This window comes from Hoyosella subflava DQS3-9A1, assembly GCF_000214175.1.
GTDB lineage: Bacteria > Actinomycetota > Actinomycetes > Mycobacteriales > Mycobacteriaceae > Hoyosella > Hoyosella subflava.
This window is the reverse complement of sequence record NC_015564.1, coordinates 461,373-576,715: the sequence shown is the minus strand read 5'-3', so window position 1 is coordinate 576,715 and position 115,343 is coordinate 461,373. Positions and strand designations below refer to the sequence as shown.

The window sequence follows — 115,343 nt, the reverse complement described above, 5'->3', positions numbered from 1 at the left end:
CGGCATCGAGAATCACGGGCACAGATGCGCGTGCCACGATCATGCCGATGTTGTGCGGGTTGTTGATCCCCAGCCCGGTACCGATCGGCGAACCCAGCGGCATCACCGCTGCACAGCCCGTTTCTTCCAGTCGCTTCGCGAGCGCAGGATCATCGTTTGTGTACGGCAAGACCGTGAAGCCGTCATCGACGAGCTGTTCCGCCGCGCTAAGCAGTTCCGTCGGATCGGGAAGCAAAGTGCGGTCATCCGCGACGACCTCGAGCTTCACCCAGTCCGTTTCGAGCGCTTCGCGCGCGAGCTTCGCAGTCAATACTGCTTCCCGAGCAGTGCGGCAGCCCGCCGTGTTCGGCAGCATCTGGATTCCCAGTCGCTTGAGCAAGTCCAGTACACCGGTGCCGCCCGCGAGGTCTGCTCGGCGGATTGCCACCGTGGTCATCTCGGTCCCCGAGGCCACGAGCGCCTCCTCCAGGACATCCAGATTCGAAGCACCCCCAGTACCCATGATGAGTCTCGAGGTGAACGTGCGGTCAGCGATTGCGAGTAAGTCACCCACCTTGCACCGCCGTGACAATCTCGATGCGCGATGCCGGGTGCACGAGAGTCTGCGGCCAGTCAGCCTTAGGCACAACGTCACCGTTCACCGCGATGGCAAGGCCTTTCTCCGGCAGGCCGAGCGAGCTCAGCAGGTCAGTGAGCGAACTCCCGTCCGTAAACTCTCGCCATTCGCCGTTGACCTGGACTTCGCGAATCGCACCGTTCGTTTGACGGCTCATGAGAACCTCCTTGGATTCGTGTGTTTCGTTTCGTCGAGCGGCGCACCGCTCAGCTCCGCGACGACGGCGTCGGCGGTGAGCGGTGCGAGCAGAATGCCCCCGCGACCGTGCCCCGCAGCTAGAGTCACTCTTTCGTCTATACGCCCGAGCAGGGGCATGTTGTCGGGGGTAGCAGGACGCAATCCTGCGATGCACTCGGCAAACCCGTACTCCGAGATCCCCGGGAAAATGGCCTCTGCGTCAGCGAGGAGATCGCGGACACCACCGGCAGTGACCTGCGTTTCGAACCCTGCTTCGTACTGCGTGGCACCGATAACGAGTCCATGCGCGCGCGGCACCAGGTACACATGGCGGCCGTGCACCCACGCCCGCACGGTCCGCGTTGGCGGCGCCGGTGCACCGTTACGGCGGTGCAAGCGGAGGACCTCCCCTTTGACCGGTCGCACGGGGGCTCCTTTGACCAGTTTGCCTGTCCATGCCCCGGCTGCGACAACAACCTGTTCGTGCGGCAGGACATCGATATCAGTGACCCGCTCCGCGATCCGCTGCACTCCCGAGGCGTGGCAAGCGGCCGTGAGGGCCTTGAGGAGTCTCCGATTGTCTACCGCGCGCTCCGCATCAGCGCTGAAGCCAGGCCGCAGGGCACGAGTGAGTTCGGGTTCAGCGTCCCGAAGTTCCGCGCGACTGAGCGCACCAACGGGATGGCCCTGGTCCGCGAGCCAGTCCCGGATACGACTCAGGTCCCGCGCGTCGGCTTCATCGACCGCGACCGTGACCGTCGACCGCGACGTGACAATTCCGGCGGCAAACGCGTCTAATTCCGCCGCGAAATCATCCCAGCGGGCGAGCGACGCGAGACCGAGCTCGAGCAATCGCTCCTCGCCAGGCCAGCCCTCGCTGAGGGGGGCAAGCATGCCGCCAGCAACCCACGATGCCGATTGTTCAGCCTGGCATGGCTCGTACAAAGTGACGCGCCAGCCCGCAATTGACGCCCGCCACGCGACGGCGAGCCCGATGACACCGCCACCGACAATAGCCAGAGTTCCTGATTTATCCTTCACTGTTCCTGTACTCCCTGCGCCAGCATTATCCGGATCAGGTTTGACGGTCGGAGCGGCGCGCTCCCTCTCAGCCCACGTTCCATGAGCTCCCGCGAGATTGTGTGACATCTCCACCGTAGCCCGATACGGTCAACAATGTGGAATCTCCGCGTGAACGACTTCGAACGGCCCAGCTTTACTTGTGCACCGACGCTCGGCGCGATAAAGACGATCTAGCCGAATTCGCCGAGGCCGCGCTTTCTGGTGGTGTCGACATCATCCAGCTGCGTGACAAGGGCTCCCCAGGTGAGAAGCAATACGGTCCGCTCGAGGCGCAGCACGAGATCGCGGCACTCGCAATTCTCGGCGCTGCCGCGAAACGTCATGGCGCGCTCCTCGCGGTGAACGACAGGGCCGACATTGCGCTCGCTGCGGGCGCAGACATCCTGCACCTCGGGCAAGACGACCTGCCCGTTCATTACGCACGAAAAATTCTCGGAGAGCGGCCCCTCATCGGCCGCTCAACTCACAATGCGGAACAGGCACGAGACGCCGCGATTGAGGAAGGTGTCGACTATTTCTGTGTCGGCCCCTGCTGGACAACTCCGACGAAGCCCGGGCGAAGCGCGGCAGGGCTTGGGCTGGTGCGGTCGACAGCCGACCATGCTCCCGCGCGGCCCTGGTTCGCGATCGGCGGCATCGATGAGGAACGTCTTCCTGAGGCAGTCGCGTCGGGCGCGCAGCGCATCGTTGTTGTGCGCGCGATTACTGAGGCCACCGACCCCCACGCGGCGGCGCAGCGAATAAAAGCGGCACTCACCGGTTAGCTCGCGCGGCGACCTCACCGGCGCTGTCGAGCCACGACAGCAAAGCGGACGGTCCGAGAATGCTGACACCCGTTGGCAGCCGGTCTCGCAGACCCCGGTCCGCCGTCACCACGACCGTGTGCACAGCCGACTGACTAGCGTGGTCCGCCACGGAGCACAACCGCACGATTTCGTCGTCGCCACTGCCCGAAGCGTGATGCAGGCGGCTGAGCGGCAGCCGTTCGATCGCGCGTGCGGCGCCTTCGAGGACAAGATCGAGTTCTGTCAGCCACCCGTAGCCACCGTCCGGCAATGCCACCGTCCTGGGCAGCGTGGATACAATTTCCTCCGCAAGCGCCCGGGTCGCGCCGACGCGGTCGCGCCACCATCCGTTTGCCCGTGACCCCACCACATTGGCGGTGTCGACGATCAGACGCAACGGACGGGCAGTCAGTGCTGGCCAACTTGCCGCGAGGCCAGTGTGTAGCGGGTACTCGGTGACCTCGCCCTCACGCACCCATTCCAGGTCGAGGCTCTCATGATTCGGGACTGTTTCGAGAGTCTCCTCAGCGTCAGCGACAACAGTCGTGTAGGTCCATCCAGGCAACTCACCCGCGGTAGTCACTACTGCGCGCACGCGAATCCGATCCGCCGCAATGCCTGCTTCCTCCTGCGCCTCGCGGAGCGCTGCGTGCACCTCGGATTCGTGACTGTCCCGCGCACCGCCCGGCAATGCCCACGTGCCGCCCTGGTGGCTCCACTCTGCACGGTGCTGTAACAGAACGACGGAAGTTCCGCCCTCGCCCGGGGCACGGAGCAGAAGGCCCGCCGCGCCATGTTTACCCCAGCGTCTCGCCCCGTCGCCGCCGATCACCCAGCCGTCACCGTCGCCACGCATTACGCACCCTCAATCCGCTACTGATTACGTCCCCCACAGTAATGGTGTTGTCGCAAACACATCACGATCGCGACACGACCCCCGGACGAACGTAATGAGACGCCCACAGGAGAAGATGAAAGGTATACGACAGGATAAGGGGCCCGGCGAACGCTCTCGGGAGGTGCAACGCGATGCCTAAGTCTTCAGGCGCGCAGAAGCACGAGCCCGCGTCCTTCGGATTCAACCGTTTCGGCATAGACCCATCTGCAGCCTTACCGGATGCCGAAGCCACACCGGAATGGCTGATGCCGAAGGCGCATAAGCCTGCGCCGCGAAAAAAATATGCGAAGTACTACCCCACTCAAGCCAGCCTCGTCAGCGACGTCGCGAACTCGAGCCCGGGCAAACTTGTGCTCGCGGGATTTGTCCTCATCCTGATGTGCATCACCGCGGGGGCGGTGACTGCGACGTCGATCAGCGCTCGCCAGGATCAGCTTGACACGATGATCAGCAGTACAGAGCCCATCGCGCACTCCGCGCTGGAGCTGTATAGCGCCCTATCGATCGCTGACGCCGCGGCAAGCACCGCGTTCGTTTTCGGTGGAATCGAACCTGAGGAGCTGCGCACCCGCTACCTACAGGCAACGATGGATGCGTCACGCGCGCTGGTCAATGCGTCGTCGCAGGTGGGCGAAGGTAATTCACGCGCCCAGAGGCTGCTCGCGGAAATAGCTATGCAGTTGCCGGTCTACACAGGCCTTGTCGAGAGCGCCCGCTCCAACAATCGGGTCGGCAATCCCGTAGGGGCGGCGTACCTGAACGAGGCATCGCATGTGATGCGCACCCGGGTGCTGCCACTTTCTGAAGACCTGTACCGGACCCGGGCCGTCCGGGTTGCTGCGGCGCACGAGACGTTCATCCGCCCGCCATGGCTCGCGGTGTTCGCGGTATTTTTCGTCATCGTGGCGCTTGTTGGCGCGCAATTCCGGCTCGCCCGTAAGACTCAGCGAACCATCAACGTCGGCTGGCTTGTCAGCACACTACTCATGACGCTGGTTCTCGTCTGGCTTCTCACCGTCGGGCTGTATTCACGTGCCGAAGCGACCCGCGCCGCAGATGAGGGTGCCCGCCCGCTGGAGGCTCTCGCGACGATGCGAATACTCGCACAGCAAGCGCGCGGTGATGAAACGCTCGGGCTTGCACGGCGCGGTGAGGCAGCTGAGCTTGAAGCCAACTTCCGCTCCACCTCGGCGAAACTCACCGAACGGCTCGACCAGCTGCAAGACGATGACCGAGTGTCCGTCGGACGTCGCGCGATCGACAGCGCGATAGCCGCGAATGCCCAGTGGGTTGCGGCGCACGATCGGCTGACAGAGCTTTACAGCGCAGGGGATCACCTTGGAGCAGCCCGAATCGCCGTCGGCCCCGGTGAACGAGACTCGACTGCGAACTTCGCGGCACTCGACGGTGCGCTCCAGGATGGGATCAATGACACCCGGGCAGAGATGCGGAGCTCGCTGATTCGTGCGCGCACTGCGCTCGTGTTCGCCGCCGGCGGCGTACTCGGGTTATCGGTCGCCGCTGGCCTTGCGATCGCCGCTGGCGTATGGCCCCGGCTGCGGGAGTACCAATGAACCGGCCGTCACGCCGTATGGCATCGCTAGCAGGCCTGGGCCTGGCAGCCGTTGTTGCCCTCTCGGGGTGTGCTTTGCCAGATCCCGCGCCGGGTGTCCCGCAGACGTATCCATCCATGCCGATGCCAAGCGGAGCTGAGATCGTCCCCCAGCCGGACGAGGTCGAGCCGCCACCAAGCCTCGAATGTGACCCCACCGCGAGCCTGCGCCCCACCGAGCCCAATCCGCCGCCGGGAGAAATCCGACCGGAGAACCCGGTTTCCGAGATCTACGAGCGCGGACGCCTCATCGTGGGACTGGACGCGGGAAGCAACCTGTTCAGCTTCCGTGATCCCCTCACTGGAGACCTCGTGGGATTCGACGTGGACATCGCTCGCGAAATCGCGCGCGACATCTTCGGTGATCCCGACCGGGTCGAGTTCGAGATCTTGACCTCCGCTGAGCGGTTGACTGCTCTGGAAAATTCGCAAGTGGACGTTGTTGTGAAGACGATGACCATCACATGCGAGCGGCGCGAGCGCGTCGAGTTTTCCACCTCGTATTTCCAGGCTTACCAGCGCATCCTCACGGTCAGCGGCTCCGGCATCAACAGCGCCGAGGATCTGGCGGACCGAACCGTCTGCGTCGTGCGGGGAACAACGTCTCTCGCGCGCATTCAGCGCCTACAGCCTGCTGCGACGATCTTGGGCGTTCCCGCCTGGGCTGATTGCCTCGTGGCGCTGCAGCAGGGTCAAGCGGACGCCATCTCGACCGACGACTCCATCCTGGCAGGACTCAACGCCCAGGATCCCTACCTCGAGATCGTCGGCGGATTTCTCAGTTCGGAACCGTATGGGGTCGGCATCAACATCAACAATCAGGACCTTGTCCGATTTGTGAACAATACGCTCGAACGGATCCGCACCGACGGCACCTGGAATCGGCTTTACCAGGGGTGGCTCTCGGTGCTCGGGCCGTCACCCGGACCACCCCCTCCCCGGTACGGCGATTAGCGTGCTTCGCCTCTGCCTCCCCGCTAGATCCCGACTAGCCGCACAGGGTTCGCCATCATGACAGATCATCCTTCTCCCGATCACGCCGCCGCTTCTGACAGCGGTCACCCGGCAGATGCCGCCGCAACCGCGGCGGTTCACGTCGGGAGCGAGGACACCGCCGAAACTGATGAAGGCACTCAGGCGGTACACATGGAACCTGGCACGATGACGGCCGGCGGAACCGTCTTCGTGGCACCTGCGTCAGGTGATGCGACCTCGGCGACCGTCGTATCCACAGGCGGAACCAAACGGTCAGGCGGACGCTTCGTGCGCACCCGGACCGGCGGCAATCTCCGACTGGGCGGAGGGCTCGTCGAAATCCCGGCAGTCCCGCCAATCGACCCGACCACCGCGATTCTGACAAACCCCGCAGTCCCCGAATCAGAGCGTTTCTGCCTCCACTGCGGTGAACCCGTGGGACGATCGCGAGGCGGTGAGAAGGCCGAGCCCGACGGTGTCTGCGGGACCTGCGGACATCCCTACTGGTTCACGCCACTGCTGCGCGAGGGCGACATCATCGCCGGTCAGTATGAGATCCGCGGGTGCCTCGCGCACGGCGGACTCGGCTGGATCTACCTGGCAATCGACCGCAACGTCGAAGACCGCTGGGTGGTGCTGAAAGGCCTCCTTCATTCCGGGGACGCAAAAGCTCAAGCCGTCGCCATGGCGGAACGGCGGTTCCTCGCTGAGGTCTCTCATCCGAGCATCGTCAAAATCTACAATTTCGTCGAGCACGTGAACCGTAGCGGTGAGACCGTCGGCTACATCGTCATGGAATACGTGGGTGGTACTACGCTGCGCCACCTCGTGCAGAACCGGCGCAAGGCCACGGGAGACTCCGACGTCTGCATGCCCGTCGAGCATGCGATCGTCCTCATCCAGGAAACCCTGCAGGCACTTGGCTATCTTCATGCGCTCGGACTCACCTACAACGATCTCAAGCCCGACAACGTGATGATCACCGATGAGGGCATCAAGCTGATCGATCTCGGCGCCGTCGCTGCGATCGAGAGCTACGGCTACATCTTCGGCACCCCCGGTTTCCAGGCCCCGGAACTCGCCCGTACTGGACCGACCGTAGCGTCGGATATCTACACCGCGGGCCGCACCCTCGCTGCTCTGACCACGCGGATGCCAACGGAAAACGGCGTCTACAAACCCGGTCTGCCCACGCCAGACCAGGAGCTGCTGTTCCGCGAGCACGAGTTTTTCTATCGGCTGCTGCTGCGCGCGACAAACTCCGATCCGGAAAAACGTTTCACGTCCGCAGAAGAAATGTCGCGGCAGCTGACCGGTGTGCTGCGGGAAGCGCTCGCACAGAAACGCGGCGAGCCCCATCCAGGCATGTCGACGATGTTCAGTCCTCAGCGCACCGCGTTCGGCACTGATCAGGCAGTCCGCCAGACAGACGTCTACGTGGATGGGCATCTGCGCGACATGCACGTCGAAGCCCGCGACGTCGTTGCTGCGCTGCCGCTGCCGCTCGTCGATCCATCGGACCCGGCTGCTCGTTTGCTCGCCGCCACGGCAGCCAGCGACCCCAGTGAGATCCTCGATTCGATCCGCAAAATTCGCGAAACGGCCAGTGAGGACCGCGCCGCCGCGGCGGATACCAGCGCGTCAGCCGACTTCGAGGAGAGTCTCGCGGTGCCGCTCGCTGAGATCCGCGCCCACATCGATCTCGGCGAGCCGGAACAGGCCCGCGAGCTCATCAACCAGTTGCGAACCGACAACCAGGCGGACTGGCGACTTGACTGGTTCAGCGGCTTCACCGAATTACTCGTTGGCGAATTTCAGGAAGCGTTCGACCACTTCGAATCAGTGCTCAGTGCGCTGCCCGGCGAGTACGCCCCTAAAGTCGCGCTCGCCGCCACCGCTGAGCTCATCCTCGACCACTGGGAGACTGACGACGACGAGGTGTGGCACCGGTTCGCGGAGAAGTATTACCGCAGTGTCTGGCGCACGGACCGGAATGTCGTCAGCGCAGCATTCGGGCTCGCTCGCCAGCTGGTCCACGCAGGCAACCGTGCCGGTGCGGTCACCGAACTTGACCAGGTTCCCCTAAGTTCGCGGCATTACAATGTCGCTCGTCTGTCGAGCGTCATGGCATTGATCGGCGGCAGGCCGGTCGACCAGATCAATGAGCTCGAATTGCGTGAGGCGGCCCGCCGGGTCGAGATGGTTCCTGAAACAGAACGGCGCTCCCTGCAGATGCGCGTCGTGGTTCTCGGCGTGGCGCTCGACTGGCTGCGGACGGGAAACCATGCACGCTACCCCGAGCCGTTTTTGGGCGTCACGCTCACTGAGGAGTCCCTCCGCGGGAGTACCGAGCGTGCGCTTCGCATTCTGGCCCGTAACGCACCGGAACGCCGCCACCGGTACCGCCTTGTTGATCTCGCGAACGCGATCCGGCCACGCAGTATCTTCTGACGCCCCAAGTGACGCACTCGTCAAAGGTCGTTCGCCAGCGCCGCCGCAGCGCGCGCGATGGCGAGTTCTTCGTTCGTCGGGACGACGAGCACCGTCACCTTGCTGTCCGGTGCTGAGATGATCCGAGGTCCCTTGTCACGGCGCTGGTTCGATTCGGGGTCGACGACTATGCCCAACTCCTCGAGGTCAGCAAGAGCGTCGGCCCGCACATGCGGGGCGTTCTCCCCCACCCCGGCGGTGAAAGTGATGACGTCAAGACGGCCCAGCGCCACCATGTACGCACCGACATATTTGCGCAGACGGTGCACATACACCTCATAGGCGAGGGTGGCGGATTGATCGCCTGCCGAAACGAGTTCGCTCAGTTCACGGAAGTCGTTGACCCCACAGAGCCCCCTCAGTCCAGACCGCCGATTGAGGAGCTCATCGAGATCACCCACAGTCATCCCCGCAGATCGGCGCAAGTGCAGCAGAATCCCCGGGTCGATATCACCCGATCGGGTTCCCATCACCAGCCCCTCCAGAGGTGTCAGCCCCATCGAGGTGTCGATCGCAACGCCACCTTGCACCGCGGATGCCGACGCCCCGTTGCCGAGATGCAGGATTATCTGGTTCACGTCGGACAGAGGCCGCCCAAGGAACTCCGCGACCTGCTCCGACACGTAGTGGTGTGATGTGCCGTGGAAGCCGTACCGCTGAACCCCATGCTCTTCGGCGAGCTTCGCATCGATCGCGTAGGTGTTCGCCGCCCTGGGCAACGTCCGGAAGAACGCGGTATCGAACACCGCCACATGCGGGACATCCGGCAGCAGGGCACGCGCCACCTCGATACCAAGCAGATTCGGTGGATTGTGCAGAGGCGCGAGCGATGACAGTTTGTCAACCTCGGTGATCACGTCGTCAGTGACCAGCGTGGGCTTGGAGAACACCTTGCCGCCATGGACTACTCGGTGCCCAACCGCACTAACGCCGAACTCTGCAAGGGCAGCGCCATCGCGGCTGAACATGTCAAACGCCAGTTGCAGTCCCGCGCGGTGATCCGCGATCGGCTCCGTCGACTCGGATTCACCCACTCGATCACTATGCGTGATGCGCCCCTCAGCCTCACCGATGCGCTCAACGAGCCCTGACGCCAGCACGTCACCCGCTTCCGGTTCAACGAGCTGGTATTTGATCGAGGATGAGCCCGAATTGATAACGAGAACAGCCACCAGGTGCCGCCTTACTTCTGTGCCTGAATCGCTTGCGCCTGGATAGCGGTAATCGCGACCGTGTTGACGATGTCCTGCACCAGTGCGCCGCGTGAAAGATCATTCACTGGCTTGTTCAGGCCCTGCAGGACGGGGCCGATAGCGACAGCGCCAGCACTGCGCTGCACCGCCTTATACGTGTTGTTGCCCGTGTTCAGGTCGGGGAAAACGAGGACGGTTGCCTGCCCGGCGACCGGTGAATCAGGCATTTTCGATTTCGCCACCGAAGGTTCCACAGCCGCGTCGTACTGGATGGGGCCGTCCACGAGAAGGTCCGGGCGGCGTTCCCGGACGAGCTTCGTCGCTTCACGCACTTTGTCGACGTCCGCACCGGAACCGGAGTCACCCGTCGAGTACGACAGCATCGCCACCTTGGGGTCCACCCCGAACTGGGCGGCGGTCTCAGCGGACGAAATCGCGATGTCAGCGAGCTGCCCTGCGTCGGGCATCGGAACTACAGCGCAGTCCCCATAGGCGAGCACCTTGTCGGCCAGACACATGAGGAAAATGCTCGACACCGTCGAACAGTTCGGGAGTGTTTTGATGACTTCGAAAGCAGGCCGGATAGTGTGCGCGGTGGTGTGTACGGCACCGGAGACCATGCCGTCCGCGATGTCCATATGGACCATCATCGTGCCAAAGTAGGCCACATCGACCATGAGCTCGAGGGCACGCTCATGCGTCATGCCGCGATGTTTGCGCACCCGCGTGTATTCCGCAGCGAACTTTTCGAGAAGCTCCGAAGTCGCCGGGTTGATGACATCCGCGGCATCGAGGTCGAGGCCAAGCTCCGCCGCGCGCCTGCGGACCGGGCCCTCGTCACCAAGCAGGGTCAAATTCGCCACTTCACGCTGCAGGAGCCGGCTTGCCGCGCGCAGGATCCGGTCGTCTGTCGCTTCGGGCAGAACAATGTGCTTGCGGTCTGCCCGGGCCCGGTCGATCAGCTGGTACTCGAACATCTGCGGTGTCATCACCGAGGGCATTTCCAGTTTCAATTGTTCAATCAGGCGAGGCGCATCAACGTGCTTCTCCATAAGCCCGATCGCGGTATCAACCTTCCGCTGCGACCCGACACCGACACGGCCCCGTGTTTCTGCTGCGATGCTGGCGGTCTGGAACGTGCCGTACTCGGACGTGATGATCGGCAGTTTGGGTTTCAGCCCCTCGACGAGTTTTTCGATGCTCTTGTGCGGCAGCAGGCCACCGTTGAAGATGATGCCTGCGAGCGACGGGAAACCTTCCGCCTCATGCGCCATGACCAGCGCGAGCAGAACGTCGGACCGGTCCGCGGGGGCGATCACCGCGGCGCCTTCCTTCAGTCGCTCAAGAAGGTGCTCGGCCGTCATCGCGCCGACCAGAACTGAGGTCGCCTCGCGCTGCAGCAACTCGGGGTCACCGGAATACAAGTCCCCTTTGAGCGCATCGAGCAATTCCTGCATAGTGGGCGACACCATTAGTGGCACTTCGGGCAGTGCCCACGCCGCCACACCTGTTTCGTCGAGAGCCGCTTCCACCTCGTTGAGCTTCTCCGGATCACACCGGTTCGCGACGATCGCTACGGCGTGTGCCTTTACTGATCGCAGTTCAGAAAGACAAAGGTCAGCGGCCTGTTTGATTGTCTCCGGGTCGCGTCCACTGCCGCTCAGCGCGAGGAGCACAGGCGCGCCGAGGTTGACGGCGACTCGCGCGTTGAAAGTCAGCTCGGTGGGGCTGACAACGTCTGTGTAGTCCGACCCGACGACCACCACTGCGTCACAATGCTCCGCCAGCAGGTGATAACGGCGGACGATCTCCGAGAGTGCGCCCTCTGGGTCGCGGTGAACATCGCTGTAGGTGACACCGATGCACTGGTCGTAGGAGACGTCAGCCGTCGTATGTTCGAGCAGCATCTCGAGGATGTAGTCGCTCTCGTCGTTCGACCGGGCGAGGGGCCGGAAGACGCCCACGCGGGCTGCGGTGAGCCCTAGGAAGTGCAGGACTCCCAGCGCGATCGTGGACTTTCCGGTGTCACCTGATGGCGCAGCGATATAAACACTCGACGGCATGGCCCCTATTCTTACGGCATTCCTGACGTTGCGCCCAACAAGGCCAGAAATCGCCGCTCAGCTCTGCGTGAGTTCACGCAGTCTTGGCGCCAAGTCACGCTCGAACAGTTCGAGGAAGCGTTTTTGATCGTGCCCTGGCGCATGGAAAACAAGGTGATTCAGCCCCGCGTCGACGTATTGTGCGATCTGTTTGACCGCTTCATCGGGATCCGCGGAGACGATCCATCGCTTGGCGACCTGCTCAAGTGGAAGTTCGTCCGCTAGTCGCTCCATCTCTGCTGAACTGGAAACAGAGTGCTTCTGCTCCGGCGTCAGACTGAGTGGTGCCCAGAACCGGGTGTTCTCGAGCGCCTTATCGTAGTCGGTGTCATACGACAGCTTGATCTCGATCATCTTGTCGACGTCGGCTGGATTCCGGTCTGCTGCCTTGGCGCCCTCAGCTACCGCAGGGATCAGCTTGTCGGTGTAGAGCTCCATGCCCTTGCCTGAGGTGCAGATGAAACCATTGCCGGCCCGGCCTGCATACTTTGCGACCACAGGTCCGCCCGCCGCGACGTACACGGGTATGGGGCTTTCCGGCCGGTCATAAATCGTGGCATCAACAGTGTGGTAGTAGTCGCCGTCGAACGTCACATTGTCTTCGGTCCAGAGCTGACGCATCAGCCTGATCGACTCGCGCAGCCGCGCGAAACGCTCTTTGAACTCCGGCCACGGCTGTTCATCAGTGACGTTGTACCCGGTCGCAATCTCGTTCAGCGCCTCACCGGTCCCCACACCCAGCATGATGCGTCCCGGGTAGAGCACCCCCATCGTGGCGAATGCTTGCGCGATAACGGCTGGGTTGTAGCGAAACGTGGGTGTCATGACGGAGGTTCCGATGAGCACTCGCTCGGTCCGTTCACCAACCGCCGTCATCCAGGCCAGGGAAAACGGCGCGTGACCGCCCGTGTGCCGCCACGGCTGAAAGTGATCGCTGACGGTGACGGAATCCATGCCGCACCGCTCGGCATACACACCGAATTCAACGAGGTCTCTGGGCGCGAACTGTTCGGCGGAAGCCTTGTAACCAATTTTCAGCACGATTCCACGCTACTACGGGGCTCCGGTGTTCAAACGACCCAAAGGCATGTAGTTGGTACACGAATACGTCACCAACTACATGTCTTCTGCCCATCCGAAGTTACTTAAGTGCCTGCTCGAGATCGTCGAGCAAATCATCCGTGTGCTCGAGCCCCACTGAAATCCGCACCACCCCGTCCGTGACACCAATCGCCGCGCGGCCCTCCGGTCCCATTGCGCGGTGCGTCGTCGTCGCGGGATGCGTGATGAGCGTCTTGGAGTCTCCGAGATTGTTGGAGATATCGACGATTTTCAGCTTGTCCAGCACCTCGAAAGCACGGGCTTTACCGTCCGGTGCGTCTAACTCGAACGTCACCACGGTACCGCCGCCCAGCATCTGGCTTTTTGCCAGCTCGTACTGCGGATGGGATTCGAGATACGGGTAGCGGACCCAGCGAGTCGCGTGATGGTCGTCCAGGAATCGCGCGATCTTCAGCGCTGATTCGGTTTGCTGCTGGACACGAATACCCAGCGTCTCGAGTCCCTTTAACATCACCCAGGCATTGAAAGGACTGAGCGCGGGTCCCGTGTGCCGCATCAGCGTTTGGACAGGACCGTCGATGTAGTCCTTCGGCCCCAGGACTGCCCCGCCGAGCACCCGGCCCTGGCCGTCGATGTGCTTCGTGCCGGAGTAGACGACGATATCGGCACCAAGATCGAAGCCGCGCTGCAGCAGCGGCGTCGCGAAAACATTGTCGAGCACGACCTTCGCCCCGGCAGCGTGCGCCATCTCGGTGACACGACGGACGTCCACCAGGGTCTGCATCGGATTAGCGGGCGTCTCGAAGAACACTGCGTCCGCAGGCTTCGACAGGGCGCGCTCCCACTGCTCGAGGTCTTCGCCGTCGACGAACTCCGTCTCAATACCCCAGCGCGGCAGGATCTCGTTGCATACCACGAAGCACGAGCCGAACAGGCTGCGCCCGGCGACCAATCGATCGCCCGCCTTCAGCAGCGCACCTAGTGAGACGAAAACCGCCGCCATGCCGCTTGCAGTGCCGAAGCACGCCTCTGCGCCATCGAGTTGGCGAAGCCGCTCTTGAAACATCGCGACCGTCGGGTTGCCATACCGCGAGTAGACGTAGCGATCGCCATTGATGAACGCCTGTTCAGCCGCGCCGGCGGACTCGTAGACGTAACCAGACGTCAAGTACATCGCCTCGGCCGTCTCCTCGAACCCCGAGCGCGTGAGGCCACCTCGAACCGCGATCGTTTCAGGCCGGACTGTCTCCGGCAGTTCGCGGGGCGTCGGCATACTCATGACTGCCTCCACGGAAAGCCAAGCGCACGCCAGCCCACCTTGCCGCGGTGGCTTTCCTCATCGAGGCCGCCTTCGAATCCGTCGAGCATGTTGTACGCCGGTCCAAGCCCAGCGGACGTCGCGAGCTGAGCCGCGCCGATCGACCGTTGACCAGAACGGCAGAGGAAGATCACCGGCTGTTCAGGGCCCACACCGGCTGCCGAAAGCTCGTTCAGGAAGTCGGCGTTACGTGCGCCTGACGGGAATTTCACCCACTCCACGAGGACCGTCCGTTTTTCCAAAGATGAGACATCGGGCACACCGACGTAGCTCCACTCAGCCTGGGTGCGGACGTCGACCAGAACCGCCTCAGGGTTGTCGCGCAGAATTTCCCACGCCTGTTCAGGGCTCAAATCACCTGCATAGCTCACATCTATAGGGTTTCATACATTCGGTACATGATGCACAGGAGGGCGGGCATTCTTTCCCGGCTTCCACTCCCCGCATGTGCGTGCACACTAACCAGCGGCCCCACGACGCGAAGTTCTACTCTAGACTGATCAGTCGACTGTCCGCTTCGGAATGAGGTAGAGCGCTTCTGATGACTGACCAGAATCGGCCCTTGCGTGTCGGGATCGTCGGATCCGGCCCCGCCGGGATCTACGCCGCAGATGCCCTGATGAAATCAGACGTCGCGTCCGACCGCGGGGTCACCATCGATATCTTCGAGCGGATGCCGGCGCCTTTCGGCCTGATCCGGTACGGAGTCGCCCCCGACCACCCGCGGATCAAAGGCATCATCACCGCGCTCCACAAGGTCCTCGATAAGCCGCAGGTGCGCCTGTTCGGCAACGTCGACTACGGCTCGGACATGGATCTGGGCACGCTGCACTCGTTCTACGATGCAGTCATCTTCGCCACAGGCGCCAACGCGGATCGCGCACTCAGCATCCCCGGCATTGAGCTCGACGGCTCCTACGGTGCCGCTGACTTCGTGTCCTGGTATGACGGCCACCCAGACGTGGCGCGCGAGTGGCCGCTCAACGCCGACAAGGTCGCCGTGCTCGGCGTCGGCAACGTCGCACTCGACGTGGCGCGCGTGCTCGCGAAGACCGCTGACGAGCTCCTCGAGACCGAGATCCCCCACAACGTCTACGAGTGCCTGAAAGAGAACAAGGCCACCGAGGTACACGTATTCGGCCGTCGTGGGCCAGCTCAAGCTAAGTTCACTCCGCTGGAACTCAAAGAGCTTTCGCACTCCCCAAACGTCGAGGTCATTGTCGATCCCGAAGACATCGACTACGACGAGGCATCTGAGATCGCACGGCGTTCGTCCAAGATCGTCGACCAAGTCGCGAACATCATTCAGGACTACGCGATCCGTGATCCGCAGGACCTGCCAAACAAGATCTTCCTGCACTTCTTCGAAAATCCCACCGAGATCCTCGGTGCGGACGGCAAGGTTGTCGGCCTGCGCACTGAGCGAACCGAGCTCGATGGCACCGGCAACGTTCGTGGCACCGGACAGTTCAGGGACTGGGACGTCCAGGCCGTGTACCGGGCTGTCGGCTACCTCTCCGAGAACATCGCGAAACTGCCGTTCGACGAGCAGGCCGGAACCGTGCCCAACGAAGCCGGCCGTGTTATCGGCGACAACGGCGAACATCTCGGCGGGATCTATGTCACCGGCTGGATCAAGCGCGGTCCGATCGGGCTCATCGGACACACCAAGGGTGACGCCAACGAGACCATCGCGTGCCTGATCGAGGACATCCCGAACCTGCCCGCACCCGAGCACCCTGGGGAAGACGAGATCGTCGCGTTCCTGGACAAGCAGCGAGTCCCGTACACCACATGGGACGGCTGGTACCGACTCGACGCCCACGAACGCTCACTCGGCGAACCACACGGCCGTGAGCGGATCAAAGTCGTCGAACGCGACGAGATGCTGCGCGCGAGCGGCGCTGACGACTGACCATCCGCTTAGGGCACCACAGACCGTCTCTGCGGAACAGGACCCCACTGCAGGCGGTGTGTGGCCGGGTTTAAGGGTGTACGGCGGAAGGTGCTCATAGGGGCGTTCATAGGGGCGTTCATAGCACCCATGCGCCCACCGCCCACGTCACGGCGGCCGCTAGCGCGCCGAGCAACTGGATAAGCGTCGAAACCACGACGGCCTTGGTGGCCTGCACCGTGGCGTTCCAGGCTGCTTCGGGACGGCGGACGCGGGCACTTTCGGCGAGAAACGTCCCGCCAATGAATCCGATGAACAGCCCGATGACCGGGATTACGAAGAACCCGATGACGGCCGCTATCAGCCCGATGACGATGGAACGCATCGGAACCCCGGCTTCCCGCAGCGATTTGCCAGGCCACGTGTATTGCAGGATTCCTGTGGCGACCAGGAAGCCAGTCGCTATGAGAAACACTATCCAGCCAGTCGAGGTCCCCTCGAAGATCGCCCACACGAGGACGGCGCCGAAGACGATGACGACACCGGGGAGTACGGGCACGATGATGCCCGCGATTCCGATGAGGATCACGACGGCGATGATGATCTCGCCCACCAGGTTCATGGCAACACCGTAGCGGGGCGCGCCTATCCTCCGAAGTTCTGGTCGATGGTCTCTTCTTTGAAGCCGTACAGATAGTCAGCGTCTTCAGAGACGAACCACTCGTTGCAGGTAAGCGTGCTCTCGGATTCTCGGTCTGCGGGCCACCAGCTAGCTTCAAGCGATGCCGAGGAGACCGGCGGTTCAGAGGGTTCGCACCACTCTGGCAGTTCCTCTGCGGACGCCTTCAGTCGTAAGATGCGTTCGTTGCCCGTGGTTCGGACGACTTCGTCGATATCGCTGGCGTCGTCGGGCACCCACTGCGGGAGAACCTTGTCAGCTTTTCCTTCGGCGCCCGTCTCGAACGTGAACTCCGTGGTTTTCGATTGACGCTCGAACCCTGCCCAGCACCCCGCGAGAGCAAACACACCTACTCCCGCTATTCCGCTGAGAACCATTGCCTTTTCGATGCGTGCCAGACGCTGCGCTTTCGTTTCCATGTTTCCCAGATTATGGCGCTGAGCTGCGAAAATAATCGGCCCGCGGGAGGAACTGCGCGTCATACCTGGGGCGGACCACGACTGTAGCGAGTCGGGGTATCCCCTGATTAGTCGACGATGGTTCTGACGCACGCCGCAGCGTCGCGGGCACGCTGCCGAGCCACATCGATGTTCTCGGCGCTCGCTACTGCAACGCCCATCCGCCGGAACTCGTAACTCTCTGGCTTCCCGAAAAGCCGCACGTCCACTCCGGGCACGGCAAGGGCTTTTGGGACGCCCTCGAACCGCACGTGCTTCGCGTCTACTCCCCCGTAAATCACGGCCGATGCACCCGGGGAGCGCAGCGCCGTGTCGACGGGCAGCCCCAGGATCGCGCGAGCGTGCAGTTCGAATTCTGAGAGGCGCTGGGTGGCCATGGTGACCAGGCCAGTGTCATGCGGTCGCGGGCTGACTTCCGAGAAGTACACGTCGTCCCCGGCGACGAAAAGTTCGACGCCGAAGATCCCCCGGCCGCCCAAGGCGCCTGTCACCTTCTGCGCGATGTCACGGGCCGCGCTGAGCGCTCGCTCCGACATGGGGTGTGGCTGCCAGGATTCGATGTAGTCGCCGCGTTCCTGCTTGTGACCGATCGGTTCGCAGAAGTACGTTTCGATCTCACCGTCTGCGAGGGCACGGACAGTCAGCTGCGTGATCTCGTAATCGAAATCGACGAAACCCTCGATGATGACGCGACTCCGATTGACCCGGCCACCGGCGAGCGCGTACTCCCAGGCGACTTTCAGCGTCTCGGCGTCGTGCGCAACTGATTGACCTTTGCCCGACGACGACATCACAGGTTTGATGACGCAGGGATACCCGATTCGGTCCGCAGCCTCTTCGAGCTCTTCAACAGAATCGGCGAATGCGTAGGGCGAGGTCCGCAGCCCAAGTTCCTCCGCGGCGAGACGGCGGATCCCTTCACGGTTCATTGTCAGCTGGGTTGCGCGCGCAGTGGGAATCACCTCCGTGCCGCCACGCTTCTCCACCTCAGCGAGCGCGTCGGTGGCGATCGCCTCGATCTCGGGGACGATGAAGGCCGGACGCTCCCGCTCGATAAGTGCGAGCAGCGCGTCACGGTCCGTCATGTCGATCACATGACCATGGTGTGCGACGTGGTGCCCGGGAGCGTTTTCGTAGCGGTCGACGGCAATGACCTCGACGCCGAGCCGCTGGAAGGCGATGATCACTTCTTTGCCCAGCTCGCCAGCACCGAGCAACATCACCCGTGTTGCGCGCTGACTCAGCGGCGTTCCGATGATCAACGTGCGTTCCTCCTTGGTGCGGGTCCCGTGACGAGACGAGACTATCTGGTGAGACGATGTCCCGGATGGATACTCAGCTTGCGCTCGAAACGCGGGTCGCCCTGACGGCAGCCGGATTGATCTTCATCTGGGCTCTTGTCCTTGGCGTGTGGAAGTACGTGCAGATCACGAAATCGCCGACTCATCAGGCTCACATCTACGTTGATATCGCGCACCGGGCCGCCCTGCTCTATGCGTTCGCAGCGCTACTCCTTGCCCCGTTTGCCGAGCTCAGCGGCTGGCCAACGGCAGTGAATGTGGCCAGCGTGCTCGCGGTTGTCATCTTTTTCGTCGCCGCGATCGGTTCGTACGTCTTTCACGGCTGGAAGCGGGATACGGACAACCAGTTCGCACATCCCGTGGGGCTGCTTCACCCCTTTATGATCGCGCTGATCGCAGCTGAGATCGGCGGATTCGTCATTCTTTTCGCCGGTTTTATCAACACGCAGTTCTAAATTGATCCGCAGAGCGATGAGCCGGACATCACACTAAACGAAATCACAGGTATGACAGGGTAAACCTGCCTGCGGAGCGGAATCGCGCAAGGGATCCACAACACACGTCCAACCGATTCCACCACACGCCCCTTACCCTTAACGCCATGTCAAACGGTACGGGCACCCACCTGTTGAATGTGGCACGCGGCGGCCTGATGGGCACCGCCGAGGTGATCCCCGGTGTCAGCGGTGGCACCGTCGCACTGATCACCGGGATTTATGACCGGCTCATCACCTCAGCCGGACATGCCGTCAGCGGCATCCGCATCGCGGCAACCGATCTGCCCCGCGGCCAGGGCACCCAGCGTTCCCTCGTGGAGTTTCGGCGCGTGCACTGGCAGCTCGTCATCGGCGTGCTCATCGGTATGGCCGTCATGCTGGTGGTCGCCGCGAAGATCGTCGCGCCGCTCGTTGAGGAGTACCCACAACGGTCGTTCGCATTGTTCTTCGGTTTGGTGCTCGCATCTCTGTGGGTACCGTTCACTGGATCCGGCCGCGCGTGGACAGCGCTGAACTACCTGGTAGCCCTCGCCGCCGCCGCTGCCGCGTTCTTCCTCACCGGCTTGCCCCCCACGGAGATTTCCGACCCTAACCCGCTTCTGATCATCGGGGCCGCTGCTGTTGCTATCTGCGCGCTGGTCCTGCCCGGTGTATCGGGTTCCTTCATGCTTCTGGCATTCGGCATGTACACCGTGACGATCAACGCGGTGAATGACCGCGACTTCGGCTATTTGGCACTATTCGCCCTGGGGGCAGTCCTCGGCCTATCCCTGTTCGTCAAGCTTCTGCAGTGGCTGCTCGAGCACTACCATCACCTGACACTTGTGGTCATGACGGGCCTGCTCCTCGGCTCGCTGCGCGCACTGTGGCCGTGGCAGCCGTGGGAGGAAGAGCGCCGCGAACTCCTCGCACCCAGCGGCGATCTGGCGGTCACGTTCGGGCTAATAGGCTTGGGGATGGCCGTCGTGATCGGGATCCTGGTCGTGGCGCACCGCCACGCGGCACGCGAGCATGAGCCGGGAGCTATCGTTCAGTAGCGGCTTCCCACATGCGCAAATAGGCCTCCGCGCCGCGCGACATGTCGGCCACGAATTGCGGACCGTCGGAGCCAGCATCAAGCCTGAGCGCCTCGAGCCAGTCCGGCACGAGGCCTTCATGGACCAGACCGTCCTCATTGAAGTCCCAGGTTCGCTCGCCCCAGATCTGGCGGTCGATTAGAGCGTTACCGTCAAATGAGCGAAAGGGATAGTTGATCTCAGCACTCTGACCCGCGCGCGGCAAACCCGAATTCAGGCCGTTCGCGTCAAGCCCATAGCCGAACGCGAACGTGTCCGGGTCAGGAGCGGCCGCCCGCGCAGCCCGCCAGTAGTCGAGAAATTGGTTCGATTCCCGGGAGATCCCGGTGACGAGGCCGCCGAGCTGCAGCAGGCGGGGACTCAGTGCGCCGTCCATCCAGTTGTGCGACGAAATAGCGCCGGCGTAGCTTTCAGCTTCCAGTATCGACAGCGCGTGATCTGCGGCTTTGACACTCATGTGGTCGAGTTCAACGATCATGCCGCGCTCCATCATGGCGTAAATCGTGTGCACACCCAGGCCGGTGAGGCCCCGGCGATTACAGTGCGGCGCCTGGGCCAGTTCGTCAAAGCCCAGTGCCGTGTTGTCCTGGTACGGACCTTGACACGTCTCCGCGTGCCAGAACTCCCCTGTCGTCAGTGCATTGCCTGCGTTGACCGCGACGCCGGTGAGACCTTCATCGAATCGGACACCGCAGAGCGCGTTGTCGAACTTGTGGCAGAGGAACATCGAGCGGACGCCCAGGTCGTGCAGTTCGGCTAGCCCCTGGTCGATCGTTTCTTCAGCGCATTGCGGCGCAGAGTTCAGCATCGAACATCCGAAGGGTTCACTGATCTCCACTCCGAGAACGACAGCCATCTTGCCCTGCGCGATCACCTCGCGCGCTTCCGCTGGACTGCCGACGATGCGATACCAGCCTTGCCCCTCGCCATACTCGACATCGAGAAAGGCTTCGAAAGCCCGTGACTCCGCTATCTGCGCGCGGACGCTGGCCATTTCGTCGCATGTGCTCTGCCGGAGCGGGTAGACCTCGCACAGCGCCCGGTTGGACACCATGTGGTCGACGAAGACGCGCACACCAGAGCGCCACAGGCGTTCCACTCCTTTGTAGTAACTCTGGCTGTGTGTGGGCCACTCGTGCCCCGGCCAATCGTCGAATGTCGGCCACCCGCGCGGCGGTGCTGGCTCCTCCCCCTCCATCAGTGACTCGAACCAGGCGGTTAATGCCAGCGGGTGCGTGTCACAGTCAGCGAGCGCGGCGGCGATCCCCTCTTGATCGAACGTTTTGCCGCAGAAAGGGCCTTCACCGAAACCCTTGTATGACCAGAGGTGATCGTGCGCCTGCAGCAGGCCTTTCACGGGCGCGTCGACGCGGTTGTCCGGGAAGGCGAACCCCTCCACATTGACCTCTAGAGGTGGCTGTGCCGCTCCAGAAGCTGACACGCCCACGAGGAGCGCACAGGTGCTAACAAGCGCCGTAGCAGTCCGTCTCAGCACTTCAGCTGATCCGCAAGGTCGAGGAAATCCTTCGCGTTGATATCAAACTCCGCCTCGAACGCGGTGTCCGCTGTGACCGTCGGTCCATACTCTTCGGGCCGGGCGATGAACGCAGTCTGGAAGCCAAGCGCTCCCGCTGCTCTGATGTCATACTTGTGCGACGCGACCATCATGATCTCCTTGGGCGGGAGGCCAAGGTACCGCGCCGCAGCCAGGTAGATCTGCGGATTCGGTTTGAAAGTCCCGAACATTTCCGCCGCGAAGATCGTGGTCCACGGAATGTTGCCGTTGCGGGATATGCGCAACACTGCGGAGACATCGGCGATAGCGTCGCCGTGACAAACCTAGTGTTCAGACGCTGAACGCCAGCCACCACGTCGGGCCAGGGTTCGAGCTGCTGCCAGGCGTCCGCGAGGGTCTCGCACTCATCGTCGCTGAACACCGTGATGCCGTCCGCCATCAGGAGTTCGTCGAGCGCAGTGCGGTAAACGGCGTGGACACTGACCCAGTCGTCATGCGACTGCTGAATGTCGTCGACAGCCTCGAAGTACATCGCGCGCCACCGGTTGACGAAGTCACCCCAGTCCGTGCCGGGGCACCTATTGGCGCTTACTGCCTGCAGTGCGCGGAGCACAGGCCGGTAGAAATCGGTAGCGGTGCCCTGGACGTCGAACAGAAGCGCTTTCACCGCTCTAGCCTTACGACCCACGATCCATCTGCGCAAGTCAAGAAGACACGGCGTTCTGGCCTGGATCTGTTGACTTCCACCGATGGATTTCGGTGAGGTGACAGGCTGCTTGCGTGGTCAGCGCGTTACACCAGGTCATGTCAACAATCGGTTATTAAATCGATTCGGCTGAGAGAGTTCAAGAGAGTCGTGAGCCAATTCTGTGGATTATTGAAGAATCGTTATCCAGACGTTGTGTAAGTGCCCGCCGACAGTTAAAACTGAACAAAGCACGCACGGTTTTGTTGTCGGTTACTACAAACGGCGGCGTGTCACAGAAGGATCAGGAGCGGATGCGCGCAACAATGACACTGGCGCAACTGTGAATGACAGTGAACCTCCGAAGTCAGGCGAAGCGTATGCATGTCGGCGTCTACACATCACCAGGCTCCCTTGCCTGCCACAGAACCAAGAAGGCTCTCGACAGGTACGGCGTGCACTACGAGCTCTATGACGTCACCCGTGACGCTCATGCAGCCCGCCTGGTGCAGTCGCTCGGCTACGACGAGCTGCCTGTCGTGTATGTCCGTGACACGCTCGCGGAGCCCGAGCACTGGAGTGGGTACCAGCCCGGAAGCATCGATGAACTTGCCCGCTTCGCCGCCGATACGGCGATTTTCGCACCCGCCGACGAAGCGGTCCGCGGTATCCCAGTCGCACAGTAGTAAAGTCAGCTTTTACTTTCGGCCCAGGTGCAGTACCCGGTTCAGTCCGTGACGCGGGGGTTCCTGTGCTGAGGCAATCAAATCCTCGAGCTTGGTCAGCTTTCTCCGTACGGAACCTTGTGCGGCACCGACTTGGAGTTCCGTCTGATCGATTCGCTGCCAGCCGACGCTGTCGATGACGTTGGGCTGGCGCGACCGAACCAGTTTCCCGATCTCCCTGACCTTGGGGTGCGGCTCTGGCAGCTTGCCCGCGTTGAAGTCCGCCACAAGGTTGTCCACGGTTTCTTTGGCACACGACTTGTTGGTGCCAATGAAGCCCGATGGCCCTCGCTTGATCCAGCCGCACACATACGCACCCGGGAGCTGTGATCCGCCTGCGCGGTTCAGCACCCGGCCGGCCTCGTTCGGGATCACTGCACGGTCGTAGTCGAATGGCATCCCCGCGAGTGGTTTGCCCCGGTAGCCGACTGACCGAAGAACCAGGCCCGCGTCAATCACCTCAGCGTTTGCTGTCGGCTGCGGACGAACCTTGCCGTCGTCACCCGTCACAAGTTTGTTGTGGACGACGCTGACTCCGGTGACGTGGGTATCGCCGAGGATTCCGGTGGGTGATGCGAGGTAGCGGAAGACGATACGGCGCTCACTTCCGCCGCCCGGAATCCGCAGTGCGATCTCCTCAGCCAGCTCAATTTTCCGTTCGATCTGCGGGTCGAGCGCGCCCTCACTGCGCAGCTGAACTGTCTGCTCGTCCAGGACGAGTTCGTCCTTGTCGATGACAAACTCGGCTTTGTGTTTGCGGATGAGTCCGTGAAACTCGGGCAGCGTATACGCCGCTTGGGCCGCACCGCGCCGTCCGAGTAGGACGACTTCGCGAATTCTGCTCTCACGCAGCGCTTCGAGCGCATGTCTAGAGATATCCGTCTGCGCAAGTTCATCAGGGTCGGCAGTGAGGATCCGTGCGACGTCCAGCGCCACGTTGCCGTTGCCCACGATGACGGCGCGTTCATGGCTCAGGTCGAAGTTCCGGTCGGCGTAATCGGGATGGCCGTTGTACCAGGCAACGAATTCAGTAGCGGCTACGCTGCCCTCGAGTTCCTCGCCAGGGATGTTGAGGTGGCGGTCGCCGGATGCGCCGTACGCATAGACGACGGCGTCATGGTGCGCCGCCAGTTCCTCCGGTGTGATGTCCTTGCCTACCTCAACGCCGAGGTAGAACTCGAAGTTGTCCTGGGCAGCAATCATCCCGAACAGCCCTGTCACCTTCTTGGTGGACTGGTGGTCCGGTGCCACGCCATAACGGACGAGGCCGTGCGGGGTGGGTAGCTTCTCGAACACGTTGACTTGGACGCCGCGCTGCTTGAGGAGCTCATCCGCGACGTACAGCGCCGCTGGGCCAGATCCGACAACAGCTACGCGCAGCTTCGCGGTCTGATCAGCGATGACCTCAGAAACGGGAATGAGTGCGAGGGGCGTCCGTGGGCGCGGCTCACGATAAAAGTCGGCGTTGATCTGTGCATACTCGGCGTAGCTGTTGGACAGCTTGGTGTGTGGCACGATCGCGTCGACGGGGCACGCTTCGGCGCAAGCCCCGCAGTCCACACACGCCTCGGGGTCGATGTAGAGCATCTCAGCCTGAAGAAAGTCGGGCGCGTCAGGCGTGGGATGGATGCAGTTGACCGGGCAGGCGAAGACACACGACGCGTCACTGCAACAGGATTGGGTGACGACGTGGGGCATGAGGTATCACGCCGCCCGAGTCAGGTTCGCGACGATCGTCTGGTCTGCTGTGGGCTCGCTGCGGAAGCGGGATTCGCGGCCGCCGATCCCGCAGAGCTTCCAGGCAAGCTTGCCGACCGGAGTCATTAGGCCAGAGTGGCGTGCGAGCGCACGCACGTCACCAAAGATATTGCGGAGCGTTTCCTTGGACTCGTCGGTGTCCCAGTACAGTTCCTTGAGGACCGACTTCGGGATGTCGAACTTCTCGCCGAACTCCTTCGGCGGAATGATGATGATGTCGCACATCCAGCGCATGGTCACCGGGAATAGCACGGACAGCAGGTGCCGCTTCACGAGGTTTGCCTGGGGAACGTTGCGCTCGAGGTACTTGTGCGCGAAGGAAATGTGACGTGCTTCTTCGGCCACGTGGATCTGCATCACCCGCTCGAGCATGGGGTGGATCTCACCCCCGGCGCGAAGGATGCTCTTCTGCAGGTGGTCGATAGGCTCCTCGCCACCGAGAACGAAGGTGAAGAACCACTCGGGGTAGAACTTCACGGCAATCTCAGCGAATGGTACGAGCTTGCGAAGCAGCCCTGTCATCCCCGGGACGTCTGCACCGATCCGGTTGACGCCTTCCTGAAACATCTGGGTGTGGTTGCACTCTTCTGCAGCCTCATGGGTGAGGTACCGGAACTCAGGGTTACCGTTATCGAGGTTCCATACGTACTGCATGATGCCGCGGATCAGGACGTTCTCGAAGTGCATACCCACGCGCATGATGTTGGCCTGGCGCCACATGCCGATTTCGATCTGCTTGTCCTCTGGCTGCGCCAGGTACCACGGGTGCCGGCCTAGCGGGTCAGCCTTCGGGAGAATCCACCGACGGTCTGTGGGGTCAACGCGAAACTCAGGCGAGTCCCAGTCAATGTCCTCATAAGGGTCGAAGTGCTTGCGCACCGAACCTTCGGACAGGGTCTGCAGAGCATCGGTGTACTCGTCGTTTATTGCCGGAGCTTCTTCGCTTCCGGCAGCAGAGTCTCGACCGGTCTTCACAGCGTCATCAATGGAAAGCGTCATTGCTACCCCTCGCGGTGTCTTGGTCACATTGTCCCACATTGAACTTGCCTCAAAGCTATGCGGACAACAGAATCATGTCAACGTCCATTGGCACAATCAAGGTTGGTGCAAATCGGAAGACCCCCTCCCGACCTCGCAGCCAGCTGAATCTGCACCCAATCGGTGTGCCGAGGATCACTCCGACGACTCACGCGCTCTGGCTCAGCCGCGCGATCCGTACCTGCTCGGCTGTGGGCTCGCTGCGGTAACGCGAGATCGGACCGTCAATCGCAAGGAGTTTCCACAACCGCCGGGCAATCGGGTTCATCAGCCCGGTATCCCAAGCCAGGGCCCGAACATCCGCGAAAATGTTCTGGAGCGTCTCCCGCGATTCAGGGCTCTTCCAGTACAGCTCACGTATCACCGAGCGCGGAATGCCGAACGTCTTGCGGAACTCCGCCGGCGGCACCGCGATCATGTCCCCCATGATCCGGAAGGTCAGAGGCGTCAGCAGCGAGAGCGCGAATCGGCCAACAGTGCCCATGCCAGTTACATGCCGACGCAAGTACTCGTGCGCGAACGAAATATGGCGTGACTCTTCGGCGATATGGATCTGCATGATCCGCTCAAGAAGTGGGTGGACCTGCCCGCCGGAACGCAGCACGGTTTTCTGCAAGTGGTCGATCGGTTCTTCGCCGCCGATGATCATCGTAAAGAACCACGTAGGGAAGAATCGCACCGCCGGCCAGATCGCCAGGGTGAGCTTGCGGTCGACGGGACCCATGCCGGGCACGTCAACACCAGCGCGGTTCACAAGTTCCTGAAACATCAGAGTGTGGTTGCACTCTTCAGCGGCTTCGTGCGTGATGTAGCGGAACTCCGGATCACCGTTCTTCAGGGAGAACATGTACTGCATCAGGCCCCGGATCAGCAGTTGCTCGAAGTGGAGACCGACCCGGCACATGTTGGCCTGGCGCCAGATCCCAATGGCGATCTGCTTCTCCTCTGACTGGGCGAGGTACCAAGGATGCCGGCCAAGCGGATCTGCCGGAGGCAATATCCAGCGCTTGTCGGCTGGATCGATCTGAAAGTCCGGCGACTCCCAGTCGATGTCGAGATATGGATCGAAACGCCGATGGACCGACCCGTCCGACAGTGTCCGAAGGACCTGCCCATAACTGGCGTTGGTGTCGCCGGAAAACTCGTCAGCGTTGGCCGGAGCGTCGTCGCGCCGCACCTCGGAGTTCCGGACCGACGTCACAGCGTGAACATTGGAGTGCGCCATTGCAACCCCTCACAAGTGGTGTTCGTCACAGGTTTCTGTTGACGGTTTGAACATATTCGACTGGCTCAATCTTGTCAACGCGTATTGGCACAATTGTTATTGACGGCCATTTTGCCTGGTCAGAGACACCAGCATGAGATGCGTCACATCGTGCAGTGACTGTGAGGCTCGACCGAATGGGCGATCGTCCGGCGACTTTTCGACATACCTTGAATATGCTGTCTCACATACTATGCCGCCCAGCATATTCAGGGTGCGCTGCCTGGCGGGAGTCTTCCGGTCCCGTCGCCATTTCCACAGCCAGGAGACACCATGGTCAGCACCGTCAGCTCTGCATTCAGTCGCTTGGGCGCGGCAGCAGCGAAATACGCGTGGTGGGTCGCAGGTTTCTGGGTTGTCGCGCTGGTGACACTGAATGTTTTGTTCCCGCAACTCGAGAAGGTCATCGCCGAGAACTCGGCGGCCTTTATTCCAGAGAACAACCAGGCGAGCATCGCCATCACCGAGATGTCGCGCGACTTCGGCAACCCCGATTCATCAGCCGTCGGCTTCTTCGTCATGGCGAACGAGAACGGCTTCGGAGATGCCGACCGCGAATATTACAACGAGCTGACGCAGCGCCTTGTCGACTCCCGCGACCACGTCGCCTACATCCTTGACCTCCAGACCACACCCGAAGCACGCGAGCTCACCACCAGCGCCGACGGCAACGCAGTCACCCTGATGACCGTTCTCCACGGCGACAACGGCACCACTGAGGCCACGCGGGCGACCAATGCCGTGCGCGACATCGCCGCGTCAATCGACAAGCCGGACGGACTCGAGGTGAAGTTCAGCGGACCTGTCGCAACGACGTCCGACCAGCTTGAGGCAATCGAACACGCCATGCTGATAATCACGGGCGTCAGCGTGATCCTGATCAGCGCCGCGCTCCTCTTCGCATACCGGCGCGTCATGTCAGTAGCATTTGCGTTGTTCATCCTGGGATTCGGACTCGGTCTCGCACGCCCGTTGGTGGGGATCCTCGGGCAGGCCGGAATTCTCGAGATGTCGATGTTCACGGCTGCGCTAATGACAGCAATGGTCATCGGCGCCGGCACCGACTACGCCGTATTCATCATTGGCAGATTCCACGAATCGCGACGGAACGGGCGGTCAATGCTCGAGTCAATCGCCGATTCCATCGGAGGAATCGCGACGGTCATCATCGCATCGGGCCTCACCATCGCCGCGGCCTGCATGGCGATGCTCTTCACTGAGGTAGGAATCTTCCGCACCGCTGGCCCCCCAATTGCCGTCGGCATCCTCATATCGCTGTTCGTCTCGCTGACACTCGGCCCCGCGCTGCTCGCAATCCTGGGCCGCCGCGGTGGCGCCGACCCGCTGATGAACAGCGGACGCAAAGCAGAACGCCGCTGGCGCCGGGCCGGCGCCCGCGTGGTTCGTCGCCCGCTGGCAGCCTTCTTCCTCTCTATTGCGGTGATTTCCCCGCTCGTCGCGGTCGCGTTCACGCACGAACCGAATTTCGATGAGTTCAGCGCACAGCCAGCGGACTCGGAAAGCAATCAGGGCTATCACCTCGCGAACAACCACTTCCCGCAAAATGAACTGCTCCCCGATTATGTGATCGTCCGAAGCGACCACGATATGCGCACCAGCGCCGACCTCGCAGCCCTCGAGCTCATCGCGCAATCCGTCTCGCAAGTCGAAGGCGTCACCGTTTTACGATCGATAACGCGGCCCGACGGAACGCCGCTCCCCGAAGCATCACTCGGCTACCAGGCTGGTGTTGTCGCTGATGGCTTGGGAGAGGCGACTGACCGGATCGCTGCCTCCCAGCCAGACCTGCTCCGACTCGCGGCGGGCACAACAGAACTCGCCGAAGGTGCGGAAACTGCTCGCCAACGGATTCCCGAACTCGTCACCGGCACCGATGAGGTGACTGGGCTCGCGAACGAGATCCTTACCACTGTTGACCTCCTCGAGGTCACCGTCGACGAAGCATCTGGCGGGGAAATGGACCTCGGTGCGGCGGTCTCGGAGATTCACACCACAGCGCAGGCCCTCAGCGAGGTCGCGGCGCTCCTTGCCGCGAACGCAACCACCATCAAAGCCTCATCTGACATGCTCAACAACGTTTTCGGTCCCGCAATAAGGGGTGAGTGCGGCGACCTGCAATGCTCAGCGTTACGCGCGGCACTCCGGAGCGCGGACGACGTAACGGGCGGCGACGCCTCCCGCGCGCTGCGCACCGCAATCGAGGGCGGACAAAGCCTCGACGAGACCACAGCCAGAATCACTGCGCTGTCTGCGCGCATGCATCAAATCGCAGACCAGCTCGAGTCCTCCCTGGGCACCCTCGCCGCGCAAGGCTCAACCGCCGCCGCACGTGAGCGGCTCGCGGAACTCACAGCCGGAGTCCGGGAACTTGCCGACGGAGTAGAACAACTAGCTGATGGGGCCCGTGAGATCGCGGACGGCACTCAGCAGATCCCCGAACTTCTCAATGAGCTCGCAGAAGGCCTGCAGTTCGCGGCGGGGCATCTCGGCGGGATGCGTAACAACGCACTCAACGGACCCGGCTCCGGGTTCTACCTGCCCGACTTCGCATTCGACGAACCCCGATTTGTCACCGCCAGCCAGTTCTTCCTGTCTCCCGACGGTAAAACCGCGCGCATGATCGCGGTGTCAGAAGGCGATGTTCTCACCCGGGAATCGTTCGCCCGGATCGACGCGATGCGGGCGGCGGCACGGGCCGCGACCGAGAACACCGTGCTGGAGAACGCAGAAATCACGTCGACGGGCTTCGCAGCCGTCTACAAAGATCTCGAAGGCGAGATCAACAGCGACTTCAGGCTTGTCGCAATCATCGCTCTCACGGCCGTCACGCTCATCCTTATCGCCATGCTGCGCAGCATCGTCGCACCGCTCGTCATCATGGTGTGGGCGGTAGTCTCCTACATCGCCACCATCGGCATCGGTGTCGTCGTCTGGCAGCACCTCCTCGGAATGCCCCTGCACTGGTCGGTGGTCCCGATCTCCTTCGTCGTGCTCGTGGGTGTCGGCGCCGATTACAGCATGCTCGTCATCACTCGGATCCGGGAGGAGTCAGCTAGAACCCTGCGCGGCGTCCGATCCCCCGACGGCGGGCTCCGGATTGGCGTCATTCGAGCGCTCGGCTCAACAGGAGGAGTGATCACCATCGCGGGGATCGTGTTCGCGATGACGATGTTCGCTCTCATGTCCAGCGGCCTGTATGTCCTGGCGCAGCTCGGTTTCGTGGTGGGCATCGGATTGCTACTCGACATTCTCATTGTCCGCACCGTTCTCGTGCCGGCATCGCTGCTTCTCCTGGGGAAGGCGTCATGGTGGCCTGCGAAGAGCTAGCGTGCCTAGGGTTGTGAACTGTTCGGTGATGTGTGAGCAAACGTGATCGAATGCGTGTTTTACTTGGCGTGTGAAGTTGGCCGAGTGGGCACGTACACAGGGCGTGCATCCGCAGACTGCGTATAGGTGGTTCCGGGAAGACCGGATGCCTGTGCCCGCTCGCCGTCTGGACTCGGGCACGATCTGGGTTGATGTGGCCAAGGTTTCGCCTGCCGGACGGGTCGTGGTGTACGCGCGGGTCTCGTCGCATGACCAGCGCGCCGACCTGGACCGGCAGGTAGCGCGACTGACTCAGTGGGCTACCGCGAACGGGCATGTGGTGGGTGAGGTGGTGACCGAGGTCGGGTCCGGGCTGAACGGCAAGCGCCCGAAGATCCGCCGGGTTTTGTCCGACCCCTCTGCCAGTGTGGTCGTTGTGGAGCACCGTGACCGCCTCGCCCGGTTCGGCGTAGAGCACCTGGAGGCGGCCCTGTCAGCGCAGGGCCGCCGCATCGTGGTGACCGGCGAGGGCGAAACCGACGACGATCTAGTCCGGGACATGATCGAGGTGCTCACGTCGATGTGCGCCAGGCTGTACGGGCGTCGAGGCGCACACAACCGGGCGATGCGGGCCGTCACCGCGACCAAGCACTCCGACACCGGGTGGCCTGATGGCCGCCAAGTTTGAGGTTCCACAGGGGTGGGTGTTGCAGGCTTACCAGTACGCGCTCGACCCGACTGGCCCACAAACCAGCATGTTGGAGTCACACGCTGGCGGGGCGAGGTTCGCGTACAACACGATGCTGCGGGCGGTGAAAGCGAACCTCGGCCAGCGTGAGGCAGAGAAGTCGTACGGGATTGCCTCCGCTGATCTCACCCCGAGCATGTCGTGGTCGTTCCAGTCGCTGCGCAATGGCTTCAACCGCCTCAAGCACCAGGTGGCGGTGCGTGAGGACGGCACACCGTGGTGGGAAGAGAACTCGAAAGAGGCGTACGCCAACGCGTGTAAGAACCTCGCTGCGGCGTTGAAGAATTGGGACGAGTCTCGCAGAGGCACACGCAAAGGCCAACGTGTCGGGTTCCCGTCGTTCAAGTCCAAGCGTTCTGCCAGGAAATTTGCGTTCACCACCGGCACCATCCGAGCCGAGGCTAACCGCCATCACGTCACGCTGCCGAAGCTCGGCACTATGCGGGTGCACGAGTCCACTCGAAAGCTCGCACGCCGCCTCGAAGCAGGCACTGCCCGGATTCTCAAGGCGACGGTGCGGTTCGAGCGTGGCCATTGGCTGGTGAGCTTCACCTGCGTGGTCGCACGCGCAGCGCAAAGACCCGCTCACGTCAAACGCCTCGCGCCCGTGGTGGGTGTTGATCTCGGGGTGAAAGACCTGGTCGTCGCGGCCACACCCGACGGCCGGGAAGTTCTGCGTGTGCAGGCTCGGAAAGAGTTCAAGCGCGCGTCGCGCAAGCTGCGGGCTTTGCAACGCAAAGCGGCCCGCCAAGCAGGTCCGTGGGACGCAGTGACCGAGTCGCGGCGGGAACCGTCGAATGCATGGCTGCGAACACAACAGGTCATCGCGAAGCAGCAGGTGCGGGTGGCGAACCAGCGCCGGGACCGTCTGCATAAGCTCACTACCCTGTTGGCGCAGTCGTTCGATGTGATTGGCACCGAGACGCTTGCGGTGAAGAACATGATGGCCTCGGGCGGTGCCCGCAAGAAAGGCTTGAATCGTTCGATTGCCGATGCCGGACTGGGTGAGTTCTCCCGCCAGCTCGACTACAAAACCACCTGGTACCGCTCGAAGCGCGTGCAGGCCGATAGGTGGTATCCAAGTTCGAAGACGTGTTCTGGTTGCGGTTCAGTGAAAGCCAAGCTGGCCCTGTCAGAACGTGTTTATGTCTGCGACAACGCAGAGTGTGGCCTGGTGATCGATCGTGATCTCAACGCCGCGATCAATCTCGCGCGACTAGCGCGGGCGGAGCAGAGTGCCTGCTTCGATAGTGGTGGAGCCGACCGTAAGTCGACCGCTCCGGCGGCGCTGGTGGCTGTGAAACCTGAATCCAGCAATGGAAGCGCCTCACCCAAAAGTGAGGCTGCCTAATGGACGAGCACACTCACGTTTTCGCACCAGAAGGCAACGGTGAATACGAGAAAGGAGATCGTTTGCCCTCAGACAGGAGAATGCGTTTAGGCATCATTGCCGACCCAGGTCTGGCAGCACAACTAGTTCAGAGTGTAGCGACGCAACTTCCGACCAAGTTGCGGGAGCAAATCCCTGAAAACGGCGACTACGACACGGAAGTTGTGGTCCGCTCACTCCCGCTCAACGACGACGGCGTTCTCGACGTCAGCGCATCGGCGGCAGACATCTCGCGTGAGCACGACTGGGATCTGACTGTCGTGGTGACTGAGCTGCCACGCCGCGACGGCACACAGCCGCTGGTGGTCGACGCCCAGCCTGGACTTCGCACCGCGATAGTGTCCCTGCCGGCGCTCGGAGTCGTGCGGCTCCGCGCCCGTGTCGTCGCTGCGATCGCCCGCGCGGTATCCGAGTTGCGTGCTTCCGGTGAGCCCTCCGAGGACACTCAGGTCTTCCGCACCTCGTCGGGGATGCTGGGCCGCACCCGTCTCTTGATCGGCATGATCCGCATCAACCGTCCGTGGCGCCTCGTTCCGAGTTTGTCGAGCGCTATGGCAGCGGCTGCGGCTACCGCCGCATTCGGAATCTTCTACTCCAGCATCTGGCAAATGGCTGCCTCGCTGAGTCCACTGCGCCTGTCATTGATCAGTGTCATGTCGATCGCGGCGATGGTGACGTGGCTTGTCGCCTACAACCGGCTCTGGGATCCCCCGTCGCGCTACCACGACAAGGATCAAGCGCTCCTCTACAACGTGGCGGGTATCAGCTCCATCCTGGTGGGCGTGACCCTCATGTACATCTCCTTGTACGCGGCGACGGTCGTCGCCGCGTTCACGGTGATCTCCTGGGAATTCCTTGGCTCGATGCTCGGGCGGCCCGCAGAATTCACGGACTACCTGGTGCTTTCCTGGCTCTCCGCATCGATGGGCACCATCGCGGGTGCACTCGGTTCCAGTGCTGAGGACGACGACGACATCAAACGCGCCACCTTCGGCAACCGTGAACGGGAACGCCGCAGTGCGCGCTCAGGTAACGCTAACGCGCCGGAAAACCGATCCGGTCAAGGTCGTTAGCGATGACGATGTCACCGCTGAACTCCTCGGCTGCTTCGGCAGCAAAACGCTCAAATCCTTGAGCTGTGTAGCGTTCCGAGAAGTGCGTCAGCACGAGTTTCCGGACGCCAGCCTCGGCAGCGATACGCGCGGCCTGCCGGGCCGTCAGGTGACGGTACTTTGCCGCCAGGGCAGATTCCGATGACAGATACGTTGCTTCGATTAAGAGCATGTCGACGCCCTTGGCGAGAGCGGCCGCACCTGCGCACACGCCGGTATCCATGACGATGGCGAAGGAGCGCCCGCGCTCACGGTAGCTGTAGTCGGCGAGCGCAAGTACTTCACCGGCGGACGTAACGAGAGTGCCCTTGGCTTTGAGTTCACCCACGCTAGGGCCTGCGACCCCTCTCGCTGCGAGCGCGTCCGCGCGCATGTGCGTCTTCACCGGCTCCTCGATGCGATAGCCATACACCGGGATGCTGTGGCGCAGCGGCAGCGCGGTGATCGGTGGATCGCCGAACGGCGCGGGACTCGGGCCTTCGAGCGGCCGCGCTTTAATCACATCGGTCGGCTGAAACTCGCTGGCACGGCGGAGCCGCTGGAAGTACTCCTCGCCCGCAGCGGGATAAGCGACCTCCACGGGATGAGGCACACCGTCGCGGGCGATCCGCTGAATCACGCCGGGCAGTCCCAGGCAGTGGTCGCCGTGGAAGTGCGTGATACACACCTGCGTGAGGTTGTGCGCGGACAGTCCAGCACGTGACATTTGCTGCTGCGTGCCCTCACCCGGGTCAAACAAGTAGCCCTGTGCGCCCCATCGGACAAAGTAGCCGTTGTGGTTGCGCTGCCGCGTCGGTACCGCGCTTGCGGTACCGAGTACGATCAGCTCGAGCGCGGACACTCGGTGTGCTGACTAGCCGAGAATGTCGCGCCGGACGATGGTCTGGTCACGACCGGGACCAACGCCGATGCACGAAATTCGTGCTCCCGAAAGTTCCTCCAGCCGCAGCACGTAATCCTGTGCATTCTTCGGCAGATCTTCGAAGGAACGGGCGTGCGAAATATCCTCCCACCAGCCCGGCATTTCCTCGAATATCGGTTTCGCATGGTGGATGCCGGTCTGTGTCATCGGCATCTCATCGCAGCGCTCACCGTCTACGTGGTACCCGACGCAAATAGGCACGGTATCGAGGCCGGAGAGGACGTCCAGCTTGGTCAGGAAGTAGTCGGTGATGCCGTTGACGCGCGTCGCGTAACGTGCGATCACCGCGTCAAACCAGCCGCAGCGGCGCGCCCGGCCGGTGGTGACACCGACTTCGCCGCCATGTTTAGCCAGGTATTCACCGAACTCGTCGAATAACTCGGATGGGAATGGGCCGGACCCAACGCGAGTGGTGTACGCCTTAAGAATGCCCAGCACTGTCGTGATTCGCGTCGGGCCCACGCCGGAGCCGACTGCCGCGCCACCTGCCGTGGGGTTGGATGACGTGACGAACGGATACGTACCGTGGTCGACATCGAGCATGGTGCCCTGCGACCCCTCAAGCAACACAATTTCGTCGCGGGTAAGGGCCTGATCAAGCAGGAGCCGCGTATCCGCGATTCGATGCTTGAAGCCTTCGGCTTGCTCAAGCACGTCGTCGACCACCTGGTCAGGGTCAAGCGCGCGGCGGTTGTAGATCTTCGTGAGGATCTGGTTCTTCACTTCCAGGGCTGCCTCGACCTTACGGCGCAAGATGCTCTCGTCGAGTACATCCTGGGCCCTCACGCCGACACGGGCGATCTTGTCCTGGTAGCAGGGACCGATCCCGCGGCCAGTGGTGCCGATCTTACGGTTGCCGAGGAATCGCTCGGTGACCTTGTCGATCGCCACGTGGTACGGCATCAGCAGGTGCGCGTCCGCCGAGATCAACAGCCGTGATGTGTCAACGCCACGCTTGTCCAGCCCTGACAGCTCTTCGAGCAGCACGGCCGGATCCACAACCACTCCGTTGCCAATCACATTGGTGACACCAGGGGTCAGGATTCCGGAAGGGATGAGGTGCAGAGCGAAGTGGTCACCGTTCGGTAGAACGACGGTGTGACCTGCGTTGTTACCCCCTTGATAGCGGACGACCCATTGGACTCGTCCACCGAGAAGATCCGTCGCTTTGCCCTTGCCTTCGTCGCCCCACTGGGCGCCGATGAGGACGATTGCCGGCATTCCCTCACTCCTGTTGTTAGCATCCTGGCTGCGCTTGAGGCTAGCTCACTCCTGCCGCTGCCCAGCTAGGCATTAAGGTCGGTATTCGCACACAACCAGACGTCAACCTTATCCCAGGAGTGCGTGTTGACCACCGTTGTCCTCGCATGCGGCGAGACACCAATCCCTCGGCAGCTTTCGGCTCTGCATGTTCATGCGCTCGACACCGTACCAGGACGTGGCGATCTCGACCCACTGATCGCCACGGCCGAGAGAATCGTTGTCGTCGGAGAGGACGCAGCGCTGGCTGCTGTAGTCACCCGGCTGATGCGCCGCGAACGGCTCGAGGCCGAGGTCGCATACGTCACCCCGAAGAAAACGGCGGCCACCGCGGGGTACTCGCTGCCCACTGGTGACCGTGCCGCACGCCTCGCAGTCGCGGGCGACGCGACAGAGGTGCCCCTCATCCGGGATGACACGGGAGTCGCCGTAGTGGGGCGCGCAGTTGTTGCTGGTCCGCCTGGTGGTGAACTGTTCGGCGAAGCGTACGTCGATGACGAGCGCTTGTTCCTGGGCCCCGTGGGCGGTATCGAAATCCGGCCGACAGTCGAGCTTCCCGGCTTGCGCGCGTCAGTGATCCGGGGTCGCCTGGTCCCGCGCAGATGGCTTTCTGGCCGCGCGATCCAGCTCGGCGCGCATGGACTCACACTGACCCGCGATGGCATCCCGCACGCGCGCACTGTCAAGCGTTCGACCTTCTACCGGCACACCGAGCCGCTGCGCCTGGTGCGGGCTACCATGTGACGGTCTCCTCGCAGTGCTCTTTTTCGCCTGGAGAGTCGATCTGCACCGTCGCGTGTTCGAGGCCGTAGCTGCTGAGAAGGCTTTTCGCTGAGCGGAGCACCGCTTGGTTGTCAGCACGCGTCGTCAGGTGCACGGTAACTACGTCCATGCCCGTCGTCAGCGTCCAGACGTGCAAGTCGTGAACGTTTTCGACACCTGGAATCGCCCGGAGGTCGGCTTCAAGCGCGGGGACATCGACCGTCGCGGGTGAGGCCTGTGTCAGGATCCGTAGCGCGGTGCGCGCGAGTGCGACAGCGCGTGGCACGATCCAGATCGAAATGAGCACGCCGACGACGACATCGGCGTACACCCACCCGAACGCGAGGGTGAGCACGCCGGCGACGAGCACGCCAACACTGCTCACTGCATCTGCGAGCACCTCCATGTAGGCGCCCTTCATCGCGATGCTCTCTTTTGATCCGCTGCGCAGCAGATACAGCACCACGACATTCGCAGCCAGACCGGCGAGGGCGACCAGGATCAACGGCACACCGGGCACGTCTGGCGCGGCGCCGATGCGTCCAATCGCTTCAATGAAGATGTATACCGCGATGCCGATGAGCAGCACCGCGTTCGCTATCGCGGTCAGTACCTCGGCGCGATGCCAGCCGAAGGTCCGCTCGGGTTTGCTACTGCCGCGATGCGCAAGGGTCAGCGCCGCTAGGCCCATCAGAAGTGCGACGACATCGGTGAGCATATGGCCCGCGTCGGCAATGAGCGCGAGCGAGTTAATCATGAGGCCGACGGTGAGTTCGAGGACGAGGAAAACGCTCAGGATCGCTAGCCCAATGAGCATGCGCTTGATCCGTGCACGCGTGGGCTTCTCACCGGGTGTTACGCCCCCCATCCCGTGACCGTGTCCGTGTCCGTGTCCGTGTCCGGAACCCATACCGCCTCCTTCGGTCGCCTCGCATCCGACCCAAGTATGCACACATGCGCATGAGTTAATCAATCTTTGTGGTCTGGATCCCATTCTGAATCGGGCTCAACCGCAGGGTGCGGGACCGTGGGCGGCAACGTCGCGAGCGCGGAGATGCGGCTCATCCCGCACACCTGGAACAGGTCAACGATGACCGAGCGTGCTTGCGCGAGAACGACGCCTGAGGAGAGGCCACCACCCGCCACGATTTCGTGCCTCGCCTGGCGCGCCACTGTACGCAACCGCCGTGCGGCTTCCGCCTCGTCGGGCGGCTGCCCCGGATCAGCAATCACCATTCGACGGACCACCGCAGTGGCCTCGCCGAGGTCGCGCACCAGCGCGACAACTTTCGGATTTAGCTTCTCACCGTCTTTGACAAGTGTCAGCGCCCGCCTCGTGAGCACGCGGATATTGCGCAGCGCAGCGTCGATCGGGTCGGCGGTCTCCGCGATACGGCGGTGACGTTCTCGCGCTCCCCAGTAGATCGGCGCTAACCGGCTGATATCCCGGCCCGCCTTCAGATCACCACGTAACTGATCAATCCCTGGTTGCGTAGCCCGCGCCTCGCGCAGGGCCTTCTCCAGCACGGCAGCGTCGGACTGCTCCAGTCCTTCTGCCGCTTGGCGTAGCACGTCCCGTGCCACCCATAGCAGCGCCCCAGCATCACGCCGGGCCCGGCGCACCGGGTGGGTGGGCACCAGAGCGACAACAAGAATGCCCACCGCCCCGCCCACCAGAGCATCGGCCATGCGGCTGAATCCCAAACCGTCTTCTGGGGGCAGCAGCGTAGCGACCAGGACGCCAGACGTCGCCGCCTGCATCGTGATGATCGGACCACCGTCCACAAAAACCGCGACAGCCATCGCCATAGCGACCACCAGCGCGATCTGCCACGGTCCTGTCCCTATCCACATCACAAGCAGATCGCCGACCCCAATGCCAACGACCACCCCCGCAAGAAGTTCGAACACGCGACGCACACGTGTCGCGAGCGTCAGCCCCAGCGAGACCACCGCAGCGATAGGCGCGAAGAACGGCTCCGGGTTGCCGACCAGTTCCTTCGCCACCCACCATGCGAGCCCAGCTGCTATCGCGCACTGCAGAATAGGGACCGCGGAGAGCACCAGCCGCCGGACCGGGTCCTTCAGCGGTTGCGGGAGCCGTGCCGCGACTGTTGTCGCGGCACGCCGGATGATCTGGTCAGCGTCTCTAACCGAGACCAAGTTGTTCTGCCGCCTGCGAGTCACAATCCTCTAGCAAATCGAGGCACCGCGCGTACTCATCGTTCTCCCCGATCGCCTTTGCCGCGTGCGCGAGGGCACCGACTGCACGCAGAAAACCCTGGTTGCCCTCATGATTCCAGGGCACGGGACCGAATCCCTTCCACCCATGGCGGCGAAGCTGATCGAGGCCACGGTGGTAACCGGTGCGCGCGAACGCGTACGCGGTGACATTCTCGCCAGCGTCAAGGGCGCGCTCAGCAAGAGCGGCCCACGCGATTGAGGCTGTCGGATGGTCGGCTGCCACCTGCTCCGGGTCAGCCTTGTTCAGCAGCTGCGACTCCGCTTCCTCGTCGCCGGGAAGGTAAACGGGCTGGGGGCCGAGAAGATCACCAAATGAACTCATGGCTCACATGCTATGCCGGGCTGAAGGAGTTTGGTTTCGCCCACCTCTCAGCGACAGATTTGGGGTTGTCGCGCGGAGGTGGGCGAACCGAAACTCAGTTGGCGGTGAACAGCAGCCAGCTCGGTGCCGCGGGATCGATTTCGATGTGCTGGGGCGCGAGACCAGTCGCAACCAGATCAGGAATCAGCGGTATGTAACGAACGATGCTGGACGCGGAGACGCTCACCCTGAGCCGGTGCCCGGCCTTGAGCAGGGCGTCCGTGTGCCGCAGATCGATATCCAGCACCGTCGGTTCCCCCGGCGTCACGGGCAGCACTGATTCCCGCGTCAGCGGATGGACCGCGTCGATGTAATCCCCATCCGGCGTTGTCTGGCTGCGCGCGGCATCAATCGCCCGGCGCGAAGCCAGGAGGCCACCGCTGGTCACCGTGGTTGACGTGCCGTCGGGAGCTACGTCAGACACAGTGACGTGCCAGAACCCCTCAGGCATGTCGTGGCGCGTTACCAGCCGTAGATTCATCGGACCCGAGATCTGCGTGGCTTCCGCAATAGGTGCCGTCGTGAACGTAACGGCGTCCCGTTCCGCAGTTCGGCCGTCACGCGTGCATTGCGACCCGAATATCGCAAAGAGACCAGCGGTGCCTTGCGCTGCGTCACGCGAACAGACGTTCTCGATACCGGGCGCGACACTCAGCCGGGCGGGCGCGCCCGGCTGGTCATTCAGCGAGCCGTCGTGCACGGCGTGCGCAGCTGTGCCGCTCGGCGCCGCGTCAAGGTAGAGCTTGCGGTACTCCGACCCTGGCCGCGGAATACTGGACGACACTGTCCATCCGCTACCCATCTGATCCGACACAATGGGCCCGTAGTTCTCGATGCCGTTCGGTACCCCTCGAACCCAACGGTCGAACCACGCGCGTTCCAGCACGTCGAGCCGTGGAGGCTGACCTGGCCCGCCCATGCGCCAGCCCGGATTGACGTGGTAGTTCTCCCCCATGACCAGCTTCTTCTCCGTCACTGGAAGTTGCAGCCGGTCATAGATCCGGACCTGACCACGGGCGAAGATGTCCTGATAGGCGCCGAATACAAAGGTCGGAACATCGATACGCTCAATCTGCGGATTGAGACCCCAGAAGAATGGCCCGTCGTGAGCAGCAACTCCCTCAGCGAAGAAGGCCCCCTCAACAAACTCCTCACCCATGACGAACGGCTCGGCCATCCGATCAGCCAGCCACGCGGGATCAAACTCACCGGTCAGCAGCGCATCAAGGGAGGGCAGGAACTTCAGCGTGTTCACAAGGGTGAGCCACAGCGGCATGAAGCCGATACCTCCGGCTCCGCCTGTCATCACGATGTCGTGGGCGAGGTCCTCTGCTGGCTCGACCGCGAACACTGCTTTCAGTGACGGTGGCCTGTGCGACGCAGCCTGCAGGCTATTGATCGCAGAGTAGGAAATTCCGGCCATCGCCGCTGAGCCGTCCGACCACGCTTGGTTGCTGATCCAGTCCAGAATCTCGACACTGTCCTGCTGCTCGCGTGCCTGCAAGACGTCCCACACGCCCTGGGAGTAGCCCGTCCCTCGGACGTCCACCACAACCTGCGTGTATCCGTTCTGGATGAGGTCACGGTTGACTCCGAGCAGTCGGGGCCCACCGCCGAGGAGCACCTTCGCGATCTCCTCGACCCCATCAAACGGTGTTCCTGTGAGGTTGGCGTCACGCACAACCGTCTGCAAGAGCGGACCCAGTTCGGGATGCTCCGTGATCGCGTCGACCAGGGTGTTCACAAGCCGCGTATACGGCGTCAGGTTGAGCACCACTGGAAGCGGCTCGCGCACTGGCTGCCCAGCGGCGTCAGCAGGCCGGTAGATCGTGGCGCGCAGAGTCACGCCGTCGCTCATGATGATCGGAACGTCTTCTTCCACCGCGATTGACGGATACTGGGGCGCCGAGTCGACAGCCTGACTCCATCGCTCCCCGACGGTGCCCCCATCGGGTGGAAGGTTTTGCTGAGCGTTCGCGGGCGCGATCGGAATCAACAATGCTGCTGTGAGCAACAGGCCCGCAGTCTTCAGGAAACGCCCCAACGCTCCGCCTTACTTCTGGGCCCAGATCGGCCGGGCCATCTCTCAAGTGGATCACAATGCAATCTCGAAATGACATTGATCACAGAGAAAGATAGCATGCACTTTCTAATTGCGGTTAACGAATCGGCTGATCCGGGCTCACTGGTCCGGCAGCACGGCCCCCGGGACACTGTCATGCGCAACGAGTGCTTCATCGCGGCCGAGCGGCGGCCCCGGGGTGAGGAGCCGGAGAATCGGCCCGGGAGCGGGCGCCGAATCGGACTCGAGCCCGAGCGCTGCCGCTTCTGCGGCGGAGGGGATCCCGAATCGCACTCCCGTATCCGAGACGTAGACCGGAGTACCCGAGGGAAGCGCCAGCTTCGCACCGGCAGTGCCTACAGGGTGCACAAACCGGCCACCGCCTGGTGCGACGTATACCTCGTCGGCGAGCATTTCGTCAGCATGAGCCTCACTGACGCGCTGTACCAACTGAGCGTCGTCCGGAACGGGCAGCGCAGCTCCCGCGAGGACCTTGAGGGCAGCGCTGCCATCTACCGGCGTCCAGGACAGGCAAGCGACAGGAGCGTCGATCACGGTGGGCGCGACAGCTGGATACGCATCGATCGGAAGGTCCTCGCGCGGCGGTACACGCTTCAGCGCATCCGGTGGTACAACAGGGATCTCACCAGCACCCAGGGAATCAGCGAATCGAAGCAGATCCGCGATCGCCTCCCCTACCGGCTGGACGCCATCGCGGACGATAACGTAGTGCTGGGAACGGCCAGCCTGGTTAACGCGCACCACCGAGCCGACTTTCCGTCCGCTGAAGTGAGCAGAAGGCTCGTCGTTCCCTTCGATCACAGGCGGGGCGAGCGGCGGCACTTCGGGCACCGCATTGAGTAGTCCCGCGCTCACTGGCCGCGGCTGCACACCCTCCAGCCCGTACGCACGCACCACCGCGAGATCCGAGAGGTCCACTCGCGCACGGACGCCGTCGTAAATAAGAAAATCCTGCTCGTCACGCCGTACGAGCAGGGCGTCGCGGTCACCAAATGCTCGCACATCGGCGAGCACCGGATCACCCGCAATCACCGCCGTACGGATGCTCTCCGGCCGCCCGCCCGCGCCTCCAGGCAACGAATCACACACCGTCCACGCACCACCTGTGGCTGCGTCTACCCGCAACGTCTGCGGGGCACCCGGAATACCAAGCAATGGTCCACGCGGATACTTCGCCAGGTCATCTTCACTGACCATCGCTGGCTCGGCTGCGTTGTCGAGAATCAGCCTCGCCGAGGCGAGATTGAGCACCGGGTGGAACACGTCGTCGACGCGCACGAACATTGCGCCCGAATCCCGCCCCACCGCGATCGATGCGTCACGAACCTTGTCCTGGGGCCACAGCACCGCGAGGACACCAGCACCAGCGATTCCGAGCATCGCGATGACCAATCCGACCGCGAGCGCCCGATTCTGCGATCGGAGCGGATCACTGAGCATGCGCGCATCCTTGCGGATAAGCGCATGCTCCATACGCCGTAACAGGAAGCGATACCCACTGACTTGGGTACGCGTAGTCACATGGCCCGCCACTGTTCCTCCCCTGAACTTGCGGTACAAGCCTGTGAACCCCGATAATTCCCCCAAACGGGGCACACTCGTAGCAGGGTAGAACGCTGGGGGGCGTTTTTCCATTCGCGCAGGTCAACGTCCAGGCCGCGCGGGCGAGTGCCGCCATTGATTGGGGGGACATGGACGTTCACATCGCGCGCGTGCTTCAGCGTGTACCCATCCGGGGCATGGTGGCCGCGCAGATCGCAGTGCTCTGGGCCATCGTGACAGGCACAATCGTGAAGTTGCCGTCGGTCACAATGGTGAGCGGCGCGGTGCTGCTCGCAATCCTGTGTCTTGCGACGTGGCGCGGACGGCTCTTAATCGACTGGGCGGCTGCGCCTCTCACTGCTCACGCGAAGGCGTATGCCGAGGACCCCGATCCGATCGGCCGTGTGTTCAGCGTGCCGCTCAGCCAGGTCACCGGCATTGAGGCACCCGGCGCAACTGCCATCGGAATACACTGTCGCGGCACCTCCAGTGCCGCAATCCTCGAGATCACCAGCGCGCCACTAATGCCCGCCGCGTTCGGTCGTGACTCGTACGCCGGTGAGACCGCTGTGCCCATGAGAGCCCTCTCGAAGCTCCTCGACCAGTACGGATTCGCGCTCAGTGGTATCGACGTCGTTACCCACGGACTCAAGAGCACCACCGATCACCCGATCGGCCAGCATTACGCCCGTCTCATCGCACCGCTGCCCGCCGCCAGTCACCGGCGCACCTGGATCGTGCTACGCCTCGACACACTGGATTCGTGGCGTGAGATCCAGCGGCGCGGTGGTGGCGATGCCGGGATCGGTCAAGCGCTCGCGGTAACCGCGGTTCGCGCACAGCGACAATTAGCATCCGAAGGCTTCGGAACCACGCCATTGACCGCTGCGGACATCGAACGCATAGGCCGGAGCGCTCCGCGATTTGATCGCATCTACGCCCTGGGCGCTCCGGGGCTTAGCCCCGAGCAGATGCTGCCAGTGTGGCAACCTGCCACTTCGCTCACGGCACTGACCCTTCAGCTACGCCGCGTGCGAGAGAACGCCAATTGCACCGAAGCTCGGTACGGCGTCGCGGCGGTAGCTGGCCATGCGTCCGCACCAGATGTGAAACGAACACCGATCCCAGTCGCGCACGCCGTGCCGCTTTCCGGACACGGCGATCTCGTCCATCAGATCCTGCTACCGCTCGGATCTGGTGACGCCGCCACGATGTCCGGCACCCTCGGACGAGCGCGATTCCCGGCAGACAAATTACCGAGCCTCCACATACCGGCCGGAGGGTGCGGCCAACTCATCGGCACAGACCAGATGGGGCGTGCGATCACAATTCCACTCGCATCTAGTTCTGTCCGGTACGCCATGGTCGCAGGCCGCATCCAGCTAGTGCAGCAAGTCGTCATACGCGCCGTCGCCGCTGGTGCGCACGTTCGCATCGCGACGAATCGGCCACACGTTTGGGCGCCGCTCATACCAAACCGGAGACTCACCCAAAAACCCGGGATCATCGCCTTCGCCGAACAGCCATGGGTGGCCCCTGCGACTGAAACACACCGCTTACTCGTGGTGGACGACCCGGACTACCACCTGGCGCGCCAGCCTGGCATCACCATCCTCGAGGTTCGCGGGATGCCCGTTGACGGCACCGCGCATGACCGCGAAGTCGATTCCCCGCGGCCCGAAGCGGACGTCACCATCGAACAGTCCCGGCACGCCGCCAGTCAGTTACGTGTCACGATCGGAGGCCGTCACCTCGACCTCAGCATCGTGACCTACCCAGAAGAGATGGATTACCTCACCCATCCGGGCAGTACGGGCCGGACGATCAGTTCTCAGCCGGAATCTGAGGGTCCGCGAGCGAGACGGGTTCACGCACACGCCGGGTAGCTTCAGAACGCGCCCGGAGTTCGTCGTCGGGTGGATAGTCAACCCGGACGAGGCTCAGTCCGTGCGCAGGAGCAACGGTGACGGAACTGGCGCGCGCACGCTCGCTTAGCAGAAACCGTATCCACTCGGGGTCGCGGCGCCCCTCGCCCACCGCGAGGAGTGCGCCCACCAGGCTGCGCACCATAGACCAGCAGAACGCGTCAGCGCTGACATGTGCGACATGCAGGTCGCCGGACTTTACCCAGTCCAGGCGCTGAATCTCCCGCACCGTCGTGGCGCCCTCGCGATGCCGGCAGAACGCCGCAAAATCGTGCAGGCCCACGAGGTGCCGGGCAGCGGCCCCGATGCGCTCTGTGTCGAGTTTTCGCGGCCATGCGAGCGTGTCACGCGCCCGCACTGGTTCCGCGCCGTACGGCGCGGTACTGACGCGGTACTGGTAGTGGCGCCGCATCGCGGAAAATCTCGCGTCAAAGGCGGGGTGGGCCACCGTAATATCGGTGATCCGCACGTCTACCGGCAGCAACCGGGCGAATCGGCGCACGAGCCGTGAAAGATCCTCGGGCACAACCGTTGCGGGCACGTCCATGTGCGCCACCTGTCCGGCTGCATGGACGCCCGCGTCTGTGCGGCCAGCGCATGTCAGTTCGATTGGTGTCCGCAACACGAGCGACAGCGCCTCTTCGAGCACACCCGCCACGGTCCGTTGGTCGCGCTGTCGTGCCCAGCCGGCGAAGCCTGTTCCGTCGTAGGCGATATCGAGCCGCAGCCGGACAGCGGAAAGCCCGCCATCCCCAACTGGGGAGGCGGGCTTTCCTTCCTGAACTTCTTCAGGTGTCACGCCGATGCTGTCCTTACTTGGACTCGTCAGCGTCGCTAACCTCGGCAGCCTCGGTAGCGTCCGCGGCGGTTGCGTTCTGATCCTCGAGAGCGTCGACGACCTCTTCCGCATTCTCGACAGCTGCGTCGTCAGCCGCATCCACGGCCTCCTCGGCAGGGTTCTCCACTGTCACTGTCTCTTCGGCCGTAGCCTCAGAAACTGGTGCAGCTGCAGGGGCGCTCTGCGAAGCGGCCACGCGGCGAGCGCGGTCCGCCTCGGACGAGACGGTCTGCTCCTTGACGAGTTCGATCACTGCCATCGGGGCGTTGTCGCCCTTGCGTGGCAGCGTCTTGACGATGCGGGTGTAGCCACCGTCACGCTCAGCAAAGTGCGGGCCAATTTCGGCGAAGAGCTTGTGGACGACGTCCTTGTCGCGGATCGTCTTCAGCACCTCACGACGATGGGCGAGTCCGCCCTTTTTCGCGTGGGTGACAAGCTTCTCCGCGAACGGACGCAGCCGCCGGGCCTTGGCCTCGGTGGTGGTGATGCGGCCATGCTCGAACAGTGACGTTGCGAGGTTAGCCAGCATCAGCTTCTGATGCGACGCTGAGCCGCCAAGGCGCGGCCCCTTGGTGGGCTTGGGCATGGTGATGCTCCTCTAAGATCGCCCGACCCGGTCAGTCCACCGAGGGCGGGTGAAAGTGAATTAAAGCTGTTCTGTTTCGGCGTAGTCCTGCTCAGCGGCATAGTCACCGTCGCCGTCAGCGTCGGTGTCGCGCCATGTCCCCGTGCTCGCGTCGTACCCAGCGACCGCCGAAGGATCGAACGGTCCAGGGCTGTCCTTGAGCGAAAGACCGAGCGTGTGAAGCTTGACCTTCACCTCGTCGATGGACTTCTGCCCGAAGTTGCGGATATCAAGGAGGTCAGACTCCGTGCGGCTCACCAGCTCGCCGACCGTGTGTACACCTTCACGCTTGAGGCAGTTGTACGAACGGACGGTGAGATCGAGCTGCTCGATCGGCATCGCGTATGCGGCGATGTGATCAGCTTCCTGCGGTGACGGCCCGATCTCGATGCCCTCGGACTCCACGTTCAGCTCACGGCACAGGCCGAACAGCTCGACGAGTGTCTTGCCTGCCGAAGCAACGGAGTCACGCGGGCTGATCGAGTTCTTCGTCTCAACGTCAACGATGAGACGGTCGAAGTCGGTGCGCTGCTCGACACGGGTCGCCTCGACCTTGTACGTGACCTTCAGGACTGGCGAGTAAATCGCGTCCATCGGGATACGCCCGATCTCGGCACCGGTGGCCTTGTTCTGCAGCGCTGGAACGTAGCCACGGCCACGCTCTACCACAAGCTCGATCTCCAAGCGGCCCTTGTCGTTGAGGGTCGCAATGTGCAGATCCGGGTTGTGCACCTCGACACCCGCAGGCGGAACGATGTCACCAGCGGTGACAGCTCCGGGGCCCTGCTTGCGCACGTACATGGTGACAGGCTCATCCTCTTCCGAGCTCACTACGAGGCTCTTCAGGTTGAGGATGATTTCGGTGACGTCTTCCTTCACCCCCGGGACGGTGGTGAACTCATGGAGAACACCATCGATCCGGATGCTGGTTACGGCCGCGCCCGGAATGGACGACAGCAGTGTCCGGCGAAGGGAGTTGCCGAGGGTGTAACCGAATCCCGGCTCGAGCGGCTCGATGACGAACCGTGACCGGCTATCGGCGACGATCTCTTCCGTCAGCTCTGGGCGCTGAGAGATGAGCATGTGTTCCTGTTCCTCCTTGGCATCCGCTATTTGATGCCGATTAGGGTTTTATGAGGGGCGCCCAAGAATGGGACGCCCCTCATACCGATTACTTCGAGTAGAACTCGACGATCAACTGCTCCTGCAGCGGAACGATGATCTGTTCCCGATCGGGCTCCTTGTGGACAAGGATCCGAAGCTTCGATGGGACAACCTGCAGCCAGCCGGGAGCTTGACGCTCGGTGATCAGTTCCTTCGCGAGCTGCATCGGAACGGTCTCCAGCGACTGTGGGCGCACATCGATGATGTCGTACTGCGAAACGCGGTAGCTCGGAATGTCGACGCGCTGGTTGTTCACCAGGAAGTGACCGTGAGTCACGAGCTGGCGAGCCTGGCGGCGAGTACGCGCAAACCCTGCACGGTAAACCACGTTGTCGAGACGAGTCTCGAGGATGCGGAGCAAGTTCTCACCCGTCTTACCTGAACGGCGTGTTGCCTCCTGGTAGTAGCGGCGGAACTGCTTTTCCATCACGCCGTAGGTGAAGCGCGCCTTCTGCTTCTCCTGCAGCTGGAGCAGGTACTCGCTCTCCTTGATCCGCGCGCGGCCGTGCTGACCGGGCGGGTAGGGACGCCGCTCGAAAGCCTGGTCACCACCAACGAGGTCCACCCGGAGACGACGCGACTTGCGGGTTACAGGACCGGTATAACGTGCCATTGTTTGACCTTCCCTTCCTGTTAGACCCGGCGGCGTTTCGGCGGACGGCAGCCGTTATGCGGCTGTGGCGTGACATCAGAGATCGTGCCCACCTCGAGGCCAGCGGCCTGCAGTGAACGGATCGCGGTCTCGCGGCCGGAACCGGGGCCCTTCACGAAGACGTCAACCTTCTTCATGCCGTGGTCCTGGGCCTTGCGTGCCGCGTTCTCGGCAGCGAGCTGCGCGGCGAACGGGGTCGACTTGCGAGAACCCTTGAAACCAACGTGACCTGAGGAAGCCCAGGAGATCACGTTGCCCTGCGGGTCTGTGATCGACACGATGGTGTTGTTGAACGTGCTCTTGATGTGCGCGTGACCATGCGCAATGTTCTTCTTTTCGCGGCGGCGGGACTTCTGGCCCTTCTTACCGCCGGTCGCTCGTGACTTGGGGGGCATTTCTTACCTTGCCTTCTTCTTACCGGCGATCGTCTTCTTCGGGCCCTTCCGGGTGCGCGCGTTAGTTTTCGTGCGCTGACCCCGGACCGGGAGGCCGCGGCGGTGCCGCAGACCCTGGTAGGAGCCAATTTCCATCTTTCGGCGAATGTTCGCCTGCACCTCGCGGCGCAGGTCACCCTCGATCTTGAAAGACCCTTCGATGTATTCGCGGAGCTTCGCGACATCATCGTCAGTCAGGTCTTTCGTGCGGAGGTCCGGGCTAATGCCCGTCGCCGTAAGAATCTCCTGGGAGCGGGTCCGGCCGACGCCGAAGATGTATGTCAGCGCGATCTCCATGCGCTTATCGCGCGGCAGATCGACGCCTACAAGCCGTGCCATGCGGCTGTTTCCTCTCATTTGCGGAGGTCTTCTCCCAGTCCGTCCCGTAGCTGATGCTCGGGCCCCGGCCTCCGTTCCAGGGGAGTCTGCCCGCGTATCGGGCAGGTGGCGCTGGGAGGTCTTCTTGTGTGCTGTCTGGCAAGCAGATCGCGAAAAGTGCGGCAGTCATGCCCCCGCAGTCAGGTCAGCCCTGACGCTGCTTGTGGCGCAGGTTGTCACAAATGACGAAAACCCGCCCCTTGCGACGTACGACCTGACACTTGTCGCAGATCTTCTTGACGCTTGGCTGAACCTTCACGTCCGTCCAATCTGTTCGGTTGTCTCACCCCGCGGCGACCAGGCGCCACGCGGGTTGCTGGCGAAGCCAGCCAGTTGGTTACTTGTAGCGGTAGACGATCCGGCCCCGCGACAGGTCATACGGCGAGAGCTCCACCACTACGCGATCCTCTGGGAGGATCCTGATGTAGTGCTGGCGCATCTTTCCGCTGATGTGCGCGAGGACCTTGTGGCCGTTTTCCAGCTCAACTCGGAACATTGCGTTGGGCAGCGGTTCGATAACGCGTCCCTCGACCTCAATGGCCCCGTCTTTCTTAGCCATGTCCTCCGCGATCCCGGGCAGAGCTCACCCCGGCCCCTTTGTTTACCATTTCATCTGATCCACTCAGGCGCTTGACGCACCAACGCACCATCCTACGCAGGAATTGCGAAGGCGCCAAATCACTGCTGCCACCCGCTCTATTTGGCGCACAGAAAACGGGACAGATTCAGGAGTTACTCCTGTGCGTCTGTCCCGTTTCCCAGTGTTTCTGAAGCCGCGTGCTAGTCGTGGGGCCGCAAGGTCAGGATGCGCGGGCCGTCATCTGTGACCGCGACGGTGTGTTCCCAGTGCGCAGCACGACTCCCGTCAGCAGTGACAACCGTCCATTCGTCGTCCAGAACTTCAGTATCGGTGGTGCCGAGCGTCAGCATCGGCTCAATGGCGAGCACCGACCCAACCACCAGATGCGGGCCCTTACCCGGTGCCCCCTCGTTGGGCAGGAACGGATCGAGGTGCATCTCGTTTCCGATCCCATGGCCACCGTAACCATCAACGATGCCGTACTTCCGGCCATGTGCGCGTTCGAGTTTCCGGGTGCCCATTTCAAGTGCATAGGAGACATCGGTGAGTCGATTCCCCTCCACCATCGCCGCGATACCCGCTTCCAACGTCAGGCGAGTCGCATCACTGAGGTCGCGGTCAGCGTCGCTGGTCGCCCCCACCCCGAACGTCCAGGCGGAATCCCCGTGCCAACCGTCGAGGATGGCACCGCAGTCGATCGAGACGAGGTCACCCGCCTCGATCACTCGGCTGCCGGGGATTCCATGCACGACCTCTTCGTTGATCGAAGCGCAGATGGAACCCGTGAAGCCGTGGTAGCCAAGGAAGGACGGCACAGCATTCGCCGCGCGGATTGTTGCTTCGGCGATTTCGTCGAGTTCCTTGGTGGTCACGCCGGGCTTTGCGGCGTCGCGCACAGCAACGAGTGTCTCGCCGACAATTGCACCCGCCGCAGCCATCGCATCGAGTTCCCCGGCGGACCGGAACGGAACTACCTTGCGTTTCCTGAGTCGCACGTTCAGTGAACCCTGTTCACTTGCGCAGCGCAGCCATTGCGCGCCCGTTGATCTCTTCGATGTCACCCACGCCATTGACTGTTTTCACGATGGCGGCGTAGTGCTCGAGCAGCGGCGCCGTCTCATCCCGATAGACGTGCAGCCTGGTACGGATGACGTCCTCGTTGTCGTCGACGCGGCCGCGCTCGAGCATGCGTGCAACGACGACATCTTCATCGACGACAAACGAAACGACGGCGTCGAGTTTGGTGCCGTGATCGTCAAGAATCTTCTCGAGCGCCTCAGCCTGATCGACCGTGCGTGGATAGCCATCGAGCAGGAAGCCGTTTGCAGCGTCGGGCTCGCTGATGCGCTGCTCGACCATGCGGTTGGTGATCTCACTCGGAACGAGCTTGCCCGCATCCGTGTAGGCCTTCGCCTCAAGGCCTAGCGGTGTGCCCTGACCGATGTTGGCACGAAACAGATCACCGGTGGAGATGTGCGGGACGCCGAGCTTCTCCGACAGGAGCGCTGCCTGCGTTCCTTTTCCCGCTCCGGGAGGACCAAGTAGTACGACTCTCACTTCAAGAACCCTTCATAGTTGCGCTGCATCAGTTGGCTTTCTATCTGCCTTACTGTATCGAGAGCCACGACCACCATGATGAGTACCGCCGAACCACCGAACGGAATGCTCTGGACATCGCCACTCCCCGCATTGAGGAATACGTTCGGCAGCACAGCAATCGTGCCCAGGTAGATCGAGCCTGGCAGTGTGATGCGGTTGAGCACGAACGAGAGGTATTCGGCGGTGGGTCGCCCAGGCCTGATGCCAGGAATGAAGCCGCCGTACTTCTTCATCTCTTCAGCACGATCATCCGGGTTGAACGTGATCGATACGTAGAAGAACGTGAAGAACATGATGAGCATGAAGTACAAGATGATGTACACCGGGCTGCTCGGGTTCATCAGATGCTCAGTCATGAAGCGCTGCCACGCCGGTGGCTCTTCCTGCCCGGTCGTGAGCTGAACAACCAGGAACGGCATGTACAGCAGTGACGAGGCGAAGATGACCGGGATGACACCAGCCTGGTTCACCTTCAGTGGCAAGTAGGTTGACGTACCGCCGTACATGCGGCGCCCAACCATGCGCTTCGCGTACTGCACAGGAATGCGGCGCTGGCCCTGCTCGACGAACACAACACCGGTGACAATCGCCGCTGCCGCGATACAAACGAGGGTGAACGTGACGCCACCGCGGCTCTGAAGGATGTTGTTGCCCTCAACCGGGATCATGGCGGCGATGCCGGCGAAGATCAGCAGCGACATACCGTTGCCGACGCCCCGCTCGGTGACCTGCTCACCGAACCACATCAGCAGCGTTGCGCCAGCCGTCATCACAAGCACGATCACCAGGAGCCCGAAGACGCTGGTATCGGCAATAATGTCGAGTTCACAACCCTGCAAGAGCTGACCGCGCGCGGCCAGTGCGACGATTCCCGTCGCCTGCAGCATGGCCAGCGCGACCGCGAGATAACGCGTGTACTGCGTCATCTTGGCCTGACCGCTTTGGCCTTCTTTTCTCAGTTGTTCGAACTTCGGGATCACTACCGTCAGCAACTGGACGATGATGCTCGCCGTGATATACGGGATAACACCGATTGCAAATACCGAGAGCTGCAGCAGGGCGCCGCCGGAGAACAGGTTGATCAGCGAGTAAAGTCCGGCCGCGTCGCCGCCGGTAGCCTGCGCGACACAGGATTGAATATTCGCGAAGTCAACACCGGGCGATGGAATCTGCGCGCCGAGACGGTAGAGGACGACAATCCCGAGCGTGAAGAGAATCTTCCGCCTCAGGTCTGGAGTCCTGATGGCCGTAACGAAGGCGGAGAGCAACGATCCTCCTGGCTAGGACGGTAGTACAGGGCAGCGAAGTTCAGGCAAGCGGTCACACGCGGTGATAGCTGGCCGAGCGATGGCCAACATGCCTGTCTCGCAGGTCTGGTCAACTCTAACAGTATCCGGGGGTACGCCCTTTGCGCCGCAGCATCAGTTGCGCGCTGGGCGAGCCTCCCCCATTCCGTGACGAACCACGGACAGCACAAGAGGCCGTCAGGGTGAACCCCCACGGCCTCTCGTTGCTTCAGTCACAGCACTGCTGTATCCGAGATATCACAGCTCCGTTGCGGAGCCGCCAGCAGCGGCGATCTTCTCTTTAGCGGCACCGGAGAACTTGTTCGCGGTAACCTGCACGGCTACCGAGATGTCGCCCTCGCCGAGAACCTTCACCAGCTCGTTCTTCCGAACGAGGCCAGCCTGAACGAGTTCAGCGACACCGATCGTGCCCCCTTCAGGGAAGACGCGCGCGATGTCACCGACGTTCACGGCCTGGTATTCGGTGCGGAACCGGTTCTTGAAGCCCTTCAGCTTAGGAAGCCGCATGTGAAGGGGCATCTGGCCACCTTCGAACATCACGGGAACCTGCTTGCGGGCCTTGGTGCCCTTGGTGCCACGACCAGCGGTCTTGCCCTTTGAGCCTTCACCGCGGCCAACGCGCATCTTGTCTTTCTTCGAGCCCTCAGCGGGACGAAGGTGGTGCAGTTTGATCGCCATGATCAGACCTCCTCAACTTCTACGAGGTGGCGCACCACATGGATAAGCCCACGGTTCTGAGGGGTGTCCTCACGGACTACCGACTGGCGGATCCGCTTCAGACCAAGGGTGCGCATGCTTTCGCGCTGCTTCGGGTTCGCCCCGATGGTGCTTCGCAGCTGGGTAACTCTCAACTCAGCCATTGCTATGCCCCCTGCCCTGCGCGTGCGCGGAGCATACCGGCAGGTGCAACGTGCTCGATCGGAAGACCGCGACGTGCGGCAACTTCCTCAGGGCGCTGCAGCTGCTTGAGTGCTGCGACCGTCGCGTGAACAACGTTGATGGCGTTGTCGCTGCCTAGTGACTTCGACAGGATGTCATGGACACCTGCGCATTCAAGCACTGCGCGTACAGCACCGCCGGCGATAACACCGGTACCGGGGCTGGCCGGGCGCAGGAAGACAACACCTGCTGCGGCTTCACCCTGCACTGGGTGGGTGATGGTGCCCGCGATCAGCGGAACACGGAAGAAATTCTTCCGGGCCTCTTCGACGCCCTTCTGAATGGCCGCGGGAACTTCCTTGGCCTTTCCGTATCCGACACCGACGACACCGTTGCCGTCACCGACAACGACGAGGGCGGTGAAGCTGAAACGACGACCACCCTTGACGACCTTGGCGACTCGGTTGATCGCGACGACGCGCTCGAGATGGTTCGACTTCTCGTTCGCTGGACCACGGGCATTGTCGCCGCGGCGGTCGCGACGATCTCTGCGGTCCTTCTGGTCGTCACCACTTGGATTGTTACTACCGGCGGGTCCGCTGCCGCCGTCACGCCGACCACGTCCCGGCATTAGGCTTTCCTTCCGTTCGTACGATTTGGTGTGTTTCGGGTGGTCATCATGATCAGAACTTCAATCCACCTTCACGTGCGGCATCAGCCAGTGCGGCGATGCGGCCGTGATAGTCGTTGCCACCCCGGTCGAACACCACCGCTTCGATGCCGGCATCCTTGGCGCGCTGGGCGATGAGGGCACCGACCTTTTCGCTCCGGGCTTTTTTGTCACCCTCGACAGCACGCACGTCCGGCTCCATCGACGATGCGGCAGCGAGTGTGCGTCCTGCGAGGTCGTCGATCACCTGCACGTGGATATGCCGCGAGGAGCGGTGCACTGCGAGACGGGGACGTTCCGCAGTACCCGCGATCTTCTTCCGCAGACGGAAGTGGCGGCGGGCACGGGAGATACGGCGCTGCGTCGAGACGTCGGTACCGACCGGCGTGCGCTTGATCGGCTTATCTGTTGCTTGTGTTGCCTGGCTCATGATTACTTACCCGTCTTTCCTTCCTTGCGACGGATCTGCTCGCCGGCGTAACGAATGCCCTTGCCCTTATAGGGGTCTGGACGGCGCAGGCGGCGGATGTTGGCAGCGACCTGCCCCACCTGCTGCTTGTCGATGCCAGAGATCGAGAACTTGGTCGGCGATTCCACCTTGAAGGTGATGCCTTCCGGCGCCTCGATCGGCACAGGGTGGCTGAACCCGAGGGCGAACTCGAGGTTGCTTCCCTTTTGCTGCACGCGGTAGCCCACGCCATGGATTTCCATGTTCGTGGTGTAGCCCTCGGTGACACCGACGACCATGTTGTTGATCAACGTGCGTGAGAGACCGTGCAGTGCGCGGCTCTTACGCTCGTCATCGGGACGTGAAACCGCGATCGTTCCATCATCGTCACGAGCGACCGTAATCGGTGTGGCGATAGTGAGATCGAGGGTGCCCTTCGGGCCCTTCACGACAATTTTCTGGCCGTCGATGTTGATGTCAACACCGGACGGGACTCGCACAGGGTGCTTTCCAATACGTGACATGTCGTGGCCTCCCTCACCAGACGTAGGCGAGGACTTCCCCGCCCACCCTCTGAGTCGCAGCCTGACGGTCGGTAAGCAAGCCTGTCGACGTGGAGATGATCGCCACGCCAAGGCCACCCAGTACCTTCGGCAGATTGGTGGACTTTGCGTATACGCGCAGACCCGGCTTAGAAACACGGCGCAGACCAGCGATCGAGCGCTCACGGGTCGGGCCGTACTTCAGCTCGACGATCAAAGACTTACCGACCCGAGCAGGCTCAGTGCGGTAGTCGGCGATGTATCCCTCGCGCTTCAGGATCTCGGCGATGTTCGCCTTCAGCTTTGAGTGCGGCATTACCACGGTGTCGTGGAATGCCGAGTTGGCATTGCGCAGACGCGTCAGCATGTCTGCGACAGGATCGGTCATGGTCATGGGAGTGACCTACTCACCTTTCTCGCCACGGTTCCCCGCAGGGGCCTGCAGCGAAGTGCAAATTGATAATTCTTGAAATCTCACCAGGACGACTTGTGCACGCCGGGCAGTTCGCCCTTGTGCGCCATCTCGCGAAGGCACACGCGGCACAGACCGAACTTGCGGTAGACAGAGTGCGGGCGACCGCACTTCTGGCACCGTGTGTACGCGCGGACGGCGAACTTCGGCTTGCGAGCGGCCTTGATTACCAGTGCTTTCTTAGCCATGGATGCTCAGCTCTCCTTGAAGGGGAAGCCGAGGTGCTTCAGCAGCGCACGGCCCTCTTCGTCAGTTGTCGCGGTAGTCACAACAGTGATGTTCATGCCGCGAGGACGGTCGATCGAGTCGATGTCGATCTCGTGGAACATTGACTGCTCATTGAGACCGAACGTGTAGTTGCCATTTCCGTCGAACTGCTTGGGCGACAGTCCACGGAAGTCCCTGATACGGGGCAGCGCGATGGTGACCAGGCGGTCGAGGAACTCCCACATGCGGTCACCGCGCAGGGTGGCGCGGGCACCGATGGGCATTCCTTCGCGCAGCTTGAACTGCGCGATGGACTTCCGGGCGCGACGAACCTCAGGCTTCTGACCGGTGATCAGCGAGAGATCCCGGACAGCGCCGTTGATCAGCTTGCCGTCACGAGCGGCGTCTCCGACGCCCATGTTGACGACGACCTTCACGACACCGGGGATCTGCATGACGTTCGCGTAGGTGAACTCGTTGTTCAGCGCGTCTTTGATCTCGCTGCGGTAGCGGGACTTCAGCCGCGGCTGCACTTCACTCCGGTACTTTTCTGGGTGCTCAACAGCAGTCATGCTCAGATGTCCTTCCCGGTCTTGCGGGAGATCCGAACGCGCTTGCCGGACTCCTCATCGGCGCGGTATCCCACCCGGGTTGGATTCCCGTCAGCATCGACCACCATGACGTTGGAAACATGGATTGGCGCTTCCTGGGTGACGATTCCACCGGTCTGAGCACCGCGCTGGTTTGCCGAAATGGGCGTGTGCTTCTTGATACGGTTCACACCCTCGACAAGCACCTTTTCGGTCTTCGGGAAAGCCTGAATGACCTTGCCCTTAGCGCCCTTGTCCTTGCCTGATACGACGAGAACTGTGTCGCCCTTACGTACCTTCATCACAACACCTCCGGCGCAAGCGAAACGATCTTCATGAAGCGCTTGTCACGAAGCTCACGACCAACTGGGCCGAAGATTCGGGTGCCACGTGGGTCGGTAGCGTTCTTGAGGATGACAGCTGCATTCTCATCGAATCGGATGTACGAACCGTCGGGACGGCGGCGTTCCTTCTTGGTGCGAACGATAACGGCCTTGACGACCTCGCCGCGCTTGATGTTGCCGCCAGGGATGGCTTCCTTCACCGTCGCAACGATGATGTCACCCACACCGGCGTAACGACGTCCGGATCCACCGAGAACGCGGATGCACAGAATCTCCCTAGCACCCGTGTTGTCGGCGACCCGAAGTCGCGATTCCTGCTGGATCACTATCTTCTCCTGAACCTGGATTTATACGTGGCAGATTTCCGACCTGACCACGCTCGGTCCCAATCTGTCTTTATTGCCCCGCTCTGCCCACCGCGGCTCGCGCTGCGGCGGGCAGAAGGAAGACTACTTGGCTTTTTCGAGAACCTCGACGAGCCGCCAGCGCTTGGTGGCCGACAGTGGACGGGTCTCCATCAGCTGCACGCGGTCGCCGATGCCTGCGGTCTCATTCTCGTCGTGAGCCTTGACCCGGCTGGTGCGCCGGATGACCTTGCCGTAAAGCGAGTGCTTCACGCGGTCTTCAAGCTCGACGACGATCGTCTTCTGCATCTTGTCGGAAACCACGTAGCCGATGCGCGTCTTGCGCCGGCCCCGGGGCTTCTGGGTCTGGGCGGAGCCTTCCGCCTGAGCCGAATTCACGCTGTTGTCCTCACTCATGCTGCGTCACCAGCCGTCTCGGTTTCCGGTCCTGCAGCAAGCCCGAGTTCGCGCTCACGCAGCACCGTGTAGATCCGTGCGATGTCCTTACGGACTGTGCCCAGACGACGGTTGTTGTCGAGCTGTCCGGTTGCCATCTGGAAACGCAGGTTGAAGAGCTCTTCCTTAGCTTCGCGTAGCCGCTCGACCAGCTCTTCTTTGCTGAGTTCACGGAGCTCTGAGGCTTTTGTTCCGGTAGCCATCAGAACTGTCCCTCCCTCGTCACGATCCTGCACTTCATTGGGAGTTTGTGGATCGCGCGGCGCAGAGCCTCACGAGCCACCTCCTCATTGGGGTATGACATCTCGAACATCACGCGGCCAGGCTTGATGTTCGCGACCCACCACTCGGGTGAGCCCTTACCTGAACCCATGCGGGTTTCGGCTGGCTTCTTCGTCAGCGGCCGGTCAGGGAACACGTTGATCCACACCTTGCCACCACGGCGGATGTGCCGGTTGATGGCAATACGCGCGGATTCGATCTGCCGGTTGGTCAGGTACGCCGGCTCAAGAGCCTGAATACCGAAGTCACCGAATACCACCTGGGTGCCGCCCTTGGCGAGACCCGTGCGCTTGGGCTTGTGCTGCTTGCGGTGCTTCACCTTGCGTGGGATCAGCATCGTCAGGCCTCCTTGCTCTCACTTGGCGCAGTACCTGCGCCAGCAGCCCCGACACCAGCGTCAGCCGTCTTCCGTCCGCCTTCAGGCGCTGAGGAACCAGCGCCACCGCGACGGGGTCGTGACGGGCGCTCACGGCGTGGCCGACGATCGTCAGCTCCTGGCACGACAACATCTGCCTCACGGCGGCCACCAACAACGTCACCCTTGTAGATCCAGACCTTCACGCCGATCCGGCCGAACGTTGTTTTTGCCTCGTGGAGCCCGTAGTCGATGTCCGCGCGGAGGGTGTGCAGCGGCACACGACCTTCGCGGTAGAACTCCGAACGCGACATTTCGGCACCACCAAGACGGCCTGAGCACTGCACTCGGATGCCCTTGACATGCGGGTGGCGCATAGCCGACTGGATCGCCTTGCGCATCGCGCGGCGGAACGCCACACGGTTCGAGAGCTGCTCCGCCACACCTTGAGCGACAAGCTGCGCGTCGCTGTCGGCGTTCTTCACCTCGAGGATGTTCAGCTGCACCTGCTTGGCAGTGAGCTTCTCGAGCTGTGCACGGATACGGTCCGCCTCGGTGCCGCGGCGTCCGATGACAATGCCTGGGCGTGCCGTGAAGATGTCGACACGCACGCGGTCGCGTGTGCGCTCGATCTCCACCTTCGAGATGCCAGCGCGCTCAAGACCAGTCTTGAGAAGCTTGCGGATCTCGACGTCTTCTTTCACGTACTCCGCGTACTGCTTGTCCGCGTACCAACGGGACTTCCAGTCCGTGGTGATACCTAGACGGAAGCCGTGCGGGTTGATTTTCTGGCCCACTACTGAGCTCCCTTCCGGCGGTTACGGTTGCCTGTGGACTTCGACTCCACACTTTCCACAACCACAGTGATGTGGCTGGTGCGCTTACGGATCCGGAATGCCCGGCCCTGCGCACGCGGCTGGAAGCGCTTCATCGTGGGACCTTCGTCTACATAGGCCTCCGACACCACCAGTGTCCGCGGATCGAGACTCAGGTTGTTCTCGGCATTCGCAACGGCACTAGCGAGCACCTTGGCGACCGGCTCGCTCGCCGCTTGCGGCGCGAACTTGAGGACGGTCAGCGCGTCGGCAGCATCGCGCCCGCGGATGAGATCCACGACGCGTCGTGCCTTCATCGGCGTCACGCGCACGAAGCGAGCCGTTGCCCGAGCGGTCGGGTTCTCGGTCGCAGTGTTGTTGTTGCTCATCGGCGCTTGCTCTTCCGGTCTTCCTTGATGTGGCTTCTGAATGCCCGGGTCGGCGCGAACTCACCGAGCTTGTGACCGACCATGTTCTCGGAAACGAACACCGGGACATGCTTACGGCCATCGTGGACCGCAAACGTGTGACCAATGAAGTCCGGAATGATCGTCGAACGGCGGGACCAGGTCTTGATGACCTGCTTGGTTCCCTTGTCGTTCTGGACGTCCACCTTCGCGAGGAGGTGGTCATCGACGAACGGGCCCTTCTTAAGGCTGCGCGGCATCTTTCACTCCCTCCTAGCGCTTCTTGCCTGTACGGCGGCGGCGAACGATCATCCTGTCGCTTTCCTTGCGACGACGGGTGCGACCCTCCGGCTTGCCCCACGGGCTCACCGGGTGACGGCCACCCGATGTCTTACCTTCACCACCACCATGTGGGTGGTCGATCGGGTTCATCACCACACCACGGACGGTTGGGCGCTTGCCCTTCCACCGCATGCGGCCAGCTTTGCCCCAGTTGATGTTGGCGTGCTCTGAGTTGCCCACCTCACCAATCGAGGCACGGCAGCGGACGTCAACATTCCGGATTTCGCCGGACGGCATACGCAGCTGGGCGTATGGACCATCCTTGGCGACGAGCTGCACGGAAGTGCCCGCACTGCGAGCGATCTTGGCGCCGCCACCTGGGCGGAGTTCGATCGCGTGGATGACCGTACCTGTCGGGATGTTGCGCAGCGGCAGGTTGTTACCTGGCTTGATGTCTGCACCGGGTCCCGACTCGACGACGTCGCCTTGCTTCAGCTTCGCCGGAGCGATGATGTAGCGCTTTTCGCCATCGAGGTAGTGGAGCAACGCGATCCGCGAAGTGCGGTTGGGGTCGTACTCAATGTGAGCGACCTTCGCGTTGACGCCGTCTTTGTCCGCGCGGCGGAAGTCGATGACGCGGTATGCACGCTTGTGTCCACCGCCCTTGTGCCGGGTTGTGATCCGGCCATGAGCGTTACGGCCACCGGACTTGGTCAGTGGGCGAACCAGTGACTTTTCCGGAGTCGAGCGCGTGATCTCCGCGAAGTCAGCGACGCTCGCACCCCGGCGGCCCGGGGATGTTGGCTTGTACTTACGGATTGCCATGAGTCTTCAGTCCTCTTTGTTTCGTCAGTCCCAGTCAGCTAGGCCCCAAAGTGAATTGGGATGCTAGGCGACCGGACCTCCGAAGAGCTCGATGGGCTTGCTGTCTGCCGTCAGGGTGACGAAGGCGCGCTTGGTGTCCTTGCGCTTGCCGAACCCGAATCGGGTCCGTTTCTTCTTGCCCTGCCGGTTGGCGGTGTTCACGCTCACGACCTTCACGCCGAAGATTTTCTCAATGGCGATCTTGATCTGCGTCTTGTTCGCGTCCGGGTGCACGAGGAAGGTGTAGGTTCCCTCTTCGATCAGCCCGTAAGACTTCTCAGAGATGACCGGCGCGAGGATGATGTCGCGCGGATCTGCGAGGGTCTTCGAGGTGGTCACTTCGACTCCTCCTCAGATGATGCTGCACCCGACTTGGCGGTCCGTGCGGCGATGAACGAATCCAGAGCCTCAACGGTGAACACCAGGTCGTCACTGTCCAGCACGTCATACGTGTTGAGCTGGTCAGGAGCGATGGGGTGAACGTTGTCGAGGTTGCTCACGCTCAGCCACGCAGCCAGATCTTCGCGACCGACGACCAGGAGGAACTTATTCCGGTCGCTGATCTGCGCGAAGAAGGTCTTCGCCGCTTTCGTGGATGGTTCCTGACCAGCCACTACCTCGGTGATGACGTGGATACGCTCGCTGCGCGCACGGTCTGACAGCGCGCTGCGCAGTGCACCCGCGATCATCTTCTTCGGGGTGCGCTGGCTGTAGTCACGCGGCTTCGGGCCGTGAACCGTGCCACCACCGACGAACTGCGGCGCGCGGGTCGAGCCCTGGCGCGCACGGCCGGTGCCCTTCTGGCGGTATGGCTTCTTGCCACCACCGCTGACCTCGGCACGCGTCTTCGTCGAGTGGGTGCCCTGGCGTGCGGCTGCAAGCTGAGCCACCACCACCTGGTGCATCAGTGCGACGTTGACTGGCGCATCGAAGATTTCGGCGGGCAGATCGACAGTGCCGTTGGTGCCGCCCTCGGGGGTACGGACATCCAGCTGCAGTTTCGTTGCTGCCACTGTGTCTTTAACGCTGGTCATATTTACTCGCCACCCTTCACAGCGGTCTTGACGACAACAAGGCCGCCCTTACGACCGGGGATGGCGCCCTTGATAAGGAGCAGACCAGCATCGCTGTCCACCTTGTAAACCGTCAGGTTCTGGGTGGTGACACGCTCGTTGCCCATGCGGCCTGCCATGCGCATGCCCTTGAAAACGCGGCCCGGAGTGGCGCAGCCACCGATTGAGCCTGGACGACGGTGCACAGCCTGAGCGCCGTGTGAAGCGCCCTGCCCGGCAAAACCGTGGCGCTTCATGACACCGGCGGTGCCCTTGCCCTTGCTGATGCCGGTCACATCCACCGTGGCGCCATCCGCGAAGACGTCTGCTGTAACTTCCTGGCCGACCTCGTACTGAGACGGGTCTGCTACACGGAGCTCAACGAGGTGACGGCGCGGTGTCGCACCAGCCTTCGCGTACTGCCCGGCGACGGGCTTGGTTACCTTACGGGGGTCGATTGCACCGAATGCGAGCCGCACAGCGTTGTAGCCGTCAGTCTCTTCGGTTCGCACCCCGACAACGACGCACGGCCCGGCCTTGACGACAGTTACCGGCACAACGCGGTTGCGATCGTCGAAGACCTGAGTCATGCCGAGCTTGTTGCCCAGGATGCCCTTGATCTTTGCTTCGTTCTGCTTAGTCATTTGAGCGTGTCTCCACTGCGTCTTGCACGATCACTGGATGTTGACGTCGACGCTCGCCGGTAGATCGATCCGCATGAGCGCATCAACCGTCTTCGGCGTCGGGTCGAGGATGTCGATGAGACGCTTGTGAGTGCGCATCTCGAAATGCTCGCGCGAATCCTTGTACTTATGCGGCGAGCGGATGACGCAGTACACGTTCTTCTCGGTCGGCAACGGCACCGGGCCGACGACCCGAGCGCCCGTACGGGTCACCGTCTCGACGATCTTGCGCGCTGACGCATCAATCGCCTCATGGTCGTAGGCCTTGAGCCTGATGCGGATCTTCTGTCCCGCCACGCTTGTGTCCTTTTCCTTGCCGCTGTAGCTGTGACCCCCTCGGGTCACACCTTTCGATGTTGTGGTCCTGGGACCACCCCTTCGATGCCCTGCATCCTTACGTCAGGATGCTGAGCAGCCATTCCAGACGAACCACAGCCCGCGGGCGCGTGCCAGATCCGATCCGCTGCCGCTGTTCACCTGTCATGGTTCTCCGGTCCACGCGGTCGGGCGTGTCGCCTCTCCGCGCATTCTTCTGCCCTGACGGGCAGCGTGAACGTGTCCCGGATGCGCCCCTGAGGACGCTCGGTTTGTCTCTCGCTACTAGCTGCACTGCACTCCGCGACCAGGCGAAACGCAGCTGACCTTCGCAAATGCGCAGGCCGCAGCACTGACCACTGCCTTGACGGCCCGAGAACAAGTCTGGGCTACTCAAGGCAACCCGAATAGTATGCCTTACAAGGAGTGATCAGCCAAATCCGGGGTATAACCGCCGTTCCAGCTAATTTTTCGGGCGAACCCAAGTCGTGATCCGAGCGTTCACGACTTCGTTGCCGTTCTTGTCCGTGATCGAAACCGTGACGACTACGTCAGTACCATCACTGATGGTTCCGAAGTCGATCGGCTCAATTGTCGCAGTAGCGGTCAAGCTTGACGGAGCCTTGGCCAGGTAGTCAACCGCCATCCCCTTTGGTATCCACTGATGGCTCGGCTGGACCGTCACCTCCATGAGGACACCCATGGCAGCTTCGGCGATATTGCACATGGCGATCGCATGGAACGTGCCGATGTGGTTGTGTACGCCAGGCCACTTAGGCGAGCTCATGACAACACGTCCAGGTTCCGCGCTTCGCACCACTGGCACAACCGTCACAAAGTAGGGGGCTTTCGCCCACACTCCAGCTGAAAAGGCGAGTCGGCCGATCCGGTTACCCCCGAAACGCCGCCAGAGACCCAGGGCCCTCGGCTCGGCCTTACTTTGCGACGACTGATTTGACGTATTCACGGGGCGTGAGCATACGCCGCGGGGACCCCACGGTCTAGCGGGCGTTAACTTGGCGCTGCTGCCGGATGGCTCCTCCTCCGACATCAGCGGAGCGTAGCCTGATGATGCCTGATGATGCCCTCAGACAAGGGAGTCGGAATGAACAACACTGCGGCGGGCCTGTTCACCGGCCTGCTTCTGGCCCTCGCGTTCATCTGGGGCGGCTCCAGTGGCTTGTTCCTCGCTGCCGCATTCGGCGCAATTGGGCTTACACTCGGCGCACATCGCGATGGTTATATCGATCTGGGCGCCCTCCTGCGGAGCCGCGGTCGTGGCTGAGCTGGAAACTCCCGACGGCCGGGGTGACCGGGGGCACCTCGACATCCGTGAGCGCGTCCTCACCCGTGTCGCGGTCGCAGCCGCAAAGTCACTGCCCGACGTAGCCGCCTACCGCACCCGTTTCGCCCGCCGCGACCTCCCCAACGCGTCGGTAGCGTTTGCCAGGACCGGCTTGCGAACACCCGCGGACGCCCACATCACGCTTGATGTCGCGACCGCGTGGCCGGCGCGCTTATCCCATGTGACGCACGAGCTGCGTGCACGCGTCGGGAAGGACATAGCCGCACTGACGGGAGAGCATCCCGCACGTATCGACATCCGGGTCTCCGCCTTCGCAGCCGCGCGCGAGTCGCATCACGCGACTGTCGAGGGTGAACCCGAGCACCCGCCACATCCGCCGACGATCCCCCACGATCCACTCTCTACCCCCGCGGCCCTCTATTTCGGGCTGATAGCTGGCGCTGGACTGATCGTGCTCGGCGCCATCGGCGTGCGAGACTTCCTCATTTTTCGCGAGCTTCTCCCAGGGCCTGCCTGGATACCGCCGACGCTTGAATCCCTTGTCGGAACTGGGTGGCAGAACTGGATGTATTTTCCCGCCGCGGCAGCCCTCGTCGTTGGAGTGTATGCGCTTATCGCCGCGGTTCTTCCCCGACGGAAAACGCACTTCCGGCTCGCCACGGAAGATCCTGCCTGGATGCGCCCTAAAGACATCGCGCGGCGGTGCTCTGCGCTTGCGCGAGAAATACCCGGTGTCATCAACGCGCGCACCACTGTCTCGCGCAAGCGGGCGATCGTAACGATCGATGTATCGAATGCGGGCGATCCTGGGCTTCACGACCGCGTGCATGAGGCGGTTCAGTCGGGGCTGGTGCTGCTGCAGGACCCTCTCGCCATCGAAGTCAAAGTTGGGTCAGCGATAGCCTCGGACGGCGTCCGATGACGGCGCTGATCGTCGCACTGAACCGGGTCGTCAGCGTGATGGTCGGCACTATCCTCGCCCTCGGTGCGCTCGTCGTTCTTGGCTATCAAGCTGGCTGGGGGTGGGCGCGGACGGCGGCAGGGCATATCAACCCCGAAACACTGCTCGAACTCACCGATGAACGATGGTGGCCGCGAGCTGTTTTCGGTATCTCAATCTTGGCGATCGCACTCGGGGGGCTCGTGGTGGGGCTCGCGTTGTGGCCAGATCGCATTGGCCCCGTCGTTCTCGACCCGGATAGCGCCGACGGCCACCTCACCGTTGATCTCCGCGCACTCGCAGGCGCTGTCGCTCACGACCTGAAGGGACGGATTCCCGCTGCGACTGACGTTCGCGCGCACCCCTTCCTTGACCGGGGTGTGCCGACAATCAGCCTCACGATCACACTCCCCGGCAACGCAGATCTAGGTCAGGCGGGCGGCGCGGTCGCCGACTCCATCGCCGACATTTATCTCGCACTCGAAGGTGCACCCATCGCGATTCCCGTCTTCTTCGAAGTCACCCGGAATCGTCCAGTTCCGATCAAGCACTGAGGAATTCGAGAATCAGACTGTTCACGCGGCCCGGCTGTTCGAGGGCACCGTAGTGTCCGGCGTCGCGCACCTCCGCATAGCGGGCTCCGGGGATCGCGTCCGCTACTTCGCGCGCCAGATGGGGCGGGATCAGCCTGTCATCGAGGTATCCGACGGCCAGCACCGGTACCGTGATGCTGCGGTACGCATCGACTCTGCTCGGAAAATCGGACAGCCCCATTTGCGCCCGCACACCAGCCGATGCCGGACCGGTCGAATACTCGATAATTGCCAGCCAGTCGAGAGCATTCTGATCGTCACGGAGCGTAGCTGGAGAGAGATTCATAATTGCGTTCACCGCAGCCTGGTACGAGGGCGGCAACGACACATTTTTGTCGTAAATCTCCCGTTCACCCTGAGAAAGTGAGCGGATCACCGGATCCATGCGCCCGTGCGCGGTCAAGAGCACCGCTTTCTTCACCAAATCCGGACGCGCGAGGCACAGTTCCTGGGTGATGCGCGAGCCTAGTGATGTGCCCACCACGCACGCCGGTCCGTGGCCCTGAGCAGCCAGGTGCTCGATCAGCGCCGCCGTATCCTCCACCATGTCATCAATCGTGAAACCTGCTGCGCACTCGTCGGATGGCGCGATTCCGCGGTTTTCGAAGGTGACGGCTGTGTAGCCCGCCTTCACAAGCGCGGGAACCTGATACATCTCCCAGACTCGACCTGGGCTACCCGTACCCATAACGAAAACAACGAGCGGACCTTTACCGTGAACTCGGTAACTCAGGCGAATCCCATTCAGCTCCACAGTAGGCATGGCTCGTAATTCTCCTTAGATCACTGTTGTGAATTGAGCGACAACTCATGACCGGCAAGTAACGTAGGCTCAGCGGGCTACGATAAGTCCGTTGCCTGTCCGATCAATACACCTTGAACTAGGTCTGCCGGTCAAGCAACGCGGGGTCTGCTTACCATTGGGGCGCAGGCGCCTGCCCAGCAGAATGCCGGATGGCACTCCATTCGGACACACTGTGTGGGGGTTTTGCGCCACACTGACCGCAAACAGGAGTTTGGATGCGTTCATCGCCGGAGACCGCCGTTCTCGTCGACGACGTCGTCAAGACCTTCGGTGACGTTACCGCACTGAGCGGGATCAGCTTCTCCGTCCCTAAGGGGACCGTCCTCGGCGTTCTCGGTCCTAACGGCGCCGGCAAGACCACCACTGTCAGCATTCTCTCGACCCTCCAGCGTCCCGACTTCGGCAAAGCATGGGTCGCAGGGTACGACGTGGTCGAGCAGGCCGCCCAGGTGCGCCGCTCTATCATGCTGACCGGGCAGTATGCCGCGCTCGACGAAACATTGACCGGTCGCGAGAACCTGGTGCTGTTTGGCCGGCTGATGGGACTGAACCGCAAGTCCGCCCATACACGGGCCGATCAGCTCCTCACCGCTTTCGATCTCGAACACGCAGGTAACCGCCGGGTAGGCGGTTACTCGGGTGGTATGCGCCGGCGCATCGACATCGCGTGCGGACTCGTCACCCGCCCAGAAGTGGTGTTTCTCGACGAGCCGACGACCGGTCTCGACCCGCGCAGCCGTCAGGCTGTGTGGTCACTGGTCAGTGAACTGAAGAACGAAGGCATCACCGTTCTGCTGACGACCCAGTATCTCGAAGAAGCAGACCTGCTCAGCGACAACATCATCGTGATCGACAAAGGCACTGTCATCGCCGAAGGTACTGCGAACCAGCTGAAGGAACGCACGGGCGGAACCTTCTGCGAGGTTGTACCGCTTGAGCCGAGTCAATTGCGCAAAATCCAGCTCCTGGTCGCGGATCTTTACCCTGACGGTGCTGTCCCAGGGGAGCTCCCTGAGGAGGCCGACCGGATCGCCATTCCCGCCGAGGATGGACCGGCCACGCTCAGCGAAGTGCTGCGCCGGCTTTCCGCCGAGGGAATCGAGCTTGAAGACGTGGCGCTGCGCCGCCCGTCACTCGATGACGTGTTCCTCGCCCTCACCGGTCACGGCACGGCACAGAAGGGCGGCAAATGACGTCCGGGGTCATTTCGCTGTCGCTGACGGCCAACGAAACGCTGTCGTCTAGGTCGACCGCATTGCGCCAGTGGGCTGCGCTCAGCACACGCTCGCTGCGCGAGATGGCCCGCAACGGCGACTTCATCATCGCGCTGATCACTCCCGCGATTTTCACCCTCGCCTACTACGTGCCCCTGAGGACGATGCTGGAACTGCCCACCTACATGGGTGGCGGGGGTGTGCGCAACTACGGACAGTTCGTGGTGCCGCTCATTGCGTTTGGCGCGGTTGCCCTGACGATGCAGCAGGCCGCATTGAAAGCGGCACGCGATGCCCAGCAGGGCATGACTGCACGGCTCTACACAATGCCGATACCACGTGCCGTGCCTTTGTTCTCCCGCATGACGGGACACTTCGCGCGCGCGGTAGTCGCACTTGCGGCCGCAATCGCCTACGGGCACATAATCAACTTCCGATTCGAAGGTGGCGCCCTGAACGCGGCGTTCTTCATCGTGTTCGTTCTCTTCGTGGGGTTCAGTCTGATTCTGGGTGCCGACGCGTTGGGAACCATTACTGCCAATCCGCGTGCAGTCACCCAGGCCCTCACACTCCCCATCCTGATCTTCGGGATGATGTCGACAGGACTGATTCCAGAAACAGGTTTCCCAGAGTTCGCGCAGCCGTTCGTGCGCAACCAGCCAGTATCGCAGTTTGCCGAGACTATGAGGGCCTTCGCAGGCGGAACCGCAACCTGGGACACGATTGGGCCTGGACTTGTTTGGAGTGCTGCCCTGTTCATAGCGCTTGGCGGTCTAGCCATGTGGGCAGCAGCGCGGAGGAGATGAGGACAGCGATGAACACGAACCCGCGCCCTACCGCCACAACTCAGTTCCCTGAGCTGAACTTCACGCGGTCAGAATCATCGCCAGTCACTTTCGTCAGGCAAAGCCTGCTCATGACGAAGCGCCTGTTGACCATCTGGAGCCGTGACCCGCTGACGATGGTTCAGGCTGTCGCGTACCCGGCGATCATGCTTGTGATGTTGTGGATGGTCATTGGCATCACCATGGAAGGCTTCTCGAACGAGCCGGCTGCCTACCGTTTCGCCCCCTTGATGTCACTGGTGGCGGCGATGGTGGGGTCGATTGCGGGCGTCGTTCTCGTAATCCAGGAACGCGAAAATGGCGTCCTCAGCCGGTACTGGTCGCTGCCGATTCACCGGGGAGCCGATTTAGCGGGCCGTCTCATGGCTGAGGCGGTCCGGATCGTCCTCACCACGATTTTGATTCTGATCGTTGCTTTTCCACTGGGGTTCCGCCTCAACAGTGTCACAGCAACTTTCGCATTCCTCTCCGTACCGCTGATGTTCGGTATCGGATTCGCAACGGTGGCGACAGCATGTGCGCTGATCACGACGAAGCAAACGCTGATCGCGGCGCTGCAACTGTTCATCATGTTCGGGATGTTTTTCAGCTCTGGTTTCGTACCCTTGCAGGCTTTTCCCTCATGGGCGCAGCCATTCGTGGAGAACCAGCCGCTTTCACACGCGGTGGAAGCGATGCGAGCCATCGCGCTGGGCGAAGACTTCAGCTCGCCGCTGATTCGCTGCGCGATATGGTCAGGCAGCCTGGTGGTGCTGTTCTCGGTGCCCGCGATCGTGGGTTATCGGAGATCCGCCGCAGGCTGAGTAACTTTCTGGAGGGCCAGTAAACTGGCTGTGAACTGGCTCTACATTGAGGCGACTGCGCGGGTGTAACGCTCGATATGCTCAGAGGCAGTGCCGTTTGTTTGCTGCCTCCGGACGGCGGCTGAACACAACCGCTCTTCAAAGAGCCTGAGGACGATCGCGCGACGTTCTTCGCCTACAGTTTCCTGCGTCTCTTCCGCATCGTCACCGCTCGAACCGTCGATTGAGGCGACGATGCTGCCAAGCTTCTCTGCAAGCTGTTGAGCCCCATCCTGGCCATCTGCAGCAAAGACGGTGCCAGCAACAGCGAGCAGCACAGCTGAGCTTTCGTCGATCTCGCCATCGAAGGTGCGTGACCAGATTTCGCGAGCCGCTTCAATGAGCTGGGCAAAGGTTACCTCTGCCCCTTGTTCGCCCACTGACCCTGATTTCGGCGCGACCGCCGCGGCAGTAGAGATCAAGCGGTGAAGTGTCCAAGCCCTCACTTCTTCATCCACTTGCAGACCTACCTCATTCGACCGTGCGACCGACAACGAAATTCAGCAACCAGCTTTCTCGCGAGTTCCGACATGGCAGCTCCCCGTACGCATCTCAGAGCGCGGTCGTAAACGCAAGCCGAGATGCGACGGTCAAGCACTGGTCCGAGACTACTGGCACATGTGGCTCGTGAGACCCCTGTTGTTCACACAAAGTGGTTACGAAACGAGTACGGGGAGTTACACATGCGCCCCGGTATGTGGGCGGAAGCCCACTCTCAGCAGGTCAGGCAGACAAGTCGAGAAACGCGCCCAATTCGGCCTCGAGCATTTCCTGGTAGGCGTCGCCATCACGAATAGCGGCGGAGTCGTACAGCACATTCACGGTCGCAATGTCACCGAGCGAGCTCACAGCGTGCGCAACCGGGACTCCGTCGGTAAAGGGGAAGCCAAACGACGCAACGGACTTCGCTTCACCGAAGTACATGGGCCGACTGCCGCGCGGCACATTGACCACCGCCGCGTTAACCGCGGACTTGCCGCCGGATAGCTTCGTCAGAATGTTTGGGATGAACAGGGGGGGCATTGCCTGAAGTGCCCGTTCGATCGGGACTTTTGGTCCCGATCGAAGCTTCTCCTTTACGGCGCGCGTCGACTGAACGACACAGTGGAGGCGCTCAACCGGGTCTTCGATCGCGATCCAGAAAGGCACCGCAGCCATAGTGAAGTCGTTTCCGACGAATGGGGACAGGTCGCGTTTGGCCGTCGCTACGGTAATGGCACACCTGAGGTCCTCCTGAGGTAATTCGCCAAACTTCTCCAGGTAGCGCCGCAGAGCACCACCCACGGCCGCAATAAAGACATCGTTGATGGTCGCGCCTGACACAAGAGCACGTGCTCGCTGAACCTCTGCGAGACGCACGGCGAAGGCTCGGTACCTCAGTGGCCCATTTGCCCGGTCGATGGCGGTTTCAGGTGCGGGCCCCCGCAGTGGGGGGTGCGGAGGAACATCCCCATCGGTCACCTTCTGAGACTTGCGCGCAGCAAGCGCATCCCGAACGTTTCCGGTGAAGGCGCCCAGCCGCTTCGGCAGATGCAGGAGCGCGTCCGCCAGAAGTGACGGCTGCGTCTGGTCGGCTGCAGGCACCTCACCCGCGCCAGTTCTTCCGAGACTGGGAGCATCCGGAAACAGCTGGCGCGCGAGCGCAACACTCCCCGCCCCGTCGGTGACCGCATGCTCCAGCCGTGTCACTACGCACACAATGCGCCCTGTTCCGCCAGGTACCTCTTGCACTCCGGTAATTACAGTGACGTGCCATGGCGGCAGCTCAGGATCCAGCGGCTCCTCCCTGAGTTCGGCCAGCAAGGCGCGCAACTCGTTCCAACTGCCAGATCCTGGGGCTACACGCACTTCGACGTGCCTCGACAGGTCGAAGTCGTCCACGGGCACCAAGTGACTGTTCCCGACGCCGAACGGTGTCTGCCGGACCCTTGCCCGAAAGTACGGCAAGGAAGCAAGGCGTGACTCCACGTATCGCTGGACTTCATCCACCCCTGGTGGGTCATCTCGAAACCAATAATCGAAGGCGGTCATGTTCATCATCGATGTACTGCCGACATGCTTGCCAATATGCGCGATCCATGTACCAGCGTTATCTAGTTTCACGTGTCAGTCCCGGTAGTTTTCGTTTCAGTATCTCCGCGAAGCCCCAGCGGTTCGTCCAATCACATTACGCCTGCTAATGAGTCTGCGCTGCGCCACTCCGGCGTGGCGCAGCGCGAAATCCTACTGGCGGCACTCCACATCCCGAATTCGCAGTTAGGTTGCAATTTCAATAAGAAGTGGCCAATCTTCGATCACGAGACTTTCTTGACGAGCAACGCTACAGTGCGCCAGCTCCTGGAATGCAGCACAATCCGTGTCGTGCGGTGTATCCCAGTTCGGGACCGGAACATAAGCGCAGCCGAAATGCCTGATGTACACAGAATGAACGGGAGTGCCCCTGTGCAGCAGTTGGACGAAATCAGCAGTCTGATGTTCTTGCGAGAGCGTGCCGAGTACCGTCCCCACCTGATCAGTGTGTATTTTCTCGAAGGCGGCATGACCGAATCAGCCTCATCGATTCGCGCGCATATCCTCTCCTGCCTAGCGGATAACCCCGCCTTTGCGGTTCGATTAGCAAAGGTGCCGATGCGGTTCGGCCATCCCTTTTGGGCTCCCCTCGCGGCGATTGATGCAGACACCCACATCAGATTCCGCGCAGTATCAGGCCGCGGCGACTGGCAGGCACTGCGCTCGGACCTAGTTGAGCTCCTCGAAGCTCCCATGGATCCCACACGTCCACTCTGGGAGGTGCACGTCCTCACCGGTTTCGAAGATGAGAGCGCGGCACCAGGAGGCCGAACAATTGTCGCGGTCAAGGTGCACCACGGTGTTATGGACGGTCTTGGGCTCGCGCGGTTCGCGGGGCATCTATTCACAGAGGCCGCGATGCACCCGCAGAAGGTTAATGGGACCAGGGCCAACAGTGCGCCACCAATCGACGCGCGAGTCCGGCTGAGGACCGCAGCAAGGAATGCGGCCGCGCAGTTCCTCGGCTTTCCAAGAGAATTGACGAGCCTGCGTAACCTCAAACGCCGGTACGACGCCAGCGTCGCCCGCGGTGAACGCCCAGGAATCAGGCAAACCGCCCCCGGAACGGTGTTCAATGGCCCAACTCAGGGAAGGCGAGTATTCAACGCCGCTTGGTTTCCACTCAAGGAGGTTCAAGCACTGCGGACACTAGCACCCGGAGCGACGCTGAACGATGTTGCGTTGACTGTCATAGCTGGCGCCATACGTGAATATCTCAGCTCCAAGGGCACGCTTCCTGACGAGGCCTTATTGTGCGGTGTACCGATGTCGCTGAGGAACAGCGAGGAACCCGTTCTCGGCAATACGCTCACAGGCCTGTGCGTCGATTTGCACACCAACGTCGCTGATCCCATCGACCGCCTCCACCGAATCAGCGGCTCAAGCTATTGGGAGAAGCAGCGCGTACGTGAATTCGGCGCGGTAATAGGCTCAGGCGCACTGGCTTTGAAACTTCCCCCGTTTATCCTTGATTTGATCCTCAAGGGTGAGGAAGCAGCAGCTGTCAAGGGAGAGCGCGTGACAGGGGCCAACACTGTCGTGACGAATATCCCGAGGAGCCGTCACGTACGTTACTTTGCAACGTCACGAGTTCTCAGAACGTGCGGGCTGATCTCCCTGAACCCTGGTATCGGATTGAAGCACGAGATCTCGTCCCTTGGAGATCTGGTAAGCATTTCAGTTCTGGCCAATTCGGACCAACTGGATGCTCCCGACTTCTATATTCAGTGTCTTAGCAACGAGTTCGGGCGGCTGATGAGCGCACGAGCCACAGAACCCGTGCGCTAAATCAGCTATTAGACAAACCCGGGTGATCAACGGACGGAGACACACAGCCGCCTAGATGGTCGAACTAACTACGGATTGCAGCCACGCAACCCTCGATGTTTTGAGTGCGTTCGCGTCATACAGCACACCAAGAGTGACGTAATCTTCGAATGAAGACACCTCATGGGCGAGCGTAAGTCCTCCAGAAACTGGGACGCCGTACGAGACAGTGGCCCGAGCCGACCCGAAGTACATCGGGGCGGTTCCACGTGGAGTGTTTACCAGCGAGGCATTGGCTGGACCTCTCCCGGCCCTTTCCCAAGTAGCTTGGGTATGAACATCGGTCGAACTGGCTGGAATACACGCTCGGTGGGGACCTTGGGGCCGTTCCTGACCCTTTGCTTCATCCGCTTTGTGGAGGCAGCTACTCTCGCAAGTCGTTCCCGGGAGTTTGCAACGGTTGTACAGAAAGGCACGATCGCCATCGTAAAGTTGTTTCCAAATTCTGGATAGCTACGAAATGAAGTGGCAACGGTAACCACGCACAGAAGGGTCGCATCGGGGATTTCACCCCGATCATTCAGGTAAAAGCGCAACGCTTCGCCGATCGCCGCAATAAAGACGTCATTGAATGTTGCACCTGCTTCCAGGCTCCTGATTGACTCAACGTCCGCAAGCGCGAAGCTGAGTCCCAGATAACCGAATCGGCCGCTCGCTTGCTCTGACTGAGTCCGGGGCTGGCCCGGTTATCGGTGCCGCATCTGCAGCGCCCGGCCTTGAGCCCAGTCAATACAGTGATCTGCCAAGGTGGGCGGTTCGGATCCAATTGCGCTTGGCGCAGATCTGCAACCAACTCCCATAGCTTCTCCCAATTGCCGTCTCCCAGCGCAGGCCAGAGGTCAACGTGATTCGACAGATCAAAGTTCTCGTCTGGGAGCAGCGCGCAGTTTCCGAGTCCTAGGAAAGTCTTCTAGATCCGCTTCCTAAAGTAGAGAAGGCCCTGTAGTCGATTCTTGACGTACTTTGCTTCTCCTCGTACGAAGAGGCACTGCGTCCCCTTCTCGGTACTCGAAGACCATCAGATTCGTCAGAGTTGTGCTGTCAGCAAACGGCGCCCAATGCGCAATCCACGACCCAGGATCAACGAGTCGCATTTTCAATATTTCCTCTCTCGGAACACTCACTGATTTATCTGACGCTACGGCTCCTAGGAGGTCGTGTCGGCTATTCGGATTTGAGTTGGTGGCCGCTGACAACCTGTCCGGTTGGCTCGCGGGAATGCGAGTGCTGGTCCGCAAGAAACGCCCGCATCCCAGTGCGCAGTTGCGGTTCACCGGCTGTGACGGGCACGGGCTGACCGCGTTCGCCACCAACACCAGCACAGGGCAGCTCGCCGATCTCGAGCTGCGGCACCGGCAGCGCGCCCGCTGCGAAGATCGCATCCGCACCCGAACCCCGGCAGACACACCCCAGTGTGGGGAACTACGTGACGGACGACCCCATCAACCTGGGGAATTACGTGACCGCTGACATACTCCATCGCCGCGCGGATCACCCGCCACGCCAGACGTACACGACTCAAACTCAGCGCGCACGCACCTTGGGCAGAATAGCTCACCGCAGCGCGGACCCGGCTGCAACCCGGATAACCAGCACAAACACGCAAGGCCGACACACGAAAAGACAACACCCCCGGGTCCGTGGAACCCGGAGGCACCCGATGATCAGGCGATCGCACAGACCCGATAGCCGAAGACCCGGGCTCAAACACCAATCCGGACCCCATAAGGCCACCACACCAGCCACACGAAAGATCTGGGCTAAAGGCACCAGCATCGGCATCAATGGTACGGACTGGACCTAGCTGCAAAGGACCAAGACATCTCGACCGGGGCCCGATCCGACAAGCTACCAACCGAATTGATCCGCAGTGCGGGTGCGAATCCTAACGGAGAATGTCACCGGCTGATCAAGTGCGGTCGATTACCAATCGATGCGCGACTGTCCCAGGCCGACTCTGCGCTCGCAAGCCTCCCGCGTGACGCTCACCTGAGTCCGAGTTCGATCAAGGCAACCGCTACTCGATCAAGGGCGCTTGGAGTGGTCATTTCCCAGTGCGTATGCGGTATTGAAACGTTCTGAATTCTGCCGGACACCGCGCCTGACCATGATTCGGCCCCCACGCCACCATCCTCTCGATCGTTCGCTGCCGTGATATACAGCAGATCGCCTATGAAGAGTTCAGGGCGATAATCCTTCATTGCACGCGCAGATTTCTCGGCGACGCCCAGCATCCTCTCCATGGCCTCGCGAGTCAATGGAACAAGCCCGTCTAATGATTCAATGACTTGTTCAATCGTTGTCGCAGCACCCACGACAGGCAGCTCACTCAGACCAAAGCCGCCCAAAATATCCCTGACTGAGATCTTCTCCGGACTCGCGCTATCTCGCGTGCCGCCCGCAACGCTGTCGAGCATTACAAGCATTTCTACAGTTTCATCCGACTTCTGAAGCTCAACAGCCATGGCATGCGCGATCACACCGCCTAGCGACCATCCGAGGAGCCGGTACGGCCCTTCCGGTTGCACCATGCGAATCTCCGATACGTAGCGAGCGGCAATGCCTTCGATGGAGTCAGGTACCGCCTCTTCCGACCCAGCTGCTGGGGTCTGGACACCATAGATGGGAACACCCTCAGGTAACCGACTCTGCAAGCCTGCGTAACACCAGGCGAGTCCGACGATCGGGTGGATGGCGAAAACTGGGATCCCGTCCCCTTCCGGCCTAATCGGGAATATGACGTCGACCGACGACTCCGGCGCCCCGGCGCCAGTGCGATCAAGGGCTACGGCGAGAGACTCCACCGTGGGTGAACTGAACAGCTGGCGGAGCGGCACTTCCCTTCCGAGTTCTTCAGAAAGCCGCGCGATTGCCCTGACGGCCATTAGTGAGTTGCCGCCAAGCCCAAAGAAATCGCTGGTTACACTCACGTTTTCTATGCCTAGAAGGTCAGCGAATACCCTCGCGACGGCTATTTCCTTGTCAGTTCTAGGTGCTACGTAATCCGCACTATGAGCACCAAACTCCGGATCTGGCAGTGCTTTCCGGTCGAGTTTGCCATTGATATTCAACGGCAGCGCATCCAGTTGTACGTAGTGTCCGGGAACCATGTAGCCCGGAAGGAGGCGGGCCAGCTCGTTCTGTATCTCCCTGGATTCGATTGCGTGGTCACCCACGGTATAGCCAACAAGCTGCTCCCCCGCGAAGGGACTGTGGTGCACGATCACCGCGGCCTGTTCGACACCGTTGATCGAAGTTAGGGCAGCCTCGATCTCTCCGAGTTCGATACGGAAGCCTCGCACCTTTACCTGGAAGTCCGTACGGCCGATGTACTCGAGGTTGCCCTGGCGGCTCCAGCGGACGAGATCGCCCGTGCGATACATCCGCTCACCCGGAGCACCAAATGGGTTCGCGATGAACCGTTCAGACGATAGATCCACGCGCCCAAAGTAGCCGCGCGCCAGCTGTGCACCCGCCAGATAGAGTTCTCCAGCAACCCCCGGAGGCACAGGGTTCAGTCTCGCGTCCAAAACGAACACCTGGCAGTTCGTCTCGGGAACCCCGATTGGCACTGTTCCGATCTCGGTCCCGCGGCAACGGTACGAAGTTACCGAAACGGCCGCCTCGGTAGGGCCGTACAGATTGTCGACCACCGCATCCGACACCTCCCGGAAACGTGCCAGTAAGGCTGGCGGCAACGCCTCACCAATACACAGAACTCGCCGCAAGAACGGGAGCTCAATACTCGATGCGGTCTTGTTGACGTTCACCGATATAAACGCATCTAGAAGTGAAGGAACAAAGTGTGCAACCGTTGCACGCGATTCTCGCATCAGTCGCGCGAGATACACCGGGTCTCTATGCCCTTCCGGCCCCGCGATCACAAGCCGCGCTCCTGAAGCCAGCGGCCACCAGAACTCCCATACCGACAAATCGAACGTAGCTGCGGTCTTGAGTAACAGCGCATCATCAGCGCCTATGCCGTAGGTGTGCTGTTTCCACGCGATCTGATTCACGATCGCTGAGTGCGGCACCGCCACGCCCTTCGGGCGGCCCGTCGATCCCGACGTGTAAATCACATAAGCCAGGTGATCTGGCCGCAGAGGAGTAAGCCTCTCAGATTCGAGAATCGGAGCCGAGCTAACGTCGCCCAGAGCCAGTTCATCAATATTGATTCGCCAGGTTTCCTCCGGCAACGCGACGGATTCCTTCGAGACCGACAGCACACAGCGCGGCCGTGAAGACTCCACTACATAACCAGTTCGCTCCACCGGATGATCGGGATCGATCGGCACGTAGGCACCGCCTGCCTTCACTATGGCGTACATCGCAACAAGTAAGTCCACAGACCGGCTCATCGCGAGTCCCACGTTGACCTCAGGGCCCACCCCGACCGAGATCAGGTGTCTGGCAAGTTTGTTCACCCGCGCTGCGAAATCACCATAACTGAGCGTCTGTTCTTCAAACTGCACAGCAAGCGCATCGGGTGCAGAATCAACACACTGGTCAAAGAAGTCCGTCAGAACGCCCGGGCGCTTTGGCCGATCCGTTGAATTGAGTTCCCTTACAACCCACAGGCGCTCCGCGTCATCCATAACGGGGGCGTCACCCACGACAAGACCTGGATCAGCAGTAAAGGCCTCCGCGAGCTGGACAAACCGGTCCGCGATGCCAGCAACTGTTTCGCGAACAAACAGATCGGTTGCATACACAACCCGGACAGTAATTCCCGCTGGCCTGCCATCATCGCCGAACTTCTCAGCGAGAATAAAATTCAGATCATACTGCGCGACCTTGGTATCTACCATCAATGGGGCAATTTCTAGCCCCGGGAGCTCAAAGGACGCCCGTTCCATATTCTGGAATGAGAATCCCACCTGCGTCAGCGGCGCGTACGCCGTTGACCTCACCGGGTTCAATGACTCTACTAGCTGTTCGAAGGGCACATCTGCATGTGCGAATGCGTCAATGTCCGCGGTCCGCACCTGACCGAGCATTCGCTCGAATGACGAACCGCTTTCCACCCGCGAACGTAGAACGAGCGTATTCACGAACATACCGATCAGATCGTCGAGTTTGCGATCACCTCTGCCAGCGATCGGCGTCGCCACCGCGATATCCTCACTGCCAGTAATCCGTGAAAGCAGCACCGCGTAAACGCTTTGCGCGACCATAAACGGCGTAACGCCAGACGCGCGCGCAAGACCAATCAGCCGTTCATGCAACTCAGGGCTGACTTCAAAGAGGAACCCGTCCCCTCGCATGCTCTGTACCGGTGGCCTTGGCTTGTCGGTCGGCAACTCGAGGACGTCAGGAAGACCGGAGAGCGTCCGCTTCCAGAATTCGATCTGCGACGCGGCAAGTGAATCCGGGTTCCGCTCATCACCGAGCAACTCGCGCTGCCATATCGCGTAATCCGCATACTGGATCTCCAGCTTCTCCCAGCCGGGACCTTGGTTGTTCAGCCGCGAGTTGTACGCCACCATGACGTCACGGGCCAACGGCGCCATCGAACTGCCGTCGGAACACACATGGTGCATCACGACAACCAGAAGATGCTCCCGCTCACTAACAGAGAACAGCGCGGCACGGACCGGGACCTCGTGAGCGGCATCAAAACCCCGTGTGCCGAACTCCGCTGCTTTGATCTCCAGGTCCTCCTCTGGCCCAACTGAGAACCTGTCGAGCGACAGTCCCGCTTCGTCTGCGGACAGAATTTGTTGTTCCGGACCGTCCGGTGTCGATGGGTACACCGTCCGCAACGACTCATGCCGTTCCACCACGTCAGCGAACGCCATCTGCAAGGCTTCAGCATCAAGCTGACCCGTCAATCGCAACGCAAGAGGAATGTTGTACGCCGGCGAGGAAGTGTCGAACTGATTCAGGAACCACATTCTCTGCTGGGCCAGCGACAACGGGATCGCACCCTCACGCTGACGTGCTACCAACGGAACGTCCCGCGAAGTCCCGGCCGCATGCTCGACCGACTCGGCAAGCGCTTCGATCGTCGGGTTCTCAAAAAGGACCCGGACCCCCAGGCTGGACCCCAGTACAGAATTCAACCGTGCGATCACACGCGTCGCATGGAGCGAATTACCGCCGAGCTCAAAGAAGCTCGCGACGACGCTCGCGTGCTTGATTCCAAGCACGTCCTCAACTACGCCTGCGACAATCTCCTCCATCGGATTCCGCGGTGCGACGTATTCGCCTGCTGCGCCGCCGGTCTCCGGGTCAGGCAGAGCTGCGCGGTCGAGCTTGCCGTTCGCGGTCAGCGGCAGCGCGTCGAGGACGACGACCGCAGCAGGCACCATGTGCGCGGGAAGGTGCTTACCGGCCTCATGGAGCAGACTCGGTCCGTCTAATTCAGCGCCGCTTTCCGCCACCACATAGCCGATCAGCCGCTCCCCCAGCAGCTCATGTTCCTTGACGAGGACGACCGCTTGCGCCGCCCCCGGATGCCGGCCCAGCACCGCCTCGATCTCTCCGAGCTCAATCCGGAAGCCACGCAGCTGCACCTGGAAATCTGACCGCCCGAAATACTCGAGTTCGCCGTCACGGTTCCAGCGCCCGACATCACCCGTGCGATACATCCGCTCACCGGGCACGCCGAACGGATTTGCCACAAACCTGGAGAACGACAGATCCGGCCTGCCTAGATAGCCGCGAGAAAGCTGCGGACCAGCGACATACAACTCGCCTGTCGCGCCGACCGGCATCGGCCGCAGTCTCTCATCCAGCACGTACACGCTCAGCCCCGGGATCGCGCGGCCAATCACCGACGCGGACGCACGCGCAGCGAACTCACGGTCAAGCTCTCGGTAAGTGACGTGCACCGTCGTCTCGGTGATGCCATACATGTTCACCAGCCGCGGAGCATCCTCCGGATGCCGCTCATACCACCGCTCCAGCTGCGACAGATCCAGAGCTTCGCCACCGAAGATGACGTATCGCAGGCTCAAGTCAGCGCCGCCCACCTCACGATCAGCCTCAACAAGCTGGTAGAACGCCGTCGGAGTCTGGTTCAGGACAGTCACACCCTCGGCAGCCAGCAGAGCAAGGAAGTCCCCTGGCGAACGTGACGTCAGGTAGTCGACAACGACAACCGAGCCGCCGTACAACAACGCACCCCAGATCTCCCACACCGAGAAATCGAACGCATACGAGTGGAACAGCGTCCACACATCCGACTCATCGAAACCGAACAGCGCTTCCGTGTTCGCCATCAGCGACGTAACCGTGAAGTGCGTGACTGCTACGCCCTTCGGTTTACCCGTAGAACCCGATGTGTAAATCACATACGCGACATTGTCTGGCCGCAGCTCACCGCGACGCTCAGCATCCGATAACGGGCCATCATCGAAGCTGTCCAGTTCCAGCCTGACTCGGTCATCGTCAAGAACCAGCAGTTCGTGCCCCGCGGGCAACGCACCCTGCTCCCCCGATGTCGTCAGCACAACAACGGGCTTCGCATCAGCAAGCGTGTACTCGATCCGCTCCGCCGGATACGAAACATCCACCGGAACATACGCTGCACCGGACTTCAGCACGCCTATTATCGCGACCAGCAACTCATTCGACCGCGCGGTTGCCACCGCCACCAACGACTCCGGGCCCGCCCCGCGGGACACCAGCAACCGGGCCAGCTCATTCGACCTGGCATCGAGCTCGCGATACGACAGACTGGCAGCACCCGACCGCACAGCAATACTGCCCGGCACTCGTCGAGCCTGCGCCTCAAACAGCGACACCAACGTTGAGCCAGCGGCTGCTCCAGGACCATCAGCGTTCCAGCCATGCAGTACCAGCTCCCGCTCCGCGGGATCGAGAAGATCGATTGAACCCACGGGTTTGGCCGCATCGGCGGCGACAGTTATCAATAGCCGCTCGAGTTTGTCAATCAGTCCACTGACTGTTTCAGCATCAAACAGGGACGGGAAATACTTCAGCTTCAGCCGCAAATTCGGCTCCGTGAACGCCAGTAGCGTCAGCGGGTAGTGCGTCGCGTCGCTGCCCTCAGCGCCTAGGAGCCGCATCCCCGCGAGATCCGTCGCGGAGTCCCCTGCCTGGTCGACTGGATAGGATTCAAAGACCGCCAGCGTGTCGAACACCGCTCCGGCGCCAGCGGCCTTCTGAATCTCGGTTAGACCGATGAACTGGTGGTCGACGAGTTCGCTCTGCTCGCGCTGCAACCTCGTGATGAGGGCTTCAAAACTGTCGTCTTCATCAAAGTGAACCCGCACCGGCAACGTGTTGATGAACAATCCGATCATCTGCTCGATCCCAGCGACCTGCGGCGGGCGACCAGACACCGTCGCGCCGAACACGACATCCCGCCGGCCCAGCTGCCGGCCCAGCAAGATGCCCCATGCTCCCTGCACGGTCGTGTTCAGTGTGACGCCCGAACGGCTCGCGAGCCCAGTCAGGGCGCTCGTTAGCTCATCGGAAAGTCCGCGGGTGACCTCGGCAGGCTCACCGTGGTCGCCTTCCTGCACCTGCGGCGCGACAACCGTCGGAGTATCGGTCTCGCGCAGCGCGGTCTCCCACACCTTCAGTGAATGCGCGTGGTCCTGGCGGTTCAGCCACTCAAGGAATCTCTTGTAATCCTGCACCGCCGGCATATGGGTGGTGTCACCGTCGAGTACGTACAGGGTGAGCAACTCTTTCAGCAAGAGCGGCATCGACCAGCCATCCAGCAAAATGTGATGGTTCGTCACTAGCAGCTCGTACTCATCGGCGGCAACCGCTATCAAGTGCATACGCAGCAATGGCGGCGATTCCATCGCGAAGCCGGTTGCGCCATCAACGGCGACAAGGCGGTCCCGCTCCGCTGCACGGGCAGCCGGATCGAGTGTCGTGAGGTCCGTGCAGGTCCAGGGCAGTTCAGCACGCTGCGGAACCACTTGCACCGCATCCCCATCCGAGGTGTGAATGAACGCGGCACGCAAGTTCGGATGGCGGTCCACTAGTGCTTGCCCAGCCCGGCGCATGCGCTCGGGGTCAACCGTGCCACCGAGCTTCAGCCGCGTTGGTGTCGTGTAAACATCACGGCCGTCGCCGACAAGAAGCGCGTGGAACATCAAGCCGCTCTGCAACGGCGTCAGCGGCCAGATTTCCTCGACACCGGCAAACCGGGATTCGATGGTCTCGATCTGCGGCTGAGAAACACCGGGTATGAGCAAATCTGACGGAGTAAGTCCTCCCGCATGTTCAGATTCGGCGTGGCGGCTGAGGTCATCGAGCGCCTCGACCCACAGGTCCGCAAGTTCCGCGACCTCAGGCTCGCTCAGCACGCCCGATGCGTAGGCGAACGCGGCTTTCAACGCAGGCCCAGCCGCACCGTCTGTGACAGTCGCGCTGATGCTCAATGCAGATGTGACTGGCATCGTGGCGTCAGGCTCGGTGGTGAGTTCGATGTCCCCATCAGGGATCCATGAAACGTCGTCAAGTTCCATGCCCTCGGTGCTGCCGAAGCGACCTAGGTAGTTGAACGCGATCTGCGGCTCATTGAACTGGGCGAGTTCTCCGCGTGTCTCCGCGTTGAGGTAGCGGAGCATGCCGTAGCTCATGCCCTTGTGTGGGAGCGCGCGAAGTTGCTCCTTCACCGCTTTGATCGCCGAGCTCGCGGCTTCCGCGTTCGCCGCCACCGCGTCGACATCGATTCGCTCTGTGCTCAGCCGCACCGGATACATGCTGGTGAACCAGCCGACCGTCCGGTTCAGGTCCGCGCCCGGCAGAATCTCTTCTTCCCGGCCGTGACCTTCCAGTGCCACCAGCACCGACGACTCGTCAATACCGCGGCGCTGACGCCAGCGCCGTACCGCAACAGCGAGCGCAGTCAGCAAACCGTCGTTGACGCCACCGCGGTACTTTGCGGGCAGCGTGGTCAGCAACGATTCCGTGGACTGTTCATTCAGTTCGACGGAGACCCGCTGTACTGAGGGCATGAAGTCCTGCTGAGGATCCAGCTCCCGCGAACCAAGCTGAGGATCCGGGCCCTGCAGCACATCCCGCCAGAACGGGAGGTCTGCGCTGATCGCAGCGTCCGCAGCGCGCTCCGCGATCCCGTGCGACCAGCGCCGCAGGGATGTACCGGCCGGCTGCAGCGTCACCGCTGAACCGCTGCTGGCCTGCGCCCCCGCGACAGCGAAGTCGGGAACGAGCACGCGCCAGGAGACCCCGTCAACAGCAAGATGGTTGATCGCAACGATGAGGCGGCCGTCGGCGCCCCCAGCTGAATCGGCCTGTGAATCCGCCCGTGAATCACTGTGTACCCACACGAATTGCGCCATCCGGGCGTTCGCCGGATCAAGGCTTTCGACTGCAGCGCTAAACGCATCCGCGACTACTGCGGCGAGTGCAGCGTTATCCGCAAGCGTTTCCGCGGGCACCACACGCTCAGTCAGGATGTCGGACGCGCGAACGTCACCTGCCTCGAGTACTTCGAATTCGACCGAATCAGCGGTGATTTCACACCGTGACCGCAGCGCGTCGTGGGTGTCGATGACTGCCTGAATGACGGTGAGGATAGTGTCGCGATCCACGCGGCCGGGCACCCTGAGTAACACCGACTGCTGGAAGCGGTCATAACTGCCGGACGACCCGACAAGCTCGCGCAGCCACTCAACGATTGGCAGTGCTACGACCTCGCCGACGCCACCGCCAGGCATTTCAGCGAGCACCTCAGCTTCGGCACCACTGAGGGCAACGCGTGCGAGCCCAGCGACGCTGCGCTGTTCGAATACGTCGCGGGCGCGGATCACGATTCCTTCAGTTTTGGCTCGCGAAACCAGCTGAATCGACATGATGCTGTCGCCGCCAAGCGCAAAAAACGACTCATTGACGCTGACCTGCGCCACCCCAAGCACGTCCGCAAAGATCCGCGCAAGCTTCTCCTCGAGTTCCGTCTGAGGTTCGACGAACTCGTGCTCCGACGACGCGAATACCGGCTCAGGAAGGGCTTTACGGTCGAGCTTTCCCACCGGTGTGAGCGGAACCGAACCGATGGTCATGATGACCGAGGGCACCATGTACTCCGGCAGCGAGGAGCTTACAAACTCGCGCAGCGCAGCCTCATCGACCGTGCTCGCTGCGTCAGGGATCACATAGGAGACGAGTACCGTCTGACCGGATTCGCGCTTGTGCCCCACCGTCACCGACGTGGAAACATTGTCGTGCTGTGACAGGGCAGCGTCGATCTCGCCCAGTTCGATCCGGAAACCGCGCACCTTCACCTGGAAGTCGGTACGGCCAACGAACTCGATTGTTCCCGTTTTGGCCCAGCGAACAAGATCGCCGGTGCGATACATACGGGTTCCGGGCGCGCCGAACGGCGCGGCCACGAAACGGTCGGCTGTGAGTTCAGGGCGGCCGTGGTAGCCGAGCGCAATACCTTCGCCAAGCAGGTACAACTCTCCCGGAACACCCACGGGAACGGGCTTCAGCCGTGCGTCCAGAACGACGATGGAGGTTCCTTGAATTGGCCCACCGATATCGATCGGTTCACCGGCGGAAAGCCGACTGCCCAGACACCACACGGTGGCTTCAGTCGGTCCGTAGAGGTTGAACATCATCCGGTCGCCGGCCCAGCGGCTGACCAGTTCCGGCGGGCACGCTTCGCCGCCCACAGCAACCATTTCAAGGTCGGTGATCCCCGCCGGGCTCACCGACATGAGTGCAGCTGGAGTCACGAAGGCGTGCGTCACGTGTTCGCTGATGAGCAGTTCCGCGAGTTCGTCGCCACCGAAGATGCCCGGCTGGGCGATGACCGTCGTAGCGCCTGCACCGAGCGCCATCAACTGTTCAAGTATCGACGCATCGAAGCTCGGGGAGGCAAAGAAGAGCACACGAGAGGTCGGCACGATGCCAAACCTGTCGCGCTGCTCGTGTGACACGGCCGCGAGACCGCGGTGCGGAACCACGACACCCTTCGGCAAACCTGTCGACCCGGAGGTGTAAATAATGTATGCAGGCTGATCCAAAGCAGCCTGCCCACCGTGCTCAATCTCCAGCACTGGGTGCGCCGATGCGGCCTCCACCTGCGACCGGAACGCAGTGTCGTCGAGTGCGGCCCAGTGGATTCCACTCGGCAGAGCACTGACGTGGGCGGTCATCGTGAGGCCGACTGTGATTCCACTGTCGGCAACCATATGCTCAATGCGATCGGCCGGGTAGTTCGGATCGATTGGGAGAAAAGCGGCACCGGTCTTAACGATTGCCCACGTGGCCGCGATCGACTCGAGCGAGCGCGTGATCGCCAGCCCAATCGCGTCGCCGCGACGAACACCAGTTGTAAGAAGCGCCCTGGCGATTCGGTTCGAGTATTCATCGAGCTCGCGATAGGTGACCGACCTTTCACCGTCGACTACAGCCGTGCCAGAAGGATTCAGTGCGACGGCGTGCTCGATGATCTCCGCGAAGCGCAGCGCGGCAGGTGGTTTCGCTCCCGCAGCGGGCGTAAGCCCAGCGAGTTCGTCAGTGCCGAGCAGTTCGATGTCACCCACCGCGATTGACGGGTCTGCCGTTATCGCCTCGAGGATTCTCGTGAAGCGCTGGGAAAAATCCCTCACCGTCGGCTCGTCGAAGAGATCGGTGGCATACGTGAAGACAGCGTGCATGCCGCCACCTTTGGCACCCTCCCCGCCACGTTCAGCCAGTGTGAGCTGCAGGTCGAATTTCGAGACTGCTAAGTCATCCGCCATTCCGTCGATACGGAGGCCAGCGAGTTCGAGGTGCGCCTGCGCGATGTTCTGGAACGCGAGTACAACCTGGAAGAGTGGTGAATGCGACGTTGCGCGCTCAGGGCTGAGCACGTCCACGAGTCGCTCGAATGGCACATCGGTGTGCATGAACGCTTCGAGGTCCGCCTGCCGGACGGATTCAAGCAGTTCGACAAAAGAGGTGCCCGGCTCGACAAGTGTGCGGAGAACAAGCGTGTTCACGAACATGCCAACGAGGTCGTCGAGGGCCGCTTCACCGCGACCTTCGATCGGGGTTCCGATCGCGATGTCATCACTACTTGAAATGCGGGACAGCAATACCGCGAGCGCTCCGTGCGCGACCATGAAGAGCGTGACGCCCTGCTGCTGAGCAAGCACAGTGAGCGCCTTGACCAGGTCGTCACTGATGTCGAACTCAAAGTTCGCGCCCCGCATCGACTGCACCGGCGGACGCGGGTGGTCAGTTGGCAGTTCGATCACGTCAGGCAATCCCGCGAGCGTGCGGGTCCAGTATTCGAGCTGCTGCGCCGCGATGCTGTCCGGGTCAGCTTCATCACCAAGGACCTCGCGCTGCCATAACGCGAAGTCAGCGTATTGCACGTCAAGCGGCTTCCAGCCGGGTTCCTCTCCCGCGGTGCGAGCGCTGTACGCCACCATGATGTCGCGCGCGAGGGGCGCGATCGAGGCGCCGTCGGCGGAGATATGGTGAACGACCACCGCGAGCACGTGCTCTCCCGGTGCTGCACGCCACAATGAAGCCCGAATCGGAGGCGCCACCGAAACGTCGAAGCCCTGGTTGACGAAGTCAACAACTCGGGACCGCAGTTCGTCAGCGCCCACTTCTGTGACAACCAGACTGGACGCGAATTCGCTCATTGGCAGGACCACTTGGCGGGGACCCTCATCACCACCCGGATACACGGTGCGCAATGACTCGTGTCGGTCGAGCACATCACGGAACGCCGCCGACAGCGCGTCCATGTCGAGGTCACCTGAAAGCCGAAGCACCATGGGGATGTTGTAGGCGGGCGACGCAGTATCGAACTGGTTGATAAACCACATGCGCTGCTGTGCGAGTGAAAGCGGAACGACCGCCGGACGCTCGCGGCGTGTGAGGGCGGGTCGCGGCGCAGTACCTGCGGATTGCTCCGCATGCTGAGCCAGCGCAGCTATCGTCGGATAGTCGAACAGGGCGCGCACCCCGAGGTTCACTTGCAGCGCCGAGTTGATGCGCGCGATCACTCGCGTTCCGAGCAATGAGTTTCCACCGAGATCAAAGAATCCCGCGGTGACGCTCGCTTCGGGCAGCCCAAGAACCTCGCAGTAAACCCCGGCGATGATCTCTTCTACCGGGTCGCGCGGTGCCACGAACTCGCCTGTCGCCGCCCCGATCTCTGGAGCTGGCAGAGCCTTCCGATCGAGTTTGCCGTTCGCGTTCAGCGGCATCTCATCGAGTTGCACGAATAGCGACGGAACCATGTATGCAGGCAGGTCCCGGCCTAGCTGAGCCTTTGCACTGCCTGTGTCGAAATCTCCGCGGGCTACGACGTAGCCAACGATCTGATCTCCGGTCGGCGCATCGGAGTGCACAATGACGGCCGCCTGGGCCACCGATTCGAGGCGGGCGAGCGCGTTCTCGATCTCACCGAGTTCAATACGGAAGCCACGGACCTTCACCTGGAAGTCGGAGCGCCCAACATATTCGAGGTGTCCTTCCCGATTCCATCGGGCGAGGTCACCGGTGCGGTAGAGACGCTCTCCACGCCCGCTGAAGGGGTTTGCGATAAATCGTTCAGCGGTGAGGTCGGGCCGACCGTAATACCCACGGGCAAGCTGGGTGCCCGCAAGATAAAGCTCACCAGCAACACCGGGGGGAACTGGGCTGAGACGCCGATCAAGGACGTACACCTGGCTGTTTGTTTCTGGCGCGCCGATCGGCACCGCACCCTGTTCGTCACCGGTACAGCGATAGGACGTGATCGAAACCGCAGCTTCCGTCGGGCCGTACAGGTTCTCAATCGGGACGTCAGCGGTCGTTGTCCACTTGTGGACCAGCGCAGCTGGCAGCGCCTCGCCGATGCACAGGACGTAGCGCAGCGAGTCGATCGCGCGGACGCCCTCGTCACCGTTCACTGCAACAAATGTGTCCAGCAGAGAGGGCACGAAATGGGCCACGGTGGCTTTGCGCTCGCTCATCAACCGACCGAGATACGCCGGATCACGATGTCCGTCCGGGTCAGCAATAACAAGCCGCGCACCGGACGCCAGCGGCCACCAGAACTCCCAGACCGAAAGGTCAAATGTTGCTGGCGTTTTGAGAACGAGCGCGTCGTCTCGACTCAGCGGATACGCGGTCTGCTTCCAGGCAATCTGGTTGACTACCGCTTTGTGCGGCAGTGCAACCCCTTTCGGACGCCCAGTCGAGCCGGACGTGTAGATGACGTACGCGAGGTTCGACGAACTAAGCGGTTCACGGCGATCTACCTGGGTGATGGGCGATGCACTGAACTGCTCCAGATCAAGAGCATCGATGTCGAGCCGGCGTACCCCAGCGGGAAGCGTCACCTCTTCGCCTGCGACTGACAGCACGAACAGCGGCCGTCCTGACTCGACGACGTAGGCGGTGCGATCAGCGGGGTGCTCAGGGTCGATAGGCAGGTATGCCCCGCCAGCCTTGACGATCGCGTACATGCCCACGAGCAGTTCGAAAGAACGACGAGCCGCAAGCCCTACGACGACATCGGGTCCGACACCCTCGGCGATGAGCTTTCGGGCCAGCTGATTTACGCGAGCATCGAACTCACCGTATGTGAGTGCCGCACCTGCGAATTCGAGTGCAACTGCGTCAGAGCTCTCCGCGACTCGTGCATCGAGAAAGTCGGTGAGCACGCCTTCTGGCTCGTGGCCCGACGTGGCGGTGAGTTCACGAAGCACATAGTTTCGCTCCGCTGCAGACAGAATGTCCACCTCGAGAACTGGGACATCCGGATTGTCGACGATTGCTTCCACAACCTTGAGCAGGCGGTTCGCGAACTCACGCACCGTGTCATGCTCGAATAGGTCGAGCGCGTAGGTGAAACCCGCGTTCAGGCCTGCCGGCTGGCCCATCTCGTCCAGGTTCTCGCTGGCGTGCAGGTGCAGGTCGTACTGTGCCACTTCGGTATCCACACCAAGCGGCTCGATTGTCAGACCCGGCAGTTCGAACGATGGCTTCTCGAGGTTCTGGTAGGAGAAGCCGACTTGCGCGAGCGGTGCATACGCGGTGGACCGTGTCGGGTTGATGACCTCGACCAGCTGTTCAAACGGAACGTCCGCGTGTGCGAACGCCTCCAGGTCGGTGTCGCGGGTTTCGCGCAGCAACTCGGAAAATGTGGCCTCGTCGCTCACCCTAGTGCGCAGCACCAGCGTGTTGACGAACATGCCGATGAGGTCGTCAAGCGCCCTGCTCCCCCGGCCTGCGATTGGGGTGCCCACTGAAACATCGCCTGTGCCAGTCAAACGCGCAAGAAGTACGGCAAACGCGCTGTGCAGCGCCATGAAGACGGTCGCACTGTTCTGGCTCGCGACGCGCGCGAGCTTTGCGTGCAAGTCCGGACCGATGTCAAACAACACCTTGCCGCCGTGCAGTGTTTGCGAGGCTGGACGAGGCTTGTCAGTGGGGAGTTCCAGCAAGTCAGGCTGATCTGCAAGCTGCTTCTGCCAGTACGCCAGTTGCCGGGCCGCCAGCGAAGCCGGATCGCCCTCATCGCCCAGAACCTCACGCTGCCATAGAGCGTAGTCTGCGTACTGGATTTCGAGCGGGCCCCAGCCCGGGTCGGTGCCCGAGATTCGGGCCACGTACGCCGTGATTACGTCCTTGGCCAGCGGAACGAGCGAGCTGCCGTCCGCCGCGACGTGGTGCATCACCACGACAAGGATGTGCTCATTTCCGGAAAGCGCGAGAAGTGCACCCCGAATAGGCAGTTCAACACTGACGTCGAAACCTCGCGTACCGAATGCCGCAGCTTTGGCGGTCGCATCTGCTTCACTCTCCGCTGCGATCACGTTGAGCGTGACATCGGCTTCGGCAGCGGGGAGGATGCGCTGCACAGGGCCGTCAGCAGTGCCCGGGTAGATAGTGCGCAGCGACTCGTGCCGCTCAATCACATCCGCGAAGGCCTGGCGCATCGCATCAGCGTTCACGGACCCTGTGAGGCGCAGCGCAAGCGGAATGTTGTAAGCAGCGGACTCCGGCTCGAACTGGTTGATAAACCACATGCGTTGCTGCGCGAGGGAGAGAGGGATGGTCTCGGGTCGTGGCCGCGCTGTGAGCGGCACCCGCTGGGTGATCTGATGTTCAGGAACGTCAATGAGTTCGGCGAGCGCCGCGATCGTCGGGGTTTCGAAGAGCTGGCGAACAATGATGTCCGTGCCCATCGACTCGTTCACGCGCGCGATCACCCGGGTCGCCATCAATGAGTTGCCGCCGAGTTCGAAGAACGACTCCTGCGTACTGACCCGCTCGAGCCCGAGTACCTCCGCGAAGATCGCGGCGATCTGTTCTTCAACCGCATTCTCCGGCGCGACGTATTCGCGCTCGCCCCCAGACAGGTCAGGGACCGGTAGCGCGCGCCGGTCCACCTTGCCTTGCGGCGTGAGTGGCACCTCGTCGATCGGTACAACAACACTAGGCACCATGTAGCCCGGAAGGCTCTTGCTCGCGTGGCCCAGCAACTCGTCCGTGTCGGCCGTCGCACCCTCATTCTGCTGGATGTACGCCACCAGGATGTTCTCGCCCGCTGGTGATTTGTGGGCCAGCGTGATCGCAAACCGCACATCGGAATGCGAACGCAGCGATGCATCGATCTCACCGAGTTCGATGCGGTAACCACGCACCTTGACCTGGAAGTCGGAGCGGCCAATGTAATCGAGCTGCTTATCGCTCGTCCACCGCACTAGATCGCCTGTGCGGTACATTCTTTCGCCGGGCTTCCCGAACGGATTTGCGACGAACCTGTCCGCTGTCAGCGAGTTTCGCGCGTGGTAACCGCGGGACACACCAGGTCCAGCGATATAGAGCTCGCCGGTGGTCCCCGAGGGGACCGGCTTTAGCCTGGAATCAAGCACCATCGCGGTTGTGCCCCTGATCGGCGCCCCGATCGTGACTTTCTCCGCTGGCTGCATCGGCCCGGCGTAGGTAGCGATCACAGTCGTTTCGGTGGGGCCGTAGCCGTTGTAGAACTCACGGCCCGGCGCCCATTGCGCGACGAGTTCTGGCGGGCACGTCTCACCCCCGACGATGATCACCCGGAGTTCCGTGATCCCAGCCGGATCGACCGTTTCCAGCGCAGCTGGCGTCACGAAAGCATGCGTAAGCGCATGCTCACGTATGAAATTCGCGAGTTCCTGGCCTCCGTAGACGTCGCTGGGTGCGATCACCATCGTCGCCCCCGCCGGAATCGCGAGCAGCAGTTCGAGAATGGACGCATCGAAAATCGTCGAGGCGAAATGCAGGGACCGCGACTGCGCATCGATCCTGAACCGTTCGCGCTGTTCTGCCGCGAGTAGTGATAGCCCGAGATGCGTGACAACGACGCCCTTCGGCAGGCCCGTCGAGCCCGACGTGTAGATCATGTAGGCGGGGTTCTCCGGACGCAGCATCCCGAGGCGATCCAGGTAAGAGATGGGCGTCGGCGGATGCGTCTTGAGCTCGGCTTTGACAGCCTCATCGTCGAGTTCGATCCATGTCACTGAACCCGGCAATGCTGGCCGTGTCTCGGTCGTTGTGATACCGAAGCGCGCCCCTGAATCGGAAACGATATGCGCGATACGGCCCTCGGGTGCTGAAGGATCAACCGGCACGAAAGCGGCGCCGCTTTTCGCGATCGCCCACAGCGCGACGATCGACTCAATAGACCGGGGCAAGCCGATGACAACGAAGGATTCGGGACCGACACCTCGCGAAATCAGGAACCTCGCGAGCCGCGACGAGCGCTTATCCAGCGCCGCGTACGAGACAGTCTTCTCCCCCATGATGAGCGCGGCACCTGTCGGGTTGGCCTCTACCGCCGCCGCCATCAGCTGCGGAAGCAACTGCACACGCACATTCGGGCCAGCGCTCATCGAACCTTCCCATCTCACATAGACGGCACCACAGGGATACCGGACCGCCGTCAGCGTTTGTTACATCGTATTCACTGAACCGGCGCACGTTTCGTACTCTGATCAACCAGGCAGGGTCACAAACGACCGCTCGCATCTGCCAGATACTCGACAGCGCCCTGCGCTCCCCAGCGCACACGAATCCCGGTCCGGTACATCCGTTCGCCCTCGCCGTTGGTTGGGTCGGGGACAAAACGAGAAGCGGTCAGCGCGGTGGCCCGGACGTAACCGCGGCCAACAGCATCTCCAGCGAGATAAAGCTCGCCTTCACCACCTTCGGCAACAGGCTGGAGCGTGTCATCGAGTACCAGCACCTTCGATCCCGGCACTGGGTCGCCGAGTGCTGGCGCGCCGTTGGCGATGGTAGCTCCAGGCGCCTCCGGAGCACCCACTACGCGCACATCGGCGGCGGGGAGCGATGCATCCAGGGTGGCGTGCCGCCACAGCATGCCCGCTTCGGCTTCCCGTTCCCCCATATCAAGGGCAGACGATTCGGTCGCGGCGAGGACAAGTCGCAACACCGATTCGTGGACGTCACTGAAGTCTGCCAGCCGCACTGGTGTCTCGGTTGTCACATCGAGCCGGTCTCGCAACGCAGCCACGGCACCCGCGATGGCGCGGTGAGTCACCGCTACCGCGTGCAGATCCTCACTTTCGCCCGAGAACGCGATATAGGCAGTGTTGTCCAGCCGCACCTGGCCCAGCCTGTCGTAGAACGACACTGGGGCCGGGGACAGGGTCTTCAGCTGTGCCTTGACTTCGTCGTCGTCGAGGGACATCCACGTGGCGGCGGACGGAAGGCTGCCGCTGAACGCGCTCATCGTCACTCCGATACGCGTCCCAGATGCTGACAGTGCCGTAGCCACCACCTGATCCTCCACGCCGCGCGGATCAAGAAGCACTAGGGCGGCGCCGGTTTTCGCCACAGCCCATTGAGCGACGACCGCTTCGATCGATGGCGGCATGACGACGGCCACCGAGTCTTCTGGCCCTGCGCCCTGTCGTATGAGCAGACGCGCGAGCCGCGAAGACCGCTTATCCAGATTCATGTACGAAAGTGGCTTCGCATCCGTCAGAACGGCCGTTCCACCTGGATTCGCTTCAGCTGCCGCAGACAGTATCTGCGCGACCGTCTCAGCTGGAGGCGCTTCCGCACCGGTGAGGACACCAGTCTCGGCTGCTCCACCAGATGCCGCGTGTTGCGCTCCGCCACGAACAATGGATCCAGACTCGGTTTCGTCAGCGATGTCGATATCGCCAACGATGGCGTCAGGGTTGGCTGACACCGCCTGCACGACCCGTTCGAGTCGGCGCCCGAGCCGCTCAATCGACGAACCGTCAAAAATATCCGTCCGGTAGACGAAGCGCGCGGTCAGGCCTGCGGGCCGGCCGTCGTCAGTGAAATGCTGTTCCACGCCAAGCAGCAAATCGAACTTTGCCGACTCGTCGCCTTCGAGGGGCTCCACGGTGAGCCCGGAAAGTTCAACCTTGCGCTGTTGGGGGTTCAGCAGCGACAAAATGACCTGTACAAGGGGAGCGTGCGCGGTCGACCGCTGTGGCTTGAGTACCTCCACGAGTTGCTCGAAAGGCACGTCAGCATGCTCATATGCGCCCAGGTCGACCTGCCGAACGTGCTGCATAAGCTCGCTGAACGCGGCGGCGCTGTCCACCTGTGTTCGAAGGACCAGCGTGTTGACGAACATTCCTATGAGGTTGTCAAGCGCAGCCTCGCCCCGTCCGGCCACGGGCGTGCCGATCGCGATATCTCGCGCGCCACTCACGCGTGAGAGCACTACGGCGAGAGCGGCGTGCAACACCATGAACATCGATCCGCTGTGCCGATCAGCGAGGCTTACCAGCCCGCTGTGTTCAGCCGCGCTGAGTTCGACGGTGACATGGCCTGCTTCTGTCCCTGCGACCGCTGGCCGGGCCCGGTCGGTCGGAAGGTCGAGAAGCTCAGGCAGGTCTGCGAGAGCCTCCTGCCAGTAGCGAATCTGGCGCGATGCCAGCGACTCCGGATCGCCAGGGTCGCCCAGCACCTCTCGCTGCCACAGCGCGAAGTCCGCGTACTGCACCTCGAGCGGTGGCCACGCGGGGACTTCACCTGCTGCGCGGGCCGTGTACGCGATCATGACGTCGCGCGCCATCGGCGACATGGACTCACCGTCACCGATGATGTGGTGCACGATGATCGCGAGGATGTGTTCTTGCTCGGACAGTTCGAAGAGAGCACCTCGGAGCGGGACTTCCCTTGTGACGTCGAAGCCTCGGCCAGCGAAGCTCGTGACGTGTTCAACGACCTCTGACTCGGTGACGGCTCGCGGAGTCAGGTCAATCGTCACTTCGCTCGCACCTAGGATGACCTGTCCCGGTCCGTTCGCTGAATCGGGGAACATCGTGCGCAGCGACTCATGCCGCGCGACGACATCATTGACTGCCGCCTGCAGCGCGCCAGCATTCAGCTGGCCTGAGAGCCGCAGAACGAGGGGCATGTTGTACGCGGCTGACCCCGGGTCGATCCGGTTCAGCAGCCACATCCGTTGCTGCGCTAGCGAAAGCGGAATGTAATCCGGACGCGGGTCTGCCGGAGCAAGCGGCCGGACCGCGCCAGCGTGCGATTGCGCATGCTCAACTCGTTCGGCTAGCGCCGCCACCGACGGTGCGTCGAACAGATCTTGAACCCGGACACGAACGCCCAGTCCAGAGCTGATACGCGCGATCGCCTTCATCGCGGCAAGCGAGCTGCCACCGAGGTCGAAGAACGAGATATCCGTGCTCACGTGCTCCGCACCGAGTACCTCCGCGTACACGTCCGCGATGATCTCTTCAATCGGGTTTCGCGGTGCGATGTACGTCCGCGGGCCGAAGTCGAAGACAGGATCCGGCAGCGCCCTCCGGTCCAGTTTGCCGTTGGCGCTGAGCGGGAACTCCGCCAGAACCACCACAGCTGCCGGGACCATGTAATCCGGCAAGCGATCGGCCAGCGCGGAACGAATGTCGCCGCCATCCACTTCAGAGTCAGGGCGAGCCGTCACGTAACCGATGAGTTGATCTCCAAGGCGCGGGTCCTTACGAAGAACGACCACCGCACCGGTCACGCTCACGTGGTCCCGCAAGGCAGCCTCGATCTCGCCGAGCTCAATGCGCTGACCGCGCAGCTTCACCTGGAAATCAGTCCGGCCAAGATATTCGAGGGACCCATCCGGCAACCAGCGGACTAGGTCACCGGTGCGATACATCCGTTCACCGGGCGCACCGAATGGGTCTGCGACAAACCTGTCTGCTGTCAGATCCGGTCGATGCGCATAACCCCGAGCCAGGAGCGGTCCGGCCACATACAGCTCGCCAGCCACACCGATGGGTACTGCCTTGAGGCTCTGGTCGAGTACCAGCACCTGTGTTCCTGGCACTCCGCGACCGATGGGCACCGAGTTTGCACCGCTCGTCTGGTTATTCCACAAATATGTGTGCGTACGGATTGTCGCCTCAGCCGGGCCGTACGCGTTGTATAGGCCACCGTCACAGGCACGGCTGAAACGCCGGGCCAGCGCAGCGGAGAGCGCCTCGCCGCCGCTGAAAACGGTCCGCAGATTCCTCAGACCCGCACCATCCGTCACGCTCAGATACGCTTCGAGCATCGATGGGACGAAGTGGGTGACCGTGATCTTCTTGTCCGCGATTACTTCAGCGAGGTATTCCGGATCGCGATGTCCGCCGGGCTTCGCGAACACGAGCCGTGCTCCGGTTTGCAGGGGCCAGAACAGTTCCGCGACGGACGGATCGAACGTGACGGAAGTCTTCTGAAGTACCGCATCGTCGATCCCAATCGGGAAGTCATGCTGGTGCCACGCAAGGGAGTAGGCCAGCGAGTCACGGCTGACTTCGATGCCCTTCGGCCGGCCAGTCGACCCAGACGTGAACAGAATGTACGCCGTGTTCCCACCGTGAATCTTCGCGTGTACGTCCGCGCTTGTCAGTGACTGTGCGGAGTACGCGGACACGTCCAGGGAATCGATAACCACCTTAGGGCAGCGTGCATCTGTCGACGGTCCGGCGGTTTCGGTGGACACAATGATCAGCTGCGGATCCGCAGTGCTGAGCATGTGCTGGATGCGATCAGCCGGGTACTCGGGGTCTATAGGAACGTACGCTCCACCGGCCTTGAGGATCGCGTAGATCGCAGCGAGAAGGTCAACCGATCGATTGAGCATGACGGCTACGCGTGATTCAGCTTGCACGCCCTGCTCGACAAGATACCGGGCAAGCTGGTTCACGCGAGCGTTGAACTCGGCGTAGGTCACCTCTTCGTCGCCAGCGACGACCGCGACGCTGCCCGGAGTCTGGGCCGTCTGCATTTCGAACTGCGTGATGACATCCCGCATCGGCACCAGCAGAACGTCTTCCCACGAGTTCCACTCGAGAAGAACCTGCGTGTGCTCAGCAGCAGACATCACACCGATGTCGCTAACCTCGACGTCAGGGCCCTCGACAACCCGCTGGACAACGCGTTCGAAGCGCTGGGCAAACCGTGCGATCGACGACTCGTCGAACAGATCCGTCGCATACGTGAGGCTGAGCGTCATTCCTGCGGGAGCACCCGTGTCGTCCCAGTCTTGCAAGACACCAAAGCTGATATCGAACTTCGAACTATTGGTACTGATCTCGATGGGCGACACTGTCATGCCGGGCAGCTCAACGGTCGGGGAGGCATCGTCCTGCAGCGAGAGCATCACCTGGAAGAGCGGCGCGTGTGCCTGAGTGCGCACCGGGTTGAGAATTTCGACGAGCCGCTCGAACGGCACGTCCACATGGGTGAACGCGCCGAGGTCAGCTTCCCGGACCTGTGCGAGCAGCTCAGCGAACGAGAGACCCGGATCCACCTCAGTGCGCAGCACGAGGGTGTTGACGAACATGCCGACAACGTCATCGAGGGCGCGCTCGCCGCGGCCCGCCACCGGCGTTCCGAGGGGAATATCAGTTGTTCCCGACATCCGCGACATGAGGACCGCAAGCGCCGCGTGTACCGCCATAAAGGTGGTCACATTGGAATTGCGGGCGAGCTGCACAAATTTCGTGTGCAGTTCCGCATCGATCCGGTACTCGTAGGTCGCGCCACGCATGCTCGCGACCGCAGGGCGCGGCCGGTCCGTCGGCAGCTCCACCAGCTCAGGCAAACCGGCGAGTGTCGACTTCCAGTACTCGAGTTGCTGCGAGGCAAGAGATTCGGGATCGTTTTCATCCCCGAGCAGTTCGCGCTGCCAGATAGCGAAATCGCCGTACTGGACTTTGAGGGGATCCCAACTGACGTCCTGGCCATCCGCGTGCGCACTGTACGCAACCATGACATCGCGTGCGAGCGGACGCATTGATTCACCGTCGGCTGCGATGTGGTGCACGACGATGACCAGAACGTACTCGTCGTCGGTGAGCTGATACAGCCCCGCACGGATTGGCGGCGCAGCGGTGACGTCGAAGCCGCGCTGCGCGACCTTACGGATCGCTTCGGCAAGGCCTGTCTCGTCGCCGACCGGCTGCGGTGTCAAATCGAGCGGCACCTCGCGAGCCGCGACAACCTGCTGGACAGGCCCGTCGGCGGTCTCCGGGTACATCGTGCGGAGAACGTCATGCCGGGCAATGACATCGAGCACCGAAGCCTGCAGCGCCGAGACATCGACGGTCCCGTTCAACCGCAGCATCAGCGGAATATTGTAGGCCGCTGACTCTGTGTCGAGCTGGTTGATGAACCACATCCGTGACTGGGCGAGTGACAGCGGCGCAGGCGCCGTGCGCGGCTGCGGAACCAGCGGAGGACGGGCATGCTTGCTCTCGTCCGAAGTCTCGACGACGACCGCGAGCTGAGCAACTGTCGGGGCCTCAAATAGCTCGCGGACCCCAATCGTGCGGCCTGTCGCTTCACTGACACGCGCGGCGACCCGAGTCGCCGAGAGCGAGTTACCGCCGATATCAAAGAAGTCGTCGTCGGCACCCACCCGGTCACGGCCGGTGATCTCACCGAAGATGCCCGCGATGATTTCTTCGACCGGGCTTGAGGGTGCCCGGAATTCGACCAGCGCCGCGCCCACCACATCCGGCTCAGGCATTGCCTGGCGGTCGATCTTTCCGTTCGCAGTGAGCGGCATCGCCTCGAGCTGCATGAACACCTGCGGAACCATGTGCGGTGGCAGTTGCTCAGCGAGTGCGGCTTTGACTGCGGGGACGTCAACCGCACCTGCAGAGCCGACTATGTAGGCGACGAGGACATCGCCAGTGTTCGCATCGTGGTGGACTGCTGCCACCGCCTGATCGATGGACTCGTGCCGCGCGAGCGCCGCTTCGATCTCCCCGAGTTCGATTCGCAGACCACGGATCTTCACCTGGAAATCGGTACGCCCGAGGTACTCAAGGTCGCCGTTCTTGTTCCAGCGAACCAGGTCACCTGTGCGGTACAGGCGCTCACCGTTTCCGCTGAACGGGTTCGCGACGAACCGGTCGCTCGTGGTGCCCGCCCTGCGGTGGTAGCCACGCGCGAGCGCGACACCCGACAGGTACAGTTCGCCGGCTACACCGACCGGTACCGGGTGCAACCGTGAATCAAGGACCACCACGTCGGTTCCACGCACCGGACGACCAATATCGATCGCTTGCCCTGCCGCCATCGGCGCACTGCTTGTCGACCAGATGGTCGCCTCAGTGGGACCGTACAAGTTCAGCATCGTGCGTCCCGGCGCGAACTCGGTGACCAGCTCAGGTGGGCATGCTTCACCGGCCACCAGCAGCGTACGGATATCCGTCACATCACTGCGATCCAGCGAGGCAAGGACGGACGGCGTGATCACAGCGTGCGTGACATGGTGGTCGCGAAGCACTGCACCCACGGCCCCAGCGGCCTCACGACCGCCCTCCACCACAACAAGTGTCGCCGCGGAACCGAACGCCATCAGAAGCTCAAACACCGAAGCATCGAAACTTGGCGACGCGAATTGCAGGACTCGGGACTGTGAGTCGAGCGCGAACCGATCGATCTGTTCGTGGACGACAGAGGACAGTCCGCTGTGGGTGACCACGACACCCTTCGGCAAGCCCGTCGAGCCTGAGGTGTAGATCATGTATGCGGCGGCGTCTGGTCTGATCGGGAAGCCCCGCTCCGAGTCGGTCAGCGTCTCTGTGCTGTAGGCCGCCAGCTTCTCGGAGAGGGCCTCGCTGCCGATGGCCAGCCATTCGATGCTGCCTGGAAGCTGACTGACATCGCTGCTGTGTGCGACACCGATAGCGGCCGCCGAATCCGACACCATGTGGGCGATGCGGTCCTCGGGGTACGAGGGGTCGACGGGAAGGAAAGCTGCCCCAGCTTTTGCGGCCGCCCAGACCGCGATCACGAGGTCTTCGGAACGAGGCATGGCGAGCGCGACGACCGAATCCGCGGTGACGCCGCGCGCCAGCAACATCCGGGCAAGCTGACTCGATCGCGCGTCGAGCTCCGCATAGGTGAGCGTGGTGTTCCCGGAAATCACCGCGGTGCGCTGCGGATCAGCGGCTGCGGCTGCGCTGAAGATCTCTGGCAGAGTCTGTAGCGCGGCGGCCGACTCACCGGCCACCGGCACGAGAGCAGCGTGTTCGGCGTAATCGATGAGCACCGCATCACCGACTGAGTGGTCCGGTGCGGCAACAAAGTGCTGAAGAAGTTGCACAAAGCGGCGCGCGAACGAATCAATGGTATCGGCATCGAACAGGTCGGTCGCGTAGACGAAGTGGCCTTCGATACCGGCGGGCTCGCCGGTATCGTCCCACTTCTCAGCCAAGTCGAGCATGAGGTCGAACTTGGTGGTGTGCACATCTACTGTCTGGAACTCTGCGGCGATTCCGTCCAGTTCGAACGCGATCGGTTCGGTGTTCTGGAACGCGAGCACCACCTGGAAAAGCGGTGCGTGGGCGGTCGAGCGGTGCGGCTTCAGGACGTCGACGAGTTGCTCGAATGGGACATCGGCGTGCGTAAAGGCTGCCAGGTCCCGGTCACGCACTGAACTGAGCAGGTCGGTGAACGATTCCGAACCTTCGATCGGCGTGCGCAGCACAAGCGTGTTGACGAACATGCCGACAAGTGGGTCGAGTGCGCGCTCCCCGCGGCCGGCGATCGGCGTGCCGATGGTGACGTCCTCTGTGCCGGAAAGACGCGCCAGGAGGACCGCGTACGCGGCATGCATCACCATGAAAAGGGTGGCGCGATTACTGCGCGCGAGGTGCTGCAGATCGCGCTGCAGTTCAGCATCGATGGCGAACGACATCGTCGCGCCGCGCTGCGACTGCCGCGCTGGCCGTGGCCGGTCCGTGGGCAGTTCCAGCAGTTCTGGCACGCCCGCGAGCGTTTCCTTCCAGAATTCGATCTGGCGACCCGCCAGGGACTCAGGATCGTTCTCGTCACCGAGAAGTTCCCGCTGCCACAGTGCGAAGTCAGCGTATTGGACCTGTAGGGGTTCCCAAGCCGGAGCATCACCGTTCGCGCGGGCCACATAGGCTCCCACGAGGTCGGTCGCCAGCGGCTTCAGCGAGGCGCCGTCGGCCGCGATGTGATGCACCACGAGGAGCAGGGTGTACTGGTCGGGAGCGGTACGCAGCAGCGCGGCGCGCACCGGCGCCTCGGCTGTGACATCGAAGCCGACCGACGCGAGCGCGAAAAGCTCGCGATGCAATTCCGTCTCCGCGATATCAACGGGTGAAATGTCGATCCCAACCTTGGACGCGGGCAGAACAACCTGCACTGGCCCCTCGTCGGTTGCGGGGAACACCGTCCGCAGCGACTCATGGCGGCCAATCACATCCAAAATCGCTTCTTGCAGGGCTGACACGTACAGCTTGCCGGTGAGACGCAGGACCAGCGGCATGTTGTACACAGCGGACGCGGTGTCGAAGCGGTTCAGGAACCACATCCGCTGCTGCGCCAGCGAGAGCGGAAGCCGGTCCGGCCGGTCACCCGGCACGAGTTTCGGCCGGGACGTAATCCGTGACCCCTCGTGCTCGAGCATGGCGGAAAGTCCCGCGACTGTCGGCGATTCGAACAAGTCACGCAGCGTCAGTTCCGCACCGAGCGCATCATTGATGCGCGCCGTGACCAGGGTGGCGCTCAGGGAGTTGCCGCCGAGGTCGAAGAACGACTCGTTAACGCTGATGCGATCGAACGAGGTGACTTCCGCGAAGATGCCCGCGACGATTTCTTCGACCGGGCCAGACGGCGCCACAAAGGTTTTGGCTGATCCGCCGAGATCCGGCGCTGGCAGTGCCTTGCGGTCGAGTTTGCCGTTGATGTTGAGCGGAAGCTCATCGAGCACCATCAGCGTGCGCGGAATCATGTAGTCCGGCAGCTGCTTAGCTGCCTCTCGTTTGATGGCATCGAGGTCGACGGAAGCGTCCGGTTCAGTGGTGAGATACCCGACAAGCTGCTCGCCACCTGACGGATCGTGGTACAGCGTCACGACAGTCTGATCGACACCCTCGTTCGCTCGCAGCACAGCCTCGATCTCGCCGAGTTCGATGCGAAGACCACGCAGTTTCACCTGGAAGTCGGTACGCCCGATGTACTCGAGTTCTCCATTGACTGTCCAGCGAACTAGGTCACCGGTGCGGTACATCCGCTCGCCAGCTTCCCCGAACGGGTTCGCCACGAAACGATCCGCACTGAGGTCTGGTCGCCCGACATATCCGCGTGCCAATTGAATACCAGCGAGATACAGCTCGCCCTGGACACCGATCGGCACCAGGCGCAGCCGCGAATCGAGCACGTACACCTGCGTGTTCCAGACTGGTGCGCCGATCGGGACCGTGACCGTGTCTTCGGCCGTGTACTGGTGGTACGTCACATCCACGGCGGCTTCAGTCGGCCCGTAAAGATTGTGCAGTTCAGCACTAGTCAGCCGGGTAAGCGCTTCGGCTGCGGGCGGCGCGAGTGCTTCACCACTGGCGAAGACCAGCCGCAGCGTTTCGAGTTGCTCCTTGCGGCCGCCTTCCGCTGCGGAAGCAACGAACACCGCAAGCATCGACGGCACGAAGTGCAACACGGTGACACCCTGGGCACCGATCAGATCACAGAGATAGGCGGGGTCGCGGTGACCATCGGGCAGCGCGATGACGAGCCTAGCGCCGAGTTCCAACGGCCAGAAAAACTCCCACACCGACACATCGAAGGTGAATGGTGTTTTCTGCAGGACTACATCGCGCTCAGTGAGACGATACTCAGCCTGCATCCAGAGCAGCCGGTTCACGATCGCCCGGTGGCTGACGGCCACACCCTTCGGCCGTCCCGTTGACCCCGACGTGTAGATGACGTACGCGGTGTTATCGGTCCGGATAGGCGCCCCACGGTCCTCATCTGTGACCGGAGCGGAGCTGAACGCCGAGAGGTCAAGCCGGTCGATCTCCAATGACTCCACAGCGCCCTGCATGGCGACGCGATCACGGCTCGTGGTTACCACACATACCGGGTCAGCCGATTCGAGCACCCACGCGATGCGGTCTGCCGGGTGGTCCGGATCCACCGGAACGTAGGCACCTCCCGCTTTCACGATGGCGTACATGCCGACAACCATCTCGAGCGACCTGCGGGCGACGAGCGCAACGCGCGATTCAGGGCCGACGCCGCGTTCGATCAGCTTGCGCGCGACCTGATTTGCCCAGCCATCGAGTTCCGCGTACGTGACCTCACGTTTGCGGTAAACGAGAGCGATAGAGTCCGGAGTCTTCGCAGCCTGCTCTTCGAACAGCGAGACCAGCGTCGTTTCAGGCACCCAGTGCGCGGTGTCATTCCAGCCTGCTGCATCCTGCGTGCCCGCCCCGATCTGTGGCAGCAGATTAGCCGCGCCGATCGTTCCCAGTGCTAGCTCCGCGTCACCGGCTACTGCATCGAGCACCGGCAGCAAACGGTCCATCAGCTGCATCGCAGCCGGTTCGCTGGCGGCACCTGCCGCATAGGTCAGCAGAGCAAGCGCATAGTGCCCCTCGCGTCGCACACGCTGGTCCCCCAGCCTGGTACCGATGTCGTGAGCACGGGTGATCACTTCTGAATAGGTGATCGCGCGATCCTCGACCGTGAACGCGACCGCATCAGGCTTCTCGTGAGCCGCAGTTTCCAAACGCCGTTCCAGCCCGCCCATGGATGCGTGCCGGTTCGTGAAAAGATTCTGTTCATGCTCGCTGAGGATGTTGACGTCCCCGATTGCGATACTGACGTCCGAGCACGCTGACTCAAGCAACCGCGTGTACCGATCGGCGTATTGTTCGATCGTTGCGCGGTTGAAAAGGTCCGTCGCATAGGTGATCAGCGCCTTGATACCGGCCGCTGAACCGTCTTCACCGCGAATCTCTTCGAGCGTCATGAGGATGTCGAACTTCGCTGTGTTGACGTCGATCGCGTCGGCAACAACCTCAAGCCCCGCGATGTCGAACTTCACCGGGTCTGTGTTCTGGAACGCGAGCATCACCTGGAACAGCGGTGAGTGGTCAGCTGCTCGCTCAGCCCCCACTTCGCGGACGACACGCTCGAACGGGACGTCCGCGTTCTGGAACGCAGCAAGGTCGGTTTCCCGGGATTGGGAAACGAGTTCCGCGAACGTCGCTTCAGGCTCGACATGCGTCCGCAGAACGAGAGTGTTGACGAACATGCCCGCAAGCTGGTCGAGAGACGCTTCACCGCGGCCCGCGATCGGTGTGCCGATCGCTATATCAGTCGTCCCGGACAGCCGCGCCAGCAGCGCAGCGAACGCAGCGTGAGTCACCATGAAAACGGTGGCATTGCTGCGCCGCGCGATCTCCTCGATCTGTCGGTGCAGGTCCGCGTTCAGCTGGAACGAAACCGTGTCGCCCTGCAGGGATTGTTCCGGCGGCCTGGGATGATCAGTGGGCAGCGGCAACAGCCCCGGCGCGCCGGCGAGAGTGTGCGACCAGTAGGCGAGCTGACGGGACAGCACGCTCGACGGATCGGTCTCCGCACCGAGTACCGCACGCTGCCACAACGCGTAATCCGCGTACTGGATCTCGAGCGACTCCCACTCAGGGGCACTGCCGCCAGTGTGCGCCGCGTACGCAACCATGAGGTCCGCCGCCAGCGGTGCCATCGACGCACCGTCCGCGGCAATGTGATGCATGACCACGGCCAGCACGTGCCGGGACTTGTCCAAGTCAAAAAGCATGACCCTGATGGGCAGGTCTTTCGTCACATCGAAGCCGCGTGTAGCGAAGTCAGCGCTAGCGGCGTCGACGTCGGAGGCCTTCACTCGCCTCACCGGGATATCCGCCGCCACCTGATCCGGAGTGAGGATCAGTTGGTAAGGGCCTTCTGTATCAGCCGGGAAAATTGTCCGCAGCGCCTCATGACGGGCGAGCACATCCCCCATTGCTGACTGCAGGGCCGCGACATCGAGCGCGCCCCGCATGTCGAGGGCGAACGCGATATTGTAAACCGCCGACGTTGGGTCGAACTGGTTGATGAACCACATGCCCTGCTGGGCGAGGGAAACTGGGATCCGGTCTGGGCGCGGCGCTGGAGTCAGCGCTGGACGCTGCGCGTCTCCAGCACCTGCAAGCAGGGCGACCGCACGCTCAGCGAGTTCCGCAACTGTCGGGCGCTCGAACACTTCCCGCACGCCCAGGCGGCAGCCAATCGCATCGTTCGTCCGCGCGGTGACCTTGGTGGCTGTCAGCGAGTTGCCGCCGAGGTCGAAGAAGCTGTCGTGGACACCGACCCGATCCAGACCCAGGACGTCTGCGAACACCTCAGAGATCGCAATCTCCGCGGGTGTCCGCGGGGCGACGTACGCCTCCTCGGCGGACGCGAAGTCAGGCTCGGGGAGGCGCCTGCGATCGAGTTTGCCGTTGACCGTCAGTGGGATCTCGTCGAGAACAATGATCCCAGACGGAACCATATGGGAGGGAAGGCTCTCAGCGAGGTGTTCACTCAGTGCAGCGGTATCGATCGTCGCTCCGGCGACAGGCTTCACGTAGGAAACGAGCCGAGTGATGTTGTTCGCACCGGTGTGACCGATGGTGACAGCGAAGTCCACAGTCGCATACGTGCTGAGCACCGCGTCGATTTCACCCAGTTCGATGCGGAAACCGCGCACCTTCACCTGGAAGTCAGTGCGGCCCAGGTATTCGATCTCCAGGCCACCGGACGGCCCGTCCGTGGTCCAGCGCACGAGGTCGCCGGTGCGGTAAAGCCGGTCACCCGGGACGCCGAACGGGTTCGCGACGAAACGCTCGGAAGTGAGGCCAGGCCGCGCGTGGTAGCCGCGTGCCGCACCGAGACCGGAGACATACAGTTCGCCAGGCACACCTAGAGGGACTGGGCGCAGTCGTGAATCGAGAACCAGCGCTTCGGTTCCGCGGATCGGCGGGCCGATCGTCACCGTTTTCTGTCCTGGCGACATCGGGTCCGAAATCATCACCATGATGGTGGTTTCCGTCGGACCATAGCCGTTGTACATACGGCGGCCGGGTGCCCACCGTGCAACAAGATCAGCTGGCACCGCCTCGCCACCTGCGACGACGTGCTGGAATGTGTCGAGACCTTCAGGATCCACCGACGCGAGCGCTGCAGGCGTGATGAACGCGTGCGTCGCTTTCTCCTCGCTGATGACCGCAGCGAGCTCTTCCCCGCCGTAAGTGCCCGGCGGGACGATCACCATGGTCGCACCGGTGCCGAATGCGAGCAGGTACTCGAGTACAGACGCGTCGAAACTCGGTGACGAGAAGTGGAGGACACGCGAGTCGTGCGCCACGCTGTAGCGTTCCCGCTGTTCAGCCGCGAAGTTCGCGAGCCCGGTATGGGTGACCACAACTCCCTTGGGCACGCCGGTCGAGCCTGAGGTGTAGATCATGTACGCGGTGTTCCGCGGCCTGATTGGCTGGAGGCGGTGCGCATCTGTCACCGGCTCCGCCGAGTAGCGCGTGAGTTCGGCGCCGAACGCCGGATCGTCGACCACAATCCAGTCGACTGTGTCCGGAAGATGGCTAACCTGTGATGAGACAGTGAGACCGACACGCGCACCCGAGTCCGTCAGCATGTGCTCAATGCGCTCGACCGGGTAGTCGGGGTCGATCGGCACAAACGCGCCGCCAGACTTCGCGACCGCCCAGACACTGAGGATCGACTCCTGCGAGCGCGCCATACCGAGAGCGACAAAGTCCTCCGCTTTGACACCGCGGTCGATGAGCAGCCGCGCGAGCTGCGAGGAGCGTGCGTCAAGTTCGCGATACGTCAGCGATCGGTCACGGTCCACAACCGCGATGTTGTCGGCCGCTGCGGCAGCGGCTTCACTGAAAATTTCCGGCAGCGGCCGCGGCTCGATACCAGCGGGGCCGACGACGGGGGCGAGCTGCGAGTGTTCCTGCGCCGTGAGAACGTCATAGCCGCCGTAACGGCTGCCCGGGGCCTCGGCGATCGCCGACACGGTGCGTACGAGCCGATCAAGGACTGCCCGCATCCGGCTGCCGTCGAGCAAGTCCGGGAAGTATTTGATGATGAGCTGCAACGCCGGTTCCGCGTGCGCGATGACCGTGACCGGATAGTGCGCAGCGTCGAGACCGGTGACGCCCGTAATGCGCATACCCGCGATGTCATTGTCTTCTCCGAGACCAGCACGGTCGACCGGGTAGGACTCGAATACGGTCAGCGTGTCGAATATGGCGCCTTGTCCTGCGGCTCGCTGGATGTCGGCAAGCTGGACGTAATGGTGCTCGAGCAGACCAGCCTGCTCGGTCTGGAGCCGGGTGAGCAGCTCCGCGAAGGTTTCAGTCGGCTCAAGCCGCACCCGCACAGGCAAGGTGTTGATGAACAAGCCAATCATGTCTTCAACGCCGTCGAGCTGCGGCGGCCGGCCTGACACGGTCGCACCGAAGACAATATCGTCGCGTGCCGATTCGGTGGCGAGGACGATGCCCCACGCAGCCTGAATGACGGTGTTTACGGTGACCCCGAGTTCGCGGGCAACGTGTGAGATCTGCTGGGAGAACTCGGGTGAGAACTGGTGTGAGATCTCCTGTGGCGGTGCCTCGTGTCGCCGGGCCCGCTCCAGCGGGATGAGCGTGGACGGCTCCTCCACTCCCGCGAGCGCATCGCGCCATACCTGCAGCGACACCTGCGCGTCTTGCTGACCCACCCATTCCAGGTAGTCCTTATACGACCGGACGGCAGGGAGTTGCGACGAGTCACCGTCGAACAGGTACAGCCCGATCAGGTCGCGCAGATACAGCGGAGTGGACCAGCCGTCCATCAGGATGTGGTGGTTGGTCAGGACTAGCCGGTACTCGCCCGGCGCGACCACGAGAATGGTGACGCGCACGAGCGGCGCGCGCGCCATGTCGAAGCGGGCCGCGCGATCCTCAGCGAGGGCCTGGTCGACCGCAGCATCGATGGCTGAACCACGCAGCTCACCATCTGCCGTGAGATCACGCAGCGTGACGGTCGCTTCCGCTTCACCCAGCACAACCTGGATCGGGTCGCCCACATTGTTGGTCGCGAACGCGACACGCAGGTTCGGGTACCGGGCGAGTACCCCGTTGACGGCACGGCGCAGCCGGTCCTGGTCGATCGTGCCCTTGACGTTGAGCACCAGCTGAACCATGTAGGCGTCGACACTGTCTTCGGCAAGTACCGCGTGAAACAGCATGCCGGCCTGCAGCGGTGACAGCGGCCAAATATCGGTGACCTGATGGAACTGGGTTTCGAGGGCGGAGATCGTCCGCTGGTCGACCGCGACAAGGGGCACATCGGACGGTGTGAGACCACCGGCTTGGGGGTCCTCCGCGTATCGTCCGATCGCGGCCAGCGAATCGCGCCAAATTTCCGCGAACTCCGCAGCTTCGTCGCTTGTCAGCAGTTCCGACGGGTACAGAAGCACGATCTTCAGCACCTGGCCAGCCGCGGTAGGAGCGATCATCGCCGTGATGTCGAGGACACCAGAAGCAGCCATATCCGGCGCGAAGGTGAACATGAGTTCGTCAGCATCGTCTGATGGCATCCACCCCAGATCGCGGAGTTCCTCAGGGATCTCGCTGGTGACGAAGCGCCCGAGATAGTTGAACATCACCTGCGGCTGCGCCGCGCTACCGAGACGCTCCGCACCCTCAGAGTGCAGGTAACGCAGCATGCCGTAACCGATGCCGCGATCCGGCACCGCCCGCAGCTGTTCCTTGACGGCCTTGAGAAGCACGCCAGCCGACGCTCCCCCGGCCATCGCATCAGCGATGTCACAGTCGGTCGTATCGAATCTGATTGGCGCGACTGTGGTGAACCAGCCCATTGTGCGGGTCAGGTCGGCCCCGGGAACGGCGCCCTCTTCCCTGCCATGCCCTTCCAGGCCAATGAGCGGTGTTTGCGCGTCGCGCCATTTACCGAGCGCAAGTACAAGCGAGGCAATCAAGCCGTCATCGACGCCACCGCGAATAACCTCGGGAACCCGCGTGAGCAAGACGTCGGTGATAGCGGGATCTATCTCGAGCGTCAGCCGGTCCAGGGTCGCGTTGATGTCGCGTGCCGGATCGAACTGGCGGGCGCCAAGCACGGGTTCCGTGCCGGTGAGCATCGATTCCCAGATACCGAACTCGTCCTCACGGGCACCTGATTCCTCCACAAGTCCGTGTGACCAGCGGCGGAACGAGGTGCCAACCGGCGCGAGTTCCGGTTCGCGTCCGGAGCTGATTTGTGCCCACGCAGATGCAAGGTCCGGCACGATGATCCGCCAAGACACGCCGTCGATCGCGACGTGGTGGATCACCAGGAGAATCCGCCCGGGCGAACCGGCCCCGGTATCGAACCAGATCGCCCGCAACATGACACCGTTTACCGGATCAAGCTGATCCGCCGCAGCTACGAGTTGGTTCGAGACGATGTCCTGGAACTCGGCAGTGCCCGGGGTTTCGGAGACCTTGACCCGGGTGAGCAGTGCATTAGCGTCAACTGTGCCTGGCTCGGGGACGACCAGCGTATGCCCGTCGATCCTGGCCCGAAGCAGGTCATGGTGGTCGATGACGGCTTGGAGGGTCCGTCCAATACCGTCTTCGGTGATCCTTGGAGGCAGGGTGAGCAGTGCTGCCTGCGAGTACTGGCGGTAGTCACCGCCACGCTCAACCATCCACTCCATGACCGGGGTGAGCGCCATTTCGCCGGTGCCGCCGCCGTCGAGTTCCGCGAGTACCGCCGCAGAGTCCGCAGTGTCTGCGGCGCGCGCGACGAGGGCTAGCGCAGAGACAGTTCGCCTCTCGAAGATGTCACGCGGAGAGATGATTATCCCCGCGGCTTTCGCCTGCGAAACAACATGAATCGACATGATGCTGTCGCCACCGAGGGCGAAAAAGGAATCATCCAGACCGATGGTGGGCAGGCCCAGGGTGTCGGCGAAAATCTGAGCGAGTATGCGCTCCGTCTCGTTCGCTGGTTCACGCGACGAAGACACCATCGAGCCGAAGTCGGGAACGGGAAGAACTTTACGGTCAATCTTCCCGCTCGGCGTCAACGGGAATTCGTCAAGGACAACGAGCGCAGAGGGCACCATGTAGCTCGGCAAGAACTCCGAGATGCTCGACAGCACGGACGTTTCGTCGACGTTGTTCGCAGCTCCGACAACGTAACCGACGAGCCGGTCTGGTGTTCCGTTGCCACGGTGCACCACTGCAGCTGCCTGCGCCACATCCTGGTGGCTGAGCAACGCGAGTTCCACCTCACCGAGTTCGATGCGGAAACCACGAAGTTTCACCTGAAAATCGGTGCGGCCGATGTATTCGAGTTCGCCATCATCGCGCCACCGCACAAGGTCACCGGTGCGGTACATGCGCTCGCCAGGCACGCCGAACGGGCTTGCGACGTACCGGTTAGACGTCAGCTCTGGCAGGCCACCATATCCACGGCCCACACCGACACCGCCGACATAGAGCTCACCTGCGACGCCGACGGGGACAGGAGCGAGGCTACGGTCGAGTACGTACAGCTCGATATTCGGGATCGCGTGGCCGATCGGGACCGACTGGAGGTCCTTCAGCGACATCTCCGCGAAGGACACCACGTCCGAGGCTTCCGTGGGCCCGTAACTGTTGACGATGCGGACACCGGCGCGCAGCAGGCTTTCAAGCGGCCGCGGGCGAATGGCCTCCCCACCGAGGAATACGGTGCGCATTTTCTTGAGGACACCTGCGGTGTCCGACTCTACGAGCGCCTCGAACGCGCTCGGCGACATATTCGTCAGCGTGACCGCGTGCTCAGAAATCGCAGGAAGTATTTCGCTCGGGTCGAAACCGTCCTGAGCGAGAACGATATGCGCCCCGCTGGCCAGTGCCGCCCACACGTTCTTCTGAGTGAGGTCGAAACCTGGTGACGAGGCGACGAGCACACCCTCACCCGGTGTGAGTTTCACGTCATCGCAGTACCACGCAACAGTGTTTGCGACGCCGGCCATCGGAACGACAGTGGGCTTCGGGCGCCCCGTCGAGCCTGACGTGGAGATGACGTACGCAGTGCGGGCTCCGGCGCCGGCCTCCAGCCAGGGGTCTGCCGGTTCGGTAGGCGGCTGAGCGTTCTCTCGCGACAGGCTCACGAGGTCACATTCGATTAACGCCCCAGGCGGAACTGAACCTGCGTGCTCCCAGCCTGGGAGGCTCACGACCACTGCCGCGTTCGTGTCCGTCAGGACTGCCTCGAGCCGGTCAGCGGGGAATGCGGGATCGACGGGTGCGTAGCTCGCACCCACCTGCCAAGCCGCTAGCATGCCGACGACCCATTCCCGGGACCGGGGCACTGCGAGAGCGACGACGCTCTCACGGCCAACCCCCCTGGCCGATAGCTTTGCCGCGAGGGCATCAGCGGACTTTCCGAGCTCGCCGTAGGTCAGGCTGCCCGCAGTGCTTACGACAGCAATATCGCCGGGCGCAGCTTCAATGCGGGCACGGACGGCTCCGCTGAGGGAACGCAACTCGGGAACGAGCGGGGTACGGGGACCGCGAGCCCAGCCAAGTACAGACTCCCGCTCATCCTGCCCGAGAATCGAGATAGAGCGGATCGACTCGGACTCACCAAGTTCGAGGAAGCGCTGCAGGTAGGTACGGAAACGGGCATGGTGCCGCTCGAGTTCAACACGTGAGTAGCGTCCCGGATTCGCTTCGAAATCGATGTGAATCCGTTCCGGGCCTGAACTCGGATACAGGTTGACGGACAGGTCTTCGACGGGACCCGTACTCAGGATGTGTATTTCGCCGGTGACGTCGCCGAACCGCAACTCCGGCTGGAACATCATGATGTTGATGGTGGGACCGAAAAACTCGCGGTCCGCCGACACGCTGCCCATGTCACGGCGAATGTTTTCGTATCGGAAACGCTGATGACGCAGCGCCGAGAAGATCTGGCTCTGCACAAGGTCAGTCAGCTGCTTGGGAGTCTGGTCAGGCGTGGCCGCGATTCGCAAGGGAACCACGTTGGAGACCATGCCGCCGGACCGGCGCATCGTTTTCGTCACACGCGCTGATACGGGCAGACTGAGCACGACTTCGTCGTTCCCGGTCACGCGTGCCAGATAGGCACCGAAAGCCGCGATCGTGGCAGGTGACCAGGAGCCGTTATACCGCTGCGCTGATTTTTCGAGCAGCCGCTCCGTCGCTTCGCCCACTGAAGATGAGGCAACGAGGCTCTGTTTCCCGGCAGGCGCTGAACGCTGCGCGAGCGAAACCCGATCTGGAAGTCCTTCTGTGTATGCACGCCAGAATTCCCGGTCGCGCTCAAATCGCGGGGACTGGCGGTAAGCGACTTCCGACTCGTAGATTGCGCGTAATCCCTCGACCGGCGCTGCGGGCGGCTCGTCGCCATTCACCAGTGCGGAGTAGATCTCGCTCACACGAGTCAGCGCGTTCATCGCACCGAAACCGTCGACTGCGACATGGTGAATTCGCTGGTACCAGAAGTAACGCCCGCGGCCGACCTTGATGAGGCTGGATACTGCCAGGCGATCCCTAGAGATATCTATCGGTGACGAGTACTCATCGCGCATCCACTTCCGGGCCCGCGACACCGCGTCCTTGGCGCCACTGAGGTCGAGGAAAGTGATGCTGTCGTCAATAGATCTATCAACCATTTGGACTGGCGCACCGCCGGACTCGACGATCCTGATGTACCCAGAACCGGTTTCCCGGCCTGCCTGCATGGCGGCACGCGTCAGAAGTTCATGATCAACTTCACCGTGAATCTCTACGTACTGCGCGATCGTGACTGGCGTCTCTGGATCAAGCTGCTGCGCCATCCAGATGCTGTACTGAGCCGACGACAGCGGGAATGAGCTATCGCCAACGGGCTGCTCCTCCGCACGGTCAATCTCCGGCACATCACTAGGACTCACGCGTCATCTCCATTTGCACCAGCACAACCACAAAGACGCCTTCAGGGTCTTCTTCTAGGCCCTGTTGGCGAAATCCGCTAGTTGATGCTCTAAGAATCTGCCAATCGTCAAGAAGGCTAAAAGAGCGCATCAATTGTTGACCTGCGCTCTGCCGGTTACATCGCGGTAACCGGGCCCGTCGTTACCTCAGATCAACGTACCTCCAATATCCCGTTGCTCATCTCACATGATATTGCTTTTAGCCCCGCTAGGAGTTACCACCGAAGGACCGATAGACGACCTTACTCGGTGGTAACGCATCAAGTGAGCCTACCGCCTGCACCGCCCTGATAAGGGTTAAGGGCGCACTGCTGACTCATCCCGGTCAACACAAAGCAACGGCACCCACCCCAGCGGGGGTGAGTGCCGTTACGAAGATTCGGTCGAGCGTCAGATCACTTGATGATCTTGGTCACTCGGCCTGCACCAACGGTGCGGCCACCCTCGCGGATGGCGAAACGCAGACCCTCGTCCATGGCAACAGGCTGGATGAGCTTGACGACCATCTCAGTGTTGTCACCCGGCATGACCATTTCGGTGCCCTCAGGAAGGGTAACGACGCCGGTCACGTCCGTGGTACGGAAGTAGAACTGCGGACGGTAGTTGTTGAAGAACGGCGTGTGGCGGCCGCCTTCATCCTTGGCAAGGATGTATGCCTGACCCTCGAAGTCCGTGTGCGGAGTGGTCGAGCCCGGCTTGACAACAACCTGGCCACGCTCAACGTCTTCGCGCTTGATGCCACGGAGAAGCAGACCGACGTTGTCGCCAGCCTCGCCGTAGTCAAGAAGCTTGCGGAACATTTCGATGCCCGTGACGGTGGTCTTCGTGGACTTCTCGCGGATGCCGACGATCTCGACTTCCTCGTTCACGTTGACCTTGCCGCGCTCGATACGGCCGGTGACGACGGTACCGCGACCGGTGATCGTGAAAACGTCCTCGATCGGCATGAGGAACGGCTTCTCGGTCTCACGGACAGGATCCGGGATCGAGTCGTCGACAGCCTGCATGAGCTCGACGATCTTCTCGGCCCACTTCGCGTCGCCCTCAAGCGCCTTGAGTGCAGAAACCTGAACGACAGGTGCGTTGTCGCCATCGAACTCCTGTGAAGACAGGAGCTCGCGGACCTCCATCTCGACGAGTTCGAGGATTTCCTCGTCGTCGACCATGTCAGCCTTGTTAAGCGCAACGAGGATGTACGGAACGCCAACCTGGCGAGCGAGGAGAACGTGCTCGCGAGTCTGCGGCATAGGTCCATCGGTAGCAGCAACCACGAGGATTGCACCATCCATCTGCGCGGCGCCGGTAATCATGTTCTTGATGTAGTCGGCGTGGCCGGGTGCGTCGACGTGAGCGTAGTGACGCTTATCCGTCTGGTACTCGACGTGCGAGATGTTGATGGTGATACCGCGCTGCTTCTCTTCAGGAGCCTTGTCGATCTCATCGAACGCAAAGCTCTTGTTGAGGTCGGGGAAGGTATCGTGCAGAACCTTCGTGATAGCAGCGGTGAGCGTGGTCTTGCCGTGGTCAACGTGACCGATGGTGCCGATGTTGACGTGCGGCTTGGTCCGCTCGAACTTCGCCTTCGCCACTTTGTGTCCTCCTGGACTAATTAGTGCTTGCAGTTTGCAGCAGTGCGGTTGTTCTAACGTGGTGGTCTTGCCGTTACCCCAGATGGTGAGGGGTTCCCAGAGAAGCGGCTCCTAGGAAGGCTACCCGGAGATACTACCTATGGGCGGCGGTTGGTGAACTTACTCGCCGGTGGCCTTCGCGATGATCTCCTTCGCCACGTTCGCGGGAACTTCAGCGTAGGAGTTGAACACCATTGAGTAGTTCGCCCGGCCCTGAGTCTTCGACCGGAGGTCGCCGACGTAGCCGAACATCTCCGACAGCGGAACGAGTGCCTTCACGACACGGGCACCGCTGCGCTCCTCCATGGCCTGAATCTGACCACGGCGGGAGTTCAGGTCACCGATGACATCTCCCATGTAGTCCTCAGGAGTGATGACCTCGACCGCCATGAGCGGCTCGAGAATCACCGGATGTGCCTTGCGGGCAGCTTCCTTGAGGGCCTGGGAACCGGCGATCTTGAAGGCCATTTCCGACGAGTCGACCTCGTGGTACGCACCGTCGAGGAGCGTGACCCTAACGTCGGTCAGCGGGTAGCCAGCCAGCACGCCGTACTGCATGGCGTCCTGTGCGCCAGCGTCCACCGAAGGAATGTACTCCCTCGGCACACGCCCACCGGTGACAGCGCTCTTGAACTCGTAGTGCTCGCCATCCTCGCCCTTGAAAGGCTCGAGCTTGATGATGACGCGAGCGAACTGTCCGGAGCCACCGGTTTGCTTTTTGTGGGTGAATTCGTGCTTGTCCACGGTCCCGCGAATCGTCTCACGGTAAGCAACCTGCGGCTTACCGACGTTCGCCTCGACCTTGAACTCACGCTTCATGCGGTCGACGAGAATATCGAGGTGGAGTTCACCCATACCGCCGATCACGGTCTGACCGGTCTCGTCGTCGAGGTGGACCTTGAAGGTCGGGTCTTCCTCGGCGAGCTTCTGGATAGCCGTGGAGAGCTTTTCCTGGTCCGACTTCGTCTTCGGCTCGATCGCTACCTCGATGACCGGGTCCGGGAAGGTCATCGACTCGAGGATGATGGGGTTCGACGCGTCACACAGCGTGTCGCCCGTGGTGGTGTCCTTGAGACCGATGAACGCGTAAATGTGGCCCGCGGATGCAAACGGAACAGGGTTTTCCTTGTTCGAGTGCATCTGGAAGAGCTTGCCAACACGCTCTTTTTTGCCCTTGGTCGAGTTCGTGATCTGCGAACCCGTGTCGACCTTGCCCGAGTAAACGCGGACGTAGGTGAGCTTTCCGAAGAACGGGTGCGTAGCAACCTTGAACGCGAGCGCAGAGAAGGGCTCGTCCGAGTTGGGCGTGCGGGTCAGAACCGCAGACTCGTCCCCGGGAACATGACCCTCGATCGACGGCACGTCGAGCGGCGACGGAAGGTAAGCAATGACCGCATCCAGCATGGGCTGAACGCCCTTGTTCTTGAAAGCGGAGCCACAGATCACGGGATACATTTCACCGGAGATGGTGAGCTTGCGGATAGCGCCCTTGATCTCGTCCTTCGACAGCTCCTCGCCACCGAAGAACTTCTCAAGCAGTTCCTCATCGGATTCC

At 62.1% G+C, this 115,343-nt stretch carries 84 protein-coding genes, 4 pseudogenes and 1 riboswitch (2 of these 89 cut by a window edge); of the genes and pseudogenes, 22 read left to right on the top strand and 66 right to left on the bottom strand.

The annotated features are described in order from the left end of the window. From thiG to thiO, 3 genes are all read right to left on the bottom strand, one after another. A protein-coding gene (gene thiG / locus AS9A_RS02630; RefSeq protein ID WP_041450807.1) for a thiazole synthase crosses the window boundary here: on the bottom strand, positions 1-553 show its 5' portion. It extends 212 nt beyond the left edge of the window; the window shows 553 of its 765 coding nt (coding positions 1-553); its start codon is at positions 551-553; the stop codon falls past the left edge of the window. Continuing rightward, positions 546-773, bottom strand: a complete 228-nt coding sequence (gene thiS / locus AS9A_RS02625) for a sulfur carrier protein ThiS (protein WP_013805343.1) — start codon at positions 771-773, stop codon at positions 546-548. Before thiS ends, thiG begins: the two co-directional genes overlap by 8 nt. Next, the gene (thiO, locus tag AS9A_RS02620; protein ID WP_041451426.1) at positions 770-1,834 is read right to left on the bottom strand and encodes a glycine oxidase ThiO; all 1,065 of its coding nucleotides are present in this window, start codon (positions 1,832-1,834) and stop codon (positions 770-772) included. Before thiO ends, thiS begins: the two co-directional genes overlap by 4 nt. Beyond that, positions 1,829-1,937: riboswitch (TPP riboswitch) on the bottom strand. It overlaps the preceding gene by 6 nt. 34 nt (positions 1,938-1,971) lie before the next feature. Between thiO and thiE the strand changes: the two genes are divergently transcribed. Next, complete coding sequence (gene thiE, locus AS9A_RS02615) at positions 1,972-2,640, top strand: thiamine phosphate synthase (protein ID WP_013805340.1); 669 nt, start codon at positions 1,972-1,974, stop codon at positions 2,638-2,640. Here the strand turns inward: thiE and AS9A_RS02610 are convergent. Beyond that, complete coding sequence (locus AS9A_RS02610) at positions 2,630-3,517, bottom strand: NUDIX hydrolase (RefSeq protein WP_013805339.1); 888 nt, start codon at positions 3,515-3,517, stop codon at positions 2,630-2,632. The two genes, thiE and AS9A_RS02610, sit on opposite strands and share 11 nt — an antisense overlap. A gap of 173 nt (positions 3,518-3,690) precedes the next feature. On the opposite strand from AS9A_RS02610, the gene AS9A_RS02605 reads away from it, so the two are divergent. Genes AS9A_RS02605 through AS9A_RS02595 form a run of 3 tightly spaced genes read left to right on the top strand, consistent with a single transcriptional unit; the run spans position 3,691 to position 8,597 of the window. Then, positions 3,691-5,133 carry an MCP four helix bundle domain-containing protein gene (locus AS9A_RS02605; protein WP_013805338.1) on the top strand — a complete coding sequence of 481 codons (1,443 nt, stop codon included), beginning with the start codon at positions 3,691-3,693 and terminating at the stop codon, positions 5,131-5,133. Then, complete coding sequence (locus AS9A_RS02600) at positions 5,130-6,125, top strand: transporter substrate-binding domain-containing protein (protein WP_013805337.1); 996 nt, start codon at positions 5,130-5,132, stop codon at positions 6,123-6,125. The genes AS9A_RS02605 and AS9A_RS02600 overlap by 4 nt, the downstream gene beginning before the upstream one ends. A gap of 57 nt (positions 6,126-6,182) precedes the next feature. Further along, a complete protein-coding gene (locus tag AS9A_RS02595; RefSeq protein WP_013805336.1) occupies positions 6,183-8,597 on the top strand; it encodes a serine/threonine-protein kinase in 2,415 nt (804 codons plus the stop codon). A gap of 20 nt (positions 8,598-8,617) precedes the next feature. Here AS9A_RS02595 and AS9A_RS02590 read toward each other — a convergent pair whose 3' ends face one another. The 5 genes from AS9A_RS02590 to AS9A_RS02570 all read right to left on the bottom strand — a co-directional run bounded on the left by AS9A_RS02590 (position 8,618) and on the right by AS9A_RS02570 (position 14,682). Beyond that, positions 8,618-9,808 carry an acetate kinase gene (locus AS9A_RS02590; protein ID WP_013805335.1) on the bottom strand — a complete coding sequence of 397 codons (1,191 nt, stop codon included), beginning with the start codon at positions 9,806-9,808 and terminating at the stop codon, positions 8,618-8,620. Positions 9,809-9,819: 11 nt separating this feature from the next. Further along, positions 9,820-11,892, bottom strand: a complete 2,073-nt coding sequence (gene pta, locus AS9A_RS02585) for a phosphate acetyltransferase (RefSeq protein WP_013805334.1) — start codon at positions 11,890-11,892, stop codon at positions 9,820-9,822. A 57-nt stretch (positions 11,893-11,949) separates the two neighbouring features. Beyond that, on the bottom strand, positions 11,950-12,972 hold the full coding sequence (fgd, locus tag AS9A_RS02580) for a glucose-6-phosphate dehydrogenase (coenzyme-F420) (protein WP_013805333.1): 1,023 nt from the start codon (positions 12,970-12,972) through the stop codon (positions 11,950-11,952). Positions 12,973-13,072: 100 nt separating this feature from the next. After that, positions 13,073-14,266, bottom strand: coding sequence for an O-succinylhomoserine sulfhydrylase (locus AS9A_RS02575; RefSeq protein WP_013805332.1), 1,194 nt, complete (start codon positions 14,264-14,266; stop codon positions 13,073-13,075). Between the two features lie 2 nt (positions 14,267-14,268). Then, positions 14,269-14,682: a rhodanese-like domain-containing protein gene (locus AS9A_RS02570; RefSeq protein WP_013805331.1), complete on the bottom strand. Its 414-nt coding sequence runs from the start codon at positions 14,680-14,682 to the stop codon at positions 14,269-14,271. A 170-nt stretch (positions 14,683-14,852) separates the two neighbouring features. On the opposite strand from AS9A_RS02570, the gene AS9A_RS02565 reads away from it, so the two are divergent. Further along, on the top strand, positions 14,853-16,226 hold the full coding sequence (locus tag AS9A_RS02565; protein ID WP_013805330.1) for an FAD-dependent oxidoreductase: 1,374 nt from the start codon (positions 14,853-14,855) through the stop codon (positions 16,224-16,226). Between the two features lie 118 nt (positions 16,227-16,344). On the opposite strand, the gene AS9A_RS02560 is transcribed toward AS9A_RS02565, so the two are convergent. The 3 genes from AS9A_RS02560 to purT form a co-directional block, all read right to left on the bottom strand. Further along, on the bottom strand, positions 16,345-16,827 hold the full coding sequence (locus tag AS9A_RS02560) for a DUF456 domain-containing protein (protein WP_013805329.1): 483 nt from the start codon (positions 16,825-16,827) through the stop codon (positions 16,345-16,347). Between the two features lie 23 nt (positions 16,828-16,850). Beyond that, entirely contained in the window at positions 16,851-17,303 is a 453-nt protein-coding gene (locus AS9A_RS02555; RefSeq protein ID WP_013805328.1) for a hypothetical protein, read from the bottom strand. 107 nt (positions 17,304-17,410) lie between these two features. Continuing rightward, on the bottom strand, positions 17,411-18,604 hold the full coding sequence (purT, locus tag AS9A_RS02550; RefSeq protein ID WP_013805327.1) for a formate-dependent phosphoribosylglycinamide formyltransferase: 1,194 nt from the start codon (positions 18,602-18,604) through the stop codon (positions 17,411-17,413). A gap of 65 nt (positions 18,605-18,669) precedes the next feature. On the opposite strand from purT, the gene AS9A_RS02545 reads away from it, so the two are divergent. Both AS9A_RS02545 and AS9A_RS02540 read left to right on the top strand, forming a co-directional pair. Then, positions 18,670-19,098 (top strand): hypothetical protein, encoded by a 429-nt coding sequence (locus AS9A_RS02545; protein WP_013805326.1) that lies wholly within the window; start codon positions 18,670-18,672, stop codon positions 19,096-19,098. A gap of 146 nt (positions 19,099-19,244) precedes the next feature. Next, entirely contained in the window at positions 19,245-20,177 is a 933-nt protein-coding gene (locus AS9A_RS02540) for a DUF368 domain-containing protein (protein WP_041450804.1), read from the top strand. On the opposite strand, the gene AS9A_RS02535 is transcribed toward AS9A_RS02540, so the two are convergent. Beyond that, positions 20,164-21,657: an amidohydrolase family protein gene (locus tag AS9A_RS02535; protein ID WP_202798184.1), complete on the bottom strand. Its 1,494-nt coding sequence runs from the start codon at positions 21,655-21,657 to the stop codon at positions 20,164-20,166. The genes AS9A_RS02540 and AS9A_RS02535 overlap by 14 nt on opposite strands. Positions 21,658-21,704: 47 nt before the next feature. After that, positions 21,705-22,420, bottom strand: a pseudogene (locus AS9A_RS02530) (haloacid dehalogenase type II). A 350-nt stretch (positions 22,421-22,770) separates the two neighbouring features. Between AS9A_RS02530 and AS9A_RS02525 the strand changes: the two are divergent. Beyond that, positions 22,771-23,103 (top strand): glutaredoxin family protein, encoded by a 333-nt coding sequence (locus AS9A_RS02525; protein ID WP_237707866.1) that lies wholly within the window; start codon positions 22,771-22,773, stop codon positions 23,101-23,103. 12 nt (positions 23,104-23,115) lie between these two features. Here AS9A_RS02525 and AS9A_RS02520 read toward each other — a convergent pair whose 3' ends face one another. The 3 genes from AS9A_RS02520 to AS9A_RS02510 all read right to left on the bottom strand — a co-directional run bounded on the left by AS9A_RS02520 (position 23,116) and on the right by AS9A_RS02510 (position 27,163). Beyond that, the gene (locus AS9A_RS02520; RefSeq protein ID WP_013805322.1) at positions 23,116-24,840 is read right to left on the bottom strand and encodes an FAD-dependent oxidoreductase; all 1,725 of its coding nucleotides are present in this window, start codon (positions 24,838-24,840) and stop codon (positions 23,116-23,118) included. A 6-nt stretch (positions 24,841-24,846) separates the two neighbouring features. Further along, the gene (locus tag AS9A_RS02515; RefSeq protein ID WP_041450803.1) at positions 24,847-25,899 is read right to left on the bottom strand and encodes an AurF N-oxygenase family protein; all 1,053 of its coding nucleotides are present in this window, start codon (positions 25,897-25,899) and stop codon (positions 24,847-24,849) included. A gap of 187 nt (positions 25,900-26,086) precedes the next feature. Then, positions 26,087-27,163: an AurF N-oxygenase family protein gene (locus AS9A_RS02510; RefSeq protein ID WP_013805319.1), complete on the bottom strand. Its 1,077-nt coding sequence runs from the start codon at positions 27,161-27,163 to the stop codon at positions 26,087-26,089. Positions 27,164-27,475: 312 nt separating this feature from the next. Here AS9A_RS02510 and AS9A_RS02505 point away from each other — a divergent pair, with 312 nt between their 5' ends. The 4 genes from AS9A_RS02505 (at position 27,476) to AS9A_RS02490 (ending at position 33,740) form a co-directional block, all read left to right on the top strand. After that, positions 27,476-30,550 (top strand): MMPL/RND family transporter, encoded by a 3,075-nt coding sequence (locus AS9A_RS02505; protein WP_013805318.1) that lies wholly within the window; start codon positions 27,476-27,478, stop codon positions 30,548-30,550. Positions 30,551-30,620: 70 nt separating this feature from the next. After that, positions 30,621-31,217, top strand: a complete 597-nt coding sequence (locus AS9A_RS02500) for an IS607 family transposase (RefSeq protein ID WP_041450802.1) — start codon at positions 30,621-30,623, stop codon at positions 31,215-31,217. Beyond that, entirely contained in the window at positions 31,201-32,628 is a 1,428-nt protein-coding gene (tnpB, locus tag AS9A_RS02495; RefSeq protein ID WP_013805316.1) for an IS607 family element RNA-guided endonuclease TnpB, read from the top strand. Before AS9A_RS02500 ends, tnpB begins: the two co-directional genes overlap by 17 nt. Continuing rightward, on the top strand, positions 32,628-33,740 hold the full coding sequence (locus AS9A_RS02490; protein ID WP_013805315.1) for a hypothetical protein: 1,113 nt from the start codon (positions 32,628-32,630) through the stop codon (positions 33,738-33,740). Before tnpB ends, AS9A_RS02490 begins: the two co-directional genes overlap by 1 nt. Here the strand turns inward: AS9A_RS02490 and AS9A_RS02485 are convergent. Next, a complete protein-coding gene (locus AS9A_RS02485) occupies positions 33,703-34,620 on the bottom strand; it encodes a ribonuclease Z (protein WP_013805314.1) in 918 nt (305 codons plus the stop codon). The two genes, AS9A_RS02490 and AS9A_RS02485, sit on opposite strands and share 38 nt — an antisense overlap. A 12-nt stretch (positions 34,621-34,632) precedes the next feature. Then, the gene (locus AS9A_RS02480; RefSeq protein WP_013805313.1) at positions 34,633-35,922 is read right to left on the bottom strand and encodes an adenylosuccinate synthase; all 1,290 of its coding nucleotides are present in this window, start codon (positions 35,920-35,922) and stop codon (positions 34,633-34,635) included. A gap of 126 nt (positions 35,923-36,048) precedes the next feature. Here AS9A_RS02480 and AS9A_RS02475 point away from each other — a divergent pair, with 126 nt between their 5' ends. Further along, complete coding sequence (locus tag AS9A_RS02475) at positions 36,049-36,705, top strand: hypothetical protein (RefSeq protein WP_013805312.1); 657 nt, start codon at positions 36,049-36,051, stop codon at positions 36,703-36,705. Here AS9A_RS02475 and AS9A_RS02470 read toward each other — a convergent pair. From AS9A_RS02470 to eccB, 5 genes are all read right to left on the bottom strand, one after another. Beyond that, positions 36,695-37,633 carry a cation diffusion facilitator family transporter gene (locus AS9A_RS02470; RefSeq protein ID WP_013805311.1) on the bottom strand — a complete coding sequence of 313 codons (939 nt, stop codon included), beginning with the start codon at positions 37,631-37,633 and terminating at the stop codon, positions 36,695-36,697. The two genes, AS9A_RS02475 and AS9A_RS02470, sit on opposite strands and share 11 nt — an antisense overlap. A 59-nt stretch (positions 37,634-37,692) precedes the next feature. Continuing rightward, a complete protein-coding gene (locus AS9A_RS02465) occupies positions 37,693-38,910 on the bottom strand; it encodes an FUSC family protein (RefSeq protein ID WP_407636561.1) in 1,218 nt (405 codons plus the stop codon). Further along, positions 38,873-39,289 carry a DUF3151 domain-containing protein gene (locus AS9A_RS02460; protein ID WP_013805309.1) on the bottom strand — a complete coding sequence of 139 codons (417 nt, stop codon included), beginning with the start codon at positions 39,287-39,289 and terminating at the stop codon, positions 38,873-38,875. Before AS9A_RS02460 ends, AS9A_RS02465 begins: the two co-directional genes overlap by 38 nt. Before the next feature lie 94 nt (positions 39,290-39,383). Continuing rightward, positions 39,384-41,372 carry a CocE/NonD family hydrolase gene (locus AS9A_RS02455; RefSeq protein WP_013805308.1) on the bottom strand — a complete coding sequence of 663 codons (1,989 nt, stop codon included), beginning with the start codon at positions 41,370-41,372 and terminating at the stop codon, positions 39,384-39,386. Between the two features lie 138 nt (positions 41,373-41,510). Then, positions 41,511-42,932 carry a type VII secretion protein EccB gene (eccB, locus tag AS9A_RS02450; RefSeq protein ID WP_237707865.1) on the bottom strand — a complete coding sequence of 474 codons (1,422 nt, stop codon included), beginning with the start codon at positions 42,930-42,932 and terminating at the stop codon, positions 41,511-41,513. Between the two features lie 170 nt (positions 42,933-43,102). Between eccB and eccE the strand changes: the two genes are divergently transcribed. Continuing rightward, positions 43,103-44,839 (top strand): type VII secretion protein EccE, encoded by a 1,737-nt coding sequence (gene eccE / locus AS9A_RS02445; RefSeq protein WP_013805306.1) that lies wholly within the window; start codon positions 43,103-43,105, stop codon positions 44,837-44,839. Here eccE and truA read toward each other — a convergent pair. From truA to AS9A_RS02285, 33 genes are all read right to left on the bottom strand, one after another. After that, on the bottom strand, positions 44,778-45,677 hold the full coding sequence (gene truA, locus AS9A_RS02440; RefSeq protein WP_237707864.1) for a tRNA pseudouridine(38-40) synthase TruA: 900 nt from the start codon (positions 45,675-45,677) through the stop codon (positions 44,778-44,780). The genes eccE and truA overlap by 62 nt on opposite strands. Positions 45,678-45,690: 13 nt before the next feature. Further along, entirely contained in the window at positions 45,691-46,302 is a 612-nt protein-coding gene (gene rplQ / locus AS9A_RS02435; protein WP_013805305.1) for a 50S ribosomal protein L17, read from the bottom strand. A 60-nt stretch (positions 46,303-46,362) separates the two neighbouring features. After that, positions 46,363-47,424: a DNA-directed RNA polymerase subunit alpha gene (locus tag AS9A_RS02430; protein ID WP_013805304.1), complete on the bottom strand. Its 1,062-nt coding sequence runs from the start codon at positions 47,422-47,424 to the stop codon at positions 46,363-46,365. An 88-nt stretch (positions 47,425-47,512) separates the two neighbouring features. Next, a complete protein-coding gene (rpsD, locus tag AS9A_RS02425; protein ID WP_041450801.1) occupies positions 47,513-48,118 on the bottom strand; it encodes a 30S ribosomal protein S4 in 606 nt (201 codons plus the stop codon). Between the two features lie 20 nt (positions 48,119-48,138). Further along, positions 48,139-48,552 carry a 30S ribosomal protein S11 gene (gene rpsK, locus AS9A_RS02420; protein ID WP_013805302.1) on the bottom strand — a complete coding sequence of 138 codons (414 nt, stop codon included), beginning with the start codon at positions 48,550-48,552 and terminating at the stop codon, positions 48,139-48,141. Between the two features lie 3 nt (positions 48,553-48,555). Beyond that, positions 48,556-48,930 carry a 30S ribosomal protein S13 gene (gene rpsM / locus AS9A_RS02415; protein WP_013805301.1) on the bottom strand — a complete coding sequence of 125 codons (375 nt, stop codon included), beginning with the start codon at positions 48,928-48,930 and terminating at the stop codon, positions 48,556-48,558. Between the two features lie 184 nt (positions 48,931-49,114). Beyond that, on the bottom strand, positions 49,115-49,228 hold the full coding sequence (gene rpmJ / locus AS9A_RS23095; protein ID WP_074390888.1) for a 50S ribosomal protein L36: 114 nt from the start codon (positions 49,226-49,228) through the stop codon (positions 49,115-49,117). Between the two features lie 78 nt (positions 49,229-49,306). Further along, positions 49,307-49,528: a translation initiation factor IF-1 gene (gene infA / locus AS9A_RS02410; RefSeq protein ID WP_005443304.1), complete on the bottom strand. Its 222-nt coding sequence runs from the start codon at positions 49,526-49,528 to the stop codon at positions 49,307-49,309. 221 nt (positions 49,529-49,749) lie between these two features. Further along, complete coding sequence (map, locus tag AS9A_RS02405; RefSeq protein WP_013805300.1) at positions 49,750-50,544, bottom strand: type I methionyl aminopeptidase; 795 nt, start codon at positions 50,542-50,544, stop codon at positions 49,750-49,752. A gap of 16 nt (positions 50,545-50,560) precedes the next feature. Beyond that, the gene (locus tag AS9A_RS02400) at positions 50,561-51,106 is read right to left on the bottom strand and encodes an adenylate kinase (protein WP_013805299.1); all 546 of its coding nucleotides are present in this window, start codon (positions 51,104-51,106) and stop codon (positions 50,561-50,563) included. Beyond that, a complete protein-coding gene (secY, locus tag AS9A_RS02395; protein WP_013805298.1) occupies positions 51,103-52,416 on the bottom strand; it encodes a preprotein translocase subunit SecY in 1,314 nt (437 codons plus the stop codon). The genes AS9A_RS02400 and secY overlap by 4 nt, the downstream gene beginning before the upstream one ends. A 276-nt stretch (positions 52,417-52,692) precedes the next feature. After that, on the bottom strand, positions 52,693-53,133 hold the full coding sequence (gene rplO, locus AS9A_RS02390) for a 50S ribosomal protein L15 (protein WP_013805297.1): 441 nt from the start codon (positions 53,131-53,133) through the stop codon (positions 52,693-52,695). Positions 53,134-53,135: 2 nt separating this feature from the next. Further along, positions 53,136-53,315 carry a 50S ribosomal protein L30 gene (rpmD, locus tag AS9A_RS02385; RefSeq protein ID WP_013805296.1) on the bottom strand — a complete coding sequence of 60 codons (180 nt, stop codon included), beginning with the start codon at positions 53,313-53,315 and terminating at the stop codon, positions 53,136-53,138. A 2-nt stretch (positions 53,316-53,317) separates the two neighbouring features. Beyond that, entirely contained in the window at positions 53,318-53,965 is a 648-nt protein-coding gene (gene rpsE, locus AS9A_RS02380) for a 30S ribosomal protein S5 (protein ID WP_013805295.1), read from the bottom strand. 52 nt (positions 53,966-54,017) lie between these two features. Further along, positions 54,018-54,434, bottom strand: a complete 417-nt coding sequence (gene rplR, locus AS9A_RS02375; protein ID WP_013805294.1) for a 50S ribosomal protein L18 — start codon at positions 54,432-54,434, stop codon at positions 54,018-54,020. A gap of 2 nt (positions 54,435-54,436) precedes the next feature. Further along, positions 54,437-54,976 carry a 50S ribosomal protein L6 gene (gene rplF, locus AS9A_RS02370; RefSeq protein WP_041450800.1) on the bottom strand — a complete coding sequence of 180 codons (540 nt, stop codon included), beginning with the start codon at positions 54,974-54,976 and terminating at the stop codon, positions 54,437-54,439. 13 nt (positions 54,977-54,989) lie between these two features. Beyond that, on the bottom strand, positions 54,990-55,388 hold the full coding sequence (gene rpsH, locus AS9A_RS02365) for a 30S ribosomal protein S8 (protein ID WP_013805292.1): 399 nt from the start codon (positions 55,386-55,388) through the stop codon (positions 54,990-54,992). A gap of 80 nt (positions 55,389-55,468) precedes the next feature. Next, the gene (locus AS9A_RS02360) at positions 55,469-55,654 is read right to left on the bottom strand and encodes a type Z 30S ribosomal protein S14 (RefSeq protein ID WP_013805291.1); all 186 of its coding nucleotides are present in this window, start codon (positions 55,652-55,654) and stop codon (positions 55,469-55,471) included. 6 nt (positions 55,655-55,660) lie between these two features. Beyond that, the gene (gene rplE / locus AS9A_RS02355) at positions 55,661-56,245 is read right to left on the bottom strand and encodes a 50S ribosomal protein L5 (RefSeq protein WP_013805290.1); all 585 of its coding nucleotides are present in this window, start codon (positions 56,243-56,245) and stop codon (positions 55,661-55,663) included. A 2-nt stretch (positions 56,246-56,247) separates the two neighbouring features. Next, complete coding sequence (gene rplX / locus AS9A_RS02350) at positions 56,248-56,565, bottom strand: 50S ribosomal protein L24 (RefSeq protein WP_013805289.1); 318 nt, start codon at positions 56,563-56,565, stop codon at positions 56,248-56,250. Further along, positions 56,565-56,933 (bottom strand): 50S ribosomal protein L14, encoded by a 369-nt coding sequence (gene rplN / locus AS9A_RS02345; protein ID WP_013805288.1) that lies wholly within the window; start codon positions 56,931-56,933, stop codon positions 56,565-56,567. The genes rplX and rplN overlap by 1 nt, the downstream gene beginning before the upstream one ends. Before the next feature lie 123 nt (positions 56,934-57,056). Further along, complete coding sequence (gene rpsQ, locus AS9A_RS02340; RefSeq protein ID WP_013805287.1) at positions 57,057-57,368, bottom strand: 30S ribosomal protein S17; 312 nt, start codon at positions 57,366-57,368, stop codon at positions 57,057-57,059. Continuing rightward, positions 57,365-57,610 carry a 50S ribosomal protein L29 gene (rpmC, locus tag AS9A_RS02335; RefSeq protein WP_013805286.1) on the bottom strand — a complete coding sequence of 82 codons (246 nt, stop codon included), beginning with the start codon at positions 57,608-57,610 and terminating at the stop codon, positions 57,365-57,367. Before rpmC ends, rpsQ begins: the two co-directional genes overlap by 4 nt. Continuing rightward, a complete protein-coding gene (gene rplP, locus AS9A_RS02330; RefSeq protein WP_013805285.1) occupies positions 57,610-58,026 on the bottom strand; it encodes a 50S ribosomal protein L16 in 417 nt (138 codons plus the stop codon). The genes rpmC and rplP overlap by 1 nt, the downstream gene beginning before the upstream one ends. Positions 58,027-58,028: 2 nt before the next feature. After that, a complete protein-coding gene (gene rpsC / locus AS9A_RS02325; protein ID WP_013805284.1) occupies positions 58,029-58,841 on the bottom strand; it encodes a 30S ribosomal protein S3 in 813 nt (270 codons plus the stop codon). Beyond that, positions 58,841-59,248, bottom strand: coding sequence for a 50S ribosomal protein L22 (rplV, locus tag AS9A_RS02320; protein WP_013805283.1), 408 nt, complete (start codon positions 59,246-59,248; stop codon positions 58,841-58,843). Before rplV ends, rpsC begins: the two co-directional genes overlap by 1 nt. Beyond that, positions 59,245-59,526, bottom strand: a complete 282-nt coding sequence (gene rpsS / locus AS9A_RS02315) for a 30S ribosomal protein S19 (protein ID WP_013805282.1) — start codon at positions 59,524-59,526, stop codon at positions 59,245-59,247. The genes rplV and rpsS overlap by 4 nt, the downstream gene beginning before the upstream one ends. Positions 59,527-59,539: 13 nt before the next feature. Further along, the gene (rplB, locus tag AS9A_RS02310; RefSeq protein ID WP_013805281.1) at positions 59,540-60,373 is read right to left on the bottom strand and encodes a 50S ribosomal protein L2; all 834 of its coding nucleotides are present in this window, start codon (positions 60,371-60,373) and stop codon (positions 59,540-59,542) included. A 63-nt stretch (positions 60,374-60,436) separates the two neighbouring features. Further along, positions 60,437-60,751 (bottom strand): 50S ribosomal protein L23, encoded by a 315-nt coding sequence (gene rplW, locus AS9A_RS02305; RefSeq protein WP_013805280.1) that lies wholly within the window; start codon positions 60,749-60,751, stop codon positions 60,437-60,439. Then, positions 60,748-61,446: a 50S ribosomal protein L4 gene (rplD, locus tag AS9A_RS02300; protein WP_013805279.1), complete on the bottom strand. Its 699-nt coding sequence runs from the start codon at positions 61,444-61,446 to the stop codon at positions 60,748-60,750. The genes rplW and rplD overlap by 4 nt, the downstream gene beginning before the upstream one ends. 2 nt (positions 61,447-61,448) lie before the next feature. After that, positions 61,449-62,108, bottom strand: coding sequence for a 50S ribosomal protein L3 (gene rplC, locus AS9A_RS02295; protein WP_013805278.1), 660 nt, complete (start codon positions 62,106-62,108; stop codon positions 61,449-61,451). A 30-nt stretch (positions 62,109-62,138) separates the two neighbouring features. Then, positions 62,139-62,444, bottom strand: a complete 306-nt coding sequence (gene rpsJ / locus AS9A_RS02290; protein WP_003938093.1) for a 30S ribosomal protein S10 — start codon at positions 62,442-62,444, stop codon at positions 62,139-62,141. A gap of 481 nt (positions 62,445-62,925) precedes the next feature. Further along, the gene (locus AS9A_RS02285) at positions 62,926-63,429 is read right to left on the bottom strand and encodes a hotdog fold domain-containing protein (RefSeq protein ID WP_407636560.1); all 504 of its coding nucleotides are present in this window, start codon (positions 63,427-63,429) and stop codon (positions 62,926-62,928) included. A gap of 138 nt (positions 63,430-63,567) precedes the next feature. Here AS9A_RS02285 and AS9A_RS02280 point away from each other — a divergent pair, with 138 nt between their 5' ends. From AS9A_RS02280 to AS9A_RS02270, 3 genes are read left to right on the top strand one after another with little or no spacing between them, the layout of a single operon-like run. Beyond that, positions 63,568-63,747 carry a hypothetical protein gene (locus AS9A_RS02280; RefSeq protein ID WP_013805275.1) on the top strand — a complete coding sequence of 60 codons (180 nt, stop codon included), beginning with the start codon at positions 63,568-63,570 and terminating at the stop codon, positions 63,745-63,747. Then, a complete protein-coding gene (locus AS9A_RS22550; RefSeq protein WP_013805274.1) occupies positions 63,740-64,690 on the top strand; it encodes a DUF6286 domain-containing protein in 951 nt (316 codons plus the stop codon). The genes AS9A_RS02280 and AS9A_RS22550 overlap by 8 nt, the downstream gene beginning before the upstream one ends. Then, positions 64,687-65,262 (top strand): Asp23/Gls24 family envelope stress response protein, encoded by a 576-nt coding sequence (locus AS9A_RS02270; RefSeq protein ID WP_013805273.1) that lies wholly within the window; start codon positions 64,687-64,689, stop codon positions 65,260-65,262. Before AS9A_RS22550 ends, AS9A_RS02270 begins: the two co-directional genes overlap by 4 nt. Here the strand turns inward: AS9A_RS02270 and AS9A_RS02265 are convergent. After that, on the bottom strand, positions 65,252-66,064 hold the full coding sequence (locus AS9A_RS02265; RefSeq protein WP_013805272.1) for an alpha/beta fold hydrolase: 813 nt from the start codon (positions 66,062-66,064) through the stop codon (positions 65,252-65,254). The genes AS9A_RS02270 and AS9A_RS02265 overlap by 11 nt on opposite strands. Before the next feature lie 257 nt (positions 66,065-66,321). Here AS9A_RS02265 and AS9A_RS02260 point away from each other — a divergent pair, with 257 nt between their 5' ends. From AS9A_RS02260 to AS9A_RS02250, 3 genes are read left to right on the top strand one after another with little or no spacing between them, the layout of a single operon-like run. Continuing rightward, on the top strand, positions 66,322-67,299 hold the full coding sequence (locus AS9A_RS02260) for an ATP-binding cassette domain-containing protein (RefSeq protein WP_013805271.1): 978 nt from the start codon (positions 66,322-66,324) through the stop codon (positions 67,297-67,299). Then, positions 67,296-68,126 (top strand): ABC transporter permease, encoded by an 831-nt coding sequence (locus AS9A_RS02255; protein ID WP_013805270.1) that lies wholly within the window; start codon positions 67,296-67,298, stop codon positions 68,124-68,126. Before AS9A_RS02260 ends, AS9A_RS02255 begins: the two co-directional genes overlap by 4 nt. An 8-nt stretch (positions 68,127-68,134) precedes the next feature. Next, positions 68,135-68,968, top strand: a complete 834-nt coding sequence (locus AS9A_RS02250; protein WP_013805269.1) for an ABC transporter permease — start codon at positions 68,135-68,137, stop codon at positions 68,966-68,968. Between the two features lie 41 nt (positions 68,969-69,009). Here the strand turns inward: AS9A_RS02250 and AS9A_RS02245 are convergent, their stop codons facing one another. Both AS9A_RS02245 and AS9A_RS02240 read right to left on the bottom strand, forming a co-directional pair. Continuing rightward, entirely contained in the window at positions 69,010-69,429 is a 420-nt protein-coding gene (locus AS9A_RS02245) for a hypothetical protein (RefSeq protein ID WP_148262387.1), read from the bottom strand. A 301-nt stretch (positions 69,430-69,730) separates the two neighbouring features. Next, positions 69,731-71,110 (bottom strand): wax ester/triacylglycerol synthase domain-containing protein, encoded by a 1,380-nt coding sequence (locus tag AS9A_RS02240; RefSeq protein WP_013805267.1) that lies wholly within the window; start codon positions 71,108-71,110, stop codon positions 69,731-69,733. Between the two features lie 339 nt (positions 71,111-71,449). Here AS9A_RS02240 and AS9A_RS02235 point away from each other — a divergent pair, with 339 nt between their 5' ends. Continuing rightward, positions 71,450-72,865: a wax ester/triacylglycerol synthase domain-containing protein gene (locus AS9A_RS02235; protein WP_158307338.1), complete on the top strand. Its 1,416-nt coding sequence runs from the start codon at positions 71,450-71,452 to the stop codon at positions 72,863-72,865. A 257-nt stretch (positions 72,866-73,122) separates the two neighbouring features. Here AS9A_RS02235 and AS9A_RS24915 read toward each other — a convergent pair whose 3' ends face one another. Further along, positions 73,123-73,386, bottom strand: coding sequence for a WS/DGAT domain-containing protein (locus AS9A_RS24915; protein ID WP_148262385.1), 264 nt, complete (start codon positions 73,384-73,386; stop codon positions 73,123-73,125). Positions 73,387-73,424: 38 nt separating this feature from the next. After that, positions 73,425-73,793: pseudogene (locus AS9A_RS24910) on the bottom strand (wax ester/triacylglycerol synthase domain-containing protein); the annotation flags it as partial. Positions 73,794-74,101: 308 nt separating this feature from the next. Between AS9A_RS24910 and AS9A_RS24510 the strand changes: the two are divergent. Next, positions 74,102-74,290: pseudogene (locus tag AS9A_RS24510) on the top strand (IS1380 family transposase); the annotation flags it as partial. A 599-nt stretch (positions 74,291-74,889) separates the two neighbouring features. Here AS9A_RS24510 and AS9A_RS02220 read toward each other — a convergent pair. From AS9A_RS02220 to fusA, 4 genes and pseudogenes are all read right to left on the bottom strand, one after another. Next, positions 74,890-91,722, bottom strand: a pseudogene (locus tag AS9A_RS02220) (non-ribosomal peptide synthase/polyketide synthase); the annotation flags it as partial. Positions 91,723-91,838: 116 nt separating this feature from the next. Further along, on the bottom strand, positions 91,839-112,121 hold the full coding sequence (locus AS9A_RS02215; protein WP_013805262.1) for a non-ribosomal peptide synthetase: 20,283 nt from the start codon (positions 112,119-112,121) through the stop codon (positions 91,839-91,841). Positions 112,122-112,555: 434 nt separating this feature from the next. Next, complete coding sequence (gene tuf / locus AS9A_RS02210) at positions 112,556-113,749, bottom strand: elongation factor Tu (RefSeq protein WP_013805260.1); 1,194 nt, start codon at positions 113,747-113,749, stop codon at positions 112,556-112,558. 159 nt (positions 113,750-113,908) lie between these two features. Continuing rightward, a protein-coding gene (fusA, locus tag AS9A_RS02205) for an elongation factor G (RefSeq protein WP_013805259.1) crosses the window boundary here: on the bottom strand, positions 113,909-115,343 show its 3' portion. 683 nt of this gene lie beyond the right edge of the window; only the last 1,435 of its 2,118 coding nucleotides appear in the window; the start codon falls outside the window, past its right edge; the stop codon is at positions 113,909-113,911.

Excerpts from the sequence above, each read along its gene's own strand:
- thiS (WP_013805343.1), bottom strand. The coding sequence starts at position 773 with ATGAGCCGTCAAACGAACGGTGCGATTCGCGAAGTCCAGGTCAACGGC.
- AS9A_RS02610 (WP_013805339.1), bottom strand. The coding sequence starts at position 3,517 with ATGCGTGGCGACGGTGACGGCTGGGTGATCGGCGGCGACGGGGCGAGA.
- AS9A_RS02605 (WP_013805338.1), top strand. The coding sequence starts at position 3,691 with ATGCCTAAGTCTTCAGGCGCGCAGAAGCACGAGCCCGCGTCCTTCGGA.
- AS9A_RS02600 (WP_013805337.1), top strand. The coding sequence starts at position 5,130 with ATGAACCGGCCGTCACGCCGTATGGCATCGCTAGCAGGCCTGGGCCTG.
- AS9A_RS02595 (WP_013805336.1), top strand. The coding sequence starts at position 6,183 with ATGACAGATCATCCTTCTCCCGATCACGCCGCCGCTTCTGACAGCGGT.
- pta (WP_013805334.1), bottom strand. The coding sequence starts at position 11,892 with ATGCCGTCGAGTGTTTATATCGCTGCGCCATCAGGTGACACCGGAAAG.
- AS9A_RS02575 (WP_013805332.1), bottom strand. The coding sequence starts at position 14,266 with ATGCCGACGCCCCGCGAACTGCCGGAGACAGTCCGGCCTGAAACGATC.
- AS9A_RS02565 (WP_013805330.1), top strand. The coding sequence starts at position 14,853 with ATGACTGACCAGAATCGGCCCTTGCGTGTCGGGATCGTCGGATCCGGC.
- AS9A_RS02560 (WP_013805329.1), bottom strand. The coding sequence starts at position 16,827 with ATGAACCTGGTGGGCGAGATCATCATCGCCGTCGTGATCCTCATCGGA.
- AS9A_RS02555 (WP_013805328.1), bottom strand. The coding sequence starts at position 17,303 with ATGGAAACGAAAGCGCAGCGTCTGGCACGCATCGAAAAGGCAATGGTT.
- AS9A_RS02545 (WP_013805326.1), top strand. The coding sequence starts at position 18,670 with ATGGATACTCAGCTTGCGCTCGAAACGCGGGTCGCCCTGACGGCAGCC.
- AS9A_RS02540 (WP_041450804.1), top strand. The coding sequence starts at position 19,245 with ATGTCAAACGGTACGGGCACCCACCTGTTGAATGTGGCACGCGGCGGC.
- AS9A_RS02520 (WP_013805322.1), bottom strand. The coding sequence starts at position 24,840 with ATGCCCCACGTCGTCACCCAATCCTGTTGCAGTGACGCGTCGTGTGTC.
- AS9A_RS02515 (WP_041450803.1), bottom strand. The coding sequence starts at position 25,899 with ATGACGCTTTCCATTGATGACGCTGTGAAGACCGGTCGAGACTCTGCT.
- AS9A_RS02510 (WP_013805319.1), bottom strand. The coding sequence starts at position 27,163 with ATGGCGCACTCCAATGTTCACGCTGTGACGTCGGTCCGGAACTCCGAG.
- AS9A_RS02505 (WP_013805318.1), top strand. The coding sequence starts at position 27,476 with ATGGTCAGCACCGTCAGCTCTGCATTCAGTCGCTTGGGCGCGGCAGCA.
- tnpB (WP_013805316.1), top strand. The coding sequence starts at position 31,201 with ATGGCCGCCAAGTTTGAGGTTCCACAGGGGTGGGTGTTGCAGGCTTAC.
- AS9A_RS02490 (WP_013805315.1), top strand. The coding sequence starts at position 32,628 with ATGGACGAGCACACTCACGTTTTCGCACCAGAAGGCAACGGTGAATAC.
- AS9A_RS02480 (WP_013805313.1), bottom strand. The coding sequence starts at position 35,922 with ATGCCGGCAATCGTCCTCATCGGCGCCCAGTGGGGCGACGAAGGCAAG.
- AS9A_RS02470 (WP_013805311.1), bottom strand. The coding sequence starts at position 37,633 with ATGGGTTCCGGACACGGACACGGACACGGACACGGTCACGGGATGGGG.
- AS9A_RS02460 (WP_013805309.1), bottom strand. The coding sequence starts at position 39,289 with ATGAGTTCATTTGGTGATCTTCTCGGCCCCCAGCCCGTTTACCTTCCC.
- eccE (WP_013805306.1), top strand. The coding sequence starts at position 43,103 with ATGGACGTTCACATCGCGCGCGTGCTTCAGCGTGTACCCATCCGGGGC.
- rplQ (WP_013805305.1), bottom strand. The coding sequence starts at position 46,302 with ATGCCCAAGCCCACCAAGGGGCCGCGCCTTGGCGGCTCAGCGTCGCAT.
- AS9A_RS02430 (WP_013805304.1), bottom strand. The coding sequence starts at position 47,424 with ATGCTCATCTCTCAGCGCCCAGAGCTGACGGAAGAGATCGTCGCCGAT.
- rpsD (WP_041450801.1), bottom strand. The coding sequence starts at position 48,118 with ATGGCACGTTATACCGGTCCTGTAACCCGCAAGTCGCGTCGTCTCCGG.
- rpsK (WP_013805302.1), bottom strand. The coding sequence starts at position 48,552 with ATGCCCCCCAAGTCACGAGCGACCGGCGGTAAGAAGGGCCAGAAGTCC.
- rpsM (WP_013805301.1), bottom strand. The coding sequence starts at position 48,930 with ATGGCACGGCTTGTAGGCGTCGATCTGCCGCGCGATAAGCGCATGGAG.
- infA (WP_005443304.1), bottom strand. The coding sequence starts at position 49,528 with ATGGCTAAGAAAGACGGGGCCATTGAGGTCGAGGGACGCGTTATCGAA.
- rplO (WP_013805297.1), bottom strand. The coding sequence starts at position 53,133 with ATGGCGATCAAACTGCACCACCTTCGTCCCGCTGAGGGCTCGAAGAAA.
- rpmD (WP_013805296.1), bottom strand. The coding sequence starts at position 53,315 with ATGGCTGAGTTGAGAGTTACCCAGCTGCGAAGCACCATCGGGGCGAAC.
- rpsE (WP_013805295.1), bottom strand. The coding sequence starts at position 53,965 with ATGCCGGGACGTGGTCGGCGTGACGGCGGCAGCGGACCCGCCGGTAGT.
- rplR (WP_013805294.1), bottom strand. The coding sequence starts at position 54,434 with ATGAGCCAGGCAACACAAGCAACAGATAAGCCGATCAAGCGCACGCCG.
- rplF (WP_041450800.1), bottom strand. The coding sequence starts at position 54,976 with ATGTCACGTATTGGAAAGCACCCTGTGCGAGTCCCGTCCGGTGTTGAC.
- rpsH (WP_013805292.1), bottom strand. The coding sequence starts at position 55,388 with ATGACCATGACCGATCCTGTCGCAGACATGCTGACGCGTCTGCGCAAT.
- AS9A_RS02360 (WP_013805291.1), bottom strand. The coding sequence starts at position 55,654 with ATGGCTAAGAAAGCACTGGTAATCAAGGCCGCTCGCAAGCCGAAGTTC.
- rplE (WP_013805290.1), bottom strand. The coding sequence starts at position 56,245 with ATGACTGCTGTTGAGCACCCAGAAAAGTACCGGAGTGAAGTGCAGCCG.
- rplX (WP_013805289.1), bottom strand. The coding sequence starts at position 56,565 with ATGAAGGTACGTAAGGGCGACACAGTTCTCGTCGTATCAGGCAAGGAC.
- rpsQ (WP_013805287.1), bottom strand. The coding sequence starts at position 57,368 with ATGAGTGAGGACAACAGCGTGAATTCGGCTCAGGCGGAAGGCTCCGCC.
- rpmC (WP_013805286.1), bottom strand. The coding sequence starts at position 57,610 with ATGGCTACCGGAACAAAAGCCTCAGAGCTCCGTGAACTCAGCAAAGAA.
- rplP (WP_013805285.1), bottom strand. The coding sequence starts at position 58,026 with ATGCTGATCCCACGCAAGGTGAAGCACCGCAAGCAGCACAAGCCCAAG.
- rplV (WP_013805283.1), bottom strand. The coding sequence starts at position 59,248 with ATGAGCAACAACAACACTGCGACCGAGAACCCGACCGCTCGGGCAACG.
- rpsS (WP_013805282.1), bottom strand. The coding sequence starts at position 59,526 with ATGCCGCGCAGCCTTAAGAAGGGCCCGTTCGTCGATGACCACCTCCTC.
- rplB (WP_013805281.1), bottom strand. The coding sequence starts at position 60,373 with ATGGCAATCCGTAAGTACAAGCCAACATCCCCGGGCCGCCGGGGTGCG.
- rplD (WP_013805279.1), bottom strand. The coding sequence starts at position 61,446 with ATGACCAGCGTTAAAGACACAGTGGCAGCAACGAAACTGCAGCTGGAT.
- rplC (WP_013805278.1), bottom strand. The coding sequence starts at position 62,108 with ATGACTAAGCAGAACGAAGCAAAGATCAAGGGCATCCTGGGCAACAAG.
- AS9A_RS02280 (WP_013805275.1), top strand. The coding sequence starts at position 63,568 with ATGAACAACACTGCGGCGGGCCTGTTCACCGGCCTGCTTCTGGCCCTC.
- AS9A_RS02270 (WP_013805273.1), top strand. The coding sequence starts at position 64,687 with ATGACGGCGCTGATCGTCGCACTGAACCGGGTCGTCAGCGTGATGGTC.
- AS9A_RS02265 (WP_013805272.1), bottom strand. The coding sequence starts at position 66,064 with ATGCCTACTGTGGAGCTGAATGGGATTCGCCTGAGTTACCGAGTTCAC.
- AS9A_RS02260 (WP_013805271.1), top strand. The coding sequence starts at position 66,322 with ATGCGTTCATCGCCGGAGACCGCCGTTCTCGTCGACGACGTCGTCAAG.
- AS9A_RS02255 (WP_013805270.1), top strand. The coding sequence starts at position 67,296 with ATGACGTCCGGGGTCATTTCGCTGTCGCTGACGGCCAACGAAACGCTG.
- AS9A_RS02250 (WP_013805269.1), top strand. The coding sequence starts at position 68,135 with ATGAACACGAACCCGCGCCCTACCGCCACAACTCAGTTCCCTGAGCTG.